Annotated in this window: 52 protein-coding genes and 2 pseudogenes (2 of these 54 cut by a window edge); 35 read left to right on the top strand and 19 right to left on the bottom strand. The window is 71.5% G+C overall.

The genetic code is table 11. The features are described 5' to 3' along the window. The 6 genes in view from ACFY3U_RS13900 to ACFY3U_RS13875 are tightly spaced (at most 17 nt apart) and all read left to right on the top strand, a layout consistent with a single transcriptional unit that may run on beyond the window. Positions 1 to 707, top strand: partial view of an amino acid adenylation domain-containing protein gene (locus ACFY3U_RS13900; RefSeq protein WP_387200188.1) — the final stretch only. It extends 5,443 nt beyond the left edge of the window; the window shows 707 of its 6,150 coding nt (coding positions 5,444-6,150); its start codon lies beyond the left edge, outside the window; the stop codon is at positions 705 to 707. Then, complete coding sequence (locus ACFY3U_RS13895) at positions 704 to 8,284, top strand: amino acid adenylation domain-containing protein (RefSeq protein WP_387200185.1); 7,581 nt, start codon at positions 704 to 706, stop codon at positions 8,282 to 8,284. The genes ACFY3U_RS13900 and ACFY3U_RS13895 overlap by 4 nt, the downstream gene beginning before the upstream one ends. Then, positions 8,281 to 9,468, top strand: coding sequence for an acyl-CoA dehydrogenase family protein (locus ACFY3U_RS13890; RefSeq protein ID WP_387200183.1), 1,188 nt, complete (start codon positions 8,281 to 8,283; stop codon positions 9,466 to 9,468). Before ACFY3U_RS13895 ends, ACFY3U_RS13890 begins: the two co-directional genes overlap by 4 nt. A 3-nt stretch (positions 9,469 to 9,471) precedes the next feature. Next, positions 9,472 to 10,212: a thioesterase II family protein gene (locus ACFY3U_RS13885; RefSeq protein WP_387200180.1), complete on the top strand. Its 741-nt coding sequence runs from the start codon at positions 9,472 to 9,474 to the stop codon at positions 10,210 to 10,212. Continuing rightward, positions 10,212 to 10,811 (top strand): class I SAM-dependent methyltransferase, encoded by a 600-nt coding sequence (locus ACFY3U_RS13880; RefSeq protein WP_387200178.1) that lies wholly within the window; start codon positions 10,212 to 10,214, stop codon positions 10,809 to 10,811. Before ACFY3U_RS13885 ends, ACFY3U_RS13880 begins: the two co-directional genes overlap by 1 nt. Before the next feature lie 17 nt (positions 10,812 to 10,828). Beyond that, positions 10,829 to 12,022 (top strand): FAD-dependent oxidoreductase, encoded by a 1,194-nt coding sequence (locus ACFY3U_RS13875; protein WP_387200175.1) that lies wholly within the window; start codon positions 10,829 to 10,831, stop codon positions 12,020 to 12,022. Between the two features lie 122 nt (positions 12,023 to 12,144). Here the strand turns inward: ACFY3U_RS13875 and ACFY3U_RS13870 are convergent, their stop codons facing one another. Further along, positions 12,145 to 13,731, bottom strand: a complete 1,587-nt coding sequence (locus ACFY3U_RS13870) for an MFS transporter (RefSeq protein WP_387200172.1) — start codon at positions 13,729 to 13,731, stop codon at positions 12,145 to 12,147. Positions 13,732 to 13,935: 204 nt separating this feature from the next. On the opposite strand from ACFY3U_RS13870, the gene ACFY3U_RS13865 reads away from it, so the two are divergent. Next, complete coding sequence (locus tag ACFY3U_RS13865) at positions 13,936 to 14,946, top strand: histidinol-phosphate transaminase (protein WP_387200169.1); 1,011 nt, start codon at positions 13,936 to 13,938, stop codon at positions 14,944 to 14,946. Positions 14,947 to 14,998: 52 nt separating this feature from the next. On the opposite strand, the gene ACFY3U_RS13860 is transcribed toward ACFY3U_RS13865, so the two are convergent. The 4 genes from ACFY3U_RS13860 to ACFY3U_RS13845 all read right to left on the bottom strand — a co-directional run bounded on the left by ACFY3U_RS13860 (position 14,999) and on the right by ACFY3U_RS13845 (position 18,432). Further along, the gene (locus ACFY3U_RS13860) at positions 14,999 to 16,252 is read right to left on the bottom strand and encodes an aminotransferase class I/II-fold pyridoxal phosphate-dependent enzyme (RefSeq protein WP_387200166.1); all 1,254 of its coding nucleotides are present in this window, start codon (positions 16,250 to 16,252) and stop codon (positions 14,999 to 15,001) included. A gap of 83 nt (positions 16,253 to 16,335) precedes the next feature. Continuing rightward, complete coding sequence (locus ACFY3U_RS13855) at positions 16,336 to 17,466, bottom strand: alpha/beta hydrolase family protein (RefSeq protein ID WP_387200163.1); 1,131 nt, start codon at positions 17,464 to 17,466, stop codon at positions 16,336 to 16,338. A 47-nt stretch (positions 17,467 to 17,513) separates the two neighbouring features. Further along, on the bottom strand, positions 17,514 to 17,867 hold the full coding sequence (locus ACFY3U_RS13850; protein WP_387200160.1) for a hypothetical protein: 354 nt from the start codon (positions 17,865 to 17,867) through the stop codon (positions 17,514 to 17,516). 100 nt (positions 17,868 to 17,967) lie between these two features. Next, positions 17,968 to 18,432, bottom strand: coding sequence for a TetR/AcrR family transcriptional regulator (locus tag ACFY3U_RS13845; protein WP_387200157.1), 465 nt, complete (start codon positions 18,430 to 18,432; stop codon positions 17,968 to 17,970). Between the two features lie 1,176 nt (positions 18,433 to 19,608). On the opposite strand from ACFY3U_RS13845, the gene ACFY3U_RS13840 reads away from it, so the two are divergent. Further along, complete coding sequence (locus ACFY3U_RS13840) at positions 19,609 to 20,406, top strand: hypothetical protein (protein ID WP_387200155.1); 798 nt, start codon at positions 19,609 to 19,611, stop codon at positions 20,404 to 20,406. A 334-nt stretch (positions 20,407 to 20,740) separates the two neighbouring features. Here ACFY3U_RS13840 and ACFY3U_RS13835 read toward each other — a convergent pair whose 3' ends face one another. The 4 genes from ACFY3U_RS13835 to ACFY3U_RS13820 all read right to left on the bottom strand — a co-directional run bounded on the left by ACFY3U_RS13835 (position 20,741) and on the right by ACFY3U_RS13820 (position 26,801). Then, positions 20,741 to 21,022, bottom strand: a complete 282-nt coding sequence (locus tag ACFY3U_RS13835; RefSeq protein WP_387200151.1) for a hypothetical protein — start codon at positions 21,020 to 21,022, stop codon at positions 20,741 to 20,743. A gap of 105 nt (positions 21,023 to 21,127) precedes the next feature. Further along, positions 21,128 to 22,516 carry a M1 family metallopeptidase gene (locus ACFY3U_RS13830; RefSeq protein ID WP_387200148.1) on the bottom strand — a complete coding sequence of 463 codons (1,389 nt, stop codon included), beginning with the start codon at positions 22,514 to 22,516 and terminating at the stop codon, positions 21,128 to 21,130. After that, on the bottom strand, positions 22,465 to 26,382 hold the full coding sequence (locus tag ACFY3U_RS13825; RefSeq protein ID WP_387200145.1) for a Pls/PosA family non-ribosomal peptide synthetase: 3,918 nt from the start codon (positions 26,380 to 26,382) through the stop codon (positions 22,465 to 22,467). Before ACFY3U_RS13825 ends, ACFY3U_RS13830 begins: the two co-directional genes overlap by 52 nt. After that, entirely contained in the window at positions 26,373 to 26,801 is a 429-nt protein-coding gene (locus ACFY3U_RS13820; protein ID WP_387200662.1) for a hypothetical protein, read from the bottom strand. Before ACFY3U_RS13820 ends, ACFY3U_RS13825 begins: the two co-directional genes overlap by 10 nt. Positions 26,802 to 26,975: 174 nt before the next feature. Here ACFY3U_RS13820 and ACFY3U_RS13815 point away from each other — a divergent pair, with 174 nt between their 5' ends. Then, positions 26,976 to 27,716 carry a BTAD domain-containing putative transcriptional regulator gene (locus ACFY3U_RS13815; RefSeq protein WP_387200142.1) on the top strand — a complete coding sequence of 247 codons (741 nt, stop codon included), beginning with the start codon at positions 26,976 to 26,978 and terminating at the stop codon, positions 27,714 to 27,716. A 12-nt stretch (positions 27,717 to 27,728) separates the two neighbouring features. On the opposite strand, the gene ACFY3U_RS13810 is transcribed toward ACFY3U_RS13815, so the two are convergent. Both ACFY3U_RS13810 and ACFY3U_RS13805 read right to left on the bottom strand, forming a co-directional pair. Next, positions 27,729 to 29,810: a tetratricopeptide repeat protein gene (locus ACFY3U_RS13810; protein ID WP_387200139.1), complete on the bottom strand. Its 2,082-nt coding sequence runs from the start codon at positions 29,808 to 29,810 to the stop codon at positions 27,729 to 27,731. Between the two features lie 14 nt (positions 29,811 to 29,824). Then, on the bottom strand, positions 29,825 to 31,036 hold the full coding sequence (locus ACFY3U_RS13805; RefSeq protein ID WP_387200136.1) for a hypothetical protein: 1,212 nt from the start codon (positions 31,034 to 31,036) through the stop codon (positions 29,825 to 29,827). Between the two features lie 280 nt (positions 31,037 to 31,316). On the opposite strand from ACFY3U_RS13805, the gene ACFY3U_RS13800 reads away from it, so the two are divergent. After that, entirely contained in the window at positions 31,317 to 31,514 is a 198-nt protein-coding gene (locus tag ACFY3U_RS13800) for a hypothetical protein (RefSeq protein ID WP_387200133.1), read from the top strand. 427 nt (positions 31,515 to 31,941) lie between these two features. Here the strand turns inward: ACFY3U_RS13800 and ACFY3U_RS13795 are convergent, their stop codons facing one another. Next, the gene (locus ACFY3U_RS13795) at positions 31,942 to 32,541 is read right to left on the bottom strand and encodes a hypothetical protein (RefSeq protein WP_387200131.1); all 600 of its coding nucleotides are present in this window, start codon (positions 32,539 to 32,541) and stop codon (positions 31,942 to 31,944) included. An 809-nt stretch (positions 32,542 to 33,350) separates the two neighbouring features. Here ACFY3U_RS13795 and ACFY3U_RS13790 point away from each other — a divergent pair. The 17 genes and pseudogenes from ACFY3U_RS13790 (at position 33,351) to ACFY3U_RS13710 (ending at position 97,345) form a co-directional block, all read left to right on the top strand. Continuing rightward, positions 33,351 to 34,334, top strand: coding sequence for a Gfo/Idh/MocA family protein (locus tag ACFY3U_RS13790; RefSeq protein ID WP_387200129.1), 984 nt, complete (start codon positions 33,351 to 33,353; stop codon positions 34,332 to 34,334). Further along, positions 34,331 to 35,293: a Gfo/Idh/MocA family protein gene (locus ACFY3U_RS13785; protein WP_387200126.1), complete on the top strand. Its 963-nt coding sequence runs from the start codon at positions 34,331 to 34,333 to the stop codon at positions 35,291 to 35,293. The genes ACFY3U_RS13790 and ACFY3U_RS13785 overlap by 4 nt, the downstream gene beginning before the upstream one ends. A 133-nt stretch (positions 35,294 to 35,426) precedes the next feature. Then, positions 35,427 to 35,642: a DUF5988 family protein gene (locus ACFY3U_RS13780; protein WP_387200123.1), complete on the top strand. Its 216-nt coding sequence runs from the start codon at positions 35,427 to 35,429 to the stop codon at positions 35,640 to 35,642. 42 nt (positions 35,643 to 35,684) lie between these two features. Then, positions 35,685 to 36,878: a cytochrome P450 gene (locus ACFY3U_RS13775; RefSeq protein WP_387200120.1), complete on the top strand. Its 1,194-nt coding sequence runs from the start codon at positions 35,685 to 35,687 to the stop codon at positions 36,876 to 36,878. Positions 36,879 to 36,917: 39 nt separating this feature from the next. Further along, on the top strand, positions 36,918 to 52,349 hold the full coding sequence (locus ACFY3U_RS13770; protein ID WP_387200117.1) for a type I polyketide synthase: 15,432 nt from the start codon (positions 36,918 to 36,920) through the stop codon (positions 52,347 to 52,349). Between the two features lie 33 nt (positions 52,350 to 52,382). Continuing rightward, the gene (locus tag ACFY3U_RS13765; RefSeq protein ID WP_387200114.1) at positions 52,383 to 68,189 is read left to right on the top strand and encodes an SDR family NAD(P)-dependent oxidoreductase; all 15,807 of its coding nucleotides are present in this window, start codon (positions 52,383 to 52,385) and stop codon (positions 68,187 to 68,189) included. A gap of 45 nt (positions 68,190 to 68,234) precedes the next feature. Beyond that, a pseudogene (locus ACFY3U_RS13760) lies at positions 68,235 to 73,673 on the top strand (beta-ketoacyl synthase N-terminal-like domain-containing protein); the annotation flags it as partial. Further along, positions 73,615 to 79,113 (top strand): beta-ketoacyl synthase N-terminal-like domain-containing protein, encoded by a 5,499-nt coding sequence (locus ACFY3U_RS13755; RefSeq protein ID WP_387200111.1) that lies wholly within the window; start codon positions 73,615 to 73,617, stop codon positions 79,111 to 79,113. The pseudogene ACFY3U_RS13760 and the gene ACFY3U_RS13755, both read left to right, overlap by 59 nt. Positions 79,114 to 79,165: 52 nt before the next feature. Beyond that, the gene (locus ACFY3U_RS13750; RefSeq protein WP_387200109.1) at positions 79,166 to 89,614 is read left to right on the top strand and encodes a type I polyketide synthase; all 10,449 of its coding nucleotides are present in this window, start codon (positions 79,166 to 79,168) and stop codon (positions 89,612 to 89,614) included. 68 nt (positions 89,615 to 89,682) lie between these two features. Further along, positions 89,683 to 90,405 (top strand): arylamine N-acetyltransferase, encoded by a 723-nt coding sequence (locus ACFY3U_RS13745; RefSeq protein ID WP_387200635.1) that lies wholly within the window; start codon positions 89,683 to 89,685, stop codon positions 90,403 to 90,405. Between the two features lie 33 nt (positions 90,406 to 90,438). Beyond that, complete coding sequence (locus tag ACFY3U_RS13740; RefSeq protein ID WP_387200106.1) at positions 90,439 to 90,603, top strand: hypothetical protein; 165 nt, start codon at positions 90,439 to 90,441, stop codon at positions 90,601 to 90,603. Next, on the top strand, positions 90,600 to 91,661 hold the full coding sequence (locus ACFY3U_RS13735) for a 3-dehydroquinate synthase family protein (RefSeq protein ID WP_387200103.1): 1,062 nt from the start codon (positions 90,600 to 90,602) through the stop codon (positions 91,659 to 91,661). Before ACFY3U_RS13740 ends, ACFY3U_RS13735 begins: the two co-directional genes overlap by 4 nt. Further along, positions 91,658 to 92,929, top strand: coding sequence for a 3-deoxy-7-phosphoheptulonate synthase (locus ACFY3U_RS13730; RefSeq protein WP_387200100.1), 1,272 nt, complete (start codon positions 91,658 to 91,660; stop codon positions 92,927 to 92,929). Before ACFY3U_RS13735 ends, ACFY3U_RS13730 begins: the two co-directional genes overlap by 4 nt. A 476-nt stretch (positions 92,930 to 93,405) precedes the next feature. Then, the gene (rifK, locus tag ACFY3U_RS13725) at positions 93,406 to 94,572 is read left to right on the top strand and encodes a 3-amino-5-hydroxybenzoate synthase (RefSeq protein ID WP_387200098.1); all 1,167 of its coding nucleotides are present in this window, start codon (positions 93,406 to 93,408) and stop codon (positions 94,570 to 94,572) included. After that, the gene (locus tag ACFY3U_RS13720) at positions 94,569 to 95,645 is read left to right on the top strand and encodes a Gfo/Idh/MocA family protein (protein ID WP_387200095.1); all 1,077 of its coding nucleotides are present in this window, start codon (positions 94,569 to 94,571) and stop codon (positions 95,643 to 95,645) included. Before rifK ends, ACFY3U_RS13720 begins: the two co-directional genes overlap by 4 nt. A gap of 11 nt (positions 95,646 to 95,656) precedes the next feature. Beyond that, complete coding sequence (locus ACFY3U_RS13715) at positions 95,657 to 96,355, top strand: HAD-IA family hydrolase (RefSeq protein WP_387200092.1); 699 nt, start codon at positions 95,657 to 95,659, stop codon at positions 96,353 to 96,355. A 3-nt stretch (positions 96,356 to 96,358) separates the two neighbouring features. Beyond that, positions 96,359 to 97,345, top strand: a complete 987-nt coding sequence (locus tag ACFY3U_RS13710) for an ROK family protein (protein WP_387200089.1) — start codon at positions 96,359 to 96,361, stop codon at positions 97,343 to 97,345. A 31-nt stretch (positions 97,346 to 97,376) separates the two neighbouring features. Here ACFY3U_RS13710 and ACFY3U_RS13705 read toward each other — a convergent pair whose 3' ends face one another. Continuing rightward, complete coding sequence (locus tag ACFY3U_RS13705) at positions 97,377 to 97,982, bottom strand: TetR/AcrR family transcriptional regulator (RefSeq protein WP_387200086.1); 606 nt, start codon at positions 97,980 to 97,982, stop codon at positions 97,377 to 97,379. Between the two features lie 83 nt (positions 97,983 to 98,065). On the opposite strand from ACFY3U_RS13705, the gene ACFY3U_RS13700 reads away from it, so the two are divergent. The 5 genes from ACFY3U_RS13700 to ACFY3U_RS13680 all read left to right on the top strand — a co-directional run bounded on the left by ACFY3U_RS13700 (position 98,066) and on the right by ACFY3U_RS13680 (position 105,199). Next, positions 98,066 to 99,538, top strand: coding sequence for a DHA2 family efflux MFS transporter permease subunit (locus tag ACFY3U_RS13700; RefSeq protein ID WP_387200084.1), 1,473 nt, complete (start codon positions 98,066 to 98,068; stop codon positions 99,536 to 99,538). A 607-nt stretch (positions 99,539 to 100,145) separates the two neighbouring features. After that, a complete protein-coding gene (locus ACFY3U_RS13695) occupies positions 100,146 to 100,646 on the top strand; it encodes a nuclear transport factor 2 family protein (RefSeq protein ID WP_387200081.1) in 501 nt (166 codons plus the stop codon). A gap of 487 nt (positions 100,647 to 101,133) precedes the next feature. After that, on the top strand, positions 101,134 to 101,346 hold the full coding sequence (locus tag ACFY3U_RS13690; protein WP_387200078.1) for a hypothetical protein: 213 nt from the start codon (positions 101,134 to 101,136) through the stop codon (positions 101,344 to 101,346). A gap of 250 nt (positions 101,347 to 101,596) precedes the next feature. After that, a complete protein-coding gene (locus tag ACFY3U_RS13685; RefSeq protein WP_387200633.1) occupies positions 101,597 to 103,450 on the top strand; it encodes a multicopper oxidase family protein in 1,854 nt (617 codons plus the stop codon). A gap of 423 nt (positions 103,451 to 103,873) precedes the next feature. Continuing rightward, a complete protein-coding gene (locus tag ACFY3U_RS13680; protein WP_387200076.1) occupies positions 103,874 to 105,199 on the top strand; it encodes a cytochrome P450 in 1,326 nt (441 codons plus the stop codon). Positions 105,200 to 105,407: 208 nt separating this feature from the next. On the opposite strand, the gene ACFY3U_RS13675 is transcribed toward ACFY3U_RS13680, so the two are convergent. Then, complete coding sequence (locus tag ACFY3U_RS13675; RefSeq protein WP_387200073.1) at positions 105,408 to 105,737, bottom strand: non-heme iron oxygenase ferredoxin subunit; 330 nt, start codon at positions 105,735 to 105,737, stop codon at positions 105,408 to 105,410. 281 nt (positions 105,738 to 106,018) lie between these two features. After that, positions 106,019 to 107,287 (bottom strand): cytochrome P450, encoded by a 1,269-nt coding sequence (locus tag ACFY3U_RS13670; protein WP_387200070.1) that lies wholly within the window; start codon positions 107,285 to 107,287, stop codon positions 106,019 to 106,021. 648 nt (positions 107,288 to 107,935) lie between these two features. Between ACFY3U_RS13670 and ACFY3U_RS13665 the strand changes: the two genes are divergently transcribed. Together ACFY3U_RS13665 and ACFY3U_RS13660 are read left to right on the top strand one after the other, a co-directional pair. Then, complete coding sequence (locus tag ACFY3U_RS13665) at positions 107,936 to 109,132, top strand: cytochrome P450 (protein WP_387200630.1); 1,197 nt, start codon at positions 107,936 to 107,938, stop codon at positions 109,130 to 109,132. Next, positions 109,129 to 109,317 (top strand): ferredoxin, encoded by a 189-nt coding sequence (locus ACFY3U_RS13660; RefSeq protein ID WP_387200067.1) that lies wholly within the window; start codon positions 109,129 to 109,131, stop codon positions 109,315 to 109,317. The genes ACFY3U_RS13665 and ACFY3U_RS13660 overlap by 4 nt, the downstream gene beginning before the upstream one ends. 309 nt (positions 109,318 to 109,626) lie before the next feature. Here the strand turns inward: ACFY3U_RS13660 and ACFY3U_RS13655 are convergent. The 4 genes and pseudogenes from ACFY3U_RS13655 to ACFY3U_RS13640 all read right to left on the bottom strand — a co-directional run bounded on the left by ACFY3U_RS13655 (position 109,627) and on the right by ACFY3U_RS13640 (position 114,291). After that, positions 109,627 to 110,410: pseudogene (locus ACFY3U_RS13655) on the bottom strand (transposase family protein). A gap of 21 nt (positions 110,411 to 110,431) precedes the next feature. Then, positions 110,432 to 111,094 (bottom strand): dTDP-4-dehydrorhamnose 3,5-epimerase family protein, encoded by a 663-nt coding sequence (locus tag ACFY3U_RS13650; protein WP_387200064.1) that lies wholly within the window; start codon positions 111,092 to 111,094, stop codon positions 110,432 to 110,434. Between the two features lie 240 nt (positions 111,095 to 111,334). After that, positions 111,335 to 112,558 (bottom strand): acyltransferase, encoded by a 1,224-nt coding sequence (locus ACFY3U_RS13645; RefSeq protein WP_387200627.1) that lies wholly within the window; start codon positions 112,556 to 112,558, stop codon positions 111,335 to 111,337. A 569-nt stretch (positions 112,559 to 113,127) separates the two neighbouring features. Beyond that, positions 113,128 to 114,291 (bottom strand): glycosyltransferase, encoded by a 1,164-nt coding sequence (locus ACFY3U_RS13640; protein ID WP_387200060.1) that lies wholly within the window; start codon positions 114,289 to 114,291, stop codon positions 113,128 to 113,130. A gap of 323 nt (positions 114,292 to 114,614) precedes the next feature. On the opposite strand from ACFY3U_RS13640, the gene rfbH reads away from it, so the two are divergent. Continuing rightward, positions 114,615 to 115,343, top strand: the 5' portion of a protein-coding gene (gene rfbH / locus ACFY3U_RS13635; protein WP_387200057.1) for a lipopolysaccharide biosynthesis protein RfbH. 579 nt of this gene lie beyond the right edge of the window; 729 of the gene's 1,308 nt are visible here — the first part of the coding sequence; the start codon lies at positions 114,615 to 114,617; the stop codon falls past the right edge of the window.

The following is a 115,343-nucleotide window of genomic DNA, read 5'->3' as shown; positions in this document are numbered from 1 at the left end:
GCCTGCTCGAGGCGGGTGAGATGACGCAGTTGCTGGAGGACGGCGCACCGGAGCACGACCTGGGCCTGTGCCAGGTGGGCATGGTCCGCGACGAGGACACGGTCCGCCGCACGCTCGCCCTGGACCCGCAGGACGTGCTGCTGCACAGCCTGCTCGGCGGCGCGTACCAGCCGGCGGTCCGGAACGCCCCCGGCGACACCCTGATCGACGACGTACGCGACCACCTGCTGCGTGTCCTGCCCGGCTACATGGTGCCGGCGACTCTCGTGACGGTCGAGAAGCTGCCGTTGACCGCGCAGGGCAAGGTGGACCGCTCCGCGGTGGAACGGATGGCCCTCACAGCAGGCTCAGGCGCCGCCCCGGGGGTTCGCGCGCCCTACGTCCCGCCGACCCGGGCGGTGGAACGGGCCATCGTCGATGCGCTGCGGGCGAACCTGGACGTGGAGCGCGTCGGCCTCGACGACCGGTTCTTCGACCTCGGTGCCGACTCGGTGATCGTCGTCCGGGTGTACCGCAGCCTCTGCGCGGCCCTGGGCCGCACATTCCCGCTGATGAACATGTTCGAACATCCCACGGTCCGCCAGCTCGCCCTGTGTCTGGACGGCGGCGACGACACCGACGGCGCACTGGCCGACGCGTTCGACCGCGCCGGTCGGCGTCGTGATCGGCGGCGCGGCCGGTCCACCTCGGAGGAGATCAACTCATGACCTCGGACGATTCCACCGGAGACATCGCGATCGTGGGCATGGCGGGTAGGTTCCCCGGAGCCCCGGACATCGGCACCTTCTGGCGCAACCTGCGCGGCGGCGTCGAGTCCATCACGTTCTTCGACGATGAGGTCCTGCGTGCGGCGGGGGTGCCCGAGGGGCAGCTGGCCGACCCCCGCTACGTCCGGGCGGCCTCCGTGCTCGACGGGATCGACCTGTTCGACGCGGCCTTCTTCGGCTACAACGCCCGGGAGGCGGCACTGATCGACCCGCAGCAGCGGATGTTCCTGGAGTGCGCCTGGCACGCGCTGGAGGACGCCGGTCACCCGCCCGGCACGGTTGACGCCACCGTCGGCGTGTACGCCGCCAGCTCGCTCTCGACGTACCTGCTGTCCAACATCCTGGGTGGCCGGAGGATCTCCTCGATCGCCGAGACCCTCGAACTGCTGGTCACGAACGACAAGGACTACCTGCCGAACCGGGTCAGCTTCAAGCTCGGGCTCGGCGGCCCGGCCGTCGCCGTGCAGACGGCCTGCTCCTCGTCGCTGGTGGCGGTGCATGTCGCCTGCCAGGCGTTGCTGGAGGGGGAGTGCGACGTCGCCCTGGCCGGCGGCAGTGCCGTCCGGCTGCCCCAGCCCAGCGGCTACCTGTGGGAGGAGGGCCTGGTCTTCTCCCGGGACGGGCACTGCCGCCCGTACGACTCCGCCGCCACCGGAACGATGTTCGGCAGTGGTGTCGGGGTGGTGGTCCTGAAGCGGCTGAGCGACGCGCTCGCCGACGGTGACCACGTCGAAGCGGTGATCCGGGGCAGCGCGGTCACCAACGACGGCGCGGGGAAGGTCGGCTACACCGCCCCGGGGGTCGACGGTCAGGCCCGTGCCGTCGCCACCGCCCTCGGCGTGGCCGGGGTGGACCCCGACACGGTCAGCGCGGTCGAGGGGCACGGAACCGGGACACTGCTGGGTGACCCCATCGAGGTCACCGCGTTGACCCGGGCGTTCAGCGCCCGCACCCGCCGCCGCGGCTACTGTGCCCTCGGGTCCGTGAAGTCCAACGTGGGACACCTGGACACGGCCGCCGGGGTGACCGGGCTGATCAAGGCGGTACTCCAGCTGAAGCACCGGGAGCTGGTGCCGAGTCTGCACTTCGACAAGCCCAATCCGGAGATCAACTTCGACGACTCGCCCTTCGTGGTGAACACCGAACTGCGCGAGTGGACGGTCACCGACGTGCCGCGCCGGATCGGGGTCAGCTCGTTCGGCATGGGCGGCACCAACGCGCACGTGGTCCTCGAGGAGGCGCCCACCCCGGCGCCGCTGCCGCCGCCGGCCCGCGAGCCGCAGGTGATCACGCTGTCGGCGCGTACCCCGGCGGCGCTGGACGCGGCCGGCGCGCAGCTGGCCGCGGCCCTCGCCGCGCCGGACGCCCCGCCGCTGGCCGACGTCGCCTGGACGCTGCACCGCGGCCGGGGCCCGGCCCGGCACCGCCGCACCGTCGTCGCCACCGACCTCGCCGACGCGGCCGCCGCGCTGGCCGACCCGACCCGGGCGGTCACCGGCACCGCCGTCGACCGGCCCCGGCTGGTCTTCCTCTTCCCCGGCCAGGGCAGCCAGTACCCGGGCATGGGCGCCGAGCTGTACGCCACCGAACCGGCCTACCGGGACGCCCTCGACGCGGTCGCCGCCGACCTCGCCCCGCACCTCGGCCTGGACCTGCGCACCGTGCTGCACCCCGCCGACGACGCCGACCCGGCTGCGGCGGCCCGCCGGCTGGAATCCACCGACCTGGCCCAGCCGGCCCTCTTCGCCGTCGAGTACGCCACCGCCGCGATGCTGGCCTCGTACGGCATCCTCCCGGACGCGATGATCGGGCACAGCGTCGGCGAGTTGACCGCGGCCTGCCTGGCCGGCGTCCTGGATCGGGCCGACGCGGCCCGCCTGGTGGCCGCCCGGGGCCGGCTGATGGCGGCCATGCCGCCCGGCGCGATGCTCTCGGTGGCCCTCGGCGAGGACGACGTACGCCCCCTGCTCACCCCGACGCTCGCCCTGGCCGCCGCCAACGCCCCCGAGCTCTGCGTGGTCTCCGGCCCGGACGAGGACGTCGACGCCCTGGCCCGGGTGCTCGACGGGCGGGGCGTGTCGCACCGCCGGCTGCACACCTCGCACGCCTTCCACTCGGCGATGATGGATCCGGTCACCGAGCCCTTCGCCGCCGAGCTGGCCGGCGTCCGGCTCACCCCGCCGACGCTGCCGTTCGTCGCCAACCGCACCGGCGAGTGGATCACCGACCGGGAGGCCACCGACCCGGCGTACTGGGCCGGGCACATCCGGGACACGGTGCGCTTCGGCGCGTCGGTCGCCCGGGTCGCCGGCCCCGACGCGGTGCTGCTGGAGGTCGGCCCCGGCCGGACCCTGGGCACCCTGGCCCGGCAGGTCACCCGGGACGCCACCGTGCTGACCAGCCTGCCCGCCCCCGGCGACACGCCGGCTGCCCCGCACCCCGGGCCCACCCTGCTCGGCCGGCTCTGGGCGGCCGGCGTCGACGTCGACCTCACCGCCGACGGCCCGCGCCGCCGCGTGTCCCTGCCCGGCTACCCGTTCCAGCGCCGCCGCTACTGGATCTCCCCGAGCGGACAGGCCGCCGCCACCGACCTCAGTGGCCTGCACGACACCCCGCAGGAGTCCGCCGCCGACCCGACCGCGGTGCTGGATGGGCGGCCCCACCTGCAGACCCGGTACGTCGCCCCCCGGGACGACCGGGAACGCCTGGTCGCCGCGATCTGGCAGGAGCTGCTCGGGGCGGACCCGGTCGGCATGGACGACAACTTCATCGAACTGGGTGGGCACTCGCTGCTCGCCACCAAGGTTGTCGCCCGGGTCAACGAGGCGTTCGGTACCCGGATCGGGCTGCGCGAGATGCTCGCCGCACCGACCGTGGCCGGACTGGCCGCCCTGGTCGCGGCCGGCCGGGCCGACGACAGCGACGCCGACGAGCCAGAGCCCGGCCTGCCCCCGGCCGTCCCCGCACCGGAGCAGCTGCACGAGCCGTTCCCGCTCGCCGAGATCCAGCAGGCGCAGTGGCTGGGCCGGCTCGGCAGCGTGGAGGGCGGCAACGTCGCCGCGCACGTCTACTGGGAGGTGGAGACCGGCGAGGTCGACCTGGCCGCTCTCACCGAGAGCTGGCGGGAGGTCGTCCGCCGGCACGGGATGCTCCGGGCCGTGGTCGGTGACGACGGCCGCCAGCGCATCCTGGCCGACCCCGGGCCGTACGTCATCGAGGCCACCGACCTGCGCGACCGCCCCGCCGACGAGGTGGAACGCACCCTCGCCGAGCTGCGCGAGACGCTGTCGCACCAGATGCGCCCGGTGGACGTCTGGCCACTTTGGGACGTGCGGGCCACCCTGCTGCCCGGCGGTCGGACCCGGCTGCACCTGGGCTTCGACCTGATGATCGCCGACATCGGCAGCATCCGGCTGGTCTCGCGGGACTGGCGGCGCATCCACCAGGGCATCGACGACCTCGCCCCCCTGGAGCTCTCCTACCGGGACTACGTGCTGGCCACCGAGGAGTTGCGTGGCACCGGGCTGCACCGCCGCTCGCTGGAGTACTGGCGGCAGCGGATCAGCGAGCTGCCGCCCCGGCCGGACCTGCCGCTGGCGATCGCCCCCGCGGCGGTCGCCCGCCCGGAACCGGTCTCCTTCGACCTGGAGCTGGACCGGGCCACCTGGAAGCGGATCACCGACACCGCCGGCGGGTACGGCCTGACCGCCTCGTCCGTGCTGCTCGCCGTCTACGCGTACGCCCTCGGGGCCTGGTGCCGCTCGGGCCGGTTCACCGTCAACGTCACCGTCACCAACCGGCTGCCGGTGCACCCGCACGTCGGCGACCTGGTCGGTGAGTTCGCCTCGTTCGATCTGCTCCCGGTCGACCTGGCCGCGGCGGGCAGCGTCGAGGGGCTGGCCCGGCACCTGCAGGAGCAGAGCTGGCAGGACCTGGAGCACCGCTACGTCAGCGGCGTGGAAGTGCTGCGCGAGATGGCCCGGGCCCGCGGCGGCGCGGCCGGTGCGGTGATGCCGGTGGTCTTCACCAGCACCGTCGTGCAGGAGAACGAGCCGGGCGACGAGACCTGGTTCGGCTGGCTCGGCGAGATGGTCCACGAGGTCGCCCAGACCCCGCAGGTGTGGCTGGACTTCGCCCTGCTGGAGACCGCCGACGGGGTGCGGATGAGCTGGCACGGGGTCCGCCAGCTCTTCCCCGACGGGGTGCTCGACGCGGTCTTCGCCGCGTTCAGCCGACTCACCACGGCGCTGGCCGAGGGCGAGGCCGCGTGGCGGCGTGACCCGGGCGACCTGCGCCCCGCCGCCCAGCGCGAGCTGGTGGCGGCGGCCAACGACACCGCCGGTCCGCCCGCCGCCGGGCTGCTGCACGACCCGCTGCTCGACTGGGCCCGCCGCGAGCCGGACCGCCCCGCCGTCATCGACGCCGACGGGCAGGTGGTCAGCTACGGCGAGCTGTCCCGGCACGCGCACGCCGTCGCGCACCGGCTGCGCGACCTGGGCGTGGAGCGCAACGAGCTGGTCGCGGTCGCGGTGGACAAGTCCGCCGCCCAGGTCGCCGCCGCGCTCGGGGTGCTGCTCGCCGGGGCCGCGTACCTGCCGGTGGACCCGGACCTGCCCGACGAGCGGCAGGACCACCTGGTCACCTTCGGCCGTTGCCGGGCCGTGCTGTCCCGGGTGGACGGTCCGCGCCGCGACTGGCCGGTCGGGGTCACCGAGCTGACCGTCGACCTGAGGGCCGATTCGCCGGCCGGGCAGGACGCCCCGCTGCCGCCCGCCGGCCCCGACGACCTGGCGTACGTCATCTTCACCTCCGGCTCCACCGGCACCCCGAAGGGGGTGATGATCCGGCACCGGGCCGCCCGCAACACGATCGATGACGTCACGGAACGCTGGTCGATCGGCCCGGACGACGCCGCCCTCGGCCTCTCCTCGCTCAGCTTCGACCTGTCGGTCTACGACGTGTTCGGGCTGCTGGGCGCCGGCGGCCGGCTGGTGCTGCCCCGGCACGGCAGCAACCGCGACCCCGGCCACTGGGTGGACCTGGTCACCGCCCACCGGGTCACCGTCTGGAACTCGGTGCCCGCGCTGGCCCAGATGCTCGCCGACCACGTCGCCGGCCAGGGCCCGGCGGACGCGCTGGCGTCGGTCCGGCTCTTCCTGATGTCCGGCGACTGGATCCCGGTGGACCTGCCGCCGCGGCTGCGTGAACTGGCCCCGGACTGCCTGCCGGTCAGCCTCGGCGGGGCCACCGAGGCGTCGATCTGGTCGATCTGCCACGAGATCGGGGAGGTCGACCCCGGCTGGGAGTCCATCCCGTACGGCCGGGCCATGCGCAACCAGAGCTTCCACGTGCTCAACGACCGGTGGCAGGAGTGCCCGCTCTGGGTGACCGGCGAGCTCTTCATCGGCGGCATGGGCCTGGCCGACGGGTACTGGCGGGACGACGAGCGGACCGCCGACCGGTTCGTCACCCACCCGGTGACCGGGGAGCGCCTCTACCGCACCGGGGACCTGGGCCGCTGGCGGCCCGACGGGACCATCGAGTTCCTCGGCCGGGAGGACTTCCAGGTCAAGATCGGTGGTTACCGGATCGAGCTGGGTGAGATCGAGGCGGTGCTGGGCCGCCAACCGGGGGTCGCCGCGGCCGTCGCCGCCGCCCCCGGCGACCGACACCACCGCCGCCTCGTCGCGTACCTGGTGCCCGCCGACCCGGCGGCCGACCGGGACGCCCTGATCGACCAGGTCCGGGCGGCGGCGGTGGACGCCCTGCCGGCGTACATGGTGCCGCAGTCGCTGCTGACCCTGGACCGGCTGCCGCTCTCGGCGAACGGAAAGGTGGACCGTGCGGCCCTGCCCGACCCGGCCCGGCTGAGCGGCCCGGAGGCCCCGGCCGGGGTGGCGACCCCCACCGCCGTCCTGCTGGCCCGACTCGCCGCGGAGGTGCTGGGCCAGCCCGAGGTCGGCCCGTTCGACAACTTCTTCGCCATCGGCGGTGACTCGATCACCGGCATCCAGATCATCAGCCGGGCCTCTGCCGAGGGGATCGAGATCACCCCCGCGGACCTCTTCGCCCACCAGGTGATCGCAGAGCTGGCCGGGGTCGCCGAGGCGCGAGCCGCCGCCAGCGGCCGGGGCATCGCTGACCAGACCTTCCCGCTCACACCGTGGCAACGCGCGCTGGTCGGACCGGACGGCCCCACCCGACCGCTCGGCGTTCAGGTGCTCGACATGCCGGTGCCGGCCGAACTGGACTCCGACGCCGCCGGCCGGGTGCTCGACGCGCTGCTGACCGCCCACCCGGCACTGCGGCTGCGGCTGGTGCCCGGGTCGGACGGCTGGCGGCAGCGCGTGAGCGCCGGCGACGAACAGTACGTGCCGCTGATCGACCTCGCCCCGCTACCGGTGGCGCGTCGTGACAACGCCCGCGCCCAGATGGTCGCCGACATCCGGGCCGAACTGGATCCGGTCGACGGGCCGCTGACCCGGGCCGCCCTGTTCGATCTGGGCGACGGCAACCGTCGGCTGATCTGGCTCGTCGCGGACCTCAGCGTGGACGCCCACTCCTGGCCGTCGCTCTACGCCGACCTGCGGCGCGCCCTGCGCTCCGCGGTCGGCGGCGGCGCGCCGGACCTGGTCGGCCCGCCCGTTCCGCTCGGCCGCTGGGCCGAACGGTTGGACGACGCGTTCACCGCGGCGGCCGGCGGCGACGCGGCGGAGCCGCTGCCGGACGACGAGGCCGGACGGCAGCCACTGTCGTTGGCGTCCGCGCCTGGCGGCCCCGCGTACCGCCGGCTGCTGCGTGTGCCGGCGGACGCGGCGGCGGCCCTGCTGGACGCGGCGTCGCGGGCGTACCGGCTGACCGCCGACGAGGTGCTGCTGGTGGCGTTGGCCACCGCCCTGCGAACCTCAGGCGCGCAGCGGGCGGTGGTCGACGTCGAGCGTGACCTGCGTGCCGACGGGGTGCCCGAACTGGACCTTTCCGGCGCGGTCGGCCCGTACTCGACGGTCGTCCCGCTGACCGTGCCGCTCACCGGTGAGCTGGTCGATCTGGTGTCCGCGGTGAAGTACGCCCGTGGGGCCGGTGCCGGCGTCCCGGGGGGCGGGCGACCCCCGGCCCAGCTTCTGGTGCGCCATCTCGGTGACCTCGACGGGGCCTCCGGGGCGGCGGCGGAGCCCGCGCGGGCCCCCCAGGCCCATGACGGACCGGGGCACCGGCTCATCGTCACCGGCCATCTCGCCGCCGGCGAGCTGTGGGTCGAGTTGCACGCGGCCCGCACCGGCGGGGACGACGGGCCGGTGCTCGACGCCGTGGCCGAGGCGCTGAGCGCCGCGCTGGCGGAGTTGCCCGCCCGCTGCGACCACCCGGGAGCATCGGCGGTGGACCCGGGTGACTTCCCGCTCGCCGGGCTCGGTCGCGACGACCTCGCCGCCTTCCTGGCCGCGGTCAGCGGCCGCCGGGCGGCGGCGCCCGCCGACCGGCTCGCGACCCAGGCCGATCCTGAGGGAGCCGCCCGATGACCGTCCACCCCGCACCGGACGTACCGAAGCCGGTCACCTGGCTGCCCGAGTCGGACCGCGCCTGGCGCGACACCGTGGCCGGATTCGCCGGGCAGTGCGTGGGACCCCGCGTCCAGGCCATGGACGAGGCCGCCCGGATCGACCCCGATCTGGTACAGGAGCTCTTCAGCGCGGGCCTGATGGGGGTGGAGATCCCCGAGATGTACGGCGGCGCCGGCCGGGACCTCTTCGCGGTGGCGCTGACCATCGAGGAGATCGCCCGGGTCGACCCGTCGGTGGCAGTCCTGGTGGACGTGCAGAATGCGCTGGTCGCCAGCGCCCTGCTGCGCCATGGTGACGGCGACGCCCGCCGCCGCCACCTGCCCCGGCTGGCCAACGGGACCGTGGGCGCGTACGCGATCAGCGAGCCGGACGCCGGCAGTGACGCCTTCGCCGGCCGCACCCGGGCGGTCGCCGACGGCGGTGGGTTCGTCCTCGATGGTGCGAAGCGCTGGATCAGTGGCGCCGCCGAGGCCGGGCTGTTCGTGGTCTTCGCGCGACTGGTCGACGTCGGGCTGACCGCGTTCCTGGTCGACCGGGGGAGCGCCGGTCTGACGGTCGGGCCGCCGATCGCCAAGATGGGCATCCGGGCCAGCTCCACCTGCGACGTGACCTTCGAGGGGGTGCGGGTGGGCCGCCGGGACGTGCTCGGCCGCCCTGGCGCGGGTGAGCTGCTCGCGGCGGAGACCCTGAACGTCGGCAAGGTCGGGATCGCCGCTCAACTCGTCGGCCTGGCCCAGGGCGTGCTCGACGCGGCCACCGGCTACGCCAGCCGACGTGAGCAGTTCGGCCAGCCGATCGCCGCGTACCAGGGGGTGTCCTTCCCGTTGGCCCGCCTCGCCGCCGAGTTGCAGGCGGCCCGCGCCCTGCTCTACGACACCACCCGGCTGCTGCAGCACGGCGGATCGCCGGCCCAGCGGCTGCGGGCCACCGCGATGGCGAAGTACGTGGCGTCCGAGGTCGCGGAGCGGGCTGCGGCGTTGGGGGTGGAGACGCTCGGCGCCAACGGCTTCATCCCCGGCTACGGGGTGGAGAAGTTCTTCCGGGACGCCAAGGTGGGCAAGATCTATGAGGGGACGTCCAACATGCAGTTCCGTACGATCGCCGCGACCACGGGTCGGGTCTCCGACCGGCCGGAGGGCTGAGGCGTGGCCAAGACTCTGCTCTTCTGCCTGCCGTACGCCGGCGGCTCGGCGACCCGGGTGTACGGCCGGTGGCAGCGGGACCTGCCGGACACCGTCGAGGTGGTGCCGGTGGAGCTGGCCGGCCGGGGCGCCCGGATCACCGAGACCCCGCTGTCCAGCGTGGACGCCATCACCGCCGACATCCTCGGGCCGGTGCTGGTGCGGATCGACCGCCCGTACGCCGTTTTCGGACACAGCCTGGGCGCGCTCGTCGCGTTCGAGCTGACCCGCCGGCTGGAGCACCTGCACGGTCGGCCGGCGACGTGCCTGTTCGTCTCCGGCCACCGGGCTCCGCAACTCCCGCAGCCCACCGGCCAGTACGACTACCGGTTGCCCGACGCGGCGTTCAAGGAGCGACTGCGTGAGCTGGCCGGCACCCCAGAGGAGGTGCTGGCCCACGAGGAACTGCTCGATCTGGTGCTGCCGGTGCTGCGGGCCGACTTCGAGGCCGCCGACACCTACCGCTGGCGTCCTGGTCCGCGGATCAGCTCCCCGGTGGTGGTGTACGGCGGCGCGGACGACCCCGAAGCCCCGCCGGACACCCTGGCCGGCTGGGCGACGCTGACCTCCGGCGGCTGTGACGTACGCGTCCTGCCCGGTCGGCACTTCTTCCTGCACGACGAGCAGGCGGCCCTGCTGGAGGGGGTCACCGCTGACCTGGAGCCGGCCCCGTCGGGGCTGGCGGGCACCGAGAGGATCTCCTGATGCGGCTGCGTCCCTGGTTCTACAACACGCTGTACCGGCTCAACCTTGCGCCGTGGGACAAGGAGGTGCGCCCGCAGTTGACCGAGCTGGTCGAATCCGGCCGTCTCAACCCGGGCGAGCTGCCGCGCGCTCTGGACCTGGGCTGCGGCACCGGCGCCGAGGCCGTCTACCTTGCCCGGCAGGGGTTCGCCCCGGTCGTCGGGGTGGATTTCTCGCCGGTGGCCCTGCGCCGGGCCCGGGCCCGGGCCGCCGCCGCCGGCGTGGGGGACCGGTGCACCTTCACCGAGGCGGACCTGGGTGCCGGCCCCGTCCCCGGACTCGCCGACTCGTACGACCTGATCTGCGACTTCGGGGCGCTCAACGACACTGAGGGTGAGGCGCGCGCGGCGGTTGCCCGAGCCATCCACCGGCTCAGCCGCCCCGGCGGCAAGGTGCTGATCTGGTGCTTCCAGGGTGACAAGAACGAACTCAAGGGAGGCGCGAAGATGGCGCCGATGATCGCCCCGGGCGAGGAGAAGGAACTCTTCGGCGATGCCTTCGACCTGGAGTATCTGCCCACCCGGCCCCGCACTCTCCTGCTGCTGATGACCCGGCGTTGACGACCCGAGGAGCACCGATGAAGCTGACCCGACCGATCCTCATCGCCGGGGCCGGAGTCGGGGGCCTGACCGCCGCCCTCTCCCTCGCCCGGCACGGCATCGCGGTACAGGTGTACGAACGGCGGGCGCTGGACGAGATCATCGCCAACGCGGGGTTCGGCCACACGATCTGGAGCAACGCGACCACCTCCCTGGCGTACCTGGGGCTGGAACAGCAACTGCTCGACCGCGCGGAGATCCTCACCGGCTCGGAGAGCCGTGACAACCAGCAGCGGGTGATGTTCCGGATGCGGACCGCGGAGAGCATCTCGCACGGAGGCACCCCGGCAGTGGGCATCGGGCGCGGCGACCTGATCGAGATGCTGCGCGAGGCCTGCGCCGCGCACGGCGTGCTGCCGGAATACGGGCAGCGGGTCGCCGGGTACGAGCTCGCCGGCGACGGGGTGATCCTCAAGCTCGCCGAGGGTCGCACCGTGGCCGGCGCCGCGCTGGTGGCGGCGGACGGCATCCGCTCCACCATCCTCACCCAACTGCGGGGGCAACTGCCGGTGGTGCACACCGGACGGTCGACCTATCGGGGCATCGCGCCGGGCACGTGCGGGCTCAGTCGCGGTGTCGTGCACCTCTTCTCGAACCCGGACACCCGGATCGGGGGCGGGGCTTGGCTGATCGGCGGTGACCGGGTGGTCTGGACGCTGTCGTGCGAGCGGGCGCCCGGCGGTGATGATCCCGGTGGCGCCGCCGGCCGGGCCGGCGAGCTAGCCGCCTCGGTGGGCGGGTCGGCCCCCGACTTCGTTCGTGCCACTCCCGCTCAGACGATCAGTCGGCTGGACGTCTACTACCACGAATGGCATCAGCGCTGGGGTGAGGGCCCGGTGACCCTGCTCGGTGATGCCGCCCACGCCCTGCCCACCGATCTGGGCCAGGGCGCGTGCATGGCCATCGAGGACGGCGTCGTGCTCGGCGACTGCCTGGCCACCGCCGCCGACGTCGACTCCGGCCTGCGCGAGTACGAGCGGCGCCGCCGTGAGCGCGTTTTCTGGATCCGGGAGCGGGTGTTGCGGGTGAACCGGTTCAAGCCGGTGCGCAACAAGGCGCTGCGCTGGGCGGTCGGCAAGGTGGCGAAGGTGGTGGTTGCCCGCAGCGCGCCGAAGATGTGGCAGGAGATGCAGCGCCCGCCCCAGCTCACGGCGCCCGCGACCCAGGCCTGACCCCGTCGGCTGGACGGCCTCGCCGGCCCCGCAGTGCCGAGGCACCGCGGGGCCGGCCCGGTTCACCGGCTCCGCCGGCGGCGGTGTCGGTAGCGGCTAGCGGCCGGACTGTCGGTAGCGGGCTAGCGGCCGGACGGGGCGGCGGCGGTGGCGGTGGCGGTGGCGTTGGGCACGGCCGAGGTCGGTGCCCCGCGCCGCTCGCGGATGAGCAGTGCCACCGCCCCGGCGGCCAGCGCCGCCAGCCCTGCGGCGGTCAGCCCCAGGTGAATGCCGTCGGTGAGCGCCCGGTGGACCAGCGCGGTGACCGCGGGGTTCGTCGTGCCGGTCGCGTCGCCGTCCTCGGCGAAGAGCCGTCGGGCCAACTCGGCGGAGTCGGACCGGGACAGCCCTGCCGTCCCGGCCCCGTCGGCCACCCCCCGGCGGAATCCGTCCGTCACCAGCGCGCCCAGCACCGCGATGCCGATCAGCGCGCCCACCTGCTGTCCGGTCTCCCCGGTGGCCGAGGCCAGGCTCGCGCGCTCGGGCCGCACACTACCCATCAGCGCGCTGTTGACGGGCGGGATGACCAGCCCGATGCCCACCCCGAACGACACCAGCAACGGCCACCAGCTGGCGTACGGGGCGTCGGTGCCCACTCGGGCCAGCAGCAGCAGGGCGGCCCCCATCAGCACCGCCCCGGCGGCCACCGGCACCCGGGCGCCGACCCGTCCGGCGAGCAGCCCGGCCAGCGGGGAGGCCACCATCACCGCCGACATGGCGGGCAGGAAGCGCACCCCGGCCTGCGCCGCGGAGTAGCCCTGGGCCTGCTGGAGGAAGAGACTGACCAGGAAGAACGAGGCGTACATGCCGAACGCGACCAGCCCGATCACCAGGGTGCTGGCGGAGAAGGTGGCCGACCGGAACAGCTCCAGGTGCAGCATCGGATGCGCCGCCCGGCGCTCCACGGCCAGCAGTACGACCAGCGCCAGCACGGAGGCGGTGAACAGGCCGGTGATCACCGGCGACCGCCAGCCGTACCGGCTGCCTTCCACCAGGGCGAAGGTGAGCGTGCCGAGCCACACCACGGCGAGGACCTGCCCGGGCAGGTCGACCACCCGGCGCAGCGGGCCGTCGGGACGGGCGGTGCCGTCCCGACCGAGCAGGACGCGGGCGCCCAGCGCCAGGGCCAGCGCCCCCACCGGCAGGTTGACCAGGAACACCGAACGCCACCCGAAGTGGGCCGCGAGCAGACCGCCGAGCACCGGACCGAGCAACAGCGCCAGCGCCGACACCCCGGACCAGATACCGAAGGCGCGGGCCCGCTCCCGTGCCCCCGGGAAGGTGTGCGACAGGATCGCCAACGTCTGCGGCGTCACCAGGGCCGCACCCAGTCCCTGCACGATCCGGCCGGCCACCAGCACCTCCACCCCCGGTGCGCCGGCACAGACCGCCGAACCGGCGGTGAAGGTGGCCAGCCCGGCGAGGAACATCGGCGCGCGGCCGATCCGGTCGCCCAGGCTGCCGGAGGTGAGCAGCAGCGCGGCGAAGACCAGCACGTACCCGTCGGCGATCCACACCAGGCCGGTGAGGTCGGCGTCCAGGTCGGCGCGCATCGCGGGCAGGGTGAGGCTGATCGCGGTGCTGTCCAGCAGGGCCATGAACAGGGCCAGGCAGACCACCACCAGGACGGCGGTGCGGGATGGTGTGGGTCGGTCCGGCGAGGCGGCCACGGGTGCTCCTGTCGTCGGGGTGCGGTGGGCCCGGCGCAGGGCCCCAGCCGGCGACGCTGCCAGTCCACGTCCGGGCGGGGCAGCCGATGCCGACCGCGCCGACCGGGGTGCCCGACCGGGCAGCCCCGCCCTGCTCCCGTGGTCGCGCCGTACGGTCGCTTTCCAAGGTCGCCGATCGGCATAGCGTCGGGCCGAGGAGGCGACATGTCCGAAGAGCAGATCCACCGGGCCGCGGCCAATGAGAGCCCGTACCCCCCACCGCCCGCGGTCCTGGACGCGGTTGCCGTGGCGGCTTCCCGGATCAACCGGTACCCGGAGGTGTACCCGACCGCGCTGGCCGAGGCGATCGCCGCGTACCACGGGGTGCCGGTTGATCAGGTGACGGTCGGCGCGGGCGGTGCCGGGCTGATCCAGCAGATGCTGCACCTGGTGGCCCGGGGCCGACGCCGCGGGGAGGTGCTGTTCGCGTGGCGCTCCTTCGAGGGGTACCCGCTCATCGCCGAGGGGATGGGGGTGCCGGTGCGGCGCGTCCCGCTGCGCGGCCACCACCACGACCTGCCGGCGATGGCGAAGGCGGTCCGCCGCCGTACGAAGCTGATCTTCTTGTGCAGTCCGAACAACCCGACCGGCACCGTCATTCGCCAGGACGACCTGGACCGCTTCCTGGACCGCGTACCCCGGCGGGTCTTCGTCGTCCTCGACGAGGTCTACCGGGACTTCGCCACCGATCCGGCGACCGCCGACGGCCTGGCCACCCTGCCTCGGCACCCCAACCTGGTGGTGCTGCGGAGCTTCTCGAAGTCGTACGGGCTCGCCGGCCTGCGCGTCGGGTACGCGGTCGGGCATCCGGGGCCGATCGCCGGGCTGCGGGCGGTGACGATGCCGTTCCTGGTGCCCGAGTTGGCGCAGGCCGCGGCGATCGCGGCGCTGAGGGCCGAGCCGGAGTACGCGGCCCGCCGGCGGGAGCTCGCCGACGAGCGGCAGCGGGTCCACCGGGCGCTGATGGACGCCGGAATCCCCGTCCCGCCCAGCGAGGGAAACTTCGTCTGGTTACCGCTGGGGGAGCGCAGCGCCGGGTTCGCCGCCGCCTGTGCGGCTCAGGGGCTGCTGGTGCATGCGTTCCCCGGTGAGGGCGTACGAGTCACCATCGGCACGCCGGAGAGCAACGACCTGCTGCTGCGGACGGCGCTCACGGACGGTCTCGTCCGCTCCTGAGCCGGGCGCGGCGCCGGACGGCCGGGTACGCCCCGACCGTCCGGCGCCCCGCTCACCCCGCCACCAGCGCCTGCAGGCCGACGGGGAGCGTGCGGGCCAGCGAGGCGAACGCGTCGACCACCCGGTCCAACTGCTCGCGGGTGTGCGTCGCCATCACGCAGACCCGCAACTGGGCCTGGCCCCGGGGCACCGCGGGGTAGAGCGCGACGTTGACGTAGACACCCTCGTCGTAGAGGTGCCGCCACATCCGGGCCGCCGTCTCGTCGTCCGGCGCCGGCACCCGCAGGATCGGGGTCTGCACCTGCACCCCGCTGTCCCACACCGGCGCCGGTGGCACGCCGAAGCCCAGCTCGGTCAGGGCGCCCCGCAGCCGGGACGCGTTCGCCGCCAGCCGCTCCCGCCGCTCCTCACCCTCGGCGGACCGGGCGATCTCGATACCGGTGAGCGTCGCGCCGAGCCCGCCGGCCGGGGCGGCAGCGGTGAACATGAACGCGCGCGCCTGCACCCGCAGGAAGTCGATCACGTCGGCGGGGCCGGTGACGAAGCCGCCGCTGCCGCCGAGCGCCTTGGAGAAGGTGCCCATCCGCAGGTCCATTCCGTCGGCGAGGCCGGCCAGCGCCGCGACGCCCTGGCCGTCCGGGCCCAGCACCCCCACCGCGTGCGCCTCGTCCACCAGCAGCCGGGCGCCGTACCGGCGGGACAGCCCGGTCACGGTCACGATGTCGGAGAGGTCGCCCTGCATGGAGTAGACCGTGTCCACCACGACCAGCACGCCGGCGTCGGTGTCGCCGGCCCGCCGCAGCAGCGTCTCCAACCGGTCCATCCGGTTGTGTCGGAACGCCAGCAGCCGACCCCGGGCCAGCCGAGCACCATCCAGAATGGACGCATGGTCGCCGGCGTCGCAGACCACGATGTCGCCGTCCCCGACCAGCGCGCTGATCACCCCCAGGTTGGTGGTGTAGCCGCTGCCGAAGACCAGCGCGTCCTCCTCGCCGAACCAGTTCGCCACCGCCTCCTCCACCCGCAGGTGCAGCTCGGTGGTGCCGTTCATCAGCCGCGAGCCGTTGGCGGACGTGCCGTACCGCAGGGTCGCCTGGTGGGCGGCGGCGGTCACCCGCGGGTCCCCGGACAGGCCGAGGTAGTTGCTCGAGCCGAGGTTGACCCGCGGCATTCCATCCATGACGGTCAGCGCGGTCGGTGGTCCCTCCGCGACCCGGAAGTAGGGCAGCAGGCGCTGGGCCTCCAACTCCTGGCGGAGGGCGTACGCCTCGTACGCGCGGATCTTGGCGAAGACATCTCCGGTCATGTCGCCATGTCACCACCGGTGCGGTCGGTTCTCCGATCCCCGGTCAACCCGACAACCGGCCACCCCGATCGTGCACCGTGCCGTCACCTCTCATCGGTTGAGCGTCGCGACCGACGGCGGGCACTCGCGACAGGACCCGCCGCGGCGGGCATCGACTTCGCCCGCGCCCGATCCAACCCTGGCACGGCGGGCCTCGGCTGTCTGACGCCGTGCCGCATGAAGTGACGCAGTGCGTCGAGTGTCGCCGGGGCGAGCACGTCCGGATCGGCGGGGTCGGTCAGGTCGTGAGCCACGCCGGGCAGCACGATTCGGCCCGGCCCGCTGGTGTGCGCCCGGTCCAGCGCTACCGCCAGCGGTGTGGTCGTGCGGCACGGGACCTGCGGGTCGAGGGTTCCGCAGGTGAGCAGGGCAGGAGTCCGGGGCGGTAGCTGCTGTGCGACCGAGGCGGGGTCGACGGCGTCGATGGTTTCCACGTAGCGCCGGCTGGGACCGGCGAGGGCACGGAAGAGTTCGGCGAGCGCGGGGGGCATGGCGCTGGTGTCGAGCGGGCGGTTGGCCCGGAGGTCGGCGACGGCCCGGTCGATTGCGCGCCCGACGGTGTGTTGCTCCTGCTGGCTCATCTGGCCCGCGGTGACGGCGGCGGCGAGCTGGTCGTGCAGCTGCTGGGCGAGCACGTCGAGGAACCGTCTCGCCAGGGGCTGCAACAGCCCGACCCCGGCGGTACGTGGGGTGGCGGTGGCCGCGACCCGCAGTGCCGTCAGTGCGCCTTCGCTGTGACCGATCAGGCGTACCGCTCGCCGGTCGACCTCGGGCTGGCCGGCGAGGAGCCGGTACGCCCCATCGGCTTGGCGGACGAGGGCAGGATAGTCGAGGGTCTCGGGCCTGGTGGCGTAGGCGCCCAGCCCGGTCCGGCCCGTGCCGTACTTGTCGAAGCGCAGGCTGACGACTCCGTCGTGCGCCAACGCTTCGGCGAGTTTGGCCAGGGTGCGTGGGGTGAGCGCGGGCGGCTGGTCGCCGTTGCGGTCGGTGGGACCGCTTCCGGGCAGCAGCAACACGGCTGGCAATTTCTGCCCTCGGCGGTGGGCGGGGACGTGCAGGGTGCCGTACGTGGTGGTGCCGTCCACCGTGAAGGTGATCTCGCGGTCTGTGGCGGGCGTGGTCGGCCTGGCCGGTACGGCGGTGGCGGGAAGGGTTCCTGCGGTGATGCCGCCCACCATGACGGCACCGACCGCGACCCCACGGGTGATCCGGGCGAACGGGTTCATCGCGTGATCGCCTGTTCGATCAGGGTGACCGTGGCGGCGGGGTCGGCGACCTCCACGACCAGGCGGGCGTACTGCTCGTCGGCGAGTTCGATGACGACGGCGCGGGCGCCGTCCCGGATGTTCCAGAAGACGGACTCACCGTCCTGGTGGAAGGTGCCGGCCGTGATCACGCCGGGCAGATGCGTTCCCGGAGCCCGCAGGCCCTTGGGCTCGTCGGCGATCCCCGGGTCGGCGGTGGCGCCGCGGACGTTGGCCAACGGGATCGCCAGACGGCTCTTGAGTGACCACAACCTGTCCAAACCTTCGATCTGCACAACGAGATCGTCACCGTCGATGAAGACGTTGGCCATCACATGAGTCCTTTCCGAAGCCCTGCGGCGCCGGCCGCGGGACGTGGTGGGGCGCCGGCGCGAGCGGCGCCGGGCGAGGTGGTCGGTGAGCGGGTGAGGGTTACGACGGGTCGCCCGCGGCCGTGGCGGCGCGGGCTCGCAGCCGCTCTCCCAGCAGCGCGTTCAACGCGGCCGGGGGAGGGCCGTCGGCGAGGGCCGCCGGCGCCCGCTGCAGGGCCTGATCAAGCGCCTGCCATGCCGTGGCGACCAGGGTGGCCACCTCGACGTCGCTGGGGGCGCGCTCGACCGCGGCGAGCAACAGCAGATCGAGTGCGCCGTCGTCGGCGACGTTCGCGCCGGCGGCGAGTTGCTCGGTCAGTGGCGGTAGCCGGTGCTCGAGGTGCCACCGTAGAGCGGCGAGATAGAGGCCTCGTTTGCTGCCGAAGGTCTTGTACAGACTGTTGCGGTGCACCCCCAGTTGTTGGACGAGGTCGTCGACGGACACCCCGTCATAGGCCCGGCCGCCGAACAGCTCCGCCGCCGCGGCCGTCACGGCCTGTTCGTCGAAACCCCTCGGGCGTCCCATGTCGAGAACCCTAGTGATTAAGGAACGACCAGTCAAGAACAACCGTTCCTAATCCTGTTGGTCGAGCCGTCCGAGGTCACCACCGTCACCGCTCGACGCCGCACAGCCGGCTGTGGTCACGTCCATGCCGAAGCCGACACCGGGGCTCCCGTGATCGTCCTGGCTGCACCAAGGCAGTGCCCTGACCAGAGCCCCTTCAGGCCGATGACTCCATTCAGCTCCATCGGAGCATGATCGAAAGCCTCCGAGATGCCGGGGGAACCTCGGTTAGGACTCCTTGCAACCATGAGCGATTCACCCGTGGGGTGCGGGCAGCTTTCGAGCCTGGGGGCTCACGGCGCGGCCCTCGCACGGCACCCCGCCCCGGCCGACAGTCGGCCCGAGGCCGACCCCGATGGGTCGGCGAGTCCCGCGGTGGTCACCGAGAGCGTGGTGTGCAAATAGACGACCCGCGATCTATTTGCCGGCCCGTGAAGTTGTAGACGGGTCAACCTTCAGGTTGGCGACCCGGTCCGGCGATGTGAGAGAACATGCTTCGTAGGATCCTGGCCGCATCTGCGGCGATCGTTACAGCGACCGCCCTGGCGGTCGGGCTGGCCGCCGTTCCCGCCAACGCCGCCACGGTGAAAATCATCTGTGGCGGATACAAGAGCGGCAGCGGATAGCCCGCGCGCCCCTCTCCCTTCCGCCGGTCACCGGCACCAAGGAAGACCCGAACGACGAGCCCGACCCGCCCGAAACGGGCGCCTGGTTCGGTGACGACCACACCGACCGGAAGCTCCACCGCCGGCCGACACGGTGGCCGGCCGCTCCGACGCGTTCTCTACCACGTCACCGACGAGGAACCGCTCACCCTCACCACCGCGGTCAAACAGCGGTCGCATCTGCAGACGTCCGCGCGGCATCCTCGGCGATGGCCGACTCGGGCAGGCCACGTAGCTGTATCCGCCGAGCGAGGCCCTTATCCAGTAGGCCTTCCACGCGTCACCCCTGAGCCGGGGACGACCTTCAGGCATCGAAGAACCTCATCTATCGTCTCTAGTCGATCTCCCTGTGTGCTTGGACCGAATACGAATGCCTGCGCTCTGCAGCCTCGGATGCAGGGCTGGCATCATCACCTGTGAGCGGTCGCGGTTTACCGGTCACGCTGGGCGGCAGCTATCGGAAGGAGACGGCATGTCCCCCTGGGACGATCTGCTGGGTCACGCGTTCGGGCTGATGCTGGGCCGGCCGCTGGCGGAGTTCGACGTGGCGGGGACGTACGCGGTCTTCTACTACGACGACGAGACCGCCGGCGAGGCGCTCGAGGACCTTGATCCCGCGGAACTCGTCGCCGAGGTTAACGGAAGCTCAGGCGACAACGGCGGTGAGTGGCTCGACCCGGGCCGTTGGGTGCCCGACCTGGCCAGGTCGGCGTTCATCGCCACGCAGGTGCGGCCCGCCGGGCTTGGGCCGCTGCTCACCGTCACGACGGACGATGGCCGGGCCATGGTGTGGGGCAGGGACCTCGGGAGGGCGCTGCAGGCCGGCTCGCTGAGTCTCGACGAGCTCAGCCCCGACGGCTACCGACGGTATCCCCGTCTGCTCCTGCGGCCGCGGACGGACGGCTCGCTGCTGGACGCGATGCGGACGGCGACGTGGACGATGAGCGCTCCAGACGGCCTGAGCGACATCGGTGACAGCCTCGTACGGCACGGGTACGTCAAGCCCGGTGTGAGTGTGGTCGACCCTCGCTGGGAGTCGGCCCTGGACCAGGTCGGCGACGATGCGCTGCGACGGCACCTTCGCGGACTGTGCCTCGACGCTCGCTGGGCACGGAGTGCAGGCGGGTACTACCTCGGCCCCGGTGAATGCCCAGGCGATTTTCGGCCGATCGCCGCCTTGCCAGGCAGCAGGGTAATCGCCGGCTGGGAGTTCGGTGAGGGTCAAGGCTCCATGGTCGTCGTGCTCCTGAGTGAGCCTTACAGCTGGTAGCGCTGGACTGCCGTATCGAAGCCAAGAGGTCGAGCGATGCCGTCACACCGGTGTCTGCCTCGGCGTCAGCCCTTGCGGACAGCGCGAAGCCCGACAGCTGCGCGAGCTGACGGGACCCTGACAGGGCTCGACGGCGCCCGGGGCGTCGCCTGCTGTCAGGGCCGGATCGTGTCAGGGCCTGACGTGGTCATCCGCACCGCATGGCACTCACCTCCACCCGCGATGACGGTTGCGGCCGGACTACACGACCGACGGCCATGCAAGCCCGAGCATGATCTTGACGGGGGCTGGTGGGAAGAGTGGGCCGTCCGGGGGGTGACCTCAAGCCGTGCCCTCACACGGACAGCCCAGCCTTCTTTGGTCGTTCCAGATACTCGTCGTACGAGTGGACGGCGTAGCCGGGTAGACCCGCCGCATCCGGCGGAAATTGGTCGACGACACCCTGCACCACGTCGGCCAGCACGGCGGCGAACGGACCTTCCTTGCTGTCGATCGACGACTGGCGACGCACCATCGATCTGAACGTATCGGCCGTGCTGGAACTCACGCATGCGGCGCTGCCGCCCCCGCCGGACGCTGCGACGAGCTCACCGCGGCGGGCCGCCGACAGCGTCACGGTCAGCGGCGGCTGACCTCCGTCGCGGAGTCACTCGTCGGCAGTCCCCTGTCGATGTCGTCTGCGACGACCCCCGAACTGCCCTGACAGCGGAACGAACCGGCGTCAGAGTGGCAGTGGGGGCAGAGTCGGGCTGTCCAGCCAGGCACCGAACAGATCATCCAGGGGCTCGCCGGCGAAGCGCTGGGCGTGCAGCCGGAACTGCTCGGTCGTCACGGTCGCATGGCGGTGCTCGGCGACCCAGGCGCGCAGGAGCGCGAAGAACGCCTCGTTGCCGACCCTCTTGCGCAGCGCGTGCACCGCGAGCGCACCGCGCTTGTAGACCAGCGGGTCGAACATCTTCTCGACGCCGGGATCGGCGAGGACGACCCGGCTCGGCCGATCCGCGACCCATGCGTACCACCGCGCGGCCAGGGCGTCGGTCGGCAGGTCGCCCGCGACGCCGGACCACAGCCACTCGGCATAGGTGGCGAAGCCTTCGTTGAGCCAGATGTGCCGCCAGTCCGCCACCGTGAGGCTGTTGCCGAACCACTGGTGGGCCAGCTCGTGGACGACGAGTCGCTCGTGCGTGCGCCGCCCGTCGACGTGGTTCCGCCCGAAGATGGCCATGCCCTGCGCCTCGACGGGATCCTCGAGGTCGTCGTCGGCGACCACGACGACGTACTCCCGGAACGGGTACGGCCCGAAGAGCCGCTGTAGCGCCGTCATGATCTCGCCGTGCCGGCCGAAGTCGTGGGCTACAGTCCTGCGCAACCCGGGTGGGATCGCGGCTCGCTGCGGCACGCCACCCACCGAGAGATCCAGCAACTCGTAGCGTCCGATCTGGACGCTCATCAGGTACGGCGAGGTGGGTTCGCGGCGCTCGTACACCCAGGTGGTGGTGCTCGCGCCCCGGTGCTGGAGCACGGGATCACCGGTCACCAGGACGGTGTACGCGGAGGAGGTCGTGACCGCCACCCGGAAGGTGGCCTTGGCGCCGGGCTGGTCATCGCACGGAAACCAGGACGGCGACCCGTTCGGCTGGCTGGCCACGAGCGCTCCGTCGGTGAGCTCCTCCCATCCGATCTCCCCCCACCGGCCGGAGACGGGCACCGGCTTTCCCGCGTACCGGATCTCCACCCGGAAGATGTCTCCCGCGCCGATCGGCCGCTCCGGTTTGATCTGAAGCTTGTCCGGCCGGTGCACGTACTTGGCCGGACGGCCGTCCACCCGGACGTCCTGGACGCGGAGCCGACCGAGGTCGAGCGTGAACCGCGACAAGGACTGCCCGGCCACCCCGGTGAGGTCCGCCCGGCCGCCCAGGCGGTTGGACTCGACCCGGTAGTGGAGGTCGAGGTCGTAGTGCAGCATCCGGTAGCCGCCGTTGCCGTGCTCCGGCAGGTACGAGTCGCCGGAGCGAGCGGCACCGGGCGTCGCGCCGCTCGACACCGACGCCTTCGGATTCATGCCGACCGGGCCGCTGGCGCCGGCCAGGTCGCGATCGGGTTGCCCCACCACCGGCTGTCGCCCGGCACGGCGTCGCCGCGGGTCACCAGCGAACCGGGCCCGACGGTGGTCCGCGCGCCGATGCTCGCCCCCGGCAGGATGATGCCGTGCGGGCCCAGCGCGGCGCCCGCGTCCAGGGTGACCTCGTCCATGCTCATCACACGATCATGGAACAGGTGGGTCTGCACCACACAACCGCGGTTCACCGTCGCGCCGTCGCCCAGCCGCACCAGGTCGTACTCGGGCAACCAGTAGGTCTCCAACCAGACGCCCCGGCCGATCTTCGCGCCGAGTGAGCGCAGCCACGCCGCGAGCAACGGCGTGCCGGTCGCGAAGCGGACCAACCACGGTGCGGCGAGGACCTCCACGAACGTGTCGGCGAGCTCGTTGCGCCACACGAACGAGGTCCACAGCGCCCGCTCACCGACCCGGAAGCGCCCGACCAGCAGCCACTTCGCGGCCGTCGCGACGGCGGCGGCGACGATCGCCGCGCCCAGCAGCACCGGCCCGGCCGCGAGCGCGGCCGCCCACCACCCGGCCACCCGCCAGACGAGCGCGAGTACGGCCAGGACGCCGGTCGCCAGGGCGCCGGCGCAGATCACCGGGACGATCCGGCACAGCTCGATCGCGGCCCGGGCGAGCTTCAGCCGGACCGGCGGGTCGAAGGAGCGACTGGTGTCGACCGCCTGCACGGTACGGCGCAGCGGCATCGGCGGTGCGCCGAGCCACGACGAGCCCTTCTTGGCCTTGGAGGGCGCCGACGACAACACACCGACCAGGCCACGCTTCGGCACCGACCGCCCGGGCGCGGCCATCCCAGAGTTGCCGAGGAACGCCTGCTTACCGATGCGCGCCGGGGCCACCCGCAGCCATCCGCCGCTCAGCTCGTAGGTCGCGACCATGGTGTCGTCGGCCAGGAACGCCCCGTCGGCGACCGTGGTCATCGCCGGCAGCGCGAGCACGGTGGACGCCTCCACCCCGCGCCCCACCTTGGCGCCCAGCAGCCGCAACCACACCGGCGTGAACAGGCTGGCGTAGAGCGGGAACAGCCCGACCCGGGCCATCCCCATCAGCCGCTCGGTCGTCCAGACCTGCCACGCCACCCGCCCCTGCACCGGGTGGTACCCGGCCCGCAGGCCGATGCTGAGCGCCCGGACCAGCCCGAGCACGAGCAGCGCGTAGCCCACGATGTAGGCGACGGTCGCCACCGCGACGGCGGCCAGCACCGCGCCGACCGTCGGCCGGACGGCGAGCGTCCAGCCGAGCAGGGCGAGCGCCGGCAGGGCCGCCACGATCGGCACCAACGCCAACACCTGGGCGGTGATCCCGTACCCGAGCGGCCAGAGGCGTGCGCCCAGGCGCGAGCGCGGGGGACGCTGCCCGGGCCAGCCGTCCGAATCCTTGTCGGCCACGACCGTGGCCGGCGAGCCGGCCCAGTGTCGGTTCGCCGGTACGGCGCCGGCTACCGTCGAACCCGCGCCGACGCGGGCGCCCTTGCCGACCCGAGCGCCCGGCATCAGGGTGCTGCGCGACCCGACCCGGGCGTCGGCGCCGACCCGAACCCGGCCGATCCGCACCACGTCGCCGTCGACCCAGTGGCCGGACAGGTCGACCTCCGGCTCGATCGCCGCGCCGCGGCCGAGCCGCAGCAGCCCGGTCACCGGCGGAGCGGAGTGCAGGTCGACGTCGGCCCCGATCCGGGCGCCGAGGGCCCGGGCGTACGTGACCATCCAGGACGCCCCGGCGACGCTGGTGGCGCCGGTCAGCTCGGCGAGGCGTTCGGCGGCCCACAGCCGCAGGTGGACGCCACCACCACGCGGGTAGCTGCCGGGGCGTACCCCGCGCAGCAGTAGGCGGGCTCCCGCGGCGGACAGCGCGATCCGGCCCGGTGGGCTGAACAGCACCAGCCAGCCCAGCGCCACCCACCACCAGGACACCGCCGGCGCCCACGGGGTCGGAACGAGCAGGGCGACGACCTTGCCCAGGGCGGCCAGGACGGTCAGCCAGCGCAGCCCGACCAGCGCCAGCATCGGCACCAGCAGCGCGGCCTGGATCAGCCCGGCACGCCGTGGCGTCGGCCGGACCTCCCGGCGCTCCGCCGCCGTGGTGTCGAGCGCGTCGAGCACGGCCGCGAGCCGCGACAGCGTCGGGTGGCGGTAGATGTCGGCCACCGAGACGTGCGGGTACCGGCGCCGGACCCAGGCGACCAGTTGCGCCGCGGTCAGGCTGCCGCCGCCGTGGGTGAAGAAGTCGGCGTCCGCCTCGGTGGGGCGTACGCCCAGGATCTCCGCCCAACCGCCGGCGAGCCACTGCTGCGTCGCGGTGAGCTCGGCCGCCGGGTCCTGCCCGGTGGCCAGCGGCCAGGGCAGCGCCGCCCGGTCCACCTTGCCGGACGTCCGGGTCGGCAGCGCGTCCACCACGGCCAGCAGCGGCACGAGCGCCGCCGGCAGCTGCGCGCGGATCCGCAGCGTCGCCGCCGCGGCGTCGAACGTGGCGCCGTCGCGCGGGACCACGTACCCCACCAGCAGCTGGTTGCCCGCGGCGGTGCGGCGCACCGCGGCCGCGGCCCCGACGACGTCGGGCAGCGCCTGCAGCGCGGCGTCGATCTCGCCGAGCTCGATCCGGCGGCCGCCGAGCTTGACCTGTTCGTCACCGCGTCCGACGAACAGCAGCCCCTCGGGCTCCGCCCGGACGATGTCACCGCTGCGGTACGCCCGCTGCCAGCCGAGCGCGGGCAGCGGTGCGAACTTCTCGGCGTCCTTTCCCGCATCCAGGTAGCGGGCCAGCCCCACCCCGCCGATCACCAGCTCGCCGGTCCCACCCATCGCGACCGGGGTGCCGGTGGCGTCGACCACGGCGAGCTCCCAGCCCGCCAGCGGCAGGCCGATGCGTACCGGTTCCTCGCCGGTCATCCGCGCGGCGCAGGCGACCACCGTCGCCTCGGTCGGCCCGTAGGTGTTCCAGACCTCGCGACCCTCGACGGCCAGGCGCTGCGCCAGCTCCGGCGGGCAGGCCTCGCCGCCGAAGATCAGCAGCCGGACCTCCTCCAGCGCCTCGACCGGCCACAGCGCGGCGAGGGTCGGCACCGTCGACACCACCGAGATGCGCTGCTCGGCCAGCCACGGGCCGAGGTCGACACCGCTGCGGACGAGGGAGCGCGCGGCCGGGACCAGGCACGCGCCGTGCCGCCACGCCAGCCACATCTCCTCGCAGGACGCGTCGAACGCCACCGAAAGCCCGGCCAGAACCCGGTCCTGCGGGCCGATCGCCTCGCTGGCCTCGTCGGCGAGGAACAACCGCGCCTCGGCGTCCACGAAGGCCGCCGCCGCGCCGTGGCTGACCGCCACACCCTTCGGGGTGCCGGTGGAACCGGAGGTGAAGATGATCCAGGCGTCGTCGTCCGGACCAGGCCGGCCGATCCGACCTCCGGGGGTACGCCGGAGCGAGACCGCCAGCCCGTCACCGAGCACCGCGACGACTCCCGCCTCGGCGAAGACGAGCTCGGCGCGTTCCTCAGGATCGTCCGCGTCGACCGGCACGTAGGCCGCGCCCGCCGCGAGAACGCCGAGGATCGCCAGGTACAGCTCAGCCGTACCGGAGGTGATCCGGATGCCCACCCGATCACCGACACCGACGCCGTGCCCGGCCAGCGACCGCCGTACGGCCTCGACCTCAGCGGCCAGGTCGCGGTACGACAGCGCCGTGCCTCCGTCGTCGATCGCCACCGCCTCGGCGTGTGCGCGCACGGAGTCGTCGAGGATGTCGACGAGCGTGCGCCGGGCCGGGGCCGAGGCGGACCGGAACACCGCCGGGGTCACCGGTGCGGCGGCCACCGGCGGCAGCGCAACCAGCTGCGCGCCACTCGTCACGGGCACCGGGTGTTCACCATCTTCACCTCGCGGATCGGCGTCGACCAGGCGTGCGGCACACGAACCCGCCCTGGCCAGCCGTCAACGCTACGTCGCACCGCCCGAATGTGACGAGGAAGCCAACGGTTCGTGTCCACCACCACACCGCTCGCGATCCGCGCATCCTGCTCGCCGCTGCCCCGCTCGCGCACCGCGCTGCCGTTGCCGGTTGGGGTGTCAGTGGCGACGACCTGGTGTCGCCATCCCTCGACGGTGTCGAACAGAGACAGCTGGGCGCCGGGGTGCGGACGTTCGCGACGTACCAGGAAGCGAGTCCGTTCGGGCCGGCCGGCCGTTCCCGGGTCGCCTTTGTCATCGCCCAGGTGATCGGTGATCTCACCGTCGAGAGCGCCTTCCAGGACCGGATTGGTCAGCTGCTGAAGCAACCGGACATCGTCTATTTCTCCCCCTTTCCGTATGCCGTATCCCGACACGTCGGGCCGAGGTCGTCGGCGTGCCCGGATGTCTAACACATTCTGGGTATGACCTGCTGCGTAGCGGACCGATAACGTATTGTCATGTCTCCATACGCGGGAGTAGTCGTCGGACTGGTTCACGCAGTGCGTTTCCGTGTGCTGGACGCCGTCGCGGTACGGAATGCCGATGGCACCTGGCGCGAAGCGCCGACAGCCAAGCAGCGCAGCCTGCTGGCCAGTCTGCTGTTGCGTGGCAACGAGTGGGTCGCCGTCGGCCGGCTGATAGAGATGGTCTGGGCGGGACACCCACCCCGCTCGGCACCGGGCAACCTCAAGACGTACGTGTGGCGGTTGCGCTCACTGTTGGTGGCTGCCGGGCACGACAGTGACCGGCTGGAGAGCCGGCCCGGTGGCTACCGCTTGCTGGTCGAGCCCGGCGAGTTGGATCTGCACGTCTTTCACGAACTGGCCGACCGGGGCCGGCAGGCGCTGGCGGCCGGGGACCCGGCCGACGCCGGTCGCCACCTCACCGCCGCGTTGTCGCTCTGGGCAGCCGATCCGGTCGGCAGCAGTGCGGTGGAGATGCCCGCCGTTGATCGCGTGCATCTCCAGGAGCTGCTCCGCGGCGCCCAAGCCGTGCTGGTCGAGGCGGAACTGGCGGCGGGCCGCCCCGACAGCACGATCACCCTGCTCCGGCGCCTCGTAGCCGACCAGCCGTTGGTGGAACAGTGGTGGGCGATGCTGATCCGGGCGCTCGCCCTGGCCGGCCGTCGGGCGGAGGCGATCACCGCCTACCAGCGGGTGTGCCGGCTGCTCGACCGGGAGTTGGGCCTGACCCCCGGGGCGTTGCTGCGCGACGCGTACGGCCGGGTCCTCGGCGGCTGAGGGGGCATCCGGTCACCGGGCGGCGGCCACGTTCAGCGCCTGGTCGCATTCGTCCCGCTCCCGGCGGATCTCCTCGTCGGCCGGGTCCAGCTCGGCCGCCCGGGTCAGATCGGCCAACGCTTCGTCGTACCGACCCAGCGCCCGGTACGCGGTGGCCCGGTTGTATCGCAGCGCCGCGTCGTCGCCGACGGCCAGCGCCCGGTCCAGGTGGCCGACGGCTGCCAGCGTGTCACCCGCGTCGAAGGCCAGCGCGGCCAGGCCGGACCAGGCCGCGGTCGCACCCTGATCGACCTCCAGCGCCCGCCGGTAGGATTGTTCCGCCTCGGCGACCCGGCCCTCCTCGGCCTGAATCTGGCCCAGTAGGCAGAGCAGGTGCGGGTTCGCCCCCTCGATGGCCAGGCCGGCTTCCAGGTCGGCGCGCAGTGCCGCCGCGTCGTCCAGGACGGCGTACAGGCCGGCCCGGTTGACCAGGGCGTCCACATTACCCGGTTCAAGTTCCAGCACGTAGCACAGGTCGTGCAGTGCGGCCTCCAGGTCACCGATGCCGGCGAGCACGTCGGCGCGGTTGTAGTGGGCTTCCGGGAACGGCGGGCTGAGCCGGATCGCCTCGGCGTAGCCGGCCAGGGCCTCCTCGTCGCGGCCCAACCGGTGCAGCAGGTTCGCTCGGTCGAAGTGGTACTCGGGATGGTTGGGATCGTCCGCGATCACGGCGGTGAAGTCGGCCAGCGCCTCGTCCAGCCGGCCCAGAGCGGCCAACACCTGGGCCCGATTGTGCAGAAGCACCGAGCGGTGCAGTTGGTGCTCGTCCGCGCCCAGTTCCCGGTCGAGCCGGGCCAGCCCGGTGGAGACCAGGTCCAGCGCGCCGGGCAGGTTTCCCAGGTGCATCTCGATGAGGGCCAACCCGTTCTGCTGGAACACCGTGGAGAAACTGCGGTCGGCGCCTTCCGGCTGGAGACTCGCGATCGCGATCGCCTGGTTGATCCAGGCCCGGGCGCGTACGTGGTCGCGCTGGTCCCGGTCCCGGTGCCGGGTGTAGATCATCGCAGTGGCATAGGCAGCCTGGCGGTGGATGATCGGGTTGACACTCAGGGCGCGGGCCTCGTCGTAGAGCTTCTCGGCCTCCTCGGGTCGGCCCAGTGCCGAGAGCGAGGTGGTCATCTTTGTGGTGAACGCCCACCAGGGGCCTTCCTGGGTGGCCCGGTCGACGACCGCGCGCCCACGGCGGCCGAGGTCTAGGGTGGCGTCGTAGAACCCCATATCCACGCAGTAGTTCAGCGCCTCCAGCAGTGCCCTGGCCCCCGTCTCGGCCGGATCGCCGGCCCGCTCCAGGTGGTACGGCAGCGCGCCCAGCCGGGGCGACTGCAGCCCGGTGGCGAGCAGTTCCTCGGCCCGCTCGGCGTGCAGCCGGCAGCGGGCGGCCGGGTCCAGGTCGGCGTAGGCGGCCAGGAGTGCCGGGTCGTCGGCGCAACAGTCGGCGGCGACGTAGGCTCGGGCCGGGTCGGCCGGCGGTGAGTCGGGGCGGGGCACCGACGGTGCCTCGCACCGCTGCGCGTACCGGTCGAGAGCAGCGGCCAGCTCGTCGTCGAGGCACCCGGTGCCGGTGCCGACGACCACGGTGAGCAGCTTGGGATCGACCCGCCGCAGCAGGACCGAGACGAACTCGGCGTCGGTCGGGTCGGCGTCGTCCAGGCGGTCGAGGACCAGGGTACGGCGTGGGCCGCCCAGGCTGCGGACGTGGTCGCGGAGCAGCTCGGTGAGGCCGTGTGACAGCCGTAGCGTGCGGACCCGGGAGTAGAACCGGGTCCGTTCGGCGGGCACCGCCAGGGAGGTGAGCGTCTCCCGCGAGGCGGGTACGAGCTGCCGCAGGTCCGGGGCGACCGACAGCACCTCGATGTCGTGCCGGTGCACCAACTCAGGCATGGCCGCCAGCATCTCCGGGACCACTGCGGTGAACAACGTGTTCGCTGCGGTGTAGGGCCCGAACCGGCGCCGGTGTGCGTCGACCGGCTCCGCCAGCGGTGCCGCCGTCAGGTCGCGGGCGGCGGCCAGGCGCTGGTACGCGTACTCGCCGGTGATCCACACGTGCTGCGCCATCGTGCGCGCTCCTCTCACTGGGCCAGGTGACGGACGTCGGCAGCGGATCGCTGCTGCCGGCGGTTGCGCAGTATCAACACGGCGACCAGGACGAGCTGGCCGACGGTGACGGCGAGGAAGATCAGCGAGTCGGCGATGCCAGCGATGCCCTGACCGGGGTGCACCAGCCGGTCACCGGCCATGACGAGGGTGCGTACCGTGGTCGGGATCACCGCCAGCACCAGCACACCGAGCGAGACCGAGTAACCGATCAGGAGGAGCCAGGAGTACCAGCGGGCCACCTCGCGGTCCCGTGGGTGCAGCCCGGATTCGTCGACCAGGGTACGCCCGAGGAGCCGGCGCGCGCGGTTAGTGAGCACCCGACGGGCCGCACCCTGCAGGTCGTGGCAGCCGAGCACGGTGGTGACCACCCCGTACAGGTCGGTGCGCAGATAGAAGGCGAACTGCCAGGCGAAGCGGAGCACCGTCAGGAAGGCCAGGGCAAGGCAGAAGCCGCCCAGCCGCGACGGTGTCCCGTCGGAGCGCAAAGTGGGCACGGCGGCCAGCGTGAGCACCGAGATCAGCAGCAGGTCGGCGAGCATGCCGGCGAGCATCGGCAGGTAGCGCTGCCGGCGCGGCATCACGACCAGACCGTCCAGGCTGGTCTCGAAGGTCAGGAAGTGCAGTCGGTGGCTGATCCGTAGGGTGGAGCGCAGGCCCAGCCGGCGCCCGGCCAGCGCGTGGAAGCTCTCGTGGACCAGGATCAGCGGAATCTGGCCGAAGAAGACGGTCAACGCGAGCGCCGTGACGTAGTCCGTGTAGAAGAGATTGTCGGTGTGCGGGACCAGCCGTGGCCGCGCCGCCATCGCGATGACCGCGCCGGTGAGCAGCAGCGCGTACAGGACCCAGGCGGGCGGGGAGAAGAGCCAGCGCCCCAGCCGCTGCCAGCGCAGCCGTGCGGGAGCGGCGGTCGGCTCGGCGTCGCCGGCGAGGAAGTCCAGCTCCGACAGAACGCCCAGGAACTCGGCCAGGTCGACCTGCTCGCCGTAGGTTTCTGCGTACCAGTCGGCGGCCTCGGCCGGTGGCATCCCGTCGGCGATCCGGCGCAGCAGTTCGGCACCGTCGGGCGGGAAGACCCCGAACGAGTCGACGTCGGTCCGCCCGACCACGACGTCGTCCCCGTCGGGCAGGTAGGTGAGCGGATGTACGCGTAGCGGCTGGTGCATCGTGGATGGTGCGATCGTCATGGTGGCCTTCTCGGGCGGTGGGGCCGGGGCCCGGACCGCTGTGTCGCTGCGGTCCGGACCCCGGTGTGTCGGTTCCACCGGCTCAGAACGGCCAGCAGAGCGGGTTGTCGTAGAACGTGGCGGCGGTGGTCAGCCGGACGGTGCCCGGCTTGCGCACGACGATCTTCTTCATGGTTCCTCCTTCCGGGGTGGGGTCTTGCCCGCAGAACCTGCCATCCGCCGGTCCATTCGCCGTCCACCGACGGTGTTCCGGCCGGTCAGGGGCCGAGCATCGCGGGTCGTGGCCGGACACCTCGGACACCTTCGTGGTGCCGCCCGGGACGCGGCGGCCAACGTCCCGGCAGCCTCGCCCGGTCTGGCCGTGCGGTCCGCGCCGACCGGCGGCTGCTCGGTCGGCTATGCGGCGACGAACTGGCCGGGCGGCTTCACCGCGACGGTCACGCTCCGGAACACCGGCGCCACGATGATCGACGGTTGACAACTGGCGTTCGGCTTCCCGGCCGGCACCCAGAAGGTCGGCCAGGGCTGGTCGGCGGCCTGGCAGCAGGCCGGGAAGGCGTGATCGCGTAGAGCCTGAGCTGGAACGCAACGTGTTGGGATCCATCACGTACACCTCGAGACCCCCGGCAGCGCTGCACTGGCGGCACCGCCGGAAGCGGTGTGTCACCTCGGGCGGGTCGCGTTACCGACGACCTGCTCGACGACAGCTTTCGCAAGGATGTGGTGCAGTTAATCGGCGAACGCCGCGCGGGCGCGGTGGTACCGGAGTCCCTGCACCGCCGAGGCGAGTGCCGGCGCCACTGTTGCGGCGGTAATGCGGGCTTCGAGACGGTGTGCCGCACGTCGATCTAGCGCTGTGGGGGCACCTCGACCGAGGTGCCCCCACGCTTGACTAGTGCGTCGACTCAGAGCCGGTAGATCCGGTAACGGTTGGTGTATCCGCAGTCGATCGCGTTGGCCCACACCTCGGTGACGGTCCAACCGGCGGGCACTCCGCCGACGGCGCAGATGGTCCAGCCGTTCCCGTAGTTGTTGTAGATCTGATATTGGTTGGTGTAGCCGCAGGTGGCTGAGTTGCTCCACACGTAGGTGACGACCCAACCGGCTGGAACTCCGCCGACGGCGCAGACCGTCCAGCCGGCTCCGTAGTTGTTGTAAATCTGGTACTGGTTGGTGTAGCCGCAGGCGGGCTGGTTGGCCCACACCTGGGTGACCACCCAACCGGCCGGCACTCCGCCGACCGCGCAGACGGTCATCCCCGCGGACAGGTCACTGGTGATCTGGTACTGGTTGGTGTAGCCGCAGGCGGGCTGATTGATCCACACCTGGGTGACGACCCAGCCGCCGGGTACGCCGGAGGCCGCGCAGGTGGTCGTCGTCGCAGCCTGCGCCGCCGCGCCCGAACTCCCGACGGCCACCCCGACACTGGCCAGGATGAGCATCAGGGCCATCGTCAATTGACGGGTGACCCGCCCCATCTTCGTTCCGGTAAACGTCCTGTTCACTGTCTTCTCCACGTCCCACGTCGTGTCGGTCGATAATGAATGTAAAGCGAGACGTCCCGGGGATGCTGCCGTCGGGGCCCATCTTCGACGACCCTGGAAGGATAGCTGAGATCGACAGAGGTCGCAGCAAGACATTGATGTACATCATCTTAACTCCGCGTCGTATGGGCTGTTGGTGACGCCAAGATCACACTTCATTGCTGGCCCAGCGCAGGTGATGAGTATTGCCTGGTAAAGCTGGTGTGTCCGCAGGGACTCAAACCCCTGACCTTCTAATCCGCAGCTCCGCGCCCCGGTCGGTCATGTGGGGTGTCCGAGGCCAGCCGGTGGTGGGCAGTTCGCGGTGGATTTCTGCCTCGGCGCCCCGAGCCGGCCCGCTGGACCGGATGGTCCGGCGGGTCCGTGGGCTCCGCCTCCGCCGCCGTCGGCAGCCGAACGCGCCGGGCTCGCCAGCTGCCGAACCGGCACGCCAGCGTCCAACCGGTGGCCCGATCTCGCCGGTTCCGCCGACTCCGGGCTGGGCGTTGGAGGCGGGACGTCCCACGCAAGGCGCTTCTGGTCCTCCGCTCGGATACCCGGCTCAACAATGATCGGCCCGGGGCGGCCATGACCCCGCCGGCTGCCGTCACAGCCCACATTTACTACATCGGACCAAGCCGACAAAGCTTATAAAACACCGAACCACCCTCTGAACTACCCACGTTGGTTATGGCCCCTGACAGGCGGGGGAGCGAATCTGGGTTCAGGGATAGAACCTCCGCGCCTGTGAGTTCCGTAGGTCCGGCATCTGGAAGAAGGGCTGGATATGCATGCGAAAGCTTGAGGTGGCGTTGATCGGCGCGGGACTGATAGCACGCTTCCACCTGGACGCCTGGATCGACGCAGGTGCGGCCGTCCGTGTCTATTCTGACGACAGCCGGGCCGCCGAGTTGGCGCGCGAGTTCGGCGTGCGGGCTGTCGACTCCCTGGCCGAGGCGCTGGACGGCGCGGATGCCGTGGACATCTGTACCCCGACCAGCACCCACCGCGAGATCGCCCTGGCCGCCATCGGCAAAGGCGTGGGTGTGGTGTGTGAGAAGCCACTGGCGGCCACCACCGCGGAGGCCGAGGAGATCGTCGACGCGTCGGAGCGGGCCGGTGTGCGGCTCTACCCAGCCCACGACGTGCGGTTCGCCCCGGCGTTCGCTCGGCTCCACGAGCTGGTGGCGTCCGGTCGCGTGGGCGCTGGCACGTTCGCTCGATTCCAATTCTCCGCGTACCACCCGCGGCCCTGGACGGGGCAGGCGTCCGCTCAGTCAGGCGGGATCCTGACCGATCAGATGCTGCACGGCGTCGATCTTGCCTACTGGATCTTCGGGGAGGTCAGGCGGGTACACGCCCGCTACCAGGGTGAGATCGCCGCGCCGGCCCCGGCGGGGGCGGTGGCGACCGGAACCGCCATCCTCACCCACGCCAACGGCGCGATCAGCCAGATCGTGAGCCGGTGGACGGCCGCGCCGAAACCGCCCGTCCGGGTGGCGTTCCATGTCTCGGGTACCGGCGGGACCGTGAGCCACGACTCCGAATGGCCGCAGGAGGTCCGGGTGGTCGATGGCGAGGCCGGCAGCTTCGGTTACGCCGGGAAGTCCGTGTTCGCCACCGAGATGCACGAGTTCGCCCAAGCTTTCGCGGGCGGGCCCGAGCCGCGACTGGGCGCCCGTGACGCGCTGGCTGCCGTCCGCATCACCCAGGCGGCAGCGGAGTCCGCGTGGACGGGCCGTGCCGTCGAACTGCCTGTGAAGGGAGCCGCATGAGAGTCGCCGTCCTGTCCTTCGCGTCCGAGCGCGCCGACACCTACGCCCGGCTGCTGCACGACATGCCCGACGTCGAGCTGCTCATCGCGGACCCCGACGGTTCGCCGGACGACCAGGCTCGGGGCCGAGGCGTCGCCGGGGAACTCGGGGTGTCCTTCGCCACCGACTGGGACGAGGTGCTCGAATGGCGCCCCAGTGCCGTCGTGGTCACGAGCGAGGTCGGCCGCCGCCGGGAACTTGTCGAGCGCCTGGCCGAGGCGGAGGCGTTCGTGCTGTGTGAGCAGCCGCTGGCCCTCAAGGTGCCGGACGTCAAGGCCATGGTGGACACCTGTGACATGGGGGGTGTCCGGCTCACGCTCGCGTCCCCGGCCTGCTACAGCGAGGCGTTCGCCGCGGTGCGCCGAGGAATCGCCGACGGTGTCGTCGGCACGCTGACGACCATCCACGGCTCGTACAACACCCCGCCGGCGGCCGACGTGGACGGCGGAGCCCTTGCCGCCAACGCCCCGTACCTGCTCGACCTGGTGGACATGGTGCTCGACGGCGAACCCGCGACGCAGGTCTACGCACAGGTGAACAGCGTGCTCAGCGACCGAACGGGCCCGGAGAGCGCGGCAGTGCTCACCGTCTCGTACCGCAGTGGGGTGGTCGCCTCGTTCGACTGCAGCTGGAGCCGGTCGCCGGCGCGCGGACCGGCCATCACCTTCATCGGTGACAAGGCGAGCGTGGAGTACGACCTAGCTCCGCGACTCCTCGGCGGATTCGACGCCGCCACCGGCGGTGAACGGCGCGAGCCAGGCGGTGAGGACCCGTACCCGTTGATGCTCGGCGACTTCCTCGGCACGATCGAGACCGGCGAGGGAATCGGCCCGGACGGCCAGGCCGCCCTGCGCACGCAGCGGATCATTCAGGCTGCCTACGAATCGGTGCACACCGGCCAACCCGTCGATATCGGATGAGGAGCTCGGCCCTGGCCGACGGCGGAGAACGAGCTGACTGATCGTTTCTCGCGGATGCGGAGCCAATGGTGTCGGGGCGGTCATCTCGCGCCCAGGTGTGGGCGGAATGGTCCGGCGAGAATTGGAGATCATGATGAGTGTCACGCAGGTGAAAGTCATCCTCAGCGGTGGACCGGTTGAGCTGTCGACGGCACACCGCAGTGTCCCGGAGGCGGAGCTGGGGCAAACACTCAAGATTCGGCACGGAGCCGGCTACGAGCATTTCGTCCACGATGGTGAATACCGAACGGTCGACGGATACGAGGCCGCGGTGTTCCGCTGGATTGGCCGCACCAAGATCGCCGAATAGAAGCCGCTCACCCGCACACCATTTCTGAGTGAGAAGGAATCGATGACCGACGCCATTTCCTTCGAGGTGCCGTGGGCGCGGACCGACAAGTTCGATCCGCCCGCGGTATTCGATGCACTGCGCGAACAGCGTCCGCTCGCGAGGATGCTCTACCCCGACGGGCATGTCGGCTGGATCGTCTCCAGCTACGAGTTGGTGCGTGAGGTTCTCAGCGACCCGCGGTTCAGCCACAGCTGCGAGGTCGGTCACTTCCCGGTGACGCACCAGGGGCAGGTGATCCCGACCCACCCGCTGATCCCCGGCATGTTCATCCACATGGACCCGCCCGAGCACACCCGTTACCGCCGGATGCTGACCGGTGAGTTCACCGTTCGCCGGACGAGCCGGCTGAGCGCACACGTCGAGGCCGTGGCCGCCGAGCAGATCGAGGTCATGCGGGAGCACGGGGCCCCGGCGGATCTGGTCACGACCTTCGCCAAGCCGCTCGTGCTGAGGGTGCTGTCCGAGATGGTCGGCCTGCCGTACGCAGAGCGGGATCGCTACCTGCACGCGGTGATTCTCCTGCACGACGCGGAGGCGGACGCGGCGGAAGCCGCCGCCGCGTACGAGGAGGCCGGGGCGTTCTTCGACGAGGTCATCGAGAGGCGGCGCCGGCAGCCCGAGGACGACCTCATCAGCACCCTGGTCGCCGACGAGGAGCTGACCGGGGAGGAGCTGCGCAACATCGTCACTCTGCTGCTGTTCGCGGGCTACGAGACCACCGAGAGCGCGCTGGCCGTCGGCACGTTCGCGCTGCTGCACCACGCGGACCAACTGGCGATGCTCCGCGCGGATCCGGCGAAGCTCGACGCCGCGATCGAGGAGCTTCTCCGCTACCTCACGGTGAACCAGTACCACACGTACCGCACCGCTCGGGAGGACCTCAAGCTGAACGGCGAGGTGATCAAGAAGGGAGACACCGTCACGGTGTCGCTGCCGGCGGCCAACCGTGACCCGGCCAAGTTCGCGTGCCCCGCGACGCTGGACATCGACCGCGAGACCTCCGGTCATGTCGCGTTCGGCTTCGGCGTCCACCAGTGCCTCGGCCAGAACCTGGCGCGAGTCGAGCTGCGCGCCGGCCTGTCGGCACTCCTGCAGGCGTTCCCCGACCTGCGGTTGGCCGTCCCGGCCGACGAGGTGCCGCTGCGACTGCAGGGGTCCGTCTTCGCGGTGAAGAACCTACCCGTCTGCTGGTGAGCGTTCTTCCGCTTAGTCCTCGAAAGGATCTGCCACACCGTGCGCACCGATCTCATCAAGCCGCTGCCCGTCGCACTTCAGGAGAACGCGGCCCGCTTTCCCGGCAAGGTGGCTTTTGAGGACGACCGGCGGGCGGTAACGTACCCCGATCTCGAGGCGCGGACGCGCAGGCTCGCCGGGCACCTGACGGGCCTCGGCGTACGGCCCGGCGACCGGGTGGCCATCTGTCTGCGCCAGTCGGTGTCAACCGTGGAGAGCTACCTCGCGATCGTGCGCGCCGGTGGCGTCGGGGTGCCGCTCAACCCCGCCTCGGCGCAGGCCGAGCTGGAGTACCTGCTGTCCGACAGCGGCGCCACGGTGGTCATCACCGATGCCGCGCAGGCGGAGCGGCTCCGGCCCGCGCCGCACCTCACCGTGTTGGCCACGGGTGATGCCCCGGCGGGAGTGCTGTCGTACGACGAACTCGCCGTCAGCGAACCGGACCATCCGGCCAGGGACGACCTCGGCCTCGACGACGTGGCCTGGATGCACTACACGTCGGGCACGACCGGCCGGCCCAAGGGCGTCCTCTCGACGCAGCGCAACTGCCTCTGGTCCGTCGCCTCGTGCTACGTACCGATTCCGCGGCTGACGGATCAGGATCGGGTGCTCTGGCCGCTCCCGCTGTTCCACAGCCTCTCGCACATCGCATGCGTGCTGTCCGTGACCGTGGTCGGCGCAACTGCCCGGATCATGGACGGTAGTTCCCCGCAGGACGTGATCCGGGTGCTCCGGGCGGAGGAGCCGACGTTCCTGGCCGGTGTGCCCACGACGTACCAGCACCTGGTGAGGGCGGCCAAGCAGCACGGGTTCGCCGCACCCAGCCTGCGGATCGGCCTGGCCGGAGGAGCGGTCCTCGGGGCCGGGCTGCGCCGGGAGTTCGAAGAGACCTTCGGGGTCCCGCTGGTGGATGCCTACGGCAGCACCGAGACGTGCGGAGCCATCACGATCAACCCGCCGGACGGCCCGCGGGTCGAGGGGTCCTGTGGCCTGCCCGTGCCGGGTGTCGGGGTCCGCATCGTCGACCCCACCACCGGGCTCGACCGCCCCGTCGGCGCCGAGGGAGAGGTGTGGGTCAAGGGGCCGAACGTCATGGTCGGCTACCACAACAGCCCGGAGGCGACCGCCGAGGCGCTGCGGGACGGCTGGTTCCGCACGGGTGACCTGGCCCGGCGTGACGACGCCGGCTACTTCACCATCTGCGGACGGATGAAGGAGCTGGTGATCCGCGGTGGGGAGAACATCCACCCCACGGAGGTGGAGGCGGTGCTGCGGACCGTCCCGGGTGTCGCCGACGTCGCGGTGGCCGGCGTGCCGCACGAGACGCTCGGCGAAGTGCCGGTCGCGTATGTGGTCCCCGGCCCCCACGGGTTCGACGTCCAGACCCTGCTGACCCGGTGCCGTGAGGAGCTCTCCACCTACAAGGTGCCGGAACAGGTCCACGAGGTCCCGAGCATTCCCCGGACCGGATCGGGCAAGATCCAGCGGGGTCTCCTCGCCGAACAGCCCGGTCGGTTGGTGTACACGGCGACCGATCGCCACGACGCGTTGATGAGCGTGGACGAGCCCGACGCCGCCATCGCGGCGACCCTGAGGAATCGCCTGTCCGGACTCGACGAACGCGCACAGCTGGCGCTACTGGACGATCTGGTCCGGACGCAGGCCGCGGTGGTGCTGCAACAGCCGGGGCCCGACTCGGTCCCGGCCGACCGTGCCCTCCGCGACCTGGGCTTCACCTCGACGGCCATCGTCGAGCTGCGCAATCGGCTGACGGCGAGCACCGGGCTGCGGCTGCCGACCAGCGTCGTCTTCGACCACCCCACCGCGCGGGCCCTGGCGGCCTGTCTGAGGGCCGAGATCCTCGGAATCACCCAGGCGGCTGTCGAGCCGGTTCTGGTGGCCGACCCCGATGAACCGATCGCCATCGTGGGTATGGCCTGTCGGCTGCCCGGTGGGGTGACGGGACCGGAGGACCTGTGGAATCTGGTGGCCGCCGAAGTCGACGCCGTCTCCGAGTTTCCCGGCGACCGGGGCTGGGACCTGGACCGTCTGTTCGATCCCGACCCTGATCGGGCGGGTACCTCGTACGCGAGTCAAGGTGGCTTCCTGCACGAGGCGGGGCTGTTCGACGCGGGATTCTTCGGGGTCTCGCCGCGTGAGGCGCTGGCCATGGATCCGCAACAGCGACTGTTGCTGGAGACCTCGTGGGAGGCGCTGGAGCAGGCGGGGGTCGACGCCCTGTCGTTGAAGGGCACCGATGTCGGCGTGTTCACCGGCGTTTTCAGCCACGGCTACGGAGTCGGCGCTGACGCGCCGGAGGTCGAAGGATTCACGACCACCGGGTCAGCCGCCAGCGTGGCGTCCGGCCGGGTGTCCTATGTGTTCGGCTTCGAAGGACCGGCGGTCACGGTCGACACGGCCTGTTCGTCGTCGCTGGTGGCACTGCACCTAGCCGCACAGGCGCTGCGGCAGGGCGAGTGCTCTGTCGCACTGGCCGGCGGGGCGACGGTGATGGCCACGCCCGGAACCTTCGTGGAGTTCTCCCGGCAGCGGGCTCTCGCGCCCGACGGGCGGTGCAAAGCGTTCGCTGCCGCCGCTGACGGCACCGGCTGGGCCGAGGGCGCGGGTGTGGTCGTCCTGGAGCGGCTTTCGGTGGCCAGGGAGCGTGGGCATCGGATTCTGGCCGTGTTGCGGGGCAGCGCGGTGAACCAGGACGGTGCGTCGAACGGTTTGACGGCGCCGAACGGTCTGGCGCAGCAGCGGGTCATTCGCCGGGCACTCGCCACCGCGGGGCTCTCGCCAGCCGACGTGGATGCCGTGGAGGGCCACGGTACGGGGACCACCCTGGGCGATCCGATCGAGGCGCAGGCGTTGCTGGCGACCTACGGTCAGGACCGTGTTGCGGGGCAGCCGCTGTGGTTGGGGTCGCTGAAGTCGAACGTTGGGCACACCCAGGCGGCTGCGGGTGTCGCTGGCGTGATCAAGATGGTGCAGGCGTTGCGGCACGGGACGTTGCCGGCGACGCTGCATGTCGACGCGCCCACTCCCGGGGTGGACTGGTCTGCGGGTGCCGTGAACCTGTTGACCGAGGCGCGCGAGTGGCCGCGGGGCGCGCGTCCGCGCCGGGCGGGGGTGTCGTCGTTCGGAGTCAGCGGGACGAACGCGCATGTGATTTTGGAGGAGGCGCCCGAGGAACCGACTGCCGAGGAGCCGGCCGCAGATGAGGCGCCGCGCGTCGGTGTGGTGCCGTTGGTGGTGTCGGCGCGGAGCACGGCGTCGTTGGCTGGTCAGGCGGGTCGGCTGGCCGCGTTCGTCGAGCGTTCCGGTCCTTCGTTGGCAGGTGTGGCCGGGGCGTTGGCCTCGAACCGGGCGGTGTTGGGCGAGCGGGCCGTTGTGGTGGCGGGCACTGCCGGGGAAGCGTTGACCAGCCTGAGTGCTCTGGCGCGCGGCGAGCATCCGGTTGGTGTGGTGACCGGCCGGGTCGGCGTCGAGGGCAAGCTGGTGTGGGTGTTCCCGGGGCAGGGGACACAGTGGGCTGGTATGGGCCGGGAGCTGCTCGAATCGTCTCCGGTGTTCGCCGAGCGGGTCGCGGAGTGCGCCGCCGCGCTGGAGCCATGGACCGACTGGTCCCTGGTGGACGTGTTGCGGGGCGATGCCGAGCCGGGTGTGCTCGATCGGGTCGATGTCCTGCAGCCGGCGTCGTTCGCGGTCATGGTCGGTCTCGCGGCGTTGTGGTCGTCGGTGGGTGTGCGGCCCGACGCGGTGGTGGGCCACTCGCAGGGTGAGATCGCGGCCGCCTGCGTGGCGGGCGCGCTGTCCCTCGCGGACGCGGCTCGGGTGGTGGCGTTGCGGAGTCAGGCCATCGCCTCGGCGTTGTCGGGACGTGGTGGCATGGCTTCGGTCGCCTTGAGCGAGCAGGACGCGGTGGCGCAGCTGGTGCCGTGGGCCGACCGGGTGGAGGTCGCCGCGGTCAACGGGCCGTCGTCTGTGGTGATCGCTGGTGAGGCTCGGGCGTTGGATGAGGCGCTCGTGTCACTGGAGAGCCGGGGCGTTCGGGTACGGCGGGTGGCGGTGGACTACGCCTCGCACACCCGGCATGTGGAGGACATTCAGGACCTGCTGGCGGGGTCGCTGGCCGACATCGACGCGCAGGCGCCGGCTATTCCCTTCTACTCATCGGTGACCGGCGAATGGATTCAGGACGCCGGGGTGGTGGACGGCGGCTACTGGTACCGGAACCTGCGCAACCAGGTGCGGTTCGGTCCAGCTGTCGCCGACCTGATCGGCCAGCGCTATGGCATCTTCCTTGAGGTCAGCGCGCATCCGGTGCTCGTCCAGCCGATCAGCGAGATCGTGAACGACGCCGATGCCGTGGTGACGGGCACGTTGCGGCGTGACGATGGCGGCCTGCGGCGGCTGCTGACCTCGATGGCCGAGCTGTTCGTACGGGGCGTACCCGTCGATTGGGCCAGGATGGTCCCGCCCGCGTCCGGCTGGGTGGACCTGCCGACCTACGCCTTCGACCATCAGCACTACTGGCTGCGGTCGGCCGAGTCTGCGACGGACGCGACGTCACTGGGACAGGTGGCGGCTGATCACCCGTTGCTGGGCGCGGTCGTCAGCTCGCCGAACTCGACCGGATTCGCGGCCACCTCCAGGTGGTCCGCGCGGTCGCACCCTTGGCTCGCAGACCACCTCGTGGCGGATGCCGTCCTGGTGCCACCCGCGGCTCTGGTGGAGCTGGCCATCCGGCTCGGCGACCTGGTCGCCACCCCTGCCCTCGACGAACTGACCGTCGATGCGCCCGTGGTGCTGCCCGCGCAGGGCGGCCGCGACATCCAGGCCATCGTCAGCGAGCCCGGCGAGACGCGACGGCGGTCCGTGGGGATCTATTCCCGCGCCGCGGAAGCCCCGCTGGACGCACCATGGACGCGCCACGCGCACGGCACGCTGGGCCCCGCCGCATCCCGGAGGACCGTGCCGGAGGCCGGGGCCGCCGTCGAAGTCAGCCTGGACGACGCTGCTCTTCGGGACGCCGACCGCTACGGGATGCACCCCGCCCTGCTCGACGCGGCCGTCCGCACCGTCATCCCCGACGGCATGCTCCCGTCCGTATGGACCGGGGTGACCCTTCTGGCTTCGGGCGCCACCGCAGTGCACGTACAGCCGGGCGTGACGTCGGAGCAGGGGACCGGTCTGACGCTGACCGACGCCGCGGGGCAACCCGTCATGACGGTCGGCGCGGTCCTCGGCAGGCCCCTCTCCGGCGAGCAGGCGGGGCTTTCCGGCGCACTACCGCACGACTCCCTGTTCCGCGTCGACTGGATCGAGCTGCCGCTCCCTGTCGTGGACCGCGCCGTCGACATCGTGCCCGTCGTGACCGGCGAGGACGTCGCCGCGATTGCCGCGGCGCCTCCCGACGTCCTGCTGTACGAGGCGGTCACCGGAGATCCCCGCACCTCGGTCAACGCCGCGCTGGCACTGCTCCAGGCATGGCTCGCGGAACCAACCCTGGCGGACACCCGGCTGGTCGTCGTCACCGGGGATTGCGCCGAACTCGACGCGGCTGCGGTGTGGGGCCTGGTGCGCTCGGCGCAGTCGGAGCACCCGGGCCGGATAGTGCTGGCCGACCTCGACGACGCATCCCGGTCCGTACTGCCCGCCGTGCTGCTGAGCGGTGAGCCGCAGCTGAGGGTGCGCGACGGCGTCGCGGAGGTGCCCCGACTGGCGCGCGTCTCGCCGGACGTCTCGGGGGAGCGTCGTCCGCTCGACCCCGACGGCACCGTGCTGATCACCGGTGGCACGGGAACGCTCGGTGCCACCACGGCACGGCATCTCGTCACCGCGCACGGCATCCGGCACCTGGTTCTGGTCAGCCGCCGCGGCCAGGCACCGGACCTGCACAGCGAGTTGACCGCGATGGGGGCGTCCGTCACCGTCGCTGCCTGCGACACGGCAGACCGCGCCCAGCTCAAGGCCGTTCTGGATGCCATTGCGGCCGAGCATCCGCTCACCGCCGTGGTGCATACCGCCGGCGTCCTCGACGACGGGGTGCTCACGGAGCTGAGCCCGGAACGTGTCGACACCGTGCTGCGACCGAAGCTGGATGCGGCGCTACATCTGGACGAACTCACTCGGGACCTGGACCTCGCCGCGTTCGTCCTGTTCTCCTCCGCGGCGGGCGTCCTGGGAAACCCCGGGCAGGCCAACTACGCAGCGGCCAACGCGTGCCTGGACGCGATCGCGCGGCAGCGTCACCGCCTCGGTCTGCCCGCCGTGTCCCTTGCCTGGGGTTACTGGACGCCGGTCAGCGCCATGACCCGGCACCTGGGGGCCGCGGACCTGAGCCGCAACAAGCGCACGGGCATGAGAGGGCTTTCCGCCACCGAGGGAATGGCACTCCTGGATGCCACCCTTGACGCCGCTGACACGTTGGTCGCGGCGAAGCTCGACGTGCCTGCCCTGCGAAGGTCGGCGGCGGGCGGTGCTCCGGTCCCGCCGTTGCTGAGTGGTCTGGTTCCTGCGCCGCGACCGATGGTCAGGGCGACGGCTGGCCCCGCGTCGCTCGCCGAGCGCCTCGCCGGTCTCGCCGAGACCGAGCAGACCGAGGTCGTGCTCGACCTGGTGCGCAGGCACGCCGCCGAGGTGCTCGGACACGCCGACACCGACGCCGTCCACCCCGGCCGAACCTTCAAGGACGCCGGATTCGACTCGCTGACCGCGGTGGAGCTGCGGAACCGGTTGGCCGTCGCGACCGGGCTCACCCTCTCCCCGACAATGGTCTTCGACTATCCGAAGCCCGCGGCGCTCGCCGAGCACCTCCACACCAGGCTTGGCGGCGGGACGACCCGCCGTCCGGCCGAATCCGTCGCCCCCGCTCCGACGACCGACGAGCCGATCGCCATCGTGGCGATGGCCTGCCGCTTCCCGGCGGGCGTGCACAGCCCCGAGGATCTGTGGCGGGTGGTGGCCGACGGGGTCGACGCCGTCGCCGAGTTCCCCCGCGACCGCGGTTGGGACACCGAGGGGCTCTACCACGAAGACCCCGACCACGCCGGCACCACGTACGTGCGCCACGCCGCCTTCCTCGACGACGCCGCCGGATTCGACGCCGCCTTCTTCGGCATCTCACCGAAGGAGGCGTTGGCGATGGATCCGCAGCAGCGGCTGCTGCTGGAGACATCGTGGGAGGCGTTCGAACGGGCCGCGGTCGACCCGACCACCCTGGCCGGGCAGGACGTCGGTGTCTTCGTGGGCGTCAACAGCCACGACTACAGCATGCGGACGCACCAGGCATCCGGCACCGAGGGCTTCCGCCTCACCGGAAGTTCGGGCAGTGTCATCTCCGGTCGGGTCGCCTACCACTTCGGTTTCGAGGGCCCCGCCATCACGGTCGACACCGCCTGCTCCTCCTCGCTGGTGGCGCTACACCTGGCGGCGCAGGCGCTGAACCGCGGCGAGTGCACCATGGCCCTGGCCGGTGGTGTGATGGTGATGGGCACCCTCGAAACCTTCGTGGAGTTCTCTCGACAGGGGGGACTGGCGCCCGACGGCCGGTGCAAGGCGTTCGCGGACGGTGCGGACGGCACCGGCTGGTCCGAGGGCGTGGGACTGCTGCTGGTGGAGCGGCTGTCGGAGGCCCGCCGCCGGGGCCACCAGGTGTTGGCCGTCGTGCGCGGATCGGCGGTGAACCAGGACGGCGCGTCGAACGGTCTCACGGCGCCGAACGGACCGTCGCAGCAGCGGGTGATCCGCAGGGCACTGGCCAACGCCGGCCTGGGCACCTCGGACGTGGACGCCGTGGAGGCGCACGGAACAGGCACGACGCTCGGCGACCCGATCGAGGCGCAGGCGCTTCTCGCGACCTACGGCCAGGACCGACCCGCCGGTCGACCGCTGTGGCTCGGGTCGGTGAAGTCGAACATCGGGCACACCCAGGCAGCCGCGGGCGTCGCGGGCGTCATCAAGATGGTCATGGCCATGCGGCACGGCGTCCTCCCGCGGACGCTGCACGTGGATCGCCCGTCAGCCAACGTGGACTGGTCGTCGGGCGCCGTGGAACTGCTGACTGAGGCATGCGACTGGCCGGAGACCGGCAGGCCCCGCCGGGCCGCGGTGTCGTCCTTCGGCATCGGCGGCACCAACGCGCACGTCGTCCTTGAGGCAGCCCCCGATCAGCCGGTGACCACCACACCGGAGTCGGAGCCGACCGGTTTCCCGATACCGGTTCCGGTGTCGGCGCGGACGCCTGCCGGGCTGCGTGGCCAGGCAGGTCAGCTCGCCCGGTTCTTCGAGGACCGGCACGACGTACGGCTCGCCGACGCCGCCTACGCCCTCGCCACCACGCGCGCCCACCTCGACCACCGCGCGGTCGTTCTCGCGTCCGACCGGCGACAGACCTGTGCCGACCTCAGCGCCGTCGAGCGTGGGGTGGCAGGTCCCACGGTCGTGTCCGGCACCCCGGTCACGGGCAAGCTGGCGATTCTCTTCACCGGTCAGGGCAGTCAGTGGGCGGGCATGGGACGCGAGCTCGCCGAGACGTTCCCGGTCTTCCGCGATGCGTTCGCCGCCGCATGCAGCGCCGTGGAACGGCATCTGGGCGAGCACGCGACCCGCCCGCTGCACGACGTGGTGTTCGCGCCCGCTGACGAACTGCTCGACCAGACCATGTACACGCAGGGCGCCCTGTTCGCCCTGGAGACCGCGCTGTTCCGGCTCGTCGAGTCCTGGGGTGTGCGACCCGACCTCCTCGTGGGCCACTCGATCGGGGAGATCACCGCCGCTCACGTCGCCGGGGTGTTGGACCTGCGGGAGGCGGCCAGGTTGGTCGCCGCGCGCGGCCGGCTGATGCAGGACCTGCCCGCCGGCGGCGCGATGGTCGCCGTCCAGGCGACGGAGGCCGACATCGCGCCCCTGCTCGCCCAGGCCGGGGGTGTGGTCTGCGTCGCGGCGGTGAACGGCCCCGAATCGGTGGTGCTCTCGGGCGACGAGGACGCCGTGCTCGCCGTCGCGGGTGAGCTGGCGGGTCGTGGCCACAAAACGCGGCGACTGCCGGTCAGCCACGCCTTCCATTCGCCGCTGATGGCACCCATGCTCGACGAGTTCCGCGCCGTCGTGGCGGATCTGTCGTTCCAGCCGAGTGCCCTTCCCATCGTCTCCACGCTGACCGGCGCCCTCGCCTCCGACGGGCAGCTCGGCACCCCGGGCTACTGGGTCGACCAGGCACGGCACGCGGTCCGATTCAGCGACGCGGTCACCTCGCTGCACGAGCACGGTGCGACGACCTTCCTGGAGCTGGGCCCGGGTGGGACCCTCGCCGCGCTGGTGCTCACCACGCTCGGCGTGCCGGAACAGAGTTGCCTCGCCGCTCTGCGCAAGGACGGCGCGGAGACCACCGGCATCGTGGCCGCGGTCGCGGGACTGCACGTGCGTGGCGTGCCCGTCGACTGGACGGGCCTGCTCGGCCAGCGGACCACCGTGGCGGGGTTCGACCTACCCACCTATGCGTTCCAGCACCAGCGGTACTGGGCCGAGACCGACGACACCGCCACGGGCGGCGCGGAGGCGCTCGGTGCCGCGAGCGCCCGGCACCCGCTACTCGGCACCGTGATCGATGTGCCAGGCACCGGCGGTCTCGTGTTCACCGGCCGCCTGTCGCCGCGAAGTCCAGGACTGCTCCCCGGCCGTACCAGCCGGGTTCCGGCCGCCGTACTCCTCGAAATGCTCGTCAGGGCCGGCAACGAGGTCGGCTGTGGCAGCCTCGACCAGCTCGTGGTCGAGGAGCCACTCACGGTTCCGGAGCACGGACGCACCGAGGTGCGGTTGACCGTCGACGCTCCGGGCCCGGACGGGCGCCGCGGAGTCGCCATCCACGGCAGGGTCGACGGCGGGCAGCGCGGGTCGTGGATCCGCCACGCCCGTGCCGTGCTGGTACCCGGTATGCCGCAGCCGACCTTCGACCTTCGGGACTGGTCGGGACCGGAGATCACCCTCCCGGAGGACCTGGCTGACCAGGCTGCCACGTTCACCCTTCACCCGCTGCTCGTCGACGCCGCGCTGCGCGTGCTGGCCGGCGACGACCAACGGGACGTGTCCACGTGCACGGGCATGGCGGTGTACGCGGAAGGTGCCGCGTCACTGCGGCTGCGGATCACGCCGACGCACGACGGCCGTCACCTGCTGGAGCTGGCGGACACCTCAGGCGAACCCGTCGCAGCCATCGGCCCGGTAGCCCTCGACGCCGCCGCCGGGCGGGTGGAGCCCGACACCGAGCCGCAGCCGGTGCCGCTGAGCCGCCGCGTGGTGCCGCGGGGCGAAGCGGCAGGCGAGGCCATTCTGGGCCGACTGGCGGGGCTGGCCGTCGCCGAGCAGCTCCGGGTCGTGATGGAGCTGGTCAAGGAGAGCACCGCGACCGTTCTCGGCCATCACGAGTCAGGCGCGTTCGATGATGGGCAGCCCTTCAAGGCCCTCGGATTCGACTCGCTGAGCGCGGTCAGGCTCCGCAACCGGCTGCAGGACTTCACTGGCCTGAGCCTGCCCAGCACCCTGGTCTTCGACTACCCGACGCCCGCCATCCTCGCCGCCCACGTGCGCGACGAGCTGCTTGGTGAGCGCCGGGAGCTGCCCGCCCCGACGGCCAGGGCCACGATCTCCGATGAGCCGATCGCGATCGTCGCGATGAGCACCCGGCTGCCCGGCGGCGTGGACACTCCCGAGGAACTGTGGAACCTGGTGCTGCAGCAGCGGGACGCGATCGCCAGCTTCCCGGTCGACCGGGGCTGGGATCTCGACGGGTTGTACCACCCGGATCCCGCGAACCCGGGTACGAGCTACACGCGCTCGGGTGGATTCCTGTACGACGCCGCGCAGTTCGACGGCGGGCTGTTCGGGATCTCACCACGCGAGGCGTTGGCGATGGATCCACAGCAGCGACTGTTGCTGGAGACCTCCTGGGAGGCGCTCGAGCGGGCGGGCCTCGACCCGTTGTCCCTCAAAGGCAGTGACGTGGGCGTCTTCACCGGCATCGTCCACCACGACTATGTGAGCCGGTTGCACCAGGTGCCCGACGACGTCCATGGCTACCTGATGACCGGCGCGGCAGCCAGTGTGGCGTCCGGCCGCGTGTCCTACGTGTTCGGCTTCGAGGGGCCGGCGGTCACTCTGGACACCGCCTGCTCCTCCTCGCTGGTGGCAATGCACCTTGCCGCACAGGCGTTGCGGCAGGGCGAGTGCTCGATGGCGCTGGCCGGTGGCGCGACCGTGATGGCCAGCCCGGATGCGTTCCTGGAGTTCTCCCGGCAGCGGGGCCTGTCCGCCGACGGCCGATGCAAGGCCTATGCGGAAGGCGCGGACGGCACGGGATGGTCCGAAGGTGTCGGTGTCGTCCTGATGGAGCGGTTGTCTGTGGCGCGTGAGCGTGGGCACCCGGTTCTGGCGGTGCTGCGGGGCAGTGCGGTGAACCAGGACGGTGCGTCGAACGGTCTGACGGCGCCGAACGGCCCGTCACAGCAGCGGGTGATCCGCAGCGCGTTGGCCAGTGCCGGCCTGGCGCCGAGCGATGTGGATGTCGTGGAGGGGCACGGCACCGGCACGGCGCTGGGCGATCCGATCGAGGCGCAGGCCCTCCTGGCCACGTACGGGCAGGGCCGGGATTCCGCGCATCCGCTGTGGCTGGGATCGCTGAAGTCGAACATCGGGCACACCCAGGCGGCCGCGGGAGTGGCCGGCGTGATCAAGATGGTGCAGGCGCTGCGACACGAGGTGCTTCCGGCGACGTTGCACGTGGAGACGCCGACGACCAAGGTCGACTGGTCGGCCGGGGCGGTCCGGGTGCTGACCGAGCCGCGTGACTGGCCACGCAGCGGCCGTACGCGCCGTGCCGCGGTGTCCTCCTTCGGGGCCAGTGGGACGAACGCGCACGTGATCCTGGAGGAAGCGCCCGCAGACGAGGCTCAGCCGGCCCCGGCGGAGGTACCACCGACCGGTGTGGTGCCGTTGGTGGTGTCGGCGGGGAGTGCCGGTGCGCTGGCGGGGCAGGCCGGCCGGCTGGTGTCCTTCATCAGGGGCTCCGGTGCGGTGCCGCTTGCCGCAGTGGCCGGTGCGCTGTTGTCGGGCCGGGCGACGCTTGGCAAGCGGGCCGTGGTGGTGGCGGGCTCCGACGACGAGGCGCTGGCCGGTCTGGGAGCGTTGGCGCGGGGCGAGAGTGCCCCCACCCTGGTGACTGGCAGCGTCGACGTACCGGGCAAGGTCGTGTGGGTGTTCCCGGGCCAGGGCTGGCAGTGGGTCGGCATGGGCCGGGAGCTGTTGGACACCTCACCGGTCTTCGCTGAGCGGATCGCGGAGTGCTCAGCCGCGCTGGAGCCATGGGTCGACTGGTCCCTGGCGGACGTGCTGCGCGGCGAGACCACCTCCGAGATGCTGGAGCGGGTCGATGTGCTGCAGCCGGCGAGCTTCGCCGTGATGGTGGGCCTGGCAGCGGTGTGGACGTCGGTGGGGGTGCGGCCGGACGCCGTGGTCGGTCACTCGCAGGGTGAGATCGCGGCCGCATGTGTGGCCGGCGCGCTGTCCCTCGAGGACGCCGCCCGGGTGGTGGCGCTGCGCAGTCAGGCCATCGCCGCGAAGCTGTCCGGTCGCGGTGGCATGGCCTCGGTCGCGCTGCCCGAGGACGACGTGGTCGCGCGGTTGGCGCCCTGGGCGGATCGGGTCGAGGTGGCCGCGGTCAACAGCCCTTCCTCCGTGGTGATCGCCGGAGATGCCGAGGCGCTGGACGAGGCACTGGAGTTCCTGTCCGGTCAAGGGGCGCGGGTGCGGCGGGTGGCCGTGGACTACGCCTCCCACAGCTGGCACGTCGAAGACCTCCGCGACACCCTCGCCGACCTGCTGGCCGGGGTCGACGCGCAGGCACCGGTCGTGCCGTTCTACTCGACCGTCACCGGCGACTGGATCCGGGACGGCGGAATCGTCGATGGCGCCTACTGGTACCGGAACCTGCGCAATCGGGTCGGATTCGGCCCGGCGGTGGCGGACCTGGTCGAGCAGGGGCATGCCGTGTTCGTGGAACTCAGCGCCCACCCGGTGCTGGTACAGCCCATCACCGAGGTCACCGACGCTCTGGTGGTCGGGTCGCTGCGGCGTGACGACGGTGGCCTGCCACGGCTGCTGGCCTCCATGGCCGAACTGTTCGTGCGTGGCGTGGCCGTCGACTGGGCCACGATGCTGCCGCCCGTGTCCGGGCGGGTGGACCTGCCGACCTACGCCTTCGACCACCGGCACTACTGGCTGCACGAGGCCGACGCGGCCACCGACGCGGCTGACCCGGCCGAGGGCGCGGACTCCGATTTCTGGACCGCGGTGGAGCACACCAACCTGGACTCCCTCGCCGAGCTGCTGGAGATGGCATCGACCGACCAGCGCAGCGCCCTGAACACCGTCGTACCGGTGCTGGCGGACTGGCGGAAGAAGCGCCGCGAGATCTCGACCGCGGAGAAGCTGCGCTACCACGTCACCTGGCAGTCGCTCGACCGCGAAGCCGGTGGTGTGCCCGGTGGCCGGTGGCTCGTCGTCGTGCCGTCTGTGCTCGGTGAGGACGCCCTCCTCACCGAGCTCGCCGGACAGGGGCTCGACATGATCCGGCTGGAGATCGGCGAGCAGGACCGCACCCGGGAGCGTCTCGCCGAACTGCTGACCGGCGTCCTGGCCGACCACGACGTGACCGGCGTGCTGTCCCTGCTCGCCCTGGACCCCGAGACGCAGGGCCCGACCGCCGTCGCGGCGACGACGCTCGCGCTCGTGCAGGCACTGGGTGACAGCAAGGCCACCGCGTCGTTGTGGTGCGTGACCCGAGGTGCCGTGAACATCGGCATTCAGGACACCGTCACCGCACCGGCACAGGCTGCAATCTGGGGTCTCGGCCGCGCCGTCGCACTGGAACGGCTCGATCGCTGGGGTGGTCTGGTAGACCTGCCCGCGTCGAGCGACCCGCGTACGGCGAAGTTTCTGCTCGGTGCGCTGAACACCGCTGGTGAGGATCAGCTCGCGATCCGGCGGTCGGGCAGCTACAGCAGGCGGCTCGTCCGCAAGCCCGTGCCGGAGCCCACGGCCGGCAGGCGCTGGCACCCCAGGGGCACGGTCATGGTGACCGGTGGCGCCGAAGGGCTCGGCAGGCATGCCTCGGTCTGGCTCGCCCAAGCGGGCGTCGACCGGCTCATCGTCACCACCACCGCACACGCACCCGACGACAGCGTGGCGGAGCTGCGCGCCGAACTGGCCGGGCTCGGCCTCCACGCGGTGGTGGAATCCTGCGCCGACGCCGATCGGGACGCGATCGCTCAACTGGTGTCCGCGACGGACCCTGCGCAGCCGTTCACCGCCGTGGTGCACGCCGCCGACATCACGCAGGCCAGCACCGTCGACGACACCACCGTGCGCGACCTCGCCGAGGTGTTCGCCGCCAAGGTGGACACCGCGATTTGGCTCGACCAGATGTTCCAGGACACACCGCTCGACGCGTTCGTCGTGTTCTCGTCGATCGCGGGCGTCTGGGGTGGTGGCGGCCAGGGTCCGTCCGGTGCGGCGAACGCGGTACTCGACGCCCTCATCGAGTGGCGCCGGGCCAGGGGCCTGCGGGCGACGTCGATCGGGTGGGGAGCACTGGACCAGATCGGTGTGGGCATGGACGAGGCCGCGCTCGCCCAACTCCGCCGTCGCGGTGTCCTGCCGATGGCGCCCTCGGTGGCGGTGACCGCGATGGTGCAGGCGGTGCGGGACAACGAGAAGTTCGTGGCGGTGGCCGACATGGACTGGGGTGCCTTCATTCCGGCCTTCACCTCGGTCCGTCCCAGTCCGCTGTTCGCAGACCTGCCCGAGGCGCAGGCGGCCCTGGCGGCGTCGCAGCCCGATACCGAGAACAGCGAGGCAGCCGGGTCCCTCGTGGAGTCCCTACGAGGGGCCACGGACAGTGAACAGAACCGGATCCTGCTCCGGCTGGTCCGCGGGCACGCCTCGACGGTCCTCGGCCACGGTGGTGCCGAGGGAATCGGCCCGAGACAGCCGTTCCAGGAGGTCGGGTTCGATTCACTGGCCGCCGTCAACCTCCGCAACAGCCTGCACGCGGCGACGGGACTACGCCTGCCCGCGACGCTGATCTTCGACTACCCCACGCCGGAGGCGCTGGTCGGCTATCTGCGGGCCGAGCTTCTTCGGGAGCCCGACGACGGCCTGTCGGAGCGCGAGGACGACCTGCGGCGAGTCCTCGCGTCCGTGCCGATCGCCCGGTTCAAGGAGGCGGGCGTGCTGGAGACCCTGCTGGGCCTGGCCGCCGCGGATGCGGCCCTGCCAGACGACCAGGCGCCCAGGGAGGCGGACGGTGTGGAACTGATCGACGAACTGGACATTGCCGGTCTTGTCCAACGTGCCCTGCGCAAGGCGAGCTGACCACCGATGACAAACGAACGTGGAGGACGGGTTATGTCGTCGCCAGACGAGCAGATCGTCCAGGCACTGCGTGCCTCGCTCAAGGAGAACGCGCGGCTTCAGGAGGAGAACAGCGCGCTTGTCGCCGCGGCCGCGGAGCCCATCGCGATCGTCTCCATGGCCTGCCGGTACGCCGGCGGCATCCGCGGCCCCGAGGACCTGTGGCGGGTGGTGACCGACGGCACCGACGTCTACACCGGCTTCCCCACCGACCGCGGCTGGGACCTGGACGGCCTCTACCACCCGGACCCGGACAACCCCGGCACGACATACGTCCGGGAGGGCGCCTTCCTGCACGACGCCGGGCAGTTCGACGCCGCGTTTTTCGGGATCTCGCCGCGCGAGGCCCTGGCGATGGACCCGCAACAACGGCAACTGCTCGAGGTGGCGTGGGAGAGCTTCGAGCGGGCCGGAATCGACCCGCACTCGGTGCGGGGGAGCGACGTCGGTGTGTTCGCCGGGATCGTGCACCAGGACTACGCACCCGACCTCAGCGGGTACGAGGGGTTCCTGAGCCTGGAGCGCGCTCTGGGCACTGCGGGCGGTGTCGCCTCGGGCCGGGTCGCGTACACGCTCGGGCTCGAAGGGCCAGCGGTGACCGTCGACACCATGTGCTCGTCGTCGCTGGTGGCCGTGCACCTGGCCGCGCAGGCGCTGCGCCGGGGCGAGTGCTCGATGGCGCTGGCCGGCGGCTCGACGGTGATGGCGACACCCGGTGGGTTCGTCGGCTTCGCGCGTCAGCGAGGGCTCGCCTTCGACGGGCGCTGCAAGTCGTACGCCGCGGGCGCCGACGGCTCGTCGTGGGCCGAGGGCGTCGGCGTGCTGCTGCTGGAGCGCCTGTCGGTGGCCCGGGAGCGGGGGCGCCAGGTGCTGGCGGTGATCCGCGGCAGCGCGGTGAACCAGGATGGCGCCTCCAACGGCCTGACCGCGCCGAACGGTCCGGCGCAGCAGCGGGTCATCCGCAACGCGCTGGCGAGTGCCGGGCTGCGCGCGTCCGAGGTGGACGCCGTCGAGGGCCACGGCACCGGCACCGTCCTGGGCGACCCGATCGAGGCGCAGGCGTTGCTCGCCACGTACGGGCAGGGCCGGGACCCGCGGCAGCCGCTGTGGCTCGGCTCGGTCAAGTCGATCATCGGGCACACCCAGGCGGCTTCGGGTGTGGCCGGTGTCATCAAGACGGTGCTGGCACTGCGCCACCGGCTGTTGCCGGCAACCCGGCACGTGGACACGCCCACGCCCCAGGTGGACTGGTCCGCTGGCGCGGTCGAGCTGTTGACCGAGGCCCGTGACTGGCCGCGCAATGGTCATGCCCGCCGGGCCGGTGTGTCGTCGTTCGGTGCCAGCGGCACCAACGTGCACCTGATCCTGGAAGAGGCGCCGGAGGACGAGACGGCGCCGATCCCGGCGGAGCCGCCGCCGACCGGGGTCGTTCCGTTGGTGGTGTCGGCGAACACCGCCGCCTCGCTCGCGGCGCAGGCGGGTCGGCTGGCGTCCTTCGCCGAGGGCACCGAGGTGCCGCTGGCACACCTGGCCGGGGCGCTGGTGTCGGGCCGCGCCACGCTGGGTGAACGTGCCGTCGTCGTCGCGGGCTCGACCGACGAGGCATTGGCCGGGTTCGGGGCACTGGCGCGCGGCGAGAACGCGCCCGGTCTGGTGACCGGCTCCGGTACGCCGGGCAAGGTGGTATGGGTGTTCCCGGGCCAGGGCACGCAGTGGGTCGGCATGGGCCGGGAGCTGCTGGATTCGTCTGCGGTGTTCGCGGAGCGGATTGCGGACTGCGCTACCGCGTTGGAGCGATGGGTCGACTGGTCCCTGGTCGACGTGCTGCGTGGCGACGTCGATCCTGCCGTGATGAAGCGGGTCGACGTGCTGCAGCCGGCCAGCTTCGCGGTGATGGTCGGGGTGGCCGCGGTATGGGCGTCGGTGGGCGTTCAGCCCGACGCGGTGATCGGCCACTCGCAGGGCGAGATCGCGGCGGCCTGTGTCGCTGGCGCGCTGCCGCTCAAGGACGCGGCTCGGGTGGTGGCCCTGCGCAGCCAGGCGATCGCCGCGACGCTGTCCGGACGCGGTGGAATGGCCTCCGTTGCCCTGAGCGAGAACGAGGCGACGGAGCGGTTGACCCCGTGGATCGGGCGGGTCGAGGTGGCGGCCGTGAACGGTCCGTCGTCCGTGGTGATCGCAGGCGACGCCGACGCCCTCGACGAGGCCCTGGACGTCCTCGACGACCAGGGTGTCCGGGTGCGGCGGGTCGCGGTGGACTACGCCTCGCACACCCGACACGTCGAAGACCTCCGCGACACCCTCGCCGAGGCGCTGGCCGGCATCGGCGCGCAGGCGCCGACGGTGCCGTTCTACTCGACCGTGACCGGTGAGTGGATCCAAGGCGCCGGAGTCGTGGACGGCGGCTACTGGTACCGGAACCTGCGCAGCCAGGTGCGGTTCGGGCCGGCGGTCGAGGACCTGATCGCGCAGGGTCACGGCGTGTTCGTCGAGATCAGCGCCCACCCGGTGCTGGTCCAGCCGATCAGCGAGATCGTCGACCGGGTCGGCGCCGACGTCGTGGTGACGGGGTCGCTGCGGCGCGACGAGGGTGGCCTGCGGCGCCTGCTGACGTCGATGGCGGAGCTGTTCGTCCGGGGTGTCGCGCTGGACTGGGCCGCGATTCTGCCCAGCGGGGCGACCTCAGCGCACGTCGATCTCCCGACGTATGCGTTCGACCACCGGCACTACTGGCTCCAGATGACCGAGTCGGCCACCGACGCGGCGTCGTTGGGGCTGGTCGGAGCTGATCACCCGCTGCTGGGAGCGGTGTTGCCGCTACCGCAGTCCGACGGGCTGGTCTTCACCTCGCGCCTGTCGTTGCGTACGCACCCGTGGCTGGCCGATCACGCGATCGGCGGCGTGGTCCTGGTCCCTGGCACGGTGTACGTCGATCTGGCGGTACGGGCGGGTGACGAGTTCGGCTTCGGCATCCTGGAAGAACTCGTGATCGAGGCGCCACTGGTGTTGCCCGCGAACGGCGGGGTGCGGCTCCAGGTCGCGGTCGGCGCACCGGGAGAGACCGGGTCGCGCCCGGTCGGCGTGTACTCGCTCCGCGAGGATGGCGCGGACGAGTGGACGAGGCATGCCGTGGGGCTGCTGTCGACCACGCCGACGACACCGGGAACGGGATTCGACTTCACCGCTTGGCCGCCGCAGGGCGTGCGGCAGGTCGACATCGAGGGCTTCTACACCGACCTCGTCGAGCGCGGCTACGCCTATGGGCCGGCGTTCCAGGGGCTGCGCGCGGTATGGCGGCGGGGCGACGAGGTGTTCGCCGAGGTCGCGCTCCCCGACGACCATCGGGAGGACGCCGGCAGGTTCGGCATCCACCCGGCGCTGCTGGACGCCGCCCTGCACACCAACGCCTTCGCCAACCCGGACGACGACCGCAAGGTGCTGCCGTTCGCGTGGAACGGGCTGGTGTTGCATGCCGTGGGCGCGTCGGCACTGCGCGTGCGGGTCGCGCCGTCGGGTCCGGACGCGTTGTCGTTCCAGGCTGCCGACGACACCGGCGCGCTGGTCGTGACGATGGACTCGCTCGTGTCGCTGCCGGTCTCCGCCGAACAGCTCGAGACGGCGGCGGAGGAGAGCCGCGACTCGCTGTTCCGGGTGGAGTGGACCGAGCTGCCCCCGGCCGCCGGGGAGCCGGCGCCGTCCTGGGCGGCGGTGGCCACGGCGGACGACGTGGCGACCCTGACGCGGAGCACGACCGCCGCGTCGGCGGCCGTCCTGAACGCCGTCGGCGACGACGACGGGCCGCTGGCGTTGACCACGCGGGTGCTGGCGGTCGTGCAGGCCTGGCTGACCGGGGACGGGCTGGAGGACTCGCGGCTGGCGGTCGTGACCCGGGGCGCGGTGCCGGCGGGTGACGGCGCGGTGAGCGATCCCGCCGGTGCGGCGGTCTGGGGTCTGCTCCGGGCCGCCCAGGCCGAGAACCCGAACCGGTTCGTCCTGATCGACACCGACCCCACCGGTGCGAACCCGATGCTGGGTGCGGCGCTGGCCAGCGGCGAACCGCAGCTCGCGGTACGCGGAACTACCCTCCTCGCGCCCCGACTGGCCCAAGCCGGCGACCAGGCAACGGACGCACCCGCCGTGTTCCGCCCGGAAGGGCGGGTGCTGCTCACGGGTGGCACCGGGTCGTTGGGCGCCGTGATCGCCCGGCATCTGGTGTCCCGGCACGGTGTGCGCCGGCTGGTGCTGGCCGGTCGGCGGGGTTCGGCCGCCGAGGGTGTGGCGGAGTTGGTCGCCGACCTGACCGAGCAGGGCGCGGACGTGTCGGTGGCGGCCTGCGACGTGTCCGACCGCGATCAGGTCGCGGCCCTGCTGGCCGAGCACCGCCCGACCGGGGTGGTGCACATGGCGGGTGTCCTCGACGACGGCGTGATCGGCGCGTTGACCCCAGAGCGGCTGGCCGGGGTGTTCGCGCCCAAGGTCGATGCGGTACGCCACCTCGACGACCTGACCCGTGGCTCGGATCTCGACGCCTTCGTGGTGTTCTCCTCGGCCGCCGCGATCATGGGCTCCGCCGGTCAGGGCAACTACGCGGCGGCGAACGCGTTCCTGGACGGGGTGATGGCGCAGCGCCGGGCGGCGGGGCTGCCGGGGTTGTCGTTGGCGTGGGGCCTGTGGGAGCAGGCCACCGGCCTGACGGCCCACCTCAGCGCCGTGGACCAGGCACGGATGAGCCGCGGCGGCGTCCTGGCGATGACCCCCGCCGAGGGCGTCACCCTGTTCGACACCGGTCTGCGCGCCGACCAGGCGCTGCTGGTGCCGATCAAGCTGGACCTGAAGGCGCTGCGCGCCCAGGCCGCGGCCGGCGGGGACGTCCCGCATCTGCTGCGCGGTCTGGTGCGGATGGGGCGGCGGGCGGCGCGCGCATCGGCCGGTGACAGCGGCGGACTGGTCCGCCGGCTCGCCGGGCTGGCCCCGGCCGAGCAGGAGAAGATCCTGATCGGCATCGTGCAGGCCGAGGCGACCGGCGTGCTGGGCTTCAGCGGGCCCGAGCTGACGCAGGGCACCCGCAAGTTCACCGAGATCGGGTTCGACTCGCTGACCGCGGTGGAGCTGCGCAACCGGCTGAGCGCGGCGACCGGTGTGAAGCTGCCGGCCACGCTGGTCTTCGACTACCCCACCCCGGTGGCCCTGGCCGGTTACCTGCGTGACGAGCTGGGCGACACGGTGGCGGGCACCGCGGCCAAGGTCACCGTGACCGCCGACCCAGACGAGCCGATCGCGATCGTGGGGATGGCGTGCCGGTTGCCCGGTGGTGTCGCCGATCCTGACGACCTGTGGCGGATGGTGTTCGAGGGGCGGGAGGGCATGTCGCCCTTCCCCGATGACCGCGGCTGGGATCTGGACGGCCTGTTCGACCCCGATCCGGACCGCCCGGGCACGTCGTACACCCGTCAGGGGGGCTTCCTTCAGGGTGCGGGGCTGTTCGACGCGGGGTTCTTCGGGATCTCCCCGCGTGAGGCGCTGGCGATGGACCCGCAGCAGCGGTTGCTGCTCGAGGCGTCGTGGGAGGCACTGGAGCGGGCGGGCGTAGACCCGACCGCGGCGCACGGCGGAGACGTCGGCGTGTTCTCCGGCGTCTCCATCCACGACTACCTCGAATCGCTGAGCAACATGCCGGCGGAACTCGAAGGCTTCGTCACGACCGCCACGGCCGGCAGCGTGGCCTCGGGCCGGGTGTCGTACGTGTTCGGTTTCGAGGGCCCCGCGATGACCGTCGACACGGCGTGCTCGTCGTCGCTGGTGGCGATGCACCTCGCCGCGCAGGCGTTGCGGCAGGGCGAGTGCTCGATGGCGCTGGCCGGCGGGGTGGCCGTGATGGGATCACCGATCGGCGTGCTCGGCATGTCCCGGCAGCGGGGGTTGGCCGAGGACGGGCACTGCAAGGCATTCTCCTCGGACGCGGACGGCACGGTGCTGTCCGAGGGCGTCGCCGTGGTGGTCCTCGAACGGCTGTCGGTGGCCCGGGAGCGGGGGCACCAGGTGCTGGCGGTGATCCGCGGCAGCGCGGTCAACCAGGATGGCGCCTCCAACGGCCTGACCGCGCCGAACGGCCCCTCGCAGCAGCGGGTGATCCGCAGCGCGCTGGCCAACGCCGGGCTGTCGGCGTCCGAGGTGGACGCGGTCGAGGCCCACGGGACGGGCACCACCCTGGGCGACCCGATCGAAGTGCAGGCGTTGCTGGCCACCTACGGCCGGGACCGCGACGCGGATCGGCCGTTGTGGTTGGGCTCGCTGAAGTCGAACGTCGGCCACACCCAGGCGGCGGCGGGCGTGGCGAGCGTGATCAAGATGGTGCAGGCGCTGCGGTACGGCGTTCTGCCGCCCACCCTGCACGTCGCCGAGCCCACGAACCAGGTCGATTGGTCCGCCGGTGCCGTCGAGTTGCTGACCGAGGCGCGCGACTGGTCGCGGAACGGCCGGCCGCGTCGGGTGGGTGTGTCGTCATTCGGGATCAGCGGCACGAACGCTCACATGATCATTGAGGAGGCGCCGGCCGAGGCTGTCCCGGCTGTCCCGGCCGTCCCGGCGAAGGACGTGCCGGACGGCGTGGTGCCGCTGGTGGTGTCGGCCCGCAGCACCGCTTCGCTGGCGGGTCAGGCGGGTCGGCTGGCGGCCTTCCTCGAGGGCGCCGACGAGGTGCCGCTGAGCCGGGTGGCGGGTGCCCTGCTGTCGACCCGGGCGGTGCTGGGCGATCGCGCCGTCGTCGTGGCGGGCTCGGCCGAGGAGGCGCTGGCCGGGCTCGGTGCGCTGGCGCGCGGGGAGAGCTGGGCCGATGCGGTGACCGGCAGCGTGGCCGCGTGGGGCAGGCTGGTGTGGGTGTTCCCGGGCCAGGGGACCCAGTGGGTCGGCATGGGCCGGGAGCTGCTGGACTCGTCCCCGGTGTTCGCCGAACGGATCACCGAGTGTGCCGCCGCGTTGCAACCGTGGATCGACTGGTCCCTGGTGGACGTGCTGCGCGGCGACACCGACCCCGAGGTGATGGACCGGGTCGACGTGCTGCAGCCGGCCAGCTTCGCCGTGATGGTGGGTCTGGCCGCCGTGTGGGCGTCGGTGGGCGTGGTGCCCGACGCGGTGGTCGGCCACTCGCAGGGCGAGATCGCCGCGGCCTGCGTGGCGGGCGCCCTGTCGCTGGAGGACGCCGCGCGGGTCGTGGCGTTGCGCAGCCAGGCCATCGCGGCGGAGTTGTCCGGACGCGGTGGCATGGCGTCAGTGGCGCTGAGCCCGGACGAAGCGGCCGCGCGGTTGGCTCCGTGGGCCGGTCGGGTCGAGGTCGCCGCGGTCAACGGGCCCTCCTCGGTGGTGATCGCCGGCGACGCCGAAGCGCTGGCCGAGGCCGTGGAGGCGTTGGCCGGCCGGCGGGTGGCGGTGGACTACGCGTCGCACACCTGGCACGTCGAGGACATCGAGGACAGGCTGGCCGAGACGCTGACGGGGATCGACGCGCAGGCGCCGGTGGTGCCCTTCTACTCCACGGTCACCGGCCAGTGGATCCGGGAAGCCGGGATCCTCGACGGTGACTACTGGTACCGGAACCTACGCAACCAGGTGCGGTTCGGGCCGGCCGTCGTCGACCTGATCGGCCAGGGGCACGGGGTGTTCGTGGAGGTGAGCGCGCACCCGGTGCTGGTCCAGCCGATCACCGACGTCATCGACGGCACCGAGACCGACGTCCTGGTGACCGGCACGCTGCGGCGCGACGACGGTGGTGTACGACGGCTGTTGACGTCGATGGCCGAGCTGTTCGTCCGCGGTGTGCCGGTGGACTGGAGCGGTGTGCTGCCGCCGGTCACCGGACGGGTGGACCTGCCGACGTACGCGTTCGACCACCAGCACTACTGGCTGCGTCCGGCCGGGGCGGCGGATGCGCCGTCCCTGGGGTTGGCTGGCGCCGACCATCCGATGCTCGGCGCGGTCGTGCGGCTGCCGCAGTCGGACGGCTTGGTCTTCACGTCGCGGCTGTCGTTGCGGTCGCACCCGTGGCTGGCCGATCACGCGGTCGACGGCGTCGTGGTCGTCCCGTGCGCCGGGCTGGTCGAACTGGCTGTGCGCGCCGGTGACGAAGCCGGGTGCCCGGTCCTCGACGAACTCGTGATCGAGACTCCGCTCGTCCTCCCCATGCACGGTGGCGTGCGCGTACAGGTCGCCCTGAGCGGACCCGGCGAGAACGACGCGCGCACGGTGAGCGTCTACTCCCTGCGCGAGGACACCCCCGACGACGTGTGGACGCGACACGCCACCGGCGTGCTGTCGAGCACGCCCGGGGCGCCGGACGGGTTCGACTTCGCCGCCTGGCCGCCCCCCGGTGCACGCGCGATCGACATCGAGGAGCTGTACGCCGACCTGGCCGAGCGCGGTCACGCGTACGGGCAGTCGTTCCGGGCGGTGCGGGCGGCGTGGCAGCGTGGCGAGGAGATGTTCGTCGACGTCGCCCTGCCGGAGGAGCACGGCGCGGAGGCGGCCGGATTCGGCATCCATCCCGCGTTGCTGGACGCGGCCCTGCACCCGGCCCTGCTGACCACGAACGAGGACGGGCCGCAGCCGCGGCAACCGCTGGACTGGCACGCAGTGGTGCTGCACGCCGTCGGCGCGTCGGCGCTGCGGGTACGGCTGGTGTCTGTCGGCACCGACACAATGTCGCTGGCCGCCGCCGACGACACCGGCGGCCTGGTGGTGACCGCGGACTCACTCGGGTTCCGGACGGCGCCCACCGGGCGGTCGGCCGCCGCCGAGCCGGGCACGGCGCTCACCAACGCCCTGTTCCAGGTCGACTGGACCGAGCTGCCCGCCGGCGCGGGGGCGCCGGCTCCGTCGTGGATGCCGGTCACCACCGCCGACGACGTGACTGCCCTGACCGACGCGCCGGCGGCGGTCGTGCTGGAGGCGGCCGGTGAGGACGACGCCCTCACGGTGACGTCTCGGGTGCTGGAGGTCGTGCGGGCATGGCTGGCCGGATCGGGGCTGGAGGAGTCGCGGCTGGTGGTCACGACTCGCGGTGCGGTACCCGCTGGTGACGGCGCGGTGACGGACCCGGCCGCCGCGGCGGTGTGGGGTCTGGTGCGTGCCGCCCAGGGCGAGAACCCGGACCGGATCGTCCTGCTGGACCTGGACCCGGCCACCGACGAGAGTGCGGAATCCGTGCTGGGTTCGGTGCTGGCCAGTGGCGAGCCGCAGCTCGCGGTGCGCGGGATGATCCTCTCCGCGCCGCGTCTCGCCCGCGCCGCCCGGACCGCCGACGCGCCTGCCGTGTTCGGCCCGGAGGGTACGGTCCTGGTCTCGGGCGCGGGCGCGTTGGGTGCACTGGTCGCCCGGCATCTGGTGACCCGGTACGGCGTGCGGCGGCTGGTGCTGGCCAGCCGGCGGGGTTCGGCCGCCGAGGGGGTGTCCGAGCTGGTCGCCGAGCTGTCCGAGCGGGGCGCGGACACGTCGGTGGTGGCCTGCGACGTGTCCGACCGGGATCAGGTGGCGGCCCTGCTGGCCGAGCACCGCCCGAGCGCTGTCGTGCACACGGCCGGTGTCCTGGACGCGGGCGTGATCGAGACGGTGACGCCGGAGAAATTGGCCCGGGTGTTCGCGCCGAAGGTGGACGCGGTGCGGCACCTGGACGAGTTGACTCGCGACCTGCACCTCGACGCGTTCGTCGTCTACTCGTCGGTGTCGGCGGTGTTCATGGGCGCTGGTAGCGGCAGTTACGCGGCGGCGAACGCGTTCCTGGACGGGCTGATGGCCCACCGCCGGTCCCTGGGCCTGCCGGGGTTGTCGCTGGCGTGGGGCCTGTGGGATCAGGCCACCGGTATGGCGGCGAACACCGACGAGTTGACCAGGGCCCGGATGAACCGGCGTGGCGGACTCCAGTTGATGACGCAGGCCGAGGGCATGGATCTGTTCGACTCCGCCCTCGGCATGGAGCAGGCGTTGCTGGTGCCCGCGAAGCTGGATCTGCGCGGGGTCCGCGCCGACGCCTCGGCAGGCGGTGTGGTGCCGCACATGCTGCGCGGCCTGGTCCGTACGGGCCGGCGGCAGGCGCGCTCGGGCGGCGCCGGCGGAGACCGCGGCCGGCTTGCCGAGCGGCTGGCCGGGCTCACCCCTGAGGATCAGCTGACGCTGCTGCTGGACCTGGTACGCGGCCAGGTCGCGGCGGTGCTCGGGCACTCCGGTCCGGGTGCCGTCCGGGCGGACGCGGCGTTCAAGGACGCCGGGTTCGACTCGTTGACGTCGGTGGAGCTGCGCAATCGGCTGCGCGAGGCGACCGGCCTGAAGCTGCCCGCCACGCTGGTGTTCGACCATCCGAGCCCGCAGGCACTCGCTCGCCACCTGCGCGACGAACTGGGCGACGCCGCGCCGACGACGGTTGCGCCGACGGTCCTGGCCGCCGACCCCGAGGAGCCGATCGCCATCGTGGGCATGGCGTGCCGCTTGCCCGGTGGTGTGGCCGGGCCGGAGGACCTGTGGCGGTTGGTGATCGATCGCCGGGACGCGGTGTCCGGGTTCCCCACCGACCGCGGCTGGGACCTGGAGGGCCTGTTCGACCCCGACCCGGAGCGCCCGGGCACGTCGTACACCAGTCAGGGCGGCTTCCTGCATGAGGCGGGGCTCTTCGACGCCGGGTTCTTCGGGATCTCGCCGCGTGAGGCGCTGGCGATGGACCCGCAGCAGCGGTTGCTGCTCGAAACGTCGTGGGAGGCGCTGGAGGCCACCGGTGTTGACGCGACCTCCCTGAAGGGCACCGACGTCGGCGTGTTCACCGGCGCCTTCGGCCAGGGCTACGTCGCGCCGGGGGCCAGCGTGGTCACGCCGGAGCTGGAGGGCTTCGCGGGCACCGGCGGATCGTCGAGCGTGGCGTCGGGCCGGGTGTCCTACGTCTTCGGCTTCGAGGGCCCGGCGATCACGATCGACACGGCCTGTTCGTCCTCACTGGTGGCCATCCACCTGGCCGCACAGGCGCTGCGGCAGGGCGAGTGCTCGATGGCGCTGGCCGGCGGCGTGACCGTCATGGCGAATCCGGGCGCCTTCGTCGAGTTCTCCCGGCAGCGGGGGTTGGCCGTCGATGGGCGCTGCAAGGCGTTCGCCGCCGCCGCCGACGGCACCGGCTGGGCCGAGGGTGTCGGCGTGGTGGTCCTCGAACGCCTGTCGGTGGCGCGGGAGCGTGGGCACACGATCCTGGCCGTGCTGCGGGGCAGCGCGGTGAACCAGGACGGCGCGTCCAACGGCCTCACCGCCCCGAACGGTCCGTCGCAGCAGCGGGTGATCCGCCGGGCGCTGGCCAGCGCCGGACTGGTCCCGTCCGAGGTGGACGTGGTGGAGGCTCACGGCACCGGCACCGCCCTGGGTGACCCGATCGAGGCGCAGGCCCTGCTGGCCACGTACGGCCAGGACCGTGATCCCGGCACCCCGTTGTGGCTGGGGTCGTTGAAGTCGAACATCGGTCACTCGCAGGCGGCCGCTGGCGTGGCCGGCGTGATCAAGGTTGTGCAGGCGTTGCGGCACGGGATGATGCCGGCGACGCTGCACGTGGACGCGCCCACGCCGGAGGTCGACTGGTCCACCGGCGCGGTCGAGCTGCTGACGGAGGCGCGGGACTGGCCGCGGAACGGCCACCCGCGTCGGGCCGGGGTGTCCGCGTTCGGCGTCAGCGGCACGAACGCGCACCTCATCCTGGAGGAAGCGCCGCCGCAGGACGGCACGTCCGACCCCGGTCCGGCTGCGTCCCCGGACGTGCTGCCCGTGGTGGTGTCCGCGCGCAGCACCACCTCGCGGGCGCTGCAGGCCGGCCGGCTCGCGGCGTACCTCGAGGGTGCCGACGACGTGCCGCTGGCGAGCGTGGCCGGAGCACTGGTGTCCGGTCGGGCCGCGCTGACCGAGCGCTCCGTGGTGGTGGCGGGCTCCCGGGCCGAGGCGACGGCCGGGCTCGCGGCGCTGGCGCGCGGCGAGAACGCGGCCGGTGTGGTCACCGGTCGGGTCGGTGCGCCGGGCAAGGTCGCGTGGGTGTTCCCGGGCCAGGGCACGCAGTGGGCCGGAATGGGCCGGGAGCTGCTGGACTCGTCGCCGGTCTTCGCCGAGCGGATCGCCGAGTGCGCGGTCGCGTTGGCGCCGTGGGTGGACTGGTCGTTGATCGACGTGCTGCGTGGCGACGCCGCGCCCGAGGTGATGGACCGGGTCGACGTGCTGCAGCCGGCCAGCTTCGCCATGATGGTCGGGCTGGCCGCGGTGTGGCGGTCGTGTGGGCTGCGACCGGACGCCGTTGTCGGTCACTCCCAGGGCGAGATCGCCGCTGCCTGCGTGGCGGGTGCGCTGTCGCTCCAGGACGCGGCACGGGTGGTGGCGTTGCGCAGTCAGGCCATCGCCACGGTGCTGTCCGGGCGGGGTGGCATGGCGTCGGTGGCCCTGAGCGAGGACGAGGCGGTCGCGCGGTTGGCGCCGTGGGCGGACCAGGTCCAGGTCGCCGCGGTCAACAGTCCCACCTCGGTGGTGATCGCGGGCGACGCCCGGGCGCTGGACGAGGCGCTCGGGTCGCTGGCGGGTGACGGCGTCCGGGTGCGGCGGGTGGCGGTCGACTACGGCTCGCACACCAACCAGGTGGAGACGATCCGCGACCTGCTCGCCGAGACGCTGGCGGACGTGCGCGCGCAGGCTCCGACGGTGCCGTTCTACTCGACCGTGACCCGCGAATGGATCCGCGACGCCGGGGTCGTGGACGGCGGATACTGGTACCGGAACCTGCGTAACCAGGTGCGGTTCGGGCCGGCCGTCGCTGATCTGATCGGCCAGGACTACGGCGTGTTCGTGGAGATCAGCGCCCATCCGGTGCTGGTCCAGCCGATCAGCGAGATCGTGGACGACGCCGATGTCGTGGTGACGGGATCGGTGCGGCGCGACGACGGTGGCCTGCGGCGCCTGTTGACGTCGATGGCCGAGTTGTTCGTCCGGGGCGTGTCGGTGGACTGGACCGGCGTGCTGCCCCCGGTGGCCCGGCGGGTGGAGCTGCCGACCTACGCCTTCGACCACCGGCACTACTGGCTGCGTCAGCCCACCGACTCGGCTACTGACGCGGCGTCGCTGGGACAGGCTGCGGCCGACCACCCGCTGCTGGGCGCGGTGGTGCAGCTGCCGCAGTCGGACGGCCTGGTGTTCACGTCGCTGCTGTCGGTGCGGTCGCATCCGTGGCTCGTCGATCACGCGGTCGGCGGGGTCGTGATCCTTCCCGGCAGCGGGCTGGTGGAGCTGGCCGTGCGCGCCGGTGACGAGGCCGGGTGCTCGGCGCTGGACGAGCTGGTGATCGAGGCGCCGCTGGTGGTGCCCGAGCAGGGCGGGGTGCGGGTGCAGGTGGCCCTGAGCGGACCGGGTGCAGGCGGCGCGCGCGCGGTGGAGGTGTACTCCCGACGCGACGGCGGCACGGGTGCGTGGACACGGCATGCCACCGGTGTGCTGTCAGCGGCACCGAGTGGCGGCGGCACCGGGTTCGACTTCACCGCCTGGCCGCCGCGGGACGCGGAGTCGGTCGACGTCGAGGACTTCTACGCCGACCTGGCTGAGCGCGGCTACGGCTACGGCCCCGCGTTCCAGGGGCTGCGCGCGGTGTGGCGGCGGGGTGACGAGGTGTTCGCCGAGGTCGCCCTGCCTGAGGAGCGGCGAGCGGAGGCGGGTCGGTTCGGCATCCACCCGGCGTTGCTGGACGCCGCGCTGCAGGCCGCCACGGCCGGCGCCACCGCGCGGCAGCCGGGCGAGGCGGTGCTCGCGTTCGCGTGGAACGGGTTCGTGCTGCACGCCGCGGGCGCCGAGGCGCTGCGGGTGCGGCTCGCGCCGCACGGGCCGGAAGCGCTGACCGTCGAAGCGGCCGACGAGACCGGCGGGCCGGTGCTGACGATGGACTCGCTGGTGTCCCGTCCGGTGTCGGCGGCGCAACTGGGGGCCACGGCGCACGACGTCCGTGACTCGGTGTTCCGGGTGGACTGGGCCGAACTGCCCGCTTCCGCCGCCGAGCCCGTGTCGTCGTGGGTGCCGGTGGCCACGACCGACGACGTGGCGGCGCTGGCCCAGGGCGGCGACCTGCCGCCGGTGGCGGTCGTCGACGTCGCCGGCGTCGACGGTCCACTCGCGGTGACGTCCCGAGTGCTGGAGGTCGTACAGGCGTGGATGACCGCGCCTCGGCTCGAGGAGGTACGGCTGGTGGTCCGCACCCGCGGTGCCGTACCCGCCGGTGGCGATCACCTGGTGACCGACCCGGCCGCCGCGGCGGTGTGGGGACTGGTCCGTTCCGCCCAGGCCGAGAACCCGGACCGGATCGTCCTGGTGGACGCCGACCCCGCCGCTGAGGTCGGCGCGGATCTGGTGCTCGCGGCCGGTGAGCCGCAGCTCGCCGTACGCGGGAGCACCCTCTCGGTTCCGCGACTCGCCCGCACCACCGGCCAGCTCCAGGACACGCCGGTCGTCTTCAGGCCGGAAGGAACGGTGCTGGTCTCGGGTGCCGGCGCGTTGGGCGGCCTGGTGGCCCGGCACCTGGTTACGCGGCACGGTGTGCGGCGGCTGGTGCTGGCCAGCCGCCGAGGGCCGGCCGCCGAAGGGATGGCCGAGCTGGTCACCGACCTGACCGAGCAGGGCGCGGACGTGTCGGTGGTGGCCTGCGACGTGTCCGACCGGGATCAGGTCGCGGCCCTGCTGGCCGAGCACCCGTTGACCGGCGTCGTGCACACGGCCGGTGTGTTCGACGACGGGTTGATCGGCGGGCTGACCCCGCAACGGCTGGCCGGAGTGTTCGCGTCCAAGGTCGACGCGGTGCGGCACCTCGACGAGCTGACCCGGGGCACGGATCTGGACGCATTCGTCGTGTTCTCGTCGGTCGCGGGTGTGGTCGGCGGCGGCGGTCAGGGCAGTTACGCGGCGGCGAACGCGTTCCTGGACGCGGCGATGGCCCACCGGCGCGCGGCGGGGCTGCCGGGGCTGTCGCTGGCCTGGGGCCTGTGGGAGCGGAGCACCGGCATGGCCACCCACCTCAGCGTCGTCGACCACGCGCGGGCGAGCCGCGGTGGTGTCCTGGAGCTGACCCGGGCCGAGGGGCTGGGAATGTTCGACATCGCGTTGCGCATGGACCACGCGCTGCTGGTGCCGATCAAGCTGGACCCGGCGGTGATGCGGGCGGACGCCGCAGCCGGTGGCGCCGTGCCGTCGCTGCTGCGCGGTCTGGTTCGCGCCGGCAGGCAGCAGGCGCGGGCGGCGGCCGCGCCGGACGACACGCTGGTTCGCCGGCTCGGCGGGCTCACCCCGGCCGACCAGGAGGCACTGCTCCTGGACGTGGTCCGTGCCCAGGTCGCGGTCGTGCTGGGGCATGCGGACCCGCAGGACGTACGGGCGGACCTGGCGTTCAAGGATGTCGGGTTCGACTCGTTGACGTCGGTGGAGCTGCGCAACCGGCTGCGTGAGGCGACCGGGTTGAAGCTGCCGCCCACGCTGGTCTTCGACTACCCGAACCCGCTGGTGCTCGCCAACCACCTTCGAGCGCAACTGCGCCCGGACGGCGCCGCCCCCGCCGCGGGCGCCGCCACTGACGCCGATGAGGCGCGGCTGCGGCAGGCCCTCGCGTCGGTCCCGCTGGCGCGGTTGCGCGCGGCAGGACTGGTCGACGCCCTGCTCGAGCTCGCCGGCCCGGGTGAGCTGGACGACGGCGTCGGGGACGGGACCGGTGACGAGCGGGCGATCGCCGACCTGGACGTCGACGATCTCGTGGACCTGGTGCTCGGCGGTGAGTAGTCCCGTGCGGCCCGACATCTGCTACCGACTGATTGGGGGCGCCTGGTGAGTGCGTCGTATGAGAGGGTCGTCGAGGCGCTGCGGCGGTCGGTGGCCGAGGCCGGCGAGCTGAGGGAGCGCAACCGTCAGCTCCTCGGCGCGTCCCGGGAGCCGATCGCCATCGTCGGGATGGCCTGCCGGTTGCCGGGTGGCGTAACCGGGCCCGCGGACCTGTGGCGGCTGGTGTCCGAGGGCCGGGACGCGGTGTCGGGCTTCCCGACGGACCGCGGCTGGGAACTGGAGACCCTGTTCGATCCGGACCCCGACCACTCGGGCACCTCGTACGTCAGCCAGGGCGGTTTCCTGCACGAGGCGGGGCTGTTCGACGCGGGCTTCTTCGGGATCTCGCCGCGTGAGGCGCTGGCCATGGATCCGCAGCAGCGGCTGCTGCTGGAGGCATCGTGGGAGGCCTTCGAGAACGGCGCCGTCGACCCGACGTCGCTGAAGGGCCACGACGTCGGCGTGTTCGTCGGCGCGGCCCCGCAGGGCTACGGGTCCGGTCCGATCGGGCCGGAGATGCAGAGCTTTGCGGGCACCGGGGTGGCGTCGAGCGTGGCCTCGGGCCGGGTGTCGTACGTCTTCGGTCTCGAGGGGCCCGCGGTCACGATCGACACCGCGTGTTCGTCGTCGTTGGTGGCGATGCACCTCGCGGCGCAGGCGCTGCGGCAGGGCGAGTGCTCGATGGCACTGGCCGGCGGGGCGATGGTGATGTCCAGCCCCAACTCCTTCGTCGTGTTCTCCCGGCAGCGCGGGCTGGCGGCGGACGGGCGGTGCAAGGCGTACGCGGACGGCGCGGACGGGATGGGCCTGGCCGAGGGCGTCGGCATGGTGCTCCTCGAGCGCCTGTCGGTGGCCCGGGAGCGCGGACACCGGGTCCTCGCCGTGCTGCGGGGTAGCGCGGTGAACCAGGACGGCGCGTCGAACGGGCTGACGGCGCCGAACGGCCCGTCCCAGCAGCGGGTGATCCGCAGCGCCCTGGCCAACGCCGGCCTGTCCCCGTCCGAGGTGGACGTCGTCGAGGGCCACGGGACCGGAACGTCCCTTGGTGACCCGATCGAGGCGCAGGCGTTGCTGGCGACGTATGGGCAGGGCCGCGATCCCGGGAAGCCGTTGTGGTTGGGGTCGTTGAAGTCGAACATCGGCCATGCGCAGGCCGCCGCTGGCGTGGCCAGCGTGATCAAGGTGGTGCAGGCGTTGCGGCACGGGGTGATGCCGCCCAGCCTGCACGTCGACGAGCCGACCACCGGGGTGGACTGGTCAGAGGGGGCGGTCGAGCTGCTGACCCAGGCACGCCGATGGCCGCGGGACGGACACCCGCGCCGAGCCGGTGTGTCGTCGTTCGGGGTCAGCGGGACGAACGCACATCTGATCATCGAGGAGGCACCCGAGGAGCCCACCGACGAGGTGACGACCCATGGGGTTGTGCCGCTCGTCGTGACGGCTCGGAGCGCGGCATCGCTGGCCGGTCAGGCGGATCGGCTGGCCGCGTCCATCCAGGAGGCGGGGATGCCGCTCGCGGGTGTGGCCGGCGCGTTGGTCTCGGGCCGGGCGGTGCTGGACGACCGCGCCGTCGTGGTGGCGGGTTCCGCCGAGGACGCGGTGGCCGGGCTCGGTGCGCTCGCCCGTGGCGAGGACGCCGTCGGTGTGGTGACCGGCAGCGGCCGCGCCCCCGGGAAGGTGGTGTGGGTGTTCCCCGGCCAGGGCTCGCAGTGGATCGGCATGGGCCGCGAGCTGTTGAACTCCTCGGCTGTCTTCGCCGAGCGGGTCGCCGAGTGCGCGACCGCCTTGAAGCCGTGGATCGACTGGTCGCTGGAGGACGTGCTGCGCGGCGACGCCGACCCCGACCTGATGGACCGCGTCGACGTGCTGCAGCCGGCCAGCTTCGCCGTGATGGTCGGCCTGGCGGCGGTGTGGGCGTCGGCGGGCGTACGGCCCGACGCCGTGCTGGGCCACTCGCAGGGTGAGATCGCGGCGGCGTGTGTGGCGGGGGCGCTGTCCCTCGAAGACGCCGCCCGGGTGGTGGCGCTGCGGAGCCAGGCCATCGCCTCGGCGCTGTCGGGTCGCGGTGGCATGGCCTCCGTCGCGTTGAGTGAGGACGACGTTCTCACCCGGCTGGCGCCGTGGGCGGACCGCGTCGAGGTGGCGGCGGTGAACAGTCCGTCGTCGGTGGTGATCGCCGGTGACGCCCGGGCGTTGGACGAGGCGCTGGAGTCGTTGGCGGGTCAGGGCGTCCGGGTGCGACGGGTGGCGGTGGACTACGCGTCGCACTCGCGGCACGTGGAGGACATCCGCGACACGCTGGCCACGGCCCTGGCCGGGATCACGGCGCAGGCGCCGGTGGTGCCGTTCCACTCAACGGTGACCGGCGAGTGGATCCGGGACGCCGGAGTCGTGGACGGTGACTACTGGTACCGGAACCTGCGCAACCAGGTCAGGTTCGCCCCGGCGGTCGCCGACCTGCTCGGCCGGCAGTTCGGGATCTTCCTTGAGGTCAGCGCGCATCCGGTGCTCGTCCAGCCGATCAGCGAGCTCGTGGACGACGCCGATGTCCTGGTCACGGGCTCGCTGCGGCGTGACGACGGTGGTCCGCGACGGCTGCTCACGTCGATGGCCGAGCTGTTCGTCCGCGGCGTCCCCGTGGACTGGGCCGCGATGCTGCCGGCCGGGGCGGCGTCCGCGCGGGTGGAGCTGCCGACCTACGCCTTCGACCGCCAGCACTACTGGCTCCGGTCGGCCGACGCGGCGACCGACGCGGCGTCGCTGGGTCAGTCGGCGACGGACCACCCGTTGCTCGGCGCGGTGGTGCGGCTGCCGCAGTCGGACGGGGTGGTGTTCACCTCACGGCTGTCGTTGCAGTCGCATCCGTGGCTGGCCGACCACGCGATCGGCGGCGTTGTGCTCTTTCCCGGCACCGGTCTGGTGGAGTTGGCGCTGCGGGCCGGCGACGAGGTCGGCTGCCCGGTGCTCGACGAGCTCGTGACGGAGACGCCGCTGGTGGTGCCCGAGCACGGCGGCGTCCGGGTCCAGGTCGCGGTGGGCGGACCGGACGACAACGGCGGGCGCCCGGTGGCCGTGTACTCGCTGCGCGAGGACGAAGCCGACGGGTGGACGCGGCACGCCACGGGTGTCGTGTCGGCGACGCCGAGCGGCACCGGCACGGGGTTCGACTTCACGGCGTGGCCGCCCTCGGGCGCGCAGCGGGTCGAGGTCGGAGACCTCTACACCGACCTGGTCGAGCGTGGTTACGCGTACGGGCCCGCGTTCCAGGGGGTGCGGACGGTGTGGCGGCGGGGCGAGGAGGTGTTCGCCGAGGTCGCCCTGCCTGAGGAGCATCGCGAGGAGGCTGCCGGGTACGGCATCCACCCCGCGTTGCTGGACGCGGCCCTGCAGACCGGCACCGTCGCCGCCGCGGCAGCCGGGACGGAAGAGCAGCCCGGACGGTCGGTGATGCCGTTCGCGTGGAACGGGCTCGTGCTGCACGCCGTGGGTGCGTCGGCGTTGCGGGTCCGGGTCGCGCCCGGTGGCCCGGACGCGATGACCGTCGAGGCCGCCGACCAGGCCGGCGGTCCGGTCCTCACGATGGACTCGTTGGTGTTGCGCGCCGTCTCCACCGAACAGGTGGACGCGACGGGTGCCAACTCCCTGTTCCAGGTCGACTGGACCGAACTGCCCGCGGTCGCGGGGCAGCCGTCGCCGTCGTGGGTGGCGGTGGCCACCGCCGACGACGTGGCCGCCCTGACCGAGCCGCCCGCAGCGGCATTGCTGGAGGCGGTCGGCGACGGCGACGCGCTGGCCGTGACGTCGCGGGTGCTGGCGGTCGTGCAGGCGTGGCTGACGGCAGCCGAACTGGACGAGTCGCGGCTCGTGGTGGCCACCCGGGGCGCGATGCCCGCCGGCGACGGCGTGGTGACGGACCCGGCCGCGTCGGCCGTGTGGGGTCTGGTGCGTGCCGCCCAGGCAGAGAACCCGGACCGGATCGTGCTGCTGGACTGCGATCCCGCCGCCTCCGACGGACCGCAGGCGGTGCTGGGTGCGGTGCTGGCCAGTGGGGAACCGCAGGTCGCGGCGCGCGGGATGACCCTGTCCGTGCCGCGTCTCGCCCGCGTCGGCCCGGCCGCGGACTCCCCGGCCGGGTTCGGCCCGGACGCGACGGTGCTGGTCTCGGGCGCCGGATCGTTGGGCGCTCTCGCGGCCCGCCGCCTGGTTACTCGGCACGGTGTGCGGCGTCTGGTGCTGGCCAGCCGCCGGGGCCGCGACGCCGACGGGGTGCCGGAGCTGGTCGCCGAGCTGACCGAGCAGGGCGCCGACGTGTCGGTGCGGGCCTGTGACCTGTCCGACCGGGATCAGGTCGCGGCCCTGCTGGCGGAGCAGCGTCCGACCGCTGTCGTGCACACAGCGGGAGTGTTCGACGCCGGGGTGGTCGGGGCGTTGACCCCGGACAAACTGGCCCGGGTGTTCGCACCGAAGGTCGACGCGGCGCGGCACCTGGACGAGTTGACCCGCGACCTCGACCTCGGCGCGTTCGTCGTGTACTCGTCCGCCTCGTCGATCTTCATGGGCGCGGGCAGCGGCGGCTACGCGGCCGCCAACGCCTACCTGGACGGCCTGATGGCCCATCGCAGGGCGGCGGGCCTGCCGGGGCTGTCGCTGGCCTGGGGGCCATGGCAGCAGCTCACCGGCATGGCGGACACCATCGACGACCTCACTCTGGATCGGATGAGCCGGCGCGAGGGGCGCGGGGGCGTCCTGGGTCTCGGGTCCGAGGATGGCATGGATCTGTTCGACGCCGCTCTGGCGTCCGGGCCGGCGCTGCTGGTGCCGGTCAAGCTGGACCTGCGGGAGGTCCGTGCCGATGCTGCCACCGGCGGCGGCGTACCACACCTGCTGCGAGGCCTGGTCCGGGTGAGCCGGCAGTCGGCGCGGGCGGCGTCCGCCGGGGACGGTGGGCTGGGCCGCCGACTCGCCGAGCTCGCCCCGGCCGACCAGGAGGCACTGCTGCTGGACCTGGTACGTGCCCAGGTCGCGGTCGTGCTCGGGCACTCCGAAGCGGGTGCCGTCCGGGTGGACGGGGCGTTCAAGGACGCCGGGTTCGACTCGCTCACGTCGGTGGAGCTGCGCAACCGGCTGCGCGAGGCGACCGGTCTGAAGCTGCCCGCAACCCTGGTCTTCGACTACCCGAACGCGCAGGTCCTCGCCCGTCACCTGCGCGACGAACTCGCCGTCGACGAGATGTCCCCGGTCGACTCCGTACTGGCCAATCTCGCCGGCCTGGAGTCGGCGATCGGGTCCGCGGCCTCCGACGACGAGGCCCGCGACCGCATCACCACGCGCCTGCGGGAACTGCTGAACGCAGCGGAGGCGGCGGCCGATCCGGACCCGTCCGACGATGACCTGGAAGCCGCCAGCGACGACGAACTCTTCGCCCTCGTCGACCGCTTCGCCTGACCACCGCACGACCCGCACGCTGCGGATCCACCGACGGCAATCGCACACGGACATCCCCTGGGAGCTGAGTTCAATGGCTGACGAGGCACAACTCCGCGACTACCTCAAGAGGGCCATCGGTGACGCCCGCGACGCCCGCAGGCGGCTGCGTGAGGTCGAGGACCAGGCGCGGGAGCCGATCGCCATCGTGGGTATGGCGTGCCGGTACCCGGGCGGGGTGTCCTCGCCGGAGGACCTGTGGCACGTGGTGGCGAACGGGGTCGACACCGTCGCCGGCTTTCCCACCGACCGCGGCTGGGACCTCGCGGCCCTGTTCGACCCGGACCCCGACCGTCCGGGCACGTCGTACACGAGCCAGGGTGGCTTCCTCGACGGTGCGGGACTGTTCGACGCTGGATTCTTCGGGATCTCGCCGCGTGAGGCGCTGGCGATGGATCCGCAGCAGCGGTTGCTGCTGGAGACCTCCTGGGAGGCGATGGAACGGGCGGGCGTCGACCCGGTGTCGTGGAGAGGCAGCGACGTCGGGGTGTTCGCCGGGCTGTCCAGCCAGGGCTACGGGGCCAGCTCCGGTCGTCAGGTCGCGCCGGAGCTCGAGGGTTTCGCGGGCACGGGTGCCGCCCCGTGCATCGCGACTGGCCGAGTGTCGTACGTGCTCGGTTTCGAGGGGCCCGCGGTGACGGTGGACACGGGGTGTTCGTCGTCGTTGGTGGCGATGCACCTGGCCGTGCAGGGACTGCGGCAGGGCGAGTGTTCGGCGGCGCTGGCGGGCGGCGCGATGGTGATGGCTCAACCCGGCTCCTTCCTGTCGTTCTCCCGGCAGCGAGGGCTGGCCACCGATGGGCGGTGCAAGGCGTACGCGGACAGCGCGGACGGGATGGGCTTGGCCGAGGGTGTCGGCATGGTGCTCCTCGAACGCCTGTCGGTGGCCCGCGAGCGTGGGCATCGGGTGCTGGCGGTGCTGCGGGGCATCGCGGTGAACCAGGACGGCGCGTCGAACGGGCTGACGGCGCCGAACGGCCCGTCCCAGCAGCGCGTGATCCGCGCCGCCCTGGCCAATGCCGGGCTACGGGCGTCCGAGGTCGACGTCGTCGAGGGCCACGGTACGGGCACGGTGCTGGGTGACCCGATCGAGGCGCAGGCGTTGCTGGCCACCTACGGCCAGGGCCGCGCCCCGGAGCTTCCGCTGTGGCTGGGCTCGGTGAAGTCGAACATCGGGCACACTCAGGCGGCGGCGGGCGTGGCCGGCGTGATCAAGATGGTGCAGGCGCTGCGGCACGGCGTCCTACCGGCGACGCTGCACGTACAGCAGCCCAGCACCGAGGTGGACTGGTCCGCCGGCGCGGTGGAGTTGCTGACCGAGGCGCGCGAGTGGCCTCGGGGCGAGCGTCCGCGCCGGGCGGGGGTGTCGTCGTTCGGGATCAGCGGGACGAACGCGCACCTGATCATCGAGGAGGCACCCGAGGATCCGGCGCCGGCCGAACGGACGCCCCCCGACGGGGTGGTGCCGCTGGTGGTATCGGCGCGCAGCACCGGGGCGTTGACCGGGCAGGCCGGGCGGCTCGCGTCGTACCTCGAGTCGGGTGCGGCGTCGCTGGCCGGTGTGGCCGGCGCGTTGGTGTCCGACCGGGCACTGCTCGGCGAGCGTGCCGTGGTGGTGGCCGGCTCTGGTGAGGAGGCGCTCGCCGGCCTGGCGGCGCTGTCCCGCGGCCAGGACGCCGCCGGCTTGGTGACCGGCAGCGCCGGGGTGCCGGGGAAGGTGGTGTGGGTGTTCCCGGGTCAGGGTTCGCAGTGGCTCGGAATGGGCCGTGAACTGCTCGGATCCTCGCCGGTCTTCGCCGAGCGGATCTCCGAGTGTGCCGCCGCCCTGGCGCCGTGGGTCGACTGGTCGCTCGTGGACGTGCTGCACGGCGAGACCGCCCCCGGAATGCTGGACCGGGTCGACGTGGTGCAGCCGGCGAGCTTCGCGGTGATGGTGGGCCTTGCCGCGGTGTGGGCGTCGGTGGGCGTGGTTCCCGACGCCGTGGTGGGCCACTCGCAGGGTGAGATCGCAGCGGCCTGTGTGGCGGGTGCGTTGTCGTTGGAGGACGCGGCTCGGGTGGTGGCGCTGCGCAGCCGGGCCATCGCCGCGAAGCTGTCCGGCCGGGGCGGCATGGCGTCGGTCGCGCTGAGCGAGGACGAGGCGGTCGCACGGTTGCGGCCGTGGGCTGACCGGGTCGAGGTGGCGGCGGTGAACAGTCCGTCATCGGTGGTGGTCGCCGGCGATGCCCAGGCGTTGGACGAGGCGCTGGAGGTGTTGTCCGGCCAGGATGTTCGGGTCCGGCGAGTGGCGGTGGACTACGCCTCGCACACCCGACACGTGGAGGACATCCGGGAAGCACTCGCCGACGCGCTGGCGGGGATCACGGCACAGGCCCCGGTGGTGCCGTTCCACTCGACCGTGACGGGGGAGTGGATCCGGGACGCCGGGGTCGTCGACGGCGCGTACTGGTACGCGAACCTGCGTAACCAGGTGGGGTTCGGGCCTGCGGTGGCCGACCTGGTCAGGCAGGGACATCGGGTGTTCGTGGAGGTCAGTGCGCACCCGGTGCTGGTGCAGCCGATCAGCGAGATCGTCGACGACGCCGATGCCGTGGTGACGGGGACGCTACGTCGGGACGACGGCGGCCCGCGACGGCTGCTGACCTCGATCGCCGAGTTGTTCGTCCGAGGCGTCGCGGTCGACTGGAACGGCGTCCTTCCTCCTGTCACAGGGCATGTGGACCTGCCCACCTATGCGTTCGACCACCAGCACTTCTGGCTCCAGGCCGAGGAGTCCGCGACCGACGCGGCGTCGCTTGGTCAGTCGGCGACGGGTCACCCACTGCTGGAAGCGATGGTCCAGTTGCCCCGATTCGGCGGCCTCGTGTTCACCTCACGCCTGTCGCTACGGTCGCATCCCTGGCTGGCTGACCACGCGGTGGACGGGGTCGTGCTCCTGCCCAGCAGTGCGCTGGTGGAGTTGGCGGTGCGGGCCGGCGATGAGGTGGGGTGTCCGGTACTGGACGAGCTCACGACGGAGTCGCCGCTGGTGGTGCCCGAGCACGGCGGGGTCCGGGTGCAGGTGGCCCTGAGCGGACCGGGCGAGAACGGCGTGCGGACCGTGGACGTGTACGCCCTACTGGACGGCGGGGAGGGGTGGACGCGGCATGCCACCGGCGTTCTGTCCGCCGCGCAGTTGCCGGTCAAGGATGTCGACTTCACGGCGTGGCCGCCACCAGGTGCCCAGCAGGTCGAGGTTGAGGACTTCTACCCCGACCTGATCGAGCGTGGTCACGGCTACGGGCCCGCCTTCCAATGCCTGCGCGCGGTGTGGCAGCGGGGCGAGGAGGTATTCGCCGAGGTCGCCCTGTCGGACGACATGCGTACCCAGGCGGACCGCTTCGGTGTTCATCCCGCCTTGCTGGACGCGGCCCTGCAGCCGACGCTGCTCAGCGTCGCTGGCGGCCCGGACGAGCCGTGGCTGCCGCTCGACTGGAACGCGATGGCGCTGCACGCAGCCGGCGCCTCGGCACTGCGGGTGCGGCTGGTGCCCGGCCGGCCTGGCACTGTCTCGCTGGAGGCGGCTGACGGGGTCGGCGCTCTGGTGCTGACGGCCGACTCGGTCGTGTCCCGGCCGGTGTCCGTGGAGAAGATCGCTGCGACGACGGATACGCACGACTCGCTGTTCCGCGTGGAGTGGACCGAACTGCCCGCCACGGCGGTGGACCCGGTCGACAGTCGGCCCGACGTCGAGGTCCTGGAGGTGGCCGGAGAGCACGACGCCCTTGCCGTGACCTCGCGGGTGCTGGCTGCTCTGCAGACGTGGCTGGCTGGGCCGGAGGAGTCGCGGCTGGTGGTCGTGACTCGAGGGGCGGTGCCTGCCGGCAACGGGATGGTGGCCGATCCGGCCGCGGCGGCGGTGTGGGGGCTGATGCGTTCTGCTCAGGCCGAGAACCCGGGCCGAATCACCCTGCTGGACCTGGATCCCGACGGTGCCGTCGAGCAGCTGCTGGGGTTGGTGCTGGCGAGCGAGGAACCGCAGGCCGCGGTGCGCGGAGGGGCCCTCTTCGTGCCGCGCCTGGCCCGTGCCGATGAGCAGGCGCGGGAGGCTCCCGCCGTGTTCGATCCGGAAGGGACTGTCCTGGTTTCTGGTGCGGGCGTGCTCGGGGCGGTGGTGGCCCGGCAACTGGTGGTCCGGCACGGTGTGCGGCGTCTCGTGTTGGCCAGCAGGCGGGGCCCGGACGCTGACGGTGTGGCCGACCTGATCGCGGAGCTGACGGAGCATGGCGCCGAGGCATCGGTCGTCGCCTGCGACCTGTCCGACCGGGACCGCGTGTCGGCCCTGCTGACGGAGTACCGCCCGACCGGTGTCGTGCACACGGCGGGTGTTCTCGATGACGGTGTGATTGAGGCGTTGACTCCGCAGCGGTTGGCGCGGGTGTTCGCGCCCAAGGTGGACGCGGTGCGGCATCTCGACGAGCTGACCCGCGGCATGGACCTCGATGCGTTCGTGGTGTTCTCGTCCGGGTCGGGCGTGTTCGGCTCTCCCGGGCAGGGCAACTACGCGGCGGCGAACGCCTTCCTGGACGCCGTGATGGCGAACCGTCGGGCGGGTGGCCTACCTGGGTTGTCGTTGGCGTGGGGCCTGTGGGAGCAGGCCACCGGCATGACCGAGCATCTCGGCGGGGCGGACCAGGCGCGGATGAGCCGCGGCGGCGTGCGGGCGATGACGCCGGCGGAAGGCATGAAACTGTTCGACGCCGCGCTGGCGTCCGAGCGGGCGCTGCTGGTACCGGTCAAGCTCGACCTCCGGGGGGTGCGTGCCAGCGGTGTGGTGCCGCATCTGCTGCGCGGTCTGGTGCGGTCGGGACGGCAGCAGGCGCGGACCGCGGCCGGCGGGGACGGTGGGCTGGCCCAGCGGCTGGCCGGACTCGCCCCGGCGGAGCAGGATTCGCTGCTGTTGGACCTGGTGCGTGCTCAGGTCGCGGTCGTGCTCGGGTACTCCGGAGCGGCGGCCGTTCGTTCGGACGGGGCGTTCAAGGACACCGGGTTCGATTCGTTGACGTCACTGGAGCTGCGCAACCGGCTGCGGGAGGCGACCGGCCTGAAACTGCCGGCCACGATGGCGTTCGACTACCCCACCCCGTACCTCCTCGCGCGTCACCTGCGCGACGAGCTCGGCACCGGCGGCGACGCGATCGCCCAGGTCAACACCAGGATCGGGGAGGTCGAGTCGCTGATCGGCAGCCTGGCACTCGACGAGTCCACGAGGTCCGCCATCACGCTTCGCCTCCAGGGGCTGGTGGCCAAGTGCAACGGGGTCCGCGAGCAGGCGGACGTCGCGTCGGTGGCGGAGCAGCTCGAATCCGCGTCTGCCGACGATGTCCTCGACTTCATCGACGCGGAACTCGGACTCACCTGACATCGGTTCGAGGCTCCCCACCCCATCAACACCTTCGTGAGGACAGACGAGAATGGCCACGGACGAAAGACTCCTTCAGTACCTCAAGCGCGTCACGGCCGAACTGCACACCCTGCGCCAGCAGGGCTCGCGGCACGCCGATGAGCCGCTGGCCGTCGTGGGCATGGCGTGCCGGTTCCCCGGAGGTGTGTCGTCGCCGGAAGACCTGTGGCGGCTGGTGGCCGATGGGGTGGACGCCCTCTCCGACTTCCCCGAGGACCGGGGCTGGAACCTGGACGGCCTGTTCGACCCGGACCCCGACCGTCCCGGCACCTCGTACACCAGCCAGGGCGGCTTCCTGTCGGGCGCTGGGCAGTTCGACGCCGGCTTCTTCGGCATCTCGCCGCGTGAGGCGCTGGTGATGGACCCGCAGCATCGGTTGCTGCTGGAGACGTCGTGGGAAGCCTTGGAGGACGCCGGCGTCGACCCGGCGTCGGTGAAGGGCACTGACGTCGGGGTGTTCTTCGGCGTGTTCACCCAGGGCTACGGGGCCGGCTCGATCACGCCGGAGCTGGAGGGCTTCGCTGGCACCGGGTCGGCGTCGAGCGTGGCGTCCGGCCGGGTGTCGTACACCTTCGGCTTCGAAGGACCGGCGGTCACGATCGATACGGCCTGTTCGTCGTCGCTGGTGTCGATCCACCTGGCCGCACAGGCGTTGCGGCTGGGTGAGTGCTCGATGGCGCTGGCCGGTGGCGCGACCGTGATGCCGACGCCCGGCACCTTCGTGGCGTTCTCCCGGCAGCGGGTGCTGGCCGCCGATGGGCGGAGCAAGGCGTTCGCCGCGGCCGCGGACGGCACCGGCTGGTCCGAGGGTGTCGGTGTCGTGGTGCTGGAGCGCCTGTCGGTGGCGCGTGAGCGCGGGCACCCGATCCTGGCGGTGCTGCGGGGCAGCGCGGTGAACCAGGACGGCGCTTCGAACGGTCTGACCGCTCCCAACGGACCGTCGCAGCAGCGGGTGATCCGCAAGGCGCTGTCCGGCGCCGGGCTGACGCCATCGGATGTGGACGCCGTGGAGGCCCACGGGACGGGGACCGCGCTGGGTGACCCGATCGAGGCGCAGGCGCTCATCGCGACCTACGGTCAGGGCCGCGAGCCGGACCGGCCGCTGTGGCTGGGCTCGATCAAGTCCAATATCGGTCACACGCAGGCAGCCGCAGGCGTGGCCGGTGTGATCAAAATGGTGCAGGCGCTGAGGCACGGCGTCCTGCCCCCCACGCTGCACGTGGACGAGCCCACGCCGCAGGTCGACTGGTCCGCTGGCGCGGTCGAGTTGCTGACCGAGGCCCGCGGCTGGCCGAGCAACGGTCAGCCGCGCCGGGCCGGCGTGTCCGCATTCGGGATCAGCGGGACCAACGCGCACGTGATCCTCGAGGAGGCGCCCGCCGCCGACGACGCGACGGATTCGACGGATGCGCCCACCGGGCTGGTGCCGCTGGTGGTCTCGGCGGGCAGCGCGGCCTCGCTGACGGCGCAAGCGGGTCGGCTCGCATCGTTCCTCGAAGGTGCCGAGGTGCCGCTGGCGCGGGTGGCTGGGGCGTTGCTGTCCGAACGGGCGCTGCTGGGTGAGCGCGCCGTGCTGTTCGCGGGTTCGACCGAGCAGGCGCTGGCCGGGCTGGGCGCGCTGGCGAGCGGTGAGACCGCGCCCGACGTGGTGACCGGTTCGGGTGTGCCGGGCAAGGTCGTGTTGGTGTTTCCGGGGCAGGGCTCGCAGCGAGTCGGCATGGGCAGTGGGCTGTACGAACGGTATCCGGTGTTCGCGCGGGCGTTCGACGAGGCCTGCGAGCACTTGGACTCGTGTCTGGCCGGGTGGATTGACCACCCGGTGCGGGACGTGGTGCTGAACAGGGTGCCGCGCAGTGGTGACTTCCTGAACCAGACGGTGTTCACGCAGGCCGGCCTGTTCGCCCTGGAATGCGCGCTGTACCGGCTCGTGGAGTCGTGGGGCGTGCGACCGGATGTGGTGATCGGGCATTCGATCGGCGAGATCACCGCTGCCTACGCGGCCGGGGTGCTGTCGTTGGCCGACGCGGCACGGGTGGTCGCGGCCCGCGGCCGGCTCATGCAAGCGCTGCCGCCGGACGGGGCGATGGTCGCGGTGGCCGCCAGCGAAGCGGAGGTCGTCGAGTTCCTGGGCGACAACGTGGAGCTCGCGGCGGTCAACGGCCCATCCTCCGTCGTGCTCTCCGGCGACCACGACGCCGTCCTCGTGGCAGCGGACCGGCTGCGCGAGCGCGGACACAAGGCAAAGCAGCTCGTGGTCTCGCACGCGTTCCACTCGCACCAGATGGAGCCGATGTTGGCCGGGTTCGCCGCTGAGCTCGCCGGCGTGGCATGGCAGTCGCCGGCGATCCCGTTGGTGTCGAACGTGACCGGCCGGCTGGCGGAGCCCGGCGAATTCGCGGACCCACGGTACTGGGCCGAGCACGTACGCCGGCCGGTGCGGTTCGCCGACGGGATCGCGGCCGCGGTGGAGCACGGCGGAACCCTGTTCGTGGAACTCGGACCGGGTGCGGCGCTGACCGCGATGGCGGCGGAGACCGCCGTGGTGATGGACACCGAGGTCATCTGCGTCCCGGCCCTGCGCGACGGCCGCCCGGAGGATCGGACACTGCTCACCGCGGTCGCCGAGTTGTTCGTCCGCGGTGTCCCCGTCGACTGGACCACGATGCTGCCGCCGGTGACCGGGCACGTCGACTTGCCGACGTATGCCTTCGACCGTCAGAACTACTGGCTCCCGCCAGGCGAGTCTGCGGCAGACGCCGCGTCGCTGGGGCAGTCCGTGGTCGACCATCCGCTGTTGGGTGCGGTGGTGCGGTTGCCGCAGTCGGACGGGCTCGTGTTCACGTCGCTACTGTCTATCCGGTCGCATCCGTGGCTGGCCGATCACGCGATCGGTGGCGTGGTGCTTGTCGCGGGGACCGGGTTGGTCGAGCTGGCGGTCCGCGCGGGCGACGAGGTCGGGTGCGGGGTGCTCGAGGAACTCGTGATCGAGGCACCGATGGTCGTCCCTGAGCGCGGCGGTGTGCGGGTGCTGGTGGCTGTTGGTGGCCCGGGAGAGACCGGGACGCGCACGGTGGACGTGTACTCGCGGCGCGACGACGTGGATGCCTGGACCCGGCATGCCACGGGATTCCTGTCGGACGGGCCGGCGGCGCAGGGCTCCGGGTTCGACTTCGCCGCGTGGCCGCCGCAGGGTGCGCGGCCGGTCGAGTTGGCGGACTTCTACCCAGACCTGGCGGATCGTGGCTACGCGTACGGTCCGTCGTTCCAGGGGTTGCGGACGGTGTGGCGGCGGGGCGAGGAGGTGTTCGCCGAGGTCGCGCTGCCGGAGGAGACCCGCACGCAGGCGGGCGGGTTCGGCATCCACCCCGGGTTGCTGGACTCTGCCCTGCACGCGGGCATGCTCGGCACCGCGGCGGCGGAGGATTCCGGGCCGCCGGTGCTGCCGTTCGCATGGAACGGGATGGTGCTGCACGCTGCCGGCGCGTCGGCGCTGCGGGTGCGGATGGTGTCCGCCGGGCCCAGCGCCATCTCGGTGGAAGCGGCCGACGAGACCGGTGCTCTCGTGGTGTCGGTGGATTCGCTGGTGTCCCGGCCGGTCTCCACCGCGCAGCTCGATGCGGCGGCGCACCCCCGCGACTCGTTGTTCCGGGTGGAGTGGACCGCGCTGCCCGCCACTGCCGCGGAGTCCACGCCCTCCTGGGTGCCGGTGGCGACCGTCGACGACGTGGCGGCCCTGGCTGACGATGCGCCCGCGGTGGCGGTGTTCGAGGCGGTCGGCGGGGACGATGCGCTGGCCGTGACCGCGCAGGTGTTGGGCCTCGTACAGGTGTGGCTTGGTGCTGGGCCGGAGGGGTCGCGGCTGGCGGTGGTGACTCGGGGTGCGGTGCCCGCCGGTGACGGCGTGGTGGCTGATCCCGCCGCGGCGGCGGTGTGGGGTCTGGTGCGTTCCGCGCAGGCCGAGAACCCGGACCGGATGATCCTGCTGGATCTCGATTCCGACGGCGATGTCGAGCAGGTGTTGGGGGCTGTGCTGGCTTCGGGAGAGCCGCAGGTCGCCGTTCGTGGCACCGTGCTCTCGGTTCCGCGGCTCGCCCGCGTCACCGACCAGGCGGGCGATGCTCCCACCGTGTTCGGTCCGCAGGGGCCGGTCCTGGTCACCGGCGGCACCGGGTCGCTGGGCGCGCTGGTCGCGCGGCATCTCGTGTCCCGGCACGGCGTACGGCGGCTGGTCCTGGCCAGCAGGCGTGGTCGGGATGCCGACGGTGCGGGGGAGTTGGTCGCCGAGCTGACCGAGCAGGGCGCGGCGGTCTCCGTCGTCGCGTGCGACGTGTCGGACCGAGACCAGCTGGCGGCCCTGCTGGTCGAGCATCGTCCAGCGGGTGTGGTGCATACGGCAGGGGTGCTGGACGACGGTGTGGTCGGGGCGTTGACTCCCGACCGGCTGGCCACCGTGTTCGCGCCGAAGGTGGACGCGGTGCGGCACCTGGACGAACTCACCCGGGACATGGATCTCGACGCGTTCGTGGTGTTCTCGTCGGCGTCCGGTGTGTTCGGATCCGCCGGTCAGGGCAACTACGCGGCGGCGAACGCCTTCCTGGACGCGGCGGTCGCCCGACGTCGAGCGGCCGGCTTGCCGGCGGTGTCGCTGGCGTGGGGCCTGTGGGAGCAGACCGATGGCATGACCGCTCACCTTGGCGGCGCCGACCAGGCACGGGCGAACCGCGGAGGTGTCCTGGCGATCACGCCCGCCGAAGGCATGGCCCTGTTCGATGCCGCGGTGGGGTCTGAGCAGGCGCTGCTGGTTCCGGTCAAGCTGGACCTTCGGGCGACCCGCTCGAACGTGCCGTACCTGCTGCGCGGTCTGATCCGGCCGACCCGGCAGCAGGCGCGCGCCGCCGCCAGGGATCATGGGCTGGCCCGTAGGCTGGCCGGTCTCGAGCCGGCCGAGCAGGAGGCACTGCTCCTGGACCTGGTGCGCGGTCAGGTCGCGCTCGTGCTCGGGCACACCAACGCGGACGCTGTGCGTCCGGACACGGCGTTCAAGGACGCCGGATTCGACTCGTTGACGTCAGTCGAGCTGCGCAACCGGCTGCACGAGGCGACCGGGCTGAAGTTCCCCGCGACACTGGTCTTCGACTACCCGAATCCGGTCGCGCTCGCGCGTTACCTGCGTGACGATCTGAGCGACAGGGTGGCCGGCACGCCGACGACAGTCGTCCCGGTGGCGGATCCCGATGAGCCCATCGCGATCGTGGGCATGGCCTGCCGGTTGCCCGGCGGCGTGGCGAACCCGGACGACCTGTGGCGGCTGGTGTTCGAGGGCCGCGAGGGCGTGTCGCCCTTCCCCGAGGACCGCGGCTGGGACCTGGAGGACCTTTTCGACCCGGACCCCGACAACCGGGGCACGTCCACCACCAGCCAGGGCGGCTTCCTGCAGGACGCGGCGCTGTTCGACGCCGGGTTCTTCGGGATCTCGCCGCGTGAGGCGTTGGCCATGGACCCGCAGCAGCGCCTGCTGCTGGAGGTGTCATGGGAGGCCCTGGAGGGCGCCGGCATCGACCCGAACTCGTTGAAGGGCAGCGATGTCGGCGTCTTCACCGGGGTCTCCGCGCAGGGCTATGGGATCGGTGTGCCCGTGCCCGATCTGGAGGGCTTCGCGAGCACGGCCGGAGCATCGAGCGTGGCGTCCGGGCGGGTGTCGTACGTGTTCGGGTTCGAGGGACCGGCGATCACGATTGACACGGCGTGCTCGTCCTCGCTGGTGGCGATGCACCTTGGCGCGCAGGCACTGCGGCAGGGCGAGTGTTCGATGGCGCTGGCCGGCGGTGCGACCGTGATGGCGACGCCGGGCACCTTCGTGGCGTTCTCCCGACAGCGGGGCCTGGCCGGGGACGGGCGCTGCAAAGCGTATGCGGACGGCGCGGACGGCACCGGCTGGGCCGAGGGCGCCGGGGTGGTGGTCCTGGAGCGGTTGTCGGTGGCGCGAGAGCGGGGTCACCGGGTGCTGGCCGTGCTGCGGGGCAGCGCGGTGAACCAGGACGGTGCCTCGAACGGTCTCACGGCGCCGAACGGGCCGTCACAGCAGCGGGTGATCCGCCGCGCCCTGGCGAGCGCCGGTCTCAGTGCGGCTGAGGTGGATGTCGTCGAGGGGCACGGGACCGGGACGGCGCTGGGAGACCCCATCGAGGTGCAGGCCCTGCTGACCACCTATGGACAGGACAGGGAGCCCGGCAAGCCGTTGTGGTTGGGCTCGATCAAGTCGAACATCGGCCACGCGCAGTCGGCAGCGGGCGTCGCTGGCGTGATCAAGATGGTGCAGGCGCTGCGCCACGACGTCATTCCTCCGACCCTGCACGTGGACGCGCCCACGACCCAGGTGGACTGGTCCGGGGGTGCGGTGGAGTTGCTGACGGAGGCACGGGAGTGGCCGCGGAACGGTCATCCGCGGCGCGCGGGTGTGTCGTCGTTCGGGATCAGCGGGACGAACGCGCACCTGATCATTGAGGAGGCGCCCTTCGATGAGGCACAGCCCGTCGCGGACCCGGCCTCCGATGTCGTGGTGCCGTTGGTCGTGTCGGCGCGGAGCGCTGGTTCGTTGACCGGACAGGCCCTGCGGCTGGCACAGTTCATCAAGGACTCGGGCGAGGCGTCGCTCGCGGGTGTGGCTCGGGCGTTGGTGTCCGGGCGGGCCGTGTTCGCGGAGCGGGCCGTCGCGGTGGCGGGGTCCCGTACGGAGGCGCTGGCCGGGTTGCGGGCGCTGGCGCGAGGCGAGAACGCGCCCGGTGTGGTGATCGGCAGGACGGCTGCCTCGGGTCTGCCGGGGAAGCTGGTCTGGGTGTTTCCGGGCCAGGGTTCGCAATGGGTGGGCATGGGGCGCGAGTTGCTGGACGCGTCCCCGGTGTTCGCTGAGCGGGTCGCCGAGTGCGCCTCGGCGTTGGAGCCTTGGGTTGACTGGCCTCTGGTGGACGTGCTGCGGGGCGAGTCCGATCCCGAGCTGATGGAGCGGGTCGATGTGCTCCAGCCCGCGAGCTTCGCGGTGATGGTGGGACTGGCGGCGGTGTGGTCCTCGGTCGGTGTGGTTCCAGACGCGGTCATCGGACATTCTCAAGGGGAGATCGCCGCGGCGTGTGTGGCGGGTGCGTTGTCGCTGGAGGACGCGGCGCGGGTGGTGGCGTTGCGTAGCAGGGCCATCGCCACCGAGCTCTCCGGGCGTGGTGGCATGGCCTCGGTCTCGCTCAGCGAGGACGACGTCGCGGTGCGGCTGGCGCGATGGGCTGGTCGGGTCGAGGTGGCGGCGGTCAACGGGCCCGACTCAGTGGTGATCGCCGGGGATGCCGAGGCGTTGAGCGAGGCGCTGGACGCGCTGTCCGATGACGGCGTCCGGGTGCGTCGGGTCGCGGTGGACTATGCCTCGCACACGCGACACGTGGAGTGCATCCGCGACACCCTGGCCGACGCGCTGGCTGGAATCGATGCGCAGGCGCCGGTGGTGCCGTTTCTGTCCACCGTGACCGGTGAGTGGATCCAGGACGCCGGGGTTGTCGATGGCGGCTACTGGTACCGGAATCTGCGCCACCAGGTGGGTTTCGGTGCCGCCGTGGCCGACCTGGTCGGCCAGGGTCACCGGGTGTTCGTCGAGGTCAGCGCACACCCGGTGCTGGTCCAGCCGATCACCGAGGTCACCGATGACACCGATGCGGTGGTCGTCGGGTCGCTGCGACGTGACGAGGGCGGGCTGCGCCGACTGCTCACCTCGATGGCGGAGCTGTTCGTCCGGGGTGTCGCGGTGGACTGGAGCGTCGTCCTGCCTGCCCCGGCCGTGCGCGTGGACCTCCCGACCTACGCCTTCGACCATCAGCACTACTGGCTCCACGCGGCCGAGGCCGCCACCGACGCCGCCTCGTTGGGGCTGGCCGGAGCCGACCACCCGATGCTCGGCGCGGTCGTGCATCTGCCGCAGTCCGACGGCCTGGTGTTCACCTCACGCCTCTCGCTGCGGTCCCACCCCTGGCTGGCCGACCACGCAGTCAGAGGTGTCGTCATCGTTCCCGGCGCCGGGTTGGCCGAGTTGGCCGTGCGCGCCGGGGACGAGGCCGGGTGCTCGGTTCTCGACGAACTCGTGATCGAGGCGCCGCTTGTCGTCCCCCGACACGGCGGGGTCCGCGTACAGGTCGCACTCAGCGGACCGGGCGAGACCGGCGCACGCACCGTCGACGTGTTCTCCCAACCCGACGGCGCCGCCGGAGAAGTCGGCGCGGACCGGTGGGTCCGGCACGCCACCGGCGTGCTCGCGGTCCCCGCGGAGCGAGGGCGCAGCGGCACCGGCTTCGACTTCACCACCTGGCCGCCCCCCGGCGCACAGCCGCTGGACATCGGTGGTGGCTACGGTCGACTGGCGGAGGTGGGCTACGGCTACGGGACCACGTTCCAGGCCGTCCGGGCGGTGTGGCGGCGCGACGAGGAGATCTTCGCCGAAGTCGCACTGTCCGAGGAACACCGCAAGGAGGCCGGCAGGTTCGGCATCCACCCCGCCCTGCTGGACGCGGCCCTGCACTCGACCCTCCTCGCCGCGTCCGCTGCTGACGAGTCGGACAAGCGGGAGCTGTCGCTGCCGTTCGCGTGGAACGGGCTGCGACTGCACGCGGCTGGTGCCGCCGCGTTGCGGGTGCGGGTCACCAGCCCCGAACCCGACGCGATGGCGCTGGAAGCCGTGGACGAGGCCGGTGGTCTGGTGGTGACGATGGAGTCGCTGGTGGGCCGGCCGGTGTCCAACGAGCAACTGGACGTCGCGGCGGCGGGACCCGCACTCGCCGACTCGTTGTTCCAGGTGGAGTGGATCGGGCTGCCTTCGGATCGGGGTGGGCCCGCGCCGTCCTGGCTACCCGTCGCGGACGCGGAACAGGTGGCGACCGTGGCCGACGACGTGCTGTCGGGGACGGCGGACGCCCCGGCGGTGGCGGTCATGGAAGCCATCGGCGGCACCGACGTGCTGGAGCTGACCACCCGGGTGTTGGACGTGGTCCAGTGCTGGCTGGATGGGGGCGGGTTCGAGGAGTCGCGGTTGGTGGTCGCGACGCGAGGCGCGGTGCCCGCTGGCGATGGCGTGGTGACCGATCCCGCGGGTGCGGCGGTGTGGGGCCTGGTTCGTGCCGCCCAGGCGGAAAACCCCGACCGGATCGTTCTGGTCGACCTCGACCCGGCCTCCGGCGACGGGACGGAATCCGTGCTGGGTGCGGTGCTGGCTTCTGGTGAGCCGCAGGTCGCGGTGCGTGACGCGGCGCTCTCGGTGCCGCGGCTGACCCGTGTCGCCGGTTCCACACCGGACGCCGGGGAGGTGTTCGGTCCCGACGGAACGGTGTTGATCACCGGTGGCACCGGTGCGTTGGGCGGTCTCGCGGCCCGCCATCTGGTCACCCGGCACGGGGTGCGGCGTCTGGTGCTGGCCAGCAGGCGTGGTCCGGATGCCGAGGGCGCGACGTCCCTCCTCGCCGAACTCACCGAGCAGGGCGCCGACGCGGTGGTGGTGGCCTGTGACATGTCCGATCGCGAGCAGGTGTCGGCCCTGCTGGCGCGGTACCGCCCGACTGCTGTCGTGCACACGGCCGGCGTAGCGGATGCCGGGGTGATCGGGACGGTGACCCCGGAGCGGCTGGCGGAGGTGTTCGCGCCGAAGGTGGACGCGGTGCGGCACCTGGACGAGTTGACTCGCGACCTGCACCTCGACGCGTTCGTCGTCTACTCGTCGGTGTCGGCGGTGTTCATGGGCGCTGGTAGCGGCAGTTACGCGGCGGCGAACGCGTTCCTGGACGGGCTGATGGCCCACCGCCGGTCGCTGGGCCTGCCAGGCGTGTCCTTGGCCTGGGGTCTCTGGGAGCAGACGCGCGGCATGGCGGCCGGTACTGACGACCTCGCCAAGTCCCGGATGAGCCGGCGCGGCGGACTCCTGGCGCTGACACCCGAGGAAGGCATGAAACTCTTCGATGCCGCCGTCGGTTCCGGGAGAACGCTGTTGGTGCCGGCCAAGCTGGACCTCCGCGGAGTCCGCGCGGACGCGGCAGCCGGCGGCGCGGTGCCGCACATGCTGCGTCGCCTGGTCCGGGTGGGCCGGCAGCAGGCACACACGTCGGCCGGCGTCGAGCCTGGGCAGCTCGCCGAGCGGCTGGCCGGACTGCCGGCCGCCGAGCAGGCCAGGGTCCTGCTCGACCTGGTGCGGGCTCAGGTGGCCGCGGTCCTCGGCTACAGCGCGACCCACCACGTCGACGCGGACCAGGGACTGTTTGAGATCGGCTTCGACTCCCTCACCGCCATCGAGCTCCGCAACCGGCTGCGCGACCTGACCGATCGGAAGATCGCAGCCAATCTCGTCTTCGCCCATCCGACACCAGAAATGATCACCGCGCACCTGTACGAGCTGATGCACGACGACCAGGCCGCCATCCCGATGGCGATCTCCGTCTGAAGAAGGGTGACGACGTGTTCGATGTAGACGGCTATCTACGGCGGATCGGCTGCGGTGGAGAGACCGGTGTGAACCTCGATACGTTGCGGACGCTGCACAAGAGGCATCTCATGGCGATTCCGTACAGCAGTCTCGCGTACGACATCGCCGACGGGATGGACGTTGTCGACCTCGACGACGACGCGGTGTTCGAGCGGAGCATCGTCGACCGGCGCGGGGGCGCCTGCTACCACCTGAACCGCCTGTTCTACCGACTCCTCTGCGAGCTGGGCTACGACGTCACGCTACTGGCGGGTAGCACCATCGAAGGTCGGGCCGCGTTCGGCACCGACGTCGAGCACATGTTCGGCTCGGTCGCCCTCGACGGCGACGAGTGGCTGGTGGACGTCGGCTACCCGGGCCCGACCTACGTCGAGCCGCTGCGGGTCTGCGACACGGTGCAGACCCAGTGCGGGAGCCAGTTCCGGCTGGTCGACCACGCGTCAGGGCTCGCGCTGCAACGCAGGGGAGTGGCCACCCGCTGGGGCGTCGTCTACACCTTCACGATGAAGTCCCGGCAGTGGAGCGACTGGAAGGAGCTGGAGGACAACTTGCGGGAGATCCTGTCGGACCCGGGGCGGGACGACACCCAGGAGATCCTGTGCGGCCGGGCCGTCGAAGACGGTCAGGTGTTCATGCGACAGCGGCGGTACCTGACCGTCCGGAACGGCCGTGAACAGGTGCGCGCCATCACCGACGACGACGAGCACCGGATGCTGCTGTCCCGCATCCTCTCCGGCGACGTCGGCTGAGCCAGCTCTCGGTCGGTACCAGAAAGGGAGACGATGGAGAACGAGGATCGTCCGTTCGCGCGGCTCGTCGGCTTCTGCCGGGCCTGCTTCGAGGAGTACGCCCGGTTCGTGTGGGCCTTCTACGGCGGGGCGGCTGAGATGAGAGCCGCAAACCCCGCCGACCAGACCGCGCAGGACGCCCCGAAGAAGGCGCCGTGAGAAGAACAGTTCCGGTGCGACTCGGCGATCGCTCCTACGAGGTGATCATCGGCCCGGGCGCGCGCACGTCGCTTGCCGAGATGGTTCGCCGACTGGGCGCCAAACGGGCGGTCGTCGTGTCGGCTCGCCCGGAGGAATGGGTGCCTGACACGGGCGTGGAAACTCTGCTGCTGCCCGCCCGGGACGGCGAGCAGGGCAAGACCCTCGCCACGGTGGAGGCGTTGTGTGGTGAGTTCGTGCGGTTCGGGCTCACCAGGTCCGACGTTGTCGTGTCGTGCGGCGGCGGGACGACCACCGACGTGGTCGGACTAGCGTCCGCGCTCTACCACCGGGGCGTGGACGTGATCCATCTGCCCACGTCCCTGCTCGCGCAGGTGGACGCCAGCGTCGGCGGCAAGACGGCGGTCAACCTGCCTGACGGCAAGAACCTGGTCGGCGCGTTCTGGCAGCCCCGCGCGGTGCTGTGCGACACGGACTACCTGTCGACCCTGCCGCCGCGGGAGATGCTGAGCGGTCTCGGCGAGATCGCCCGCTGTCACTTCATCGGGGCGGGGGATCTGCGAGGGCTGCCGCTCTCGGAGCAGATCGCCGCCAGCGTGACCCTCAAAGCGGGCATCGTGGAGGTTGACGAGCGCGACGCCGGGAGGCGGCATCTGCTCAACTACGGCCACACGCTGGGCCACGCGCTCGAGTTGGTGACTGGATTCGCGCTACGTCATGGTGAGGCGGTCGCCATCGGCACGGTCTTCGCGGGCCGGCTGGCACGTGCGCTGGACCGTGTCGACCAGTCCAGGGCGGATGAACATCTGGCGGTCGTCCGCCACTACGGCCTGCCCGCCGCACTGCCCGCCGAGGTCGACCCCGGGTTCCTCATCCGCCAGATGCACCGGGACAAGAAGGCGATCGACGGGCTCGGTTTCGTCCTGGACGGGCCCGCGGGCCCGGAGCTGGTGGGCGATGTGCCGGAGGACGTCGTCCTCCGCGTCCTCGACGAGATGCCGCGTGCACCCATGGACGTGCTCGTCGGGGCCGCTGCGGCCCGTGCGGTTCTGACATGAGACGGTTTCCGTGCCGACCGGCCGACACCGGAGGCCCGCCCTACGATCTCTGCCCGGTGGACCGGCTGCTGACCCGCCGGCTGGACGAGGCGCTGGCCCGCCCGGCCGCGCAGCAGCCGTCTTGGCCGGACCCGGAGTGGGCCAGCGCGGTCGTCGAGCAGTTGCAGCACGCCGATCCGATCGTGGCGCCGCGCGAGACGGTGCAGCTGTCCGATCGGCTCGCGTCGGTGGCCCGCGGTGAGGCGTTCCTGCTGCAGGGCGGCGACTGCGCCGAGACCTTCGCCGACAACACCGAGTCGCATCTGCGGGCAAACCTGCGGATCCTGTCGGAGATGTCGGCCGTGCTGAACGACGCCACCGGCATGCCGGTGGTCACGGTCGCGCGGATGGCCGGGCAGTACGCCAAGCCTCGGTCCAGTGCCGTGGACGCGTCGGGTCTTCCGGTCTACCGCGGCGACATCATCAATTCCGCGGAACCAACCCTCGCCGCCAGAACGCCCGACCCGCAACGCATGCTGCGTGCCCACGCGAATGCGGCTGGCGCGATGGACGTGGTCCGTAGCGGCTACGCGAGCGAGGTCTACGTCAGTCACGAGATGCTTCTGCTCGACTACGAGCGTGCCGTGCTCTGGGCGAACGCCTGCGGCGCCGAGGCCAGGCTGATGAGCGGGCTCGCGCATTTCCTGTGGATCGGTGAGCGCACCCGTCAGCTCGGTGGGGCGCACATCGCGTTCGCGGAGCTGATCTCCAACCCGATCGGCCTCAAGATCGGTCCAGGCGTGACCCCGGAGCTGGCCGTCGAGTACGTGGAGCGCCTTGACCCGCACTCCACACCGGGACGGCTGACGCTCGTGAGCCGGATGGGGCACAACCTCGTCCGCGACGTCCTGCCGCCGATCGTGGAGAAGGTCAACGCCTCCGGACACCAGGTAATCTGGCAGTGCGACCCGATGCACGGCAACACCCGGAAGTCGGGGAACGGGTTCAAGACCCGGCACTTCGACCACGTGGTCGACGAGATTTCCGGCTTCTTCGAAGTCCACCGTGCACTCGGCACCCACCCTGGTGGCATCCACGTCGAGGCGACCGGTGAGGATGTGACCGAATGCCTCGGCGGTGCCTCGGGCATCGCTGAACGCGAGCTGCCCGCCCGCTATCGGACCGCCTGCGACCCGCGGCTCAACGCCGAGCAGTCGGCCGAGCTCGCCCACTTCGTCGCGGAGATGATGATCGGCCGGCGCGCAGGTGTCCAGGACGGGCCCCGATGACCTACCGCCCATCAGCGGCACCGCCCGCCTGTACGTCGTCCTGGGGTGCGGACTCGCACTGGCCGGGCCGAACCGTCACCTCGGCCGGACCGCACCCGGACGGCGCCGACATCGTCGTGAATGCCACGCCGCTCGGGCTCAACCCCGGCGGCCCACTGCCAATGCAGCCGGACCTCCTGCCACCGGGCAGTGTGGTTGCCGACATCATAATGAACCCTCGGGAAACACGGCTTCTCCGTGACGCCGCTGCACTCGGGCACCACGTCCATTACGGAATGCACCTGCCCGACGGGCCACTGGACTCATACCGCGCCCCTTTTCCGGCTGAATGACGTGCCGACGACTACCAGACCGAGGGATGTTTGACCACCGCCCGCAACCATAATCTGACCCGAGAGACTGAACTAGCCATTCCCTCGCCACCCGGCCATTCACGATTTTTCTCAACTGGACCCACCACGGAGAATCGGAGAGACATGGACGCGCGACACGCACCAGAATTCCCCGCGTGGCCTCAGTACGACGATGCCGAGCGTGCCGGCCTGATCCGTGCGCTCGACCAGGGCCAGTGGTGGCGCATGGGCGGAGACGAGGTCGACTCATTCGAGCGCGAGTTCGCTGACCACCATGGCGCCGAGCACGCGCTGGCGGTCACGAACGGTACGCACGCGCTGGAACTTGCCCTGCAGATCATGGACGTCGGGCCGGGCACCGAGGTCATCGTGCCGGCCTTCACCTTCATCTCCTCCTCGCAGGCGGCCCAGCGGCTCGGCGCGGTCGCGGTCCCGGTCGACGTCGACCCGGACACCTACAACATCGACCCGGCCGCGGTCACCGCCGCCATCACGCCACGCACCAAGGTGATCATGCCCGTGCACATGGCCGGTCTCATGGCGGACATGGACGCGCTGGCGAAGATCTCCGCAGAGAACGGCGTGCCGCTGCTACAGGACGCCGCGCACGCGCACGGCGCACGATGGCAGGGCAAGCGCGTCGGTGAACTCGGCAGCATCGCCACGTTCAGCTTCCAGAACGGCAAGCTGATGACCGCGGGCGAGGGCGGCGCCGTGGTGTTTCCGGAGGGCGAGACGGAGAAGTACGAGACGGCGTTCCTCCGGCACAGCTGTGGCCGGCCGCGCGGCGACCGCCGGTACCTGCACCAGATCTCCGGGTCCAACATGCGTCTCAATGAGTTCTCCGCGTCCGTGCTGCGGGCGCAGCTGCGTCGCCTTGACGAACAGATTGCGGTGCGTGACGAGCGTTGGAGGCTGCTGTCTCAACTGCTCGGGGCGATCGACGGTGTCGTCCCTCAGGGCGGCGACGTGCGCGCCGACCGCAACTCGCACTACATGGCGATGTTCCGCGTTCCCGGGATCAGCGAGGAGAACCGCAACGCCCTGGTCGATCGGCTCGTGGAGGCGGGCCTGCCCGCGTTCGCGGCGTTCCGCGCGATCTACCGTACTGACGCCTTCTGGGAGTTTGGCGCACCCGACGAGAGCCTGGACGTGATCGCAGAGCGCTGCCCCAACGCCGATGCCATCAGCCAGGACTGCCTCTGGCTGCACCACCGGATCTTGCTGGCCGGGGAGCACGAGATGCACGCGACGGCCGAGATCATCGCTGCCGCCGTGGCCACCGCATGAGCGTCCGGGTGGCGGTGGTCGGGCTGGGCTGGGCGGGGCGGGAGCTGTGGCTGCCGCTGATGCGTGAGCATGCCGACTTCGAGGTGGTCGCGGTCGTCGACGCCGACCCGGCGTCGCGCGCGGCGTTCCGGAAGGTGACGGGCATCGCCGTGCACCCGGCGGTGGACGCGCTCACCGCGCGGGAGGTCGACCTGGCCGTCGTCGCGGTGCCCAACCATCTGCACGTCGAGGTGGCGGGCGCTCTGCTCGCCACCGGGATCTCCGTCTTCATCGAGAAGCCGGTGTGCCTGACCTCGGCCGAGGCCGACATCCTTGCGATGGCCGAACGCAGCGGCGGGAAGCTGCTGGCCGGCGGCGCCGCCCGGTACCGGGGCGATGTCGAGGCCCTGCGGCGGGTTCTCCCGGACCTGGGCGACATCCGGCACGTCGACCTCGGCTGGGTACGGGCCCGCGGCGTGCCGCAGGCGGGCGGCTGGTTCACCCAACGCGACAAGGCCGGCGGGGGAGCGCTGTTCGACCTCGGCTGGCACCTGCTCGACACGCTGGCGTTTCTGCTCGGCCCGGCCAACTTCACGCAGGTGATCGGCGTGACGTCGGGTGACTTCGTCAATGCCGGGGCCTGGCGCGCGGCGTGGCGGCAGGACCAGCCCGGCGCTGACGCCGCCGACGTGGAGGACACCGCGCGCGGCTTCCTGGTGCGCGACGACGGTGTGTCGGTTTCCCTGCGGGCCAGCTGGGCGTCGCACGAGGCGCGCGACCTGTCCTCAATCCACGTCGAGGGCAGTGCCGGGGCCGCGGATCTGAGGTGCACCTTCGGCTTCAGCCCCAACCGTCAGCCCGAGCCGGTGCTGACGGTGACCCGCGAGGGAACCACGACGCGGCTCGCGGTGCCGACCGAGCGGATCGGCGTCGAATACACCCGGCAGTTGGACGGCCTCGCCGCCATGCTGGCCGATCCCGCCACCCGTGGCCGCGCCATCGCCGAGGCCCGGCCCATCGTGCGGATGATCGAGAACTTCTACGCGTCGGCAGGATCGGCCCGTGCCCGACGGGCGGTGCCCGCGTACCAGTAGAGAGGTGCTCCATGGCACTCCCGATCGTCGACCGGCCAGCGGCCGCGACCGACACTTCGACGCCGGTCAGGCACGCGGTCATCTTCGATCTCGACGGGGTCGTCGTCGACAGCTTCGCGGTGATGAGCGAAGCCTTCGCCATCGCGTACGCCGAAGTCGTCGGCGACGGCCCCGCCCCCTTCGATGAGTACCGGCGCCACCTGGGCCGCTATTTCCCGGACATCATGCGGATCATGAACCTGCCGCCGGCGATGGAGGAGCCGTTCGTCCGCGAGAGCTACCGGCTCGCCGACCAGGTGCAGGTCTTCGACGGCATCCTCGAACTGCTGCTGACCCTGCGGGTCCGTGGCCTGCGGCTGGCCATTGCCACCGGCAAGAGCGGGCCGCGGGCGCGGTCCCTGCTCGCCCGGCTCGGCCTGCTCCCGTTCTTCGCGCACGTGATCGGCTCCGACGAGGTCGCCCGGCCGAAGCCCGCCCCCGACATCGTGCGGCACGCCCTGGACCTGCTGGACGTGCCGCCCGAGCGGGCCATCATGATCGGTGACGCGCCGACCGACGTGGCCAGCGCCCAGGGCGCCGGCGTCGCCTCGGCGGCCGCGCTGTGGGCGCCGCCGGAGGACATCGGCGAGCTGCTCGCCGGCGGCCCTGACGCGGTGCTGCACCGCCCGGCCGATCTGCTGGCCCTCTGCCCGGCCGTCCCCGCTGGCTGACCCGTGGAGACGGCTCGTTATCTCGGGGTCGACGTCGGCGGGACCAAGGTCGCCATCCGGGTCGAGACCGATGCGGGGCATGTCTGGGAGACCACCTTCCCCTGGGTGCCCAGGCACAGCGTGCTGCGGGATCTCGCCCAGCTCACCGAGGAGGTGGCGAGGTTGCGGGCGCGGATTGGCGTACCACCGCTCGCGGTGGGGGTCGCGATGCCCGCGACGGTCGATCCGGCGGGCCGGATCACCTCGTGGCCCAGCCGACCGGAGTGGACCGGCCTGGACCTGGCGGCGGCACTGCGGGCGCTGTTCCCCGAGGCAGCCGTCGCCTGGGCGGACGACGGCGACCTCGGGGCGCTCGCCGAGGCCCGGGCGTCGGGTTGCGACGATCTGCTCTACGTCGGGCTGGGTACCGGGGTCGGCGGTGGTCTGGTCCTGGGCGGCGTACCGTGCCCCGGGCCAGGGCGTGGCTCATTCGAGATCGGGCACGTCATCGTCGAGACGGGAGGGGCGCCGTGCGTCTGCGGCCGGCAGGGCTGCCTTCAGGCGGTCGCGTCCGGACCGGCCACCCTGCGCCGTGCCGGTCGACTGCGGGGAGCGGACGTCACCTTCGACGAGCTGGGCCCGGCGTTGCGTGACGGACAGGACTGGGCCGTGGCCGCTGTCGATCGGATGTGCCGTGCCCTGGCTACTGTGGTGACCAGTGTGCAGGAGTTGCTCCACCCGCAGCGCGTGCTGATCGGTGGGGGCTTCGCGGCCGGTGTTCCCGAGATCATCGAGCTGGTGGCCGCTCAGCTGGCCGAGCTGGCGCGTACCGGACACGGGCCGCTGCCGGTGGAGTCGGCCAGGCTGGGCGGCCTGTCGTCGTTGTACGGTGCGCTGTCGCTCGCCCGCCTCGTCGCGTCGCACCCGGTGCGGCCCGCGCAGTCGACGACGTCACCTCCGCCCAGCTTCCCCGCCGCGTCGACCGCCGGCCCTCCCGGCAGTCGTGGGTGACCACCCACCCGTCGGTTCCCGACGGCCGGTGTCAACCCACCTCGGCCGGTCGGAGCAGCGGTAGGACGACCGTGTCGACGATGTCCGCGAGGGCCTCCTCGGGGACCGGCTGAAGGGTGGTGAGGAGTTCGAGCCGTAACAGGGCGAACGGCAGTTCCCGAACTCGTGGGGAGAGCCGGGAGAGGTCGATCTCACCGCGCGCCGCGGCACGTCCGTACACGACGTCCAGGGCGTGCGGGCGGCCGTACCGGATGACGTCGCGCAGGTCGGCGGGACCGGTGCCGGTCTCCTCGAAGTACCCGGCCAGGTGGACGCTCATCACGGTGACGAACTCGGCCCGGGTTCGGCTGATCTCCTGCAGGAGAGCCAACAGGTCGCCGCGGAGCGAGCCGGTGTCCTCGGGTACCGGGACACGGTTGCGTTCGAGGACGTGGACGATCGTCGCACGCAGCAGTTCGAGCCGGTCGCTCCAGCGCCGGTACAGCACCGGACGGCTGGTCCCGGCGCGGGTGGCGACGGCGTCCATGGTGAAGCGCGCGTAGCCGACCTCCTCCAACTCCTGCCAGGACGCGTCCAGCAGGACCTGTTCCAGGGCCGCTCCCCGTCGTCGCTTGCCCGTCTCACCGCCTCGACTCACCTGCGCAGCATACTTGCGGGCCCGTTCCGTCCGACCTAAAGTGACGCTCGATAAGAAACATCGATGTATCTTAGGATGGGCCCATGACCGCGTCCGGCAATCCCGCAGCCGCCGCCAGGCCGACCGATTCCGACCGCATCGACCCGGTCGTGCGGCGATTGGCGTTCACGATCATCGCCGGTGCCCTGGCGGCGGTCTTCGACACCACGATCGTCAGCGTCGCCATCAACGACCTGGCCCGCGACCTGCACGCCCCACTGAGCACCATCCAGTGGGTGAGCACGGGCTACCTGTTGGCCATGTTCGTCACCATCCCCATCGTCGGATGGGCCCAGGCAGCTGTCGGCGGCAAGCGGCTGTGGCTCGGTTCACTCGGGTTCTTCCTGCTCGGATCGGTGCTGTGCGCACTGGCGTGGGATGCCACCAGCCTCATCGTCTTCCGGATCCTCCAGGGCGTCGCCGCCGGCATCATGATTCCGCTCATGAGCACGCTGATCATGCAGGCCGTCGGCGGTCGCAACATCGGTAGGGTCATGGCGACCATCACCCTACCCGTCGCGCTCGGCCCCATCCTCGGTCCCGTGCTGGGTGGCCTCCTGCTGGCCTCCGGGAACTGGCGGCCGCTCTTCCTGGTCAACATCCTGTTCTGTAGCGTCGGAGGCTGGCTCGCGATCAGGAACCTTCCCGACGACCGGCCGTCCGGCGACCGGGGCCGCCTGGACATCGTTGGCCTGCTCCTGTTGTCACCGGGTGCCGCCGCCCTCATCTACGGCCTGTCCCAGATCCCGGCCAACTCCGGCTTCGGCAGCCCCAAGGTGCTGATGCCGATCCTGGCCGGTCTCGCTCTCGTCACCTGCTTCGTGGCCTGGGCGCTACGACGAGGACCCCGGGCGCTGGTGAACGTCCGCCTGTTGAGTCGCCGGCCGCTCGCCGCGTCCGCGGGCCTGCTCTTCCTGGTCGGCGTGACACTGTACGGCGCGATGCTGCTGCTGCCGCTCTACTGGCAGCAGGCCCGAGGCGAGGACGCGCTCGGGGCGGGGTTGTTGCTCATTCCGCAGGGTGTCGGCTCGCTGTTGTCGCGTTCCGTCGCCGGTCTCTGGACCGACCGGGTCGGGCCCCGCTGGATCGCGTTCACGGGCTTCAGCATCGTCGGCCTGGCCACCGTGCCCTTCGCCTTCGCCGCCGACGCCCCCTACCCGCTGCTGATGGCCGTCCTGGTGGTCCGCGGCCTCGGTCTGGGTATCGCCACCATCCCGCTGGCCAGCGCCGCATATCTCGGCCTGGACCACGGCGACATCCCCAACGCCAGCATCCTCGTCCTGATCACCCAGCAGATCGGCGGCTCGTTCGGCACCGCCGTGCTGGCCATGATCCTGCAGCACTTCGCCTCCGGCGCGAAGACCCTGGACGCCGTCACCCAGGCCTTCGGTGCGACCTTCTGGTGGTCGGTCGGCTTCACAGTCCTCGCCGTGCCGCTGTGCCTCCTTCTTCCCAGCCGTCCCAAGCCCCGGTCCGATTCCGTGAAACCCGAAGCCGAGGTCTCCGTCCAAGCCTGAGCCGCACGGCACGCGTTCTGTCTATCGACACAACTAAATCAGAGGCATGACCGGCGTTGGCGTCTCGTCTCACGTCGGTGTCGGTGGCTGTCGACAGGAGCCTCACCGTATCGAACTGGACTTCCTGACGGGTCTTCCAGCGCCCCCGCGCGCCTATCCGGGGATCGCCCCGACAGTCGAGCTCACTCCCATGAGAACAAAGTGGACAGAGGTCAAGCACACCCGGTCTCGATGAGCGAGCAATTGATCCGCGCCGTGGTCGGCAAATGTCCCCGCAAGGTATAGTCAGCCGCGCGAGTCTGCGCTAGCCTACGATCGCTTGTGCAGATCGCCGATGATCGAATGGCAATCATGTGGATGGCGGGGCCGACGTGCGTCGGTCGGCGGCAATTGATGCCTGCGGCGGAAGTCGCTGCTGCTGTTCATCGGTTCTGCGGGTCGCGGCGGCACTGTTCCTGATCACCGCTGGGTGGAGAATCACGGTTTCGGTGCCCGTCCGCGTGCCCTTGATGACTGCCACCGTGACCAGGTAGGAAGAGAGTAGAACATGGATCGTTCAGGGAGAATCGGTCGGACCCGCCGCGGATCCGTCCGCGCCGTCGGACTGGTGGCGACCCTTCTCGTCGCCCTCCCCGCCGCCGGCTGTGGCGCCGACAAGGTGGAATACCGCGACGATCGCGGAGATCTCACCCAGCTCGTCTACCGCTTCTACGCCGACACATCGGAGGGGAAGTTCGACCAGCTCGACGAGGTGCTCTCCGACGGGGTGGTCGTCACTAATCCCGGTGGCGGTGTCACCGAAGGCCGGGACAAGGTCATCGCCAGCGCGGCGGAGGGCTTCAAGAAGGAGGGCCGGGCCCAGGAGTTCGCCAACAACGTCATCGTCGACGTGAACGGCGACAAGGCCAACATCCAGGCGGAGGTGATTCAGCTCTTCGGTAGCAGCGTCACGCCGAAGGGGAAAATCGCTCCAGAGCCCACTCTCACGATCAACTCGCGGATGCACTTCCAGGCGGAGCACTCCTCGAAGGGGTGGCGTCTGTCACGCATCGAAGGCGACGTCATGTGGGTGATCGACAAGCCTCAGGCCACGCCCCCCAAGAGCTGAGCCAGAATCCTGTGTAGACGACAGGCCGGGGAGGGATGCTGCCACCGCCATCCCGAACCGGTGGCCCGCCCCCTCACCGCTTGATCGGGAGGGGGCGGCACCCGTCTCGCGGCAGTGGTGGCAGCATCCACCGGTGACTGTCCTGTCTCGTTCCGTCGCACCGGCTCGGAGGCCACGTCCTGGTTCGTGCAACTATCAAGGCGAGGTATGTCCCGCTGCGCGCGCCTGCCCTAGCCTACGAATGCTCGTACGGATGACGGGTGGAGCGATGCGGTCGGGGTGAGGTAATCATGACGGTCCTGTCGCTGATGCCCACCGCGGTCGACCAGCTGCTGCGCGTCACGTCCATCCCCGACGGTGTGACTCGTCTGACCACAGAGGACATTGCGGTCGAGGGGACGACCATCCACTTAGGTGACGGTGTATCCTTCATAACCTCCCCATCAACCGCGATGCGGAAGTCCACGACTCCCCGGACTCCCTGGAGGTGCACCGCTCCACCGCCCGGGGCGACGTCGCGTCCGGGTTCGGTGCCCACCAGTGCCTCGGCCAGAGCCTCGCCCGCGTCACGATAGAGATCGCACTCGGCACGCTGATCCAACGGCTACCCGGACTGCGTCTCGCCGTTGCGGCGGACGAGATCCCGTTCAATCCGACGGCGGGCTTCGAGGTGATCACCGAACTGCCGGTCGCCTGGTAACTGCGGGCAGGCGTCGTCAGATCCGGGTGCATGGGCGCCCGCTGCCCCGGAGTCCGGCGCGGCGACCTCGTGAGGAATCGGCGACTTGGGCGGTAGGTCGTGGCGGCACAACGGGTGTATGGCCCCTCTAGACAACGCAGGAGAAGATTCCATGGATGACCCCGTTGGCCGTCGCGCCTTCCTGGTCTCGACCGCGCTCGGCTCCGCGGGCATCGTGGCGGGCGTGAGGTCGCTCGGTTCGAGTGACCCGATGGCGACGGCGCAGGCAGCGAGCTTCAGAGGGCAGCAGGCGCCGCTCGCGGCACCGCAGTTCGGTCTCACCAAGTTTCTCGACCCGTTGCAGATTCCGCCGACGATCCAGTCGTATTCGCGGCGGAACCGGGACGAGCTCACGATCACGATGACCAACGCGCGGAGGCGGCTGCACTCCCAGCTGCCCGAGACCACGCTGTGGACCTACGAGGGACGATTCCCCGGCCCGATCATCGAGGTACGCAGCAACAGGCGACTGCGGGTCACCTGGGTCAACGAACTCCAGGGTACGGTGCCGCTCGTGGCGGTACGGGCGCCGTACGCGGTGCCGACGCCGGCCAACACACCCGGCTACCGCCAACCGGACGGCAGTCTGCCGGCCGGGGTGGAGCTGATCGACGGTGTCGCGGACCTGCCGCCGTGGAACGTCGTACACCTGCATGGCGCGTTGACGAACGGCGGCAACGACGGCTGGGCGCACAACGGCGTGTCGCCGGGGGGGGCCCAGCTCACCGAGTACCCGAACCGCCAGGCCGCCACCGCCCTCTGGTACCACGACCACGCGATGGCCGTGACACGCTTCAACGTCCACGCCGGACTTGCCGGCATGTACCTGATCCGCGACGAGGAGGAGGACCGCCTGGGACTACCAGGCGGCGACCACGAGATCCCGCTGATCATCGCGGATCGCAACCTCGACACCGATCCGACGACCGGCGCGCTCACCGGCCAGCTGCTGTTCAAGTTCCAGTACCTGCCCGCTACCGGCACATCGGCCCCCGTCACCGGCCCGTTCACCCTCGTCAACGGTGTCATCTGGCCGCATCTCGACGTCGACGCGCGCTGGTATCGCTTTCGGGTGCTCAACGCGGCGAATGGTCGGTTCTTCCGCCTCGATCTGGTCGACGAGGCGGGCACCGTGCACAACGACGCGGTCCGGATCGTCGGCACGGATGCGGGCCTGCTGCCCGCCCCGGCGGCGGTGCCGGCGAGCGGGCTGACCATCACCCCGGCCGAGCGCGTCGATCTGCTCATCGACTTCAGCCGGTTCAAGGGACAGCGCCTGCGCCTTGTCAACACCGGCGCCTCGGTCGACCCGGACATCATGCAGTTCCGTGTCGAGAGCCGCGGCCGCAACGACTCGTTCACTCCGTTGGCCCAGCTGTCCACAAAGTATGTTCGGCTGGAACAGGGCGTGACCGTGCCGGAGGACCACGACGAGGTGTTCGTGGCGACGACACCGCAAGGTGTTGCCGGCCGGCCGCACCCGGAGTTGTGGGAGCTCAAGGAGATCACCGAGGCGGAGGAGCTGCCGACGCGATTCCCGGAGGAGGGGGTCGTCCAGGTCACCGACCCGGGCACGGGGCAGGTGCGAACGTTCCGGAAGGTCGCGCGCCTGTTCGACGACACGACGACGATCTTCATCGACCGAGGCCGGTGGGTGGTGTGGAACCTGATCCAGCTCGGCGGGGCCCCGCACCCGATGCATATCCACATGGCCCGGTTCCAGATGCTCACCCGGCGGAAGTTCAGCGACCTGACGGCCTTCAACGTCGCGGTCGGCGGCACCACCCAGCCGCTGCCCGCGCCGAGCGACGGCCCGCCGATCGCGAAGCACGAGGAGGGCTGGAAGGACACCTTCAGCCTGTGGCCGGGTGAGTGGATCCGGGTTGCCGGCAAGTTCGAGGGCGCCACCGGCGAGTTCATGTACCACTGCCACATCCTCGACCACGAGGACGAGGGCATGATGCGCCCCTTCGTCGTACACCCGCCCGAGGTCGCCCGCTTCCACATGCACCCGGGTGGCTCAGCCCACCACGCGGGCAGCGAAGGGCAATCACATGCGCACTGACCGCCGGCGGTGCGGCGTGGCGCGCAAAAGCCGCTGCCTTCGGTCGTTCCGCGGGCTCCGGGGAGAGTAGCTGTGCTAGGGCTGTTCGCAGGACGCGTTCGACGACGCGTCCTGCGAACCCCGCCACCGGCCGTCTGCCCGAAAACCTGCCCTGCTCCTTGCCACATTGTTGCCCAAGGCGACCGAAGGCCTCGACGACCATGCCCGGCTGTCGTTGGCCAGGGCTGCGATGCGGTACGCGGCGGCAGGCGAACCCGCCGAGCAGCACATGGGTTTGACGCGCGTAGGCGTCACGCCTTCGAGGCTGCGTCACATCGACGGCGAACTGGCGGTGAGGGCGGGTCCTCCTCGCCGCCTGGGATTCCGGCTGACCACAGGGTCCGGCCGGCCGTACCCGGTATCTGAACGCCCCTGGGAGGGAACATGGACAGCACCAGCGAGACCTGTCCCGCAAACACCACCACCGGTACGCCCGCTCTGGATATGAGGGATGCGGAACTGCTCCGCGACCCGTTCCGGGGATACTCGCGACTACGCGAGCGGGATCGCATCGTCCGTGCCGTCTACCCCACCTCGCCCACACCGCTGTGGCTGATCACCCGGTACGACGACGTAAAGATGGTGCTGGGTGACCAGCGCTTCGCCAACAACCCGGCAAGCGTGCCCGGTGCGGACGTCGAGGGCCTCCACGAGGAGCTGGCCAAGGCGCTCGGACTCGAACAGAAGTACATCAAGATCTTCACGAGCAGCCTGCTGGACGCCGACGGAGAGGACCACGTCCGGCTGCGCCGCCTGGTCTCGCGCACTTTCACCGCGCGGCGGGTGGCCGCTCTGCGTCCCCGGGTGGAGGAGATCGCCGCAAGGTTGCTGGACCAGCTCGAACAACGTGCGGCCGAGGACGACGCCGATGGTGAGGGCGTCATCGATCTCATCGAGAACTTCGCCTACCTGCTGCCGATCAACGTCATCTGCGAACTGATCGGTATCCCCGAGGCTGACTGGCCCCGGTGGCGGCAATGGGGTCGGGCGGCGTTCTCGCTGGAACCGGGGGCGCAGAACGAGCCGATGCGCGGCATGGTCGACCACATCACCGAGCTGGTCGAGCAGCGCCGCGCCGTGCCCACCGGCGATCTGCTGTCCGGGTTGATCGAGGCGCACGACGAGGAGGGAGACCGGCTAACCAGTGACGAGCTGATCACGATGGTGCTGACGCTGGTGCTGGCCGGAACCGAGAACACCGCGCACATGATCGGCAACGGCACCCTGGCGCTGCTGACCCACCCCGACCAGATGGCCGCGCTGCGTGCCGAGCCCGCGTTGCTGCCGGCGGCGGTCCAGGAGTTGATGCGCTGGTGCGGCCCGCTGCACGGAACCCAGTTCCGGCACGCGGTCGAGGACGTCGAGATCGGCGGTGTCACGATCAAACAGGGCGATCGGCTGATGTGCATGCTGGTCGCGGCCAACTTCGATCCGCGTTACTTCGCCGACCCTGATCGCCTGGACCTCCGCCGGCAGCCCGACGGCCAACGCGAGATGCACGTGGGCTTCGGGGCCGGCCTGCACTACTGCCTGGGCGCTCACCTGGCCAAGCAGGAATTCGAGGTGGCGTTCGGCGGCCTGCTGAGCCGCTTCCCGGACATGGAACTGGCCGTTGCGGCGGAGGAACTGGAACGACAGAACATGCCCGGCTCGTGGCGGCTGAGGCGGCTACCCCTCCGCCTGCACGGAGCTGCGGCGCGGCCTCGATAACGGATTCGGCCATGCCCGCCTGGTCGCGGCTGCTGACTCGTCGGTCGATCGAGGCCGGCCAGCAGTCAGCGACCAGGCGGGCACGGCCGTCACTCTGTCCCAGCCCGACGCATCGGCTGAAGCCCCGACCACGGTGCTGGCGACGACGTACGGCTGGATAGCGCCGCAACCGCCGCGCGTGGCACTCCGGGCGTCGGGACGAGATCGGTCAGTTCAGCGTGGTGTCGGGGTCGACGAAAACGTCTCCGCCGTCGATGCGCACCAGGTAGACGTCCACGGGATCGACGGCCGGCGGGGAGGTAGGTGCGCCGGTGCGCAGGTCGAAGCACGCTCCGTGCATCCAGCACTCGATTCCCTTGCTGGTGACCTCGCCCTCCGACAACGCCATCCGGGCGTGTGAGCACTGATTCCGCAGGGCGTGCACCTGGTCCCCGACGCGCACCAGCACGACGGGGACGTCACCGATCTCAACGGCGAGAGGCGCCCCGTCGTCCAGTTCGGACAGTGCACACACTCGGGTCCCGTTCGACGTGCGCATGCGGGCGAACCCCTCTCTGGTGGGAATGTGCTGTTCTGCCAGGTGGGCTCGGCTGATTTGCTGATGCGACGGCAACGCGCAGGTCCTGGCGGTTCGTTACCGAACCGCCAGGACCTGCGCCGCGTGGTGAGGGTTATCAGCAGCCCTGCTGGCGCGTCAGCGATGGTACGCGAACGGGCCAGTCTGTGGCGGGTGGAGCCGACGCATCCGCGTCCCAACGGACCGCGACCGGGACGCCGTGTCCAGGTCAACGGCAGGAGATGGCGTACGTGCCGGGGATCTCAGGCCAGTTTCAGCGGGAGGGTCCTGGTCCGGGTGAAACCGGGTCGCAGGATCCACGGGATCTCCTCGCGCGGCACGGCGAGGGAGAGGTCCGGGAACCGGGTGAACAGCCCCTGCAGCGCCACCTCAGCCTCCTGGTAGGCCAGGTGCTGACCGAGGCAGCGGTGGATGCCCTTGCCGAACCCCAGGTGACTCTCGCTGCCGACGGCCAGCCGGTCGATGACCAGCTTGTTGGGGTCGGGGAACTTGCGCGGGTCGGTGTTCGCGGCCAGCAGCAGCGGCGCCACCGGCGCACCCCGCGGGATCGTCACACCGCCCAGTTCGACGTCCTCCACGGGGAACCGCGGCTGCGCGAACTGGATCGGGCCCAGGCGTTGCAGCTCGCGCACCGCCTGCGGCCACATCGACGGGTTCTCCTTCAGCCGCGCGAGCTGGTCGGGGTTCTCGAGCAGGATGATGACCGAGTTGCCGATCAGGTACGTGGTGGTCTGGTGGCCGGCGGTCACCAGGCTGAACAGAATGCCGATGATCTCGTCGTCGGAGACCCGGGTCGGGTCCTCGGCCTGCGCCTGCACGAGCGCGGTGACGAGATCGTCCTGAGGCTCGGCCCGCCGCTTCTCGATCAAGTCCCGGGCGAGGTCGATGCACTTCAGCAGCGTGGTCGGGATGCGCTCACCGTTCATCGTGGCCATCGAGTCGCCCCAGGCCCGCCAGTGCGGCCGGTCCGGTTCGTCGATGCCGACCAGCTCGCAGATCACGGTGACCGGCAGCGGGTAGCAGTACTCCTCGACCAGGTCGACCGGCGAGCCGTCCCTGCTGTCCTCGGCCAGCTTGTCCAGCAGGTCCGCGGTGATCTTCTCGACCCGGGGGCGCAGCTTGCCGATACGGTGCGCGGTCAGCGCGTACGAGACCAGCTTGCGCAGCCGGGTGTGATCCTCGCCGTCGGACACGTTGAGGAGGTTGGCCATCCACGGGATCAGGTCCGGCGGGAAGTCCAGCCGCTTGAACACGCCGTCCCGGATGTCCGCGATGGTCGAGTCGGCCGGCGGGTTGGTGACGAACCGTGGGTCGGTGAGGACCTGGCGCACGTCCTCGTAGCGGGTGACGAGCCACATCTCGGGCCCGCCCATCATGGTGCCGATGTTCAGGGTCCCGGTGTTCGGCCCAGTCTCCTCGCGCAACCGCGCGTACCAGCCGAACGGGTCGGCGACCACTTCTGGTGAGAACAGGTCGACCGTTTCGGCCGATGTCTCGGCAGTGGTGGTCATGAGCCCCTCCCTTTCGTGTCGAAAAGCCTGCGATCGGTTGGCGTGGGGCGGGCGCATTGCGGCGCCGTTTCGGCAACGATAGGAAAGGGGCAGCAGGCTGAGCATCCCTCAACCTGATAGGTGTGGGCGGCGCTGCCCGGTCCGGCGCTTCGCGCCGATGGACTACCGAGCTCAGCCGTGATCCGGGTGCTCTGCCGGTCATGCGGTGCTATCAGAGCGAGGGATGTGTGGCCGGTGGTGCCTGTTCTAGTCTCCCGGGGACACCTGCGGGTTGCTGTTGATCAGAAGGCGGGTCCGGTGGGGCTTGGTGCTGCTTTTGAAGGTGCTGGCTCGGCTGTGCTGTGTCGTACCGAGACGCGGTCGGCGGCACTGACAACGGCTGCGCGGTCCGGGCCTCTGCAAGCCTGGCTGAGTCGATCACCGGCTCGGCCTGACGGCCACCTGGTGGGTGGTGGCGATGATCAGCCGCCCCGGCGGCGCGCACGAGAACACGACAAGTGGCCGGGCGCCACAGTCGATCCTTGGCAGACCGGCGGAGCTGATGCGCTGTTTGCTGAACAATAAAGGGAGGCCCCTGCGGTGACGACCGAGACGAAGGAAACCCCGCCCGCCGACGAGTCGCTTGGGGCCCCGCTTCCCCGAGGGTTCATGCAGCGCGACGATCCGTTCATGCTGCCGTCCGCGTTGGCGGAGCTGGCCGAACGGTCCCCGGTCGGCAGGTCGACGTTGCCTAATGGTGATCCGTTCTGGTTGGTGTCGGGGTACGACGAGGCTCGTGCGGTGCTGTCGGACCCGCGTTTCTCGGCTGACCGGTTCCGCTACCATCCCAGGTTCAAGAACCTGTCCGGGCAGCTCGGGGAGCAACTGCGGAACGACAAGGCGCGGGCGGGCTCGTTCATCAACATGGATCCGCCGGAGCACACTCGCTACCGTAAGTTGCTTACCGGGCAGTTCACCGTGCGGAGAATACGTGAGCTCACCGCACGGATCGAGCAGATCGTCACCGAGCGGCTGGATGCGATGGTGGCGAAGGGAAGCACCGCTGACCTTGTTCCTGACTTCGCGGTTCCGGTGCCCTCGCTGGTGATCTGCGAGCTGCTCGGGGTGCGCTACGAGGATCGGCAGGAGTTTCAGCAGCGCGTGGCGGGCCTGTTGCAGACGAACTTGCCGGTCAAGCAGGCGGTCGAGAACCTCGAAGCTCAGCGCGCGTTCATGCAGCGGCTGGTAAGTGATAAGCGGAAGAACCCCACGGACGACCTGATTTCCGGTCTGGTCCACCACGCGGGTGCCGATCCCGCGCTGACCGACGACGAGTTGGTCGGCATCGCCACCCTTCTGCTCTTCGCCGGTCTCGAGACCACCGCGAGCATGCTGGGGCTGGGCATGTTCGTGCTGCTGCAGCGACCCGAGCAGCTCGCCGTGCTGCGTGACGAGCCGTCCCGGGCGGGTGACGCCGTAGAGGAGTTGCTGCGCTACCTGACTGTCGTCAGCACTGGGCTCTTCCGTTTCGCCAAGGAGGACCTGGAATTCGGCGGGGAGCACATCCCGGCTGGTTCCACTGTGGTGATCTCCCTATTGGCCGCGAACCGGGACAAGCGGCACTGGCCAGAGCCGGAGGCGCTGGACGTCACCCGCACCCGGAACTCGCACCTGGCGTTCGGCCACGGTGTGCACCAGTGCCTCGGCCAGCAGTTGGCTCGGATCGAGATGACGGTCGGCTACAGCGAACTGCTACGTCGCTTGCCCAACGTCCGCCTCGCCGTGCCACCCGCGGATGTGCCCCTGCGCAACGACATGATCACCTACGGTGTGCACGCGCTGCCGGTCACCTGGGACGCGCCATGAGGGTGCGTGCCGATCGAGGAGTCTGCATCGGGTCGGGTCTGTGTGTGCTGCGCTTGCCCGAGATGTTCGACCAGAGCGAGGACGACGGCACCGTGGTGCTCCTCAGGGCCGACCCAGACCAGGAGGCCATCGTACTCGAGGTTGTCGAGGCCTGCCCGTCCGGCGCCCTGCGGATCGATCCCTGAGGTTTGTGCCCTGCCGTAGTCGGCCTACGGGAACGCGAGGAGCCGGCGGTGTGACCCGCCGGCTCCAGCGCCTGCCGAACGGGGCCGGCGCCGGTGGTGAGCCACGGTTCCAGGCTCCCGCCGGCGACAAACCCTGACAGACCGTGTTGGGGAGCCGCCCTGGCTCACCTCTGCGTCGTCGCGCCCGCCTCCGCCCGCGGCCGACGTGCCGATCGGCGCCGCCCCAACCGCGGCGGCGACCGATCCGCGAACAACGCAGACGCGTATTCCTCCCACGGCCCTGCGCGCCCGTGTCGCTACCGAGCCTTCTCATCCTGGACAGCGGTCGGCTTCGGTGTGGTGCAGGATGCGGATGACCTGCCCGATCGTAGTGGTGCGGGCGTGGGCAGCAGCCCAGCTTGGCCAGGATCTTCCAGGGGTCCTGAGCGTGGCGATGGTGCCCTCGCCGTGGGCGCGGATCCTCGCGTGTGCCTGGTTGACCGCCTTCTGTCGGCGTGACAGCTTCAGTCGGAAGCGGCGTCGCTTGAACGGGGTGCGCACGCTGCCCCGGGCGCCTTGGTAGCCCTTGTCGGCGAAGGTCATCACGTCCGCGCTGGTCAGGGCGTCGGTGAGGCCGTGGCTGCAGGCGGCGGTGAGGTCGTGCGCCGAGCCCGGCAGTGCCGGTGAGGCCCACACGAGTGGGCCGGCGGCGTCGGCGGTGACCGGCGCGTTCACGCCATGGCGCTTGTGCTTACCGGAGTGGTACGGCCTCTGGTGCGCTACCCGGTCGATCCGGACTCAGGGCGCCGTGCGGGATCGCGTACGCCAGGCGGCGGATGCGCAGAATCGCGGCGGCCAGGTCCTCGGCGACCGCGGCGAGCGGCACGATCGCTTCCTGTACGTAGCGCCAGGCGGTGGTGACGTCGACCTCGAGATCCGCGGTGAGCCCGGCGTGAGTGTCGCTGTTGCGCAGGTGAGCCAGAGCCAGCAGCGCCTGCCGGCCCGGATCGAGGCGCCGCCACCGGGATCGGTTCTGGGGGCGGTGTGCTCGGATGCGTTCGGCGAGGTGGTGCGGAGTGCGGCTGCTCAGCGGGATCGTGGGTGGGCAAGACAAAGGCCCACTGACAGCCGGTGCTCATGACGGGGCGGGCGCGTCGGAGACGGCAGTCAGGTGGGGGCGGGCGCCTCGAAGCGCCATGCATGAGTCGTAGCTTGGCAGCAGGCCCAGCTCAGCAGCTTCGCTGAGGGTCGGTGCGGCGGCGTCGCGGTCGGACAGGACGGGTCCGTCGGGCAGCCGGAGAGGCAGGCCGATCTCGGGGTCCAGTGGGTGCACGGTGATGACATCCTGCGGCCGGTAGAGCTCGGAGAGTTGGTACTGGACGCAGGTGTCGTCAACCAGCGCGACGAAGGCGTGCCCGAGCCCTTCCTCCACGTAGACCGAGGACGCGTCGTGTCCGTTAAGGATGATCATGTCCCATTTTCCGAAGGTCGGCGAGCCTGTCCTCAGGTCGACGACGAAGTCGAGCATCAACCCCCGGACGCACGTGACAAGTTTGGCCAGGCCCGGTGGGACGGCCGCCCCGTGAATGCCACGCAGAACGTTGGAGTGAGAAACCGAATAGTTGGTCTGGACAATCCTCGGCGGGTACCCGAGCACTTCGGTCAGCACGTCCTCGCGGTAGACCTCGAAGAACGCACCACGTTCATCGGTGAACGACCGTGACGAGATGAGGAAGGCGCCACTGATGTCCAGCGGTCGTACGGCCATGCTGCGGTTGTTGAGGCCCGCTCTACTCATGTGAGAAACGTAGCTCATGTTGATTCCTATGGGGACCGTTGCGAGCCCCGCTGTCTTGAGTGGTGCAGCTCGCGGAGGGCTGCCTGGTGATCTGTGTGCTGTCCGCGGCGTCGAACCGGCGCCAGCCCGGCTGCCGGCACCACCGGCTGCACCCGCGGCTGACTCACCGCACCGCCTGGACCGCCCAGCACGGCCCGCTGCCGATCATCGAAGGCACCGCCGAGACCACACCGGCGGTCGTTACTTCAGCGTCAGGCGGCTCAACCGGTCCCGTAAGCGGTCGAGGCGCGTCGGCAGATCCGAATCTCCCTCGGGCCATATGAGATCGATACCGACCCGTCCGTCGAAGGTGTTCACCACATAGCCACCCATGGCCGCCGCCTTTCTGATGCTGGACGCGGAGTGGAAGTTCGTCAGACGCAGATCGGGCGGTGTGCGCATCGGCGGCACCACCCCCCAGTTCATCATGCTGACCACGGCGGCGGCGATGCTCGGATCCCACGGTTTCGCGTCGGGCAGAGGCTGGCTGAACATGTCCAGGAGGCTGCGCTGGATCGATCCATCCGCCAGCCCTGCACGCAGCCGTTCACCAATCGCTCGACCGATCGTGACAGCGTCGGGTTTGATGTCGTCGGTGGCCGTGAACCCGACACCTCCAAGCACGTTCGTACCCTCGGTCGGACCCACCTGAGGCGTGAGGTGGCTGCGCAGATTCACGGTGAACCGGTACACGAGCTGGTTCAGCGGCAGGTCGCGGATCTCGGCTTCGACGAGGAGCAGGACGCCCGCCAGCAAACCGTTGATCGTCACGTGCTCACGGTGGCCGAGCTCCGCCAGGGCCGTTGTCTGCGCTGTTGTCATGCGGTGTTGAACGACGTGGTGAGCAGGTGCGCGCCGTTCGGGCGCCGCCGGCCGGTCCGTCACCACCAACGACTGCGGAGCGCGTCCGGCGTCGGGCACAGTACTCCGGATACCACGCTCGGCGAGTAGGTCCTCCAACGACCTGGGATGCGGGTGACGGGGCAGGTCGATGGGCTTGCCGTGAACCGCATCGGTGTAGCAGGACCATATCGTGGCGAGCACGTCGATGGAGTGGTAGGCGTCGGCGATGCTGTGATGGGTCAGCAGGCACACGCTGGCCTCGTCACCGTCGCGTACGACGTTGAGCGCGCTCAACGCACGGTGCTGATTCAGCTCCACGCCGGTCAACGGACGTTTGAGGTCCCCATTGCAGGTGTGGACTTCCGGCCGGGCGTCGGACTCCACGAAGAAGGGTCCGCCATCGCCGGCGTCGAGTCGGGCCGTGAGCTGAGGATAGGCGCCGCACACCGCCTCATAGGCCGTTGCCAGGGCAGCCAGGTCCAGTCGGCCGGTGGCGCGGACGGTGTATCCTATGTAAGCCTCTTTGTCGGCATGGATCTTTTCGGTGGGCGTCAGCGCACGCCAAGTTCGAGCTCCTGTCACGAATTGGCCTCCAGTCAGCGCGGGTCCCGAGTAGTCGTGAATCTGCCAGGGGAACTGCGATGTCAAGCGTGACCAGATTTCCCCACGCCGCGCCCCGGAGCCATCACCAACGTGGGTAGGCTCAGCCAACTGGTGATCACGGCACCGACGGTTCTCGTCATGACTGTCGCTGGCCCACCGGTCAGCTGCGACCCTCGGGGTCACGTCCGCGCTGGTGAGTTAGCCACATCGCCGCCCAGGCCGGACTCGCTCCTGGTCGACCGGTTGCGAGGTCAGCGGGCTGTCGAGGTCTTACACCAGCCGATCAGCCTGCCCCACCCGGACGGCGTCACCTCGATCGCGCCACCCGGGTGGCGCGCAACAGTCGGGGCCGCGGCATCTGCCGACGGCCCCGCTGTTGGAGCGTGCGCGGACGCCGCAGTGCTGAGAAGTCACAGTCACGGCGGGATCGGCGGCCGCCACCTGCTCGACGGGTGGGTAACGCCCGCCTCGTCGCTGGCTCCGCTCGAATCCACGGACGATCGCAGATCTCCTGATAGCCGCCGACCGACTGCCGGCGGACGGACGACTCAGTTGCGGCGCCCTCCGGATGCTTCGTGGACGAGCCACTCAACCCGGCGGGCCACCTCAGACGGCAACGGCAGGGCGGCGATCTCCTGGGCGAGCGCGCGCGCGGCCGCAGCGTACCCGGGATTGGAAACGATCTCCTGGCAGCTCTTCGCGATGGCCTCGCTCGTGGCTTCCTCCGGAGAGAGCACGATTCCAGCGCCCACCTTGGCGAAGCGGCGGGCCATTTCGTTCGCGCGGTGCTGACTGGGGTCGGGAATCAGGACCTGGGGCACCCCGAAGCTCAGCGCTGTCATCATGGTGCTGCCGCCCGACTGGTGCACCAGGACATCGCATGTGGGTGCGAGGACGTCCAGAGGGACCCAGCCAACCAGGACGTTCTTCAGCCGTTCGCGCAGGACGGGGGCGGCGTCCTCCGTCACCGGCACCACCACCTCCGCATCCAGAGCACTGACGTTCTCGACGATGGCCTGGAGAAAGTCATACTGGTTGTAGTTCGCCACGCCCGTCCCGACGGTCACGCCGATCCGGGTGTCCGCTCCCCGCGTGTACATCCACCGTTCCAGGCGGCACTGCGTGTTGCCCGGGATCCACCGCATCATCTGCGCGGCTGCGGCATCCGGCGGACGTAGGCTCGGTGGCGTGATGTCGATCATCATGTCCGGCTCGGGGAGGCGGTCCAGGCCCAGCTCCGCCAGCTCCGCCTGGAGCTCCTCCGTCGCGCCGAGGTCCAGCAGCTGCGGGCCGTGGATGTCCCATGCATGGCGCACGTAGGGCACACCGAGGCGCTTCGCCAGCAGCGGGGCGGCGTAAGAGGCCATGCCGCCGATGATGACGTCCGGGCGCCAGTCCTCGGTGAACGCCAGCAAGGCGTCGAGGGTCACGGCCTCCAGCCGCGCGTACCAGTGGCCCGACTGCTGCTCGCGCGCGATCGGGTCCTCCGGAATCTGCAGCAGCCGGCTGTCGCGCGCGATGATCTCCCGCGCGGTCAGATTCGGGTCCGTGGTCCGCACGGCGGAAAGACCGACCCCCGCGATGGTCGGGATCAGCTCATCGAGCGAGGCTGTCATCATGACCTGATGCCCCGCGTTGCGCAGGGCCGTCCCGAGCGGGACGTGGCTGAATACCGTTGACTGGGCAATCCCGGCGAGAATTAGAGCCCGCACATCGTCCTCCCACTGGTCATCAGGTTCTCTTCGAAGCCAAGTTTGAACAGGTGGCGCCCGCGCACCTACAGACACGTGCCGGATCAGGCTTGCCGACACTACCAGGCGGTGTCATCACCAAAGTGGATAGTCTGAGCCGGCTGGAAGTGGGCCTACCACGTTGGGGGATGCCGCGCCGCGCTGGCACTCGTAGTCTATTTCGAAGAGTTTTAGGAAGGAACGGCGGTTATGCCGCGAGCCGGGATCGAGTGGACGCGTGGCCGCCGTTCCGGCTTCAGCGAAAGGTCCAGCGACAGCCCGCACTCGACCGTAGGGGATACGACATGGTCGAATCAGCCCGATCGCGCCTGCTGGAACAGGTGCGCGGCTACCACGATGTGCAGGACCCCGGACCGGCGCCGTTCATCCCGGGGCAGACTCCAATCCTGTCGTCCGGGGCGGTTTTGGACGCCGATGACAGGGAGGCCCTGGTGGCCGCCGCGCTTGACCTGCGGATTGCCTCCGGCGGGATCACGGCGAAGTTCGAGTCGTCCTTCGCCAGGACGCTCAAGCGGCGCAAGGCGCTGCTGACGAACTCCGGGTCGTCGGCGAACCTACTGGCGCTGAGCACGCTGACCTCGTCGGAGCTGGGCGACGAGCGGCTCAAGCCGGGTGACGAGGTCATCACGGTCGCCGCCGGATTCCCGACCACGGTGAACCCAATCCTGCAGAACGGCCTCGTACCGGTGTTCGTCGACATCGAGCTCGGCACGTACAACACGACGGCGGAACTGGTCGATCAGGCGATCTCCCCGCGCACGCGCGCGATCATGATCGCGCACACGCTGGGCAACCCGTTCCCGGTCGCGGAGATCGCCGAGCTGGCCGAACGGCACGGCTGCCACCTGATCGAAGACAACTGCGACGCCGTCGGCTCGACCTACAACGGCAGGCTCACCGGCACGTTCGGCCGGTTCTCCACCGTCTCCTTCTACCCAGCGCACCACTTGACCATGGGCGAGGGTGGCATGCTGCTGTCCTCAGACATCAAGCTGGCCAAGCTGGCGAAGTCA

This window comes from Micromonospora sp. NPDC000089 (assembly GCF_042899365.1).
Taxonomy (GTDB): Bacteria; Actinomycetota; Actinomycetes; order Mycobacteriales; family Micromonosporaceae; genus Micromonospora.
Note: the sequence above shows the minus strand (reverse complement) of the source record. Positions and strands in the feature narration are given on the sequence as shown.

Bases quoted from the DNA above. Each gene is read 5' to 3' on its own strand.
- ACFY3U_RS13895 (WP_387200185.1), top strand. From the start codon at position 704: ATGACCTCGGACGATTCCACCGGAGACATCGCGATCGTGGGCATGGCG.
- ACFY3U_RS13890 (WP_387200183.1), top strand. From the start codon at position 8,281: ATGACCGTCCACCCCGCACCGGACGTACCGAAGCCGGTCACCTGGCTG.
- ACFY3U_RS13880 (WP_387200178.1), top strand. From the start codon at position 10,212: ATGCGGCTGCGTCCCTGGTTCTACAACACGCTGTACCGGCTCAACCTT.
- ACFY3U_RS13875 (WP_387200175.1), top strand. From the start codon at position 10,829: ATGAAGCTGACCCGACCGATCCTCATCGCCGGGGCCGGAGTCGGGGGC.
- ACFY3U_RS13865 (WP_387200169.1), top strand. From the start codon at position 13,936: ATGTCCGAAGAGCAGATCCACCGGGCCGCGGCCAATGAGAGCCCGTAC.
- ACFY3U_RS13860 (WP_387200166.1), bottom strand. From the start codon at position 16,252: ATGACCGGAGATGTCTTCGCCAAGATCCGCGCGTACGAGGCGTACGCC.
- ACFY3U_RS13850 (WP_387200160.1), bottom strand. From the start codon at position 17,867: ATGGCCAACGTCTTCATCGACGGTGACGATCTCGTTGTGCAGATCGAA.
- ACFY3U_RS13845 (WP_387200157.1), bottom strand. From the start codon at position 18,432: ATGGGACGCCCGAGGGGTTTCGACGAACAGGCCGTGACGGCCGCGGCG.
- ACFY3U_RS13840 (WP_387200155.1), top strand. From the start codon at position 19,609: ATGTCCCCCTGGGACGATCTGCTGGGTCACGCGTTCGGGCTGATGCTG.
- ACFY3U_RS13810 (WP_387200139.1), bottom strand. From the start codon at position 29,810: ATGGCGCAGCACGTGTGGATCACCGGCGAGTACGCGTACCAGCGCCTG.
- ACFY3U_RS13805 (WP_387200136.1), bottom strand. From the start codon at position 31,036: ATGACGATCGCACCATCCACGATGCACCAGCCGCTACGCGTACATCCG.
- ACFY3U_RS13790 (WP_387200129.1), top strand. From the start codon at position 33,351: ATGCGAAAGCTTGAGGTGGCGTTGATCGGCGCGGGACTGATAGCACGC.
- ACFY3U_RS13785 (WP_387200126.1), top strand. From the start codon at position 34,331: ATGAGAGTCGCCGTCCTGTCCTTCGCGTCCGAGCGCGCCGACACCTAC.
- ACFY3U_RS13780 (WP_387200123.1), top strand. From the start codon at position 35,427: ATGAGTGTCACGCAGGTGAAAGTCATCCTCAGCGGTGGACCGGTTGAG.
- ACFY3U_RS13775 (WP_387200120.1), top strand. From the start codon at position 35,685: ATGACCGACGCCATTTCCTTCGAGGTGCCGTGGGCGCGGACCGACAAG.
- ACFY3U_RS13765 (WP_387200114.1), top strand. From the start codon at position 52,383: ATGTCGTCGCCAGACGAGCAGATCGTCCAGGCACTGCGTGCCTCGCTC.
- ACFY3U_RS13755 (WP_387200111.1), top strand. From the start codon at position 73,615: ATGACCTGGAAGCCGCCAGCGACGACGAACTCTTCGCCCTCGTCGACC.
- ACFY3U_RS13750 (WP_387200109.1), top strand. From the start codon at position 79,166: ATGGCCACGGACGAAAGACTCCTTCAGTACCTCAAGCGCGTCACGGCC.
- ACFY3U_RS13740 (WP_387200106.1), top strand. From the start codon at position 90,439: ATGGAGAACGAGGATCGTCCGTTCGCGCGGCTCGTCGGCTTCTGCCGG.
- ACFY3U_RS13730 (WP_387200100.1), top strand. From the start codon at position 91,658: ATGAGACGGTTTCCGTGCCGACCGGCCGACACCGGAGGCCCGCCCTAC.
- rifK (WP_387200098.1), top strand. From the start codon at position 93,406: ATGGACGCGCGACACGCACCAGAATTCCCCGCGTGGCCTCAGTACGAC.
- ACFY3U_RS13720 (WP_387200095.1), top strand. From the start codon at position 94,569: ATGAGCGTCCGGGTGGCGGTGGTCGGGCTGGGCTGGGCGGGGCGGGAG.
- ACFY3U_RS13715 (WP_387200092.1), top strand. From the start codon at position 95,657: ATGGCACTCCCGATCGTCGACCGGCCAGCGGCCGCGACCGACACTTCG.
- ACFY3U_RS13700 (WP_387200084.1), top strand. From the start codon at position 98,066: ATGACCGCGTCCGGCAATCCCGCAGCCGCCGCCAGGCCGACCGATTCC.
- ACFY3U_RS13685 (WP_387200633.1), top strand. From the start codon at position 101,597: ATGGCGACGGCGCAGGCAGCGAGCTTCAGAGGGCAGCAGGCGCCGCTC.
- ACFY3U_RS13680 (WP_387200076.1), top strand. From the start codon at position 103,874: ATGGACAGCACCAGCGAGACCTGTCCCGCAAACACCACCACCGGTACG.
- ACFY3U_RS13675 (WP_387200073.1), bottom strand. From the start codon at position 105,737: ATGCGCACGTCGAACGGGACCCGAGTGTGTGCACTGTCCGAACTGGAC.
- ACFY3U_RS13670 (WP_387200070.1), bottom strand. From the start codon at position 107,287: ATGACCACCACTGCCGAGACATCGGCCGAAACGGTCGACCTGTTCTCA.
- ACFY3U_RS13665 (WP_387200630.1), top strand. From the start codon at position 107,936: ATGCAGCGCGACGATCCGTTCATGCTGCCGTCCGCGTTGGCGGAGCTG.
- ACFY3U_RS13660 (WP_387200067.1), top strand. From the start codon at position 109,129: ATGAGGGTGCGTGCCGATCGAGGAGTCTGCATCGGGTCGGGTCTGTGT.
- ACFY3U_RS13650 (WP_387200064.1), bottom strand. From the start codon at position 111,094: ATGAGTAGAGCGGGCCTCAACAACCGCAGCATGGCCGTACGACCGCTG.